We start from the raw sequence: 112,423 nt of genomic DNA on the forward strand, positions 1-112,423 counted from the left end.
AACGGCAACGGACACACCCTGCTCACCCCCGACGACGTGCACCGGATGCGATTCACCCATGCTCCCGTCGGGCGGCGCGGTTACAACGAGGAAGAGGTCGGCGCGTTCCTCGACTTGGTCGCCGCGACCCTCGCGCACGGCGGGCCGGGCAGCCTCACCATCGACGACGTTCGCGCCGTCCGATTCACCGAGGCCCGCCTCGGCGCCCGCGGCTACCAACGCGACGAGGTCGACGCATTCCTCGATCTGGTCGCCGCCGCCTTGCGCAACCGCCGCTGACCACTCGCGCGTGCCCGCTCGCGTCAGGCGCGAACAGCGGTGCCCCGAGTCATTCGAAAAGGTCGAGGGTGGGGTGCGGCTCGCGGCCGCGGACTTCGATCGAGCCGAAGACCAAGTCGGGGGGAGCAACCAGGCCGAGATGCTCCCACGCCGCCGCCGTGGCGACGCGGCCGCGCGGGGTACGCGCGATCATGCCCGCGCGCACCAGGAAGGGTTCGCACACTTCCTCGACAGTGGCGGCCTCCTCGCCGACCGCGACCGCCAGGGTGGACACGCCCACGGGGCCGCCGCCGAAACTGCGGACCAGCGCGCCGAGCACCGCGCGGTCCAGGCGGTCCAGGCCCAGTACGTCCACGTCGTAGACCTCCAGTGCGGCCTGCGCGATGGGACGGGTGATCCAGCCGTCGGCGCGCACCTCCGCGTAGTCGCGCACCCGGCGCAGCAGACGATTGGCGATCCGGGGTGTGCCGCGCGAGCGGCCCGCGATCTCGGCGGCCGCGTCCTCCTCGATGCCGACGCCGAGGATGTGGGCCGAACGCTGCAGAATGCGTAGCAGTTCGCCGGGCTCGTAGAAGTCCATGTGCCCGGTGAACCCGAAGCGATCGCGCAGCGGGCCGGTCAGCGCTCCTGACCTCGTGGTGGCGCCGACCAGGGTGAACGGCGCGATATCGAGGGGAATCGAGGTCGCGCCGGGACCTTTGCCGACGACCACGTCGACCCGGAAGTCCTCCATCGCCAGATACAGCATCTCTTCGGCGGGCCGGGCCATGCGGTGGATCTCGTCGATGAACAACACGTCGCCTTCGACGAGGTTGCTGAGCATGGCCGCGAGGTCGCCGGCCCGTTCCAGCGCGGGTCCCGAGGTGATCCGCAGTGCGGTGCCGAGTTCCGCGGCGATGATCATCGCCATGCTGGTCTTGCCGAGTCCCGGCGGACCGGACAGCAGGACGTGATCCGGTGTGCCGCCGCGCTGTTTGGCGCCGCGCAAGACCAGTGCGAGCTGTTCGCGAACCCGGGGTTGACCGATGAAGTCGTCCAGCGACTTCGGGCGCAGGCTCGCCTCGACCTCCCCGTCGGATGTCAGATAGCGCGGGCTGACCTGGGATTCGGTGGGTTCCTCTGGATAATCCATGACGCCTTACCGGTTCTTGCCGAGCAGGCCGAGCGCGGCTCGCAGGGCGCCGGACGTATCGGCGGCAGGCTGGTCGGCCAGCACCGCGTCCACTGCCTGCTCGGCCTGCTTGGCGGCGAAGCCGAGGCCGATGAGCGCCTCGACGACTTGATCGCGCACCGGCGTGAGCACCGCGGCCGGCGTCGATCCGGGCGGACCGGATGGCACCGGAACGAGATTCACCTTGTCGCGCAGTTCGACCACCATGCGCTCGGCGCCGCGCTTGCCGATGCCGGGCACCCTGGTCAGCGCTGCCACGTTGCTTTCGGCGAGCGCCTTGCGCAACGCCTCGGGCTCGAGCACGGCCAACACCGCCATCGCGAGACGAGGGCCGACGCCGGAGACCGTTTGCAGCAAGCCGAACAGGTCGCGGGCCTCGGTGTCGGCGAAACCGTAGAGCGTCATCGAGTCCTCGCGAACGATCATCGCGGTGTAGAGCCTGGTTTCCGCACCACGGGTGAGCCCGGCCAGCGTGGCGGGAGTGGCGTTGAGCCGGTAGCCGACCCCGCTCGCCTCGATCACCGCGTGGTCGAGGGCGATCTCCAGCACTTCACCGCGAACCGACGCGATCACCTGTGCACCGCCTTCCGTTGTTCGGCCAGCCGTTCCCGGTATCGTCGCTGCGCCGCGGCCGCCTTGGCCTCGGCCTGCGCCATCCGCTCCAGCAGCGGCGCCCGCCAACAATGGCAGATGGCCAGCGCGAGCGCATCCGCCGCATCCGCTGGCTTGGGGGCGGCCGGCAAGCCGAGGATGCGGGTGACCATGGCGGTCACCTGCTTCTTGTCGGCGGTGCCGTTACCGGTGACCGCCGCTTTCACCTCGCTCGGGGTGTGGAAGGCGACCGGGATCCCGCGTCGCGCCGCGGCCAGCGCGATCACTCCGCCCGCCTGTGCGGTACCCATGGCGGTACGGACATTGTGCCGGGCGAAGACACGTTCGATCGCCACGGCTCCTGGCTGGTGGACGTCCATCCAGTGTTCGGCGGCATCGGCGACCGCGAGCAGGCGCTGGGCCAGATCCATGTCGGCGGGAGTGCGGACCACGCCGACATCCAGGGCGGTGACCTTCCGCCCCGACCCGCCCTCGACAATGCTGAGGCCGCACCGGGTGAGTCCGGGGTCGACGCCCATCACCCGCACGACAACCCCTCTCGCAGACGCGAACAACTGTTCGAGAGTCTAGCGGAGGCTTGATCTTTCGCCGACCAGCGACACGACCGGCTCTACCCGCCGAGTGCCGCGATATCTCGCAGCGCATTCGGCAGCCCGAGCAATTCGGGACGGCTCGCCCGTGTCGCCCACTGTCGCGCGGGATCGGCGACCAGGCGCCGCGCTGCCAAGTCGAGCAGACCGCTGACATTGGTCACCGTCGCGGCGACAACCCCGTCGCTGCGCGTGAGAACGTGCTCGACCCGATAGGTCTTGCCCTCGCCCCACTGCCAGGTACAGGACACGTCCACGGCGTCGCCGCCGCGTAATTCGCGCTGGAAACGAAGCACGGTCTCCAGATTGACGGGCCCGAGCCCTGCCGCGATCAGCTCGTCGACGGAAACGCCCGCCGCTTGGACACACGCGAAACGCGCGTGGTCGGCGAACTGATGGTAGGCCGCGCCGGTGACGTGCAATTGCGGATCCAGATCGGTTACGCGGACTTCGATACGGGTACTGAACGACACGGGCCCGACTATGCCAGCGGGCACCGACAAGTTCGGATCAGTCGCGGTGTCAGGCTTCGGAGACCCGCTCCGCGAACGCCGCGTAAGCCGACTCGCCGAAGAGAACGAACCGGACTTGCGCCACCCCTGTCTCGGTCGCACGCACCGTCTCGACGGCTATCCGGGCACCGTCATCCATGGGCCAGCCGTAAATGCCGGTGGAGATGGCCGGGAACGCGACCGTTCGAGCTCCCAATTCATCCGCCACGCGCAAGGACTCGCGATAACAGGAAGCCAGCAGCGCGGAGCGGTCCTCAGCCGCCGACCATACGGGGCCGACCGTGTGGATCACCCAGCGAGCGGGCAAGCGACCGGCCGTGGTGGCGACCGCCGCGCCGGTCGGCAGTCCGGCGCGGTACCGAGAAGCACGCAGTCGGCGACATTCGGCCACGATCTCGGGGCCGCCGCGCCGATGGATCGCACCGTCGACTCCCCCGCCTCCGAGCAGCGCCGAGTTCGCCGCGTTGACCACCGCGTCGACCTCCTGCTCGGTGATGTCGCCGCGCACGAGCACCAGTTCGGCCATGTCCGTATTCTGCCCGTCCCCGAGTCAGGCCACCGTTCGCCGCGTCGCGGCGGCCTCCGCACGGAACGTGCGCCGATAAGTCTGCGGTGCGACGCCGATCGACTCGACCAGATGCTGTCGCAGCGAGGTACCGGTGGCGAATCCGACCTCGCCCGCGATCCGGTCGACGGTCAGGTCGGTGGTCTCCAGCAGATGCCTGGCGCGGAAGACTCGCTGCTGGATCAGCCACCGGCCCGGACTCATGCCCACCTCGTCGCGAAAGCGGCGGGCGAAGGTGCGCTTGCTCATCCGGGCGCGTTCGGCCAGCTCCTCGACGGTGAGCGGGGACCGCAGGTTCTCCAAGGCCCACTGCCGGGCCGCCGCGGTCCCGGCCGACGTCGCGGGCGGAACCGGCTGCTCGATGTACTGCGCCTGACCGCCGTCGCGCCACGGCGGGACGACGCAGCGGCGCGCGACCGCGTTCGCTACCGCGCTGCCGTGGTCGCGGCGCACCAGGTGCAAACACACATCGAGCCCCGCCGCAGCGCCCGCCGAGGTGAGGACGTCCCCGTCGTCGACGTACAGCACGTCCGGGTCGAGGCGAACGCTCGGGAAGGTGCGGCGGAACCGTTCGGCCTGATTCCAGTGCGTAGTGGCCGGGCGACCGTCGAGCAGCCCCGCGGCGGCGGCGATGTAAGCGCCGGTGCAGATCGCGACGATCCTCGCGCCGGGCCGGATCCGAGCGAACGCGTCGAGCACCGGCTGCGGCAGCGTGCCGGACAAGGTCATCGAGATATCGCAGGCGGGCAGCACGACCGTCTCGGCGGCCTCCAGCGCGCGGCTGTCGTGCGCCACGGCGATCGCGAAATCCGCGGCACTGCGCACCGGGCCTCCGTCGATCGAGCAGGTGGTCACCTCGTATCTGCCTGCGGCGCTGCCGAATACCCGATTCGGGATGCCGAGTTCGAAGGGGTACACCCCGTCCAATGCCAGCACCACCACTCGATGGGGTGCGGCTTCATCCGCCAGCATGGCACGATCATATCGAAGAATGGCAATCGTGCCATTTCCCTCGGCGGGCGGGCCCGGCAGGCTGGCAGCCATGACCGATATCGACAGCACCGCGACCATGCGCGCGATCAGCCAGCACATCCTCGGCGGCCCCGAGGTGCTCACCGAAGCGCAACTCCCCCAACCGGTTCCCGGCCCGGGCCAGATCCTCGTCCGGGTGCGCGCCGCCGGACTCAATCCGACCGACTGGCTCCACCGCGCAGTCGCGGGACTGTTCCTGCCCGAGCCGCCGTTCGTGCTCGGCTGGGACGTCTCCGGCGAGGTGGCCGCCGTCGGCATCGGCGTGACCCTGTTCCGTCCCGGCGACGAGGTCTTCGGCATGCTTCCCTACCCGGGCGGCCACGGCGCCTGCGCGGAATACACCGTCGGCCCCGCCCGCGCTTTCGCACGCAAACCGGCCGTGCTCGACCACACGCAGGCCGCGGCCATCCCGCTCGCCGCGCTCACCGCGTGGCAGGCGTTGGTCGACACCGCCCAGTTGGGCGCGGGACAGCGCGTGCTGATCCACGCGGCCGCGGGCGGCGTCGGCCACTTCGCGGTGCAGATCGCCAAGGCCCGCGGCGCGTACGTCATCGGCACCGCCAGCGCGCCCAATCACGCGTTCCTGCGCGGGATCGGCGCCGACGAAGTCATCGACTACCGCAGCACCGACATTGCCGAGGCGGTCGGTGATGTCGACGTCGTGCTGGACTCGATCGATGACGACAACAGCATTCGCTCGCTGCGCACCCTGCGACCCGGCGGGCTACTGGTGACGTTGCGCGCCATGGGCCCGCGCGACCTCGCGGCCGAGGCGGAGGCACTCGGTGTCCGGGCGGTCCGGATGCTGGTGGAACACGACCACGCGGGCATGGCCGCGCTGGCCGGACTCGTCGAGTCCGGAGCCCTCCGCCCGACGATCGCCGGAACCTTCCCACTGATGGAGGCGGCCAAAGCGCACACCTTGGGCGATACCGGGCGAACCGTAGGCAAATTGGTACTCACCGTGCCCTGAATCTGCCACGATCCGGACCGTCTCGCTTCTACCATCCGAGGATGAGCAATGCGGTCAAGGCTTTCCTCGAGGGTGGGCCGGAAGGCTTGCCCCAGCGTATCGTGCCGATCACCCCGCCGGGGGTCGAGCTGAAGGTCCCCTACCGGGGCGGATACGAACATTTCAAGGTCACCCCGCGGCACCTGGTCACGCCCGAAGGGGAACTGCCCGTGTACGAGTGGTGGGAACGCACCGAGATCGCGGAGTAGACCACAAGCCTTTCCCGCCGGCGGCGTGCCGCGCCGACCGGCGGTGAAGTGCTGATCGCCTGCATCGCACACCGCTGGACAGAAGCGTAACCAAGCAGTTACGCTTTTGTCCGTGGACGAGGTGGCAGGAGCGATCGCCGATCCGGTTCGACGGGAAATCATGGAGTTGCTGCTCGGCGCCCGGCGCACCGCCGGTGAGATCGCCGGGCATTTCGCCATCAGCCGTCCTGCCGTCAGCCGACACCTGCGTGTGCTGCGCGAAAGCGGACTGGTGCGTGACGAACTGGTCGGCAGGCAGCGTTTCTACGTGCTCGACACCGGACCGCTGGCCGCACTCACCGAGTGGCTCACGCGCTTCGACCAGCCGACGGACTGGGCACACCACCTCGACGCACTCGAGACCGAGGTCTACCGGACCAGGCGCGAGCGCCGTTCCGGCGACCAAGACGGAGAACACGGCGTGAGCGGTCCGGCCCGGAAGGCGACAGCGCGGGATGACCGCGCGGCACCCGCTCATGCCAGAAAGGACACCGCATGACCAAGCGACCCACCGGACGGCTCTTCCCCGCAGGCACGGGCAAGGATCTGGTATTGGTCCGCACCTACCGCGCCCCGATCGAGGACGTATGGGCCAGCGTCACCGAATCCGACCGCACCGCACGCTGGTTCGGCCCGTGGGAAGGCGAGGCGGCACCGGGACGAACGATCAAGGTGCAGATGGCTTTCGAAGATGAGCAGCCGTGGATGGAGTTGCACATCGACGCATGCGAACCGCCGCACCGGCTGGCCGTGTCGGCGATCGACGAGCACGGTTCCTGGCGGCTGGATCTGATGCTGAGCGAGTCGGCGGGCACCACCGAGCTGCGCTTCACCCATCACCTGCTCACCGACACCGAGATCGCCCAGCTTCCGCAGGTCGGCCCCGGCTGGGAGTACTACCTGGACATGCTCGGGGCGGCCCGTGCGCAGACCGACCGCCCCGATTTCGACGCGTACTACCCCGCCATGCAGGAGTACTACGCGCGGCTGATCGACTAGTCGTCGAGTTCGGCGAGCACCTCGTCCGGGATGTCGACGTTGGTGTAGACGTTCTGCACGTCATCGCTGTCTTCGAGGGCATCGACCAGCTTGATCACCTTGCGGGCGCCGTCGGCGTCCACCGCGACCGACACCGAGGGCTGGAAACCGGACTCGGCGGAGTCGTAGTCGATCCCGGCGCTCTGCAGCGCGGTGCGCACGGCGATCAGATCGCCGGGCTCGCTGATGATCTCGAACGATTCGCCGAGGTCGTTGACCTCTTCCGCCCCCGCGTCGAGCACGGCCAGCAGCACGTCGTCCTCGGACAGACCGTTCTTCTCCAAGGTGACGATGCCCTTGCGGTGGAACAGGTAGGCCACCGAGCCCGGGTCGGCCATGTTGCCGCCGTTGCGGGTCATCGCGACCCGGACCTCGCCCGCGGCACGATTGCGGTTGTCGGTGAGGCACTCGATCAGCACGGCGACACCGTTGGGTCCGTAGCCCTCGTACATGATCGTCTGCCAGTCGGCGCCGCCGGCCTCCTCGCCGCCGCCGCGCTTGCGGGCGCGCTCGATGTTGTCGTTGGGTACCGACGACTTCTTCGCCTTCTGGATGGCGTCGTACAGCGTCGGGTTGCCATCCGGGTCACCACCACCGGTCCGGGCCGCCACCTCGATGTTCTTGATCAGCTTCGCGAACAGCTTGCCGCGCTTCGCGTCGATCGCAGCCTTCTTGTGCTTGGTGGTGGCCCATTTGGAGTGGCCGCTCATTCCCTACTTCCTTCAGGTCGATGGCACGTCTGGTGGTGTGTACCGTACCGGCACGGCCGGGCGGACAACTTCCCCAGCCTACTCGGGCGCCCGCTACGACCGCGCAAAGCGGCCTCCGCTCAGGCCGCCCGGACCAGGTCGACGAACATCCGGTGCACCCGCAGATCGCCGGTCACCTCGGGATGGAACGACGTCGCCAGCACATTGCCCTGCCGCACCGCCACGATCCGGCCCGCCGCGGGACCGTCCGGCACGGTGGCGAGCACGTCGACGCCCTCGCCCACCCGCTCGACCCACGGCGCGCGGATGAACACCGCCCGCACCGGGCCGCCGGTCAGTCCGGCGAACGGCAGGTCGGTCTCGAAGGAATCGACCTGACGTCCGAACGCGTTGCGGCGCACCGTCATATCGATCCCGGAAAGGTGCTTCGCATCTGGACGGGTGTCGAGCACCTCCGAGGCGAGCAGGATCATGCCCGCGCACGAACCGAAGGCGGGCATCCCGTCGCGCAGCCGCGCACGCAGCGGCTCCAGCAGTTCGAAGGCCTCCAGCAGCTTGCTGATCGCGGTCGACTCGCCGCCGGGCAGCACCAGGGCGTCCACCGCGGCGAGCTCGGACTCGCGACGGACCAGCACGGGCGTCGCGCCGCACCGTTCGAGAGCCGCGACATGCTCCCGGACATCGCCCTGCAACGCGAGCACACCGATGGTGGGACCGGATGGCACCGGCCCGGTGTCGGCGGCGGGTGCGGCGACCGAGGTAGCGTTCACGCTGGAAAGCTTACGAGCCCTGCCGATGTGGGCCTGCTCACGGTTGCTATCCGAGCACCGGGGCCTGGAGCGAGATTCGCGAAGGCAGTAGCCATGCCCCCCTTTGTTCGAGTACCGAACCGCAGCTGAGCAACCGGCCGATGTGGCGCCACCTCAGGTCGAGGATCAGCTCTCGCGCAGGGTGCGGATGAGCCCTTCCTGGACCACGGCGGCGACCAGCGTGCCGTCACGGGTGAAGATCTTGCCGCCGGTCAGGGCCCGGCCGAAACCGGCTGAGGGTGCGGACTGGTCGTACAGCAGCCACTCATCGGCCCGGAACGGGCGCAGGAACCACATCGCGTGATCGAGCGAGGCGTTCTGGGTCGGCTCGTCGGGGTGGATCACCTTCGAGGAACCGAGCAGCGTCATATCGCTCATGTAGGCCAGGGTGCACACGTGCACCAGCGGATCGTCGGGCAGCGGGTGCCGGTAGCGGAACCACACCTGCTGCTGGGAGACCACACCGTCGCGGCGGGACACGTTCTCCTGCGGCACCATGCGGATGTCCCAGTGCTCCCACTCACGCATCAACCACAGCCGCTCAGGACTCATGGTTGTCTCCGCGTCGGGCAGGTCGTCCGGCGCTTGCACCTCGGGCATGACGTCCTGGTGCTCGGGACCCTGATCGCCGACGTGGAACGAGGCCGACATGGTGAAGATGGCCGCGCCGTCCTGGATGCCGGTCACGCGGCGGGTGCAGAAGGAGCGGCCGTCCCGGATGCGCTCGACCTGGTAGACGGTGCGTTCCTGCGGATTGCCCGGACGCAGGAAGTATCCGTGCAGCGAGTGCACCTGGAATCGCGGTTCCACCGTGCGGACCGCGGAGACCAGCGCCTGGCCGGCAACCTGTCCGCCGAATGTGCGCGGGAGCTGGGTCTTGGTGGACGCGCCACGGAAGATGTCCCGCTCGAGCCGCTCTATCTCCAGCGCCTCTTCGATTGTCGCCATGCGGTGAGACTAACCCGGCCGCCGACCGGTGCGCGCCGGGCCCACCGGTGAACACCCGGCAACAGCGGCAGCTTCCCGACCCGCGGCACGTCACGGTTTGCTGAGATGGACGGGTGCCCCGTTTCCTGCCGATTACCGTCGACAGCCTCGTCGAGCTGGTGATCCGCCCCGTCCTCACCACACGCTCCCACACGGTGATCGCCGTCGATGGCGCGGACGCCGCGCAGCCTGTCGCGTTCGCCGCGCGGATCGCCGCCGCGCTGCGTGACGCCGGCCGCGGCGCCGACGTGGTCTCGCTGCACGACTACGTGCGTCCCGCTTCGCTGCGCATGGAGTTCGGGCGCACCGACGAGATGTCGTATCGCACAGCGTGGTTCGACTACGCGGCGGTGCGCCGCGAGGTGGTCGGCGCACTGCGCGGCCACGGCCGGTGGCTGCCCGCCCTCTGGGATGAAGCCGCCGACCGCTCGGCGCGTGCGGCGATCCGCACGGCACCGCCGGCGACCACGATCGTCGTGGCGGGACCGATGCTCTCCGGCCGTCGCCTCGACGCCGACGTGACCGTGCGCCTGGACCTGTCCGAGGCCGCCCTCCGCCGCACCACTCCGGTAGACGCGCAGTGGACCATTCCGGCACTGCTCCGGCACGATGCCGAAAACCCCGAAACACCAACATTCTTCGTTCGATGGGACCACCCCGATCGCCCCGCGCTGCGAGTCGACGACGACCGTGCGACGTAGGCCCTGCTCTGGTCCGTGCCAACTTTTGCTCACTGTTGACGAGGTTGTTCTCGGTTCAGGGTCGACACATTGATAGATGCGCATGACAACGTATCCATATGCCTTCCCGCCGACGACCGCCGTCCACATGCAGCACGGTCGCACTGCCGATTACGCTTGGCGCGGGGCTGACGCCGCAGGCCGCACGACGTTTCGGCCCGGCAATCGCGCAGGAGTTGCCAGGCCGGAACCGGTCGAGCGAAGCGCAACGCGACCTGGTCCGGAGAACGGTCAGGGGGCGCAGGCCGGGGACTGCTGGTTCAGGTTGGCCAGCGCCTGGCAGGCCCATGCCTTTTGGACCTTCCATTTGCCGCCGTCCAACACGAAGGGCACGTCGACCAGGTTCTCTTGGCCGTTGAGGATGAACTTGGCCTGTGCGGTGACGCTGTCGCCGAAGGCGGTGACGCCGGTGACCACGACCGTGGCGTTGGACTGCTGGAACGCCTCTGCCAAGCGGTTCGGCAGTCCGGGGTCGGCCTCGATCCCCTGCACGGAGTCGAGTTTTTCCTCGTTCGGCACCGCGGGATCCAGCGCGCGTTGCAGCAGGGCGTTGAGTTGATCGACGGTGGGCGGTGCGGGCGTGGTGGGAGTCGCCGCGGCGCCGGTCGTGGTGCGGGCCTGCGGGCGGGAGTCACTCGTTTCGTCGTTGCCGCAGGCGGCCAGGCTCAGGGCTGCCGCCATAGCCAACCCCGCGACGGTAATGCGTCCGGTCTTACGAAGCTTCAACTGTTCGTCCTTTGCGTTCGGAGGTTCCCCGACGGTGCGAGGACACGAAACGGCCATGGGCAATCGAATGGCGAAGCTACTGAGCGTGTTTGTGGGAACCCTGAGACTACTTTCTGGCCGCCGTGAGAGTTGGACGGCAGCGGCCGACACGCGGGTCGCGCTACGCCGTCCACGAAGTACCCCAGCTGCCGCAGTTCCACGCGGCGGACGCTACCGGTCCGCGATCACCAACCGCGCTCGGCCAACCGGTGCGGCTGCGCGATCTCCTCGACGTTGATGCCGACCATGGCCTCGCCCAGACCGCGCGATACCTTCGCCAGCACGTCCGGATCGTCGTAGAACGTGGTGGCCTTGACGATCGCGGCGGCGCGCTGCGCCGGGTTGCCGGACTTGAAGATGCCCGAACCCACGAAGACGCCCTCGGCACCGAGCTGCATCATCATCGCGGCGTCGGCCGGGGTCGCGATGCCGCCCGCGGTGAACAGCACGACCGGCAGCTTTCCGGTCTCGGCGATCTCGCGCACCAGCTCGTACGGTGCCTGCAGTTCCTTGGCCGCGACGAACAGCTCGTCCTCGGGCAGCGACGACAGCCTGCGGATCTCCTGACGGATCTTGCGCATATGCGTGGTCGCGTTGGACACGTCACCGGTGCCCGCCTCGCCCTTCGAGCGAATCATGGCCGCGCCCTCGGTGATTCGGCGCAGCGCCTCACCCAGATTCGTGGCGCCGCAGACGAACGGCACGGTGAAGTTCCACTTGTCGATGTGGTTGGCGTAGTCGGCGGGGGTGAGCACCTCGGACTCGTCGATGTAGTCGACGCCGAGGCTCTGCAGGATCTGCGCCTCCACGAAGTGGCCGATGCGGGCCTTCGCCATGACCGGGATGGAGACGGCGGAGATGATGCCCTCGATCATGTCCGGATCGCTCATCCGGGACACGCCGCCTTGGGCACGGATGTCGGCCGGAACGCGCTCCAGTGCCATCACCGCGACCGCGCCGGCGTCCTCGGCGATCTTGGCCTGCTCCGGCGTGACGACATCCATGATCACCCCACCCTTGAGCATCTCGGCCATGCCGCGCTTCACGCGGGCGGTGCCGACGGTCTGGGTGGTCTCGGGCGTGGTCACGGCAAACTCCTCCAGGCATGTGCGCCAATTGGTTGCTCGGAATCGAACGCCACGATTCTAGGCGGCCGCAAAAGGCCACTTGATAGCCAGTTGGAGTGCACTGGCCTGGTGTGATCCAGCCAGACGGCGCCCTACGCCGGGAAGGCTCGGCGAGCGTGCCGTCCCGGCGCGGCATTTCTCACAGCGGGCCGACCACCAGCAAGTGCGCCCAGTACTCCGCGGCGGTGGGGCCGACCAGCGGCAACAGGAAATCGAAGAGCAGGTACGACATGAACGAACTACCTCCACAACCGAGCAGGAACGGCCCCGCTTATCGGGACCACGACGCCGAATTCCTCCGCGTCCAACGACAGCACTACCCTCCGGCGCCCTGATTCATCGCGACGGTATCACGATCGTGAAACACGACACATCCGCATCACCGAATGGAGCGAACCTCGGGGTCGGAGGTACCCGACGCGGCCGCGGCGGCTTCGGCGAGCAATTCATCCAGGTGATACGGGTACACGGTTTCACCGCCGCGGTCCAGCGCGACGATGTCGGCGGCCGTGCACCATTTGTGACCGGTGATGGAGCGGCGCTCGATCACGGTCTGGTTCGCGGCGTGCGGTTCGAAACCGTGCACTCGGAGAGCGAAGAACAGCTCTTCGGAACGGATCAGCTCACCATTGAAGGGGAATACCGCCACCCGCCGCCAGATCGGGCCGCGCAGCGCGGCCGGGTCGGCGCGGTACCCGGTTTCCTCGTAGAGCTCCCGCACGGCCGCGACGCGCAGGCTCTCCCCCGGCTCCACCCCGCCGCCGACGGTGAACCAGAACGACACCTCCGGCGTTTTGGGGTCGTTGCCGCGCATCAGCAGGGTCCGGTCGTGCTCGTCGAACAGCACGATGCGCGCGGTGGTGCGGATGGTGTCGACCGCAAGGCCGGTGGACGCGGCGGGCGTGGCGCGCTCGGTGATCTCGAAATAGGACGGCAGCGGGGCGGTGCCGCCGAGGTGCAGGATGCGGACCGGGCGGCGGGTGCGCAGCGCGAGCGTGTCGCGCACGGCGTCGTTGTGGAAGCGGCGCGCGATCAGCACCCTGGCCTCGGCGTCGGCCAGCTCGGCGACCAGTTGCGGACGCAGCATGCCGATATCGACCGCCGACAGCGCCGAGGACAACCGGTTCTCCACCGTCTCCCGGTCGGCGCGACCGGCCCGCTCGGCCCGGTCCGCCAGCGCCGACAGATGCCTGGCCTGCTCCGACAGCCTCGGATCGGACACCGGGCCCGCGATGGCCATGGCGACCGACCTGGCCACCACCGCGCGCCGCGCCAGAGCCGCGTCGAGGGCCTGCCAGGACAAATCGGAGCGCACATGCAGTCGGTCGAGCCGATTGGCGGTGGAGTACGCCCACAGCCCGATCGCGATGACCACCGCGGCGATGAGCGCGAGAACGAGGACGGTCGTCGCGGAGAAGGTGATCATCCGGCGGCCCGCACCCTGGTGTCGCCCACGGTCACCGTCTCGTAGACGCGCAGGATCTGTTCGGCCACCACCGGCCAGTCGTACTCGCTCACCACCTGTGTCGCGGTGTGCACCAGCGCCTCCCTGCGTACCTCGTCGGTGAGCACGGTGTGCAGTGCGGCGGCCAGTGCCGCCGAATCACCGACCGGGACGAGCATGCCGGCCGTGCCGTCGCGCAGGACCCGGCGGAACGCGTCCAGTTCGCTGGCCACGACGGGGGTGCCCGCGGCCATCGCCTCGATCAGGATGATGCCGAAGCTCTCGCCGCCAAGGTTGGGCGCGACATAGACGTCCGCGCTGCGCATCGCCGAGGCCTTGTCCTCGTCGGACACCTGACCGAGGAAGCGCAGATGCCCGGACAGGGCACCGGCCTCACGGCGCAGCCGGTCTTCATCCCCCCGGCCCACGATGAGGATCTCGACGTCGGGATGTCGGCGCACCAGATCGGGCAGCGCACCGAGCAAGACCTCCATCCCCTTGCGCGGCTCGTCGTAGCGGCCCAGGAACAGCACCGTCCCCCCGGCGCGAGGATAGCCCGGCAGCATCGGCGCCCTGGCGAACGCGGGAACATCGACGCCGTTCGGGATTTCCACCGCGTCCGAGCCCAATGCCTCCACCTGCCAGCGCCGCGCCAGCTCGGAGACCGCGATACGGCCGGCGATCTTCTCGTGATACGGCCGCAATACGCCCTGAAAGGTGCTCAGCACCAACGATTTCGTCGTCGAGGTGTGGAAGGTCGCGACGATCGGCCCCTCGGCGATCTTCAGCGCGAGCATCGACAGACTGGGCGCGTTGGGCTCGTGGATGTGCAGGACGTCGAAATCGTTGCCGTCGATCCATCGGCGAATCCTGGCATAGGCCATGGGCCCGAACGACAACCGCGCCACCGACCCGTTGTAGGGGATGGCGACCGCGCGTCCCGCCGACACCACGAACTCCGGCAGCGGCGTACCGTCCGACGCGGGCGCCAGCACGCTCACCTTGTGCCCGCGTTCGATGAACACCCGCGCCAGCTCGACCACATGCGCCTGCACTCCACCCGGGACGTCGAACGAATAGGGGCAGACCATGCCGATCTTCATGTCGCTACGTCCCCCTGCTGGGCCCGGATGCTCGCCTGCGCAGCGGCGATCATGGCGCGCCGCCGCGGCGACAGGTCGCTCTCCCACAGCGGTTGCAGCATGTGCCAATCCGCCGGATGCTCGGCGATATTCGCCGCGAAGCGGTCCGCCAATTGCTGGGTAGCCGCGGCGACACCACCGGAAACGTCCAGCGGCGCCTCGGTTTTCAGACCCCAGCCCTCGCGCCCTTCGGCATCGACCTCGAACCACGCGTGCACCGGCATCAGCGCGGCGCCGGTCTCGATGGCCAGCTTCGCCGCGCCCGCGGGCATCCAGGCGCGCTCACCGAAGAACTGAACGGGAACACCTTTGCCGGTGAGGTCGCGCTCGCCCATCAGGCACACGATCTTGTTCTCCCGCAGCCGTGCCGCCAACTGCACGAACGGCGGCTGCTCGCCGCCGGTCAGCGGGAACACCTCGAAGCCGAGGCTCTCCCGGTAGGCGACGAACCGCTCGAACAGCGATTCCGGCTTCAGCCGCTCGGCCACGGTGGTCAGATTGCCGTAGTGCTGCACCAGCCAGACACCGGCCATATCCCAGTTGCCGGAGTGTGGCAGCACGAAGATCAGGCCCCGGCCCTCGGCGAGCGCGGCGTCGATGAATGGCACACCGTCCACGAAGTAGTCGATCGCGGAATGGTCCATCGTCGGCAGCCGGAACGCCTCACGCCAATACCGGGCATAGGACCGCATGCTGGCGCGAATCAGCTCGTCGGGCACGTCGGCGGGAAGCACCCCCAGCACGCGGGCCAAGTTGCGCCGCAACTGATTCGGCGCCCCGCCCGCATGGAACTCCCGATTGGCGCGCCGGGCCACCCGGTCGCCGCCCCAGTCGAACAAACGCCGGGCCGTCGATTCCGGCAACGCACGCACCAGCCGCCAGCCCGCCGCGTATCCGGCGGCGCCGAGCTGCTCCCCCATGCTCATGGGCACTTCTCCGCTACTCGTTCACGATCCATCGGCACGGATCGCCGGACGCCACCGTCGACAGGTCGGCGTCCGGCACCGGGTGAGGTCACGACGGGAGCCCCGTGGCGTCGGCGGTTCCCGTGCTCGAATTCCGCGGCTGCGCGGCCGGTATCACGGTTCGCGCCCCTGGCGAGTTGCGCACGGCCAGCACCCGCTGGACCACGGTGACGATGCTGAGCACCGCGAGAATCCACATGGCAACGTGGACGGCGTAGGCGAGCCATTCGATGCCCCAGTGCCCGCCGATACCCGTGAAACCGGCGCCGACCAGGACGATGATCAGGCGGTCCGGCCGTTCGATGAGGCCGCCGTCCGCGGACAGCCCGCTGGCTTCGGCGCGCGCTTTGGCGTAGGAGATCACCTGCGAGGTCACCAGGACGACGAGCGTCGCGACGAACAGCGGTTTGTGCTGCTCGTGGTAGACAGCCCACCACGCGAGGCCCCCGAAGATCGCTCCGTCGGCGAGACGGTCACAGGTGGCGTCCAGCACCGCGCCGTATTTCGTACCGCCGCCGCGCGCCCTGGCCATGGCCCCGTCGAGCATGTCGAACATGACGAACAACCAGATCACCATGGTTCCCCAGAACAGGTGTCCGGTCGGGAACAGCGTGACCGCGGCGATGATGGAAGCGGTGGTACCGATCAGCGTCATGGCATCGGGAGTGAGGCCGGTACCGACCAGCGCCCGGCCCAGCGGCGCCGTCGCCTTGGCGAACGCCTCGCGGCCGAAGAAACTCAGCACGGCCGATCCACCCGGTCGCTCATCTACGCCTCCTTCCAGGCCGCCGCGAGCAGCGCCCTGGTCTCCCGCAACAATTGCGGCATCACCTTCACCCCGCCGATCACGGTGATGAAGTTGGCGTCACCGCCCCAGCGCGGCACGATGTGCTGGTGCAGGTGGTCGGCCAGCGAACCACCGGCTACCCCGCCGAGGTTCAACCCGACGTTGAAGCCGTGCGGCCGGGACACCTTCTTCACCACCCGGATGGCCTGCTGCGTGAAGGCCATCAGTTCGGCGCTCTCGGCCTCGGTGAGGTCCTCCAGGTTGGCCACCTTGCGGTACGGCACCACCATCATGTGCCCGGGGTTGTACGGGTACAGGTTGAGCACCGCGTACACCAGCTCGCCCCTGGCGATCACCAATCCGTCCTCGTCGGACATCTTCGGGATATCCGTGAACGGATGACCCGTCGAATCCTTGGGCCCGGTTGCCGCTTCCGCGATGTAGGACATGCGGTAAGGCGTCCACAGTCGCAGCAGCCGATCCGGTTCCCCGGCGCCGGCGTCCACGATGGGGCCCCGTTCGGCCGAGGCCGCGGTCTCGTCCAGATCCGCGAGCCCGTCCGGCACCGTACGCTCGGTCATGCGGTGTCCTTTCGGGCATGAACGGCGCCCCGCATGGTCACGCTCCGCTGCCGGGCCTGATAGCTCATGCCTACGCCTCGCCGGCGCTCGGCTCCGGCATGCGCCATGCGCGCTGTGCTGATGATTCGCTCGCCGCGCTCACTCATGCCCCACCCTTGTTCGCGGACCGGATCTCGAAACCCTCGGCCGTCGGCGACGCGTTCTCCCGATGGGCGATCCAGGCGACGACGGTGGCCACCGCGTCATCCACCGGCACCGTGTTGACCTGGGTTCCGTCACGGAACCGGAAGCTCACGGCATTCGCGTTCACGTCGCGCTCACCGGCGAGCAGCATGAACGGCACCTTTTGCGCGGTGTTGTTGAAGATCTTCTTCTGCATCCGGTCGTCGCTGCGATCCACCTGCGCGCGAACGCCCTCGTCCCGCAATCGCTCGATCACCCGATCCAGATGCGGGACAAAGGTTTCCGCCACCGGGATGCCCACGACCTGCACGGGCGACAGCCACGCCGGGAAGGCACCCGCGTAGTGCTCGGTGAGCACGCCGAAGAAGCGCTCGATCGAGCCGAACAGCGCACGGTGGATCATCACCGGCCGCTGCTTGGTGCCGTCGGAGGCGGTGTATTCCAGGTTGAACCGTTCCGGCAGGTTGAAGTCCAGCTGGATGGTCGACATCTGCCAGGTACGGCCCAGCGCGTCCTTGGCCTGCACCGAGATCTTCGGGCCGTAGAACGCGGCGCCCCCCGGATCGGGCACCAGCTCCAGACCGGAGGCCGAGGCGACCTTGGACAGGGTCTCGGTCGCCTCCTCCCAGATCTCCTCGGAACCGACGAACTTCTTCGGGTCCTTGGTGGAGAGTTCGAGGTAGAAGTCGTCGAGGCCGTAATCCTTGAGCAGGTCCAGCACGAACCGCAGCGTGTCGGTGAGCTCGCTGTGCATCTGCTCTTTGGTGCAGTAGATGTGCGCGTCGTCCTGGGTCATGCCGCGCACCCGGGTCAGGCCGTGCACCACGCCGGACTTCTCGTAGCGGTACACCGAACCGAACTCGAACAGCCGCAGCGGCAGCTCCCGATACGACCGGCCACGGGACCGGAAGATCAGGTTGTGCATCGGGCAGTTCATCGGCTTGACGTAGTAGTCCTGGCCCGGCTTGCGAACGGTGCCGTCCTCGTTGAGTTCCGCGTCCAGGTGCATCGGAGGGAACATCCCATCGCGGTACCAGTCCAAGTGCCCGGAGACCTCGAACAGATGCCCCTTGGTGATATGCGGAGTGTTGACAAACTCGTAGCCCGCCGCGACGTGCCTGCGGCGCGAGTACTCCTCGAGTTCTTTGCGGATGATGCCACCCTTCGGGTGGAACACCGGAAGGCCGGAACCGAGCTCGTCGGGGAAGCTGAACAGGTCCAGCTCCAGGCCGAGCTTGCGGTGGTCACGGCGCTCGGCCTCAGCGAGCAGGTGCAGGTGCTCGTCGAGGGCCTCCTGGGATTCCCACGCGGTGCCGTAGATGCGCTGCAGGTCCTCGCGGTTCTGATCGCCGCGCCAGTACGCGGCGGAGCTGCGGGTCAGCTTGAAGGCCGGGATGAACTTGGTGGTCGGGATGTGCGGGCCGCGGCACAGATCGCCCCAGATCTTCGCGCCGGTGCGCGGGTCCAGGTTGTCGTAGATGGTCAGCTCTTTGCCGCCGACCTCCATGACCTCCGGGTCGTCGATGCCGGACTTGTCGCTGATCAGCTCCAGCTTGAACGGCTCCTTGGCCAGCTCGACCCTGGCGTCCTCGACCTCGACCACCCGGCGCGAGAACCGCTGCGCGCCTTTGACGATCTTCTTCATCCGGGATTCCAGCTTGGCGAGGTCCTCCGGGGTGAACGGCCGGTCGACCCGGAAGTCGTAGTAGAAGCCGTCCTTGATGTAGGGACCGATGCCCAGCTTCGCCTCGGGAAACTCCTGCTGCACGGCTTGGGCCAAGACGTGCGCGGTGGAATGCCGGATGACGTTGCGGCCGTCATCGGTGTTCGCGGCCACCGGCTCCACGTCGACATCGGCGTCCGGGGTCCAGGACAGGTCCTTCAGTTCGCCGTCCACCCGGACGACGACGATGGTGTCCGGACCCTTGGTCGGCAGTCCCGCTTCGCGCACCGCGGCGCCCGCCGTCGTCCCGGCCGGCACCCGGACGAGGGCGACTGGGCTGATGGGCGCTGAAGTGGTCACGGCTGCGCTCTCCTTGGCGTTCTCGTGTGCGGGCGGGTCCCCGCTGAATGGTGGCCGATCGCATGTTCGCTCCGGCGCGACCATGCTACTGTGCTCCCCCGCCTCCCCGGGTACTCAGGCCGTACTAGCTGGCGGGCGCCGGATTCGCGTTCAGGTCCTGCGTCGAGTGCCGCTCCTGTTCTGGGCGTACCCGCCGAGTTACCCATGTTCTTACGAAATCAGTCGTTGCGTGACTGCCCTACCAGTCGGGTAGCACCGGATTTGCTTTCAGGTCCTGCGTTGAGGACCGCTCGAGTTCTGGGCGTACCGGCGAGTTGCCCCGGTCGTCACGTTGCGAGGCTGTTTCCTCAGCTTTCGGCGGCGAGATCCGCGAGCAGTGCGTTGCGTTCGGCGGCCGGCCGTTTGGGGCAGCTGGTGCACATCTGGCAGCCGGGGACCTCGAAGACCAGGCAGCAGGAGATGCGCCGGACGAAGGTGCGTCCGCCGATCTCGACGAACCGCGGTGCCGGAAGTTTGCCGCCGATCTCGGCGGCCAGCCGTGCGCCCGCGCCCGGCGAACCGGCGTCCAGCGCCCGATTGCCGATCGCGTCGGCGGCGATCGCCCATAGTGCGGGGACTCCCGCCCCGGACACCTCGGCGACCGGCGGGATCACGGCGGCGAGCGTGTCGCGCAGAGCCACCGCGCAGCCGACCGGCGCGCCGCCGTCGGCGAGGATGTGCACCCGCTCGATGCCGCCGTCCGGGCGCACTGCACAATCCAGCCGGTCCAGTGCCGCCTCGGGGGCCGGTTCGTCCTGCGCGTACGCCCGCGCGATCTGCTCCACCAGCGCGGAGGCGACCATGCACCACCACAGCGTGCCCGCGATGCGCGGCGACGTGGTCCCCCACGAGTGACCCATTTCCGCGATACGCTCGGCCAGCCACTCCGGTCGGGTGAGCGTCCGCCCCGGGACGGTGGTCACCATTGCAGGGGGCTGCGCAGCCATTCCCATTCGACTCCGATCCAACTACCCACGATCCCGAACGTTCCCAATACCCACAGCGTCGCGACGACCAGCGCGGCGGTGCCTGCCGCGGCGAACACCTGCGTGGCCGGACCCCGGGCCGAATACCAGGCCATGCCCTGCCGGTACCGGTCGCGCAGCCACCCCAGAGCCCTACGTGCCCAAGCGAATTCGGTGGCGAGTATGCCGAGCCCGGCGAACACGATCGCCCAGCCGGGGCCGGGATACGGGATCGCGAGGACACCGACCGCGAGCACGGCGATACCGACCACCGCGACCCCGATCCGGTAGGCAAGGTACAGCGTAGGTCGTCGCGTGAGCACGGCGCGGAAGGCACGCCAGCCGGTCGGCCGATCGGTCGAGCTCGTTTCCAGATCTGCGGTCACGTCCCCAGGGTACGAGCAATCCGGCACCCGGAATTCCGCTCCCACCTGACCGGATACGACGATCCCGCCCGGGCGGGACCACCCGTCTCGTCGATCACACGAGTTCGGCCGCGGGCTGACGTCCCGCGTCATCGATGTGCGCGATCCCGTTCACGGTCACCTCGACGACCCGGGCACTGGCGATGTCGAAGAACAGACCCGACACCGTGACACCGCGCTCGGCGACCGCCTTGCGGACCGCGGGGTGCTGCCGCAGCGTCTCCAACTGCATCGCGACATTCACCATGCCGAGCTGGTCGACCTCACCGAACCCGGCCTCCTGCGCCGCGACGGCCACCGGATGGCCCGCACGGAACCGCTCCAGACTCGGCCGGGCGTGCGTGAGCCAGGCGTCCACACCCGGGACCTCGGCCCCGGAGTGCAGCGCCGCCATGGCACCACACGACGAGTGCCCACACACCACGACCGATCGGACGTTCAGCTTCTCCAACGCGAACACCAGCGCGGCCTCGACCGACGCGTCACCCTCGACAGGCACCAGATTGCCCACGTTGCGCACGGTGAACAGGTCGCCGGGCCCGCTGTTGGTGATGATGTTCGGCACGATCCGCGAATCCGCACAGGTCAGGAAGAACGAATCCGGATCCTGCTTGTCGCGCAGCTCGTCCAGGTGCGGCCGGACGACGTGCGCGTGACTGCGGTGGTAGGCCGCGACGCCCGCGGCGACCGGGTCCTCGTGCTCCTCGCCGTGGCGCCATGGACCCAGGACGTCGTCCCAGACCGATCGGGCGAAGCTCCGCGCGGGTGGCTTCGCCGTGGCGTGCGCCATCCTGGCGCCGCCGATCTCCACGAAATCGACGCTGCCGCCCTGGTTCTCCTGCTGCCGTGCGAACTCCTCGATGGCCTCGAAGGCGGCGTGATCGAGGAAGTCGACCGTCATCTCCACCGTGACGTCGGCTCCCGCCGGGATCTTCGCGAACTGCGCCGAAAGCTTCGGCAGCGCGAGGAAGGTGGCCGAGCCGTCGATGGTGACCAGCCAGCGCCCCGTGCCGGAGACCGGCTCGGCCTTGATCGCCACCCGGACAACCCGCCACAGCAGCAGGCCGAAAGCCAGCCCGAGGCCGATCAGCACGCCCTCGAGCAGGTTCAGGAACACCACGCTGACCACCGTCACCGCGTACACCAGCAGGTCACCGGTGCGCCGGGCCAGTTTGATATGGGCCAGCTTGACCAGCTGGGTGCCGATCACGATGAGCAGACCGGCCAGCGCGGCCTTCGGGATCTGCTCCACCACGGAGACCAGCGCCACCGAGAACACCAGCACCCAGACGCCGTGCAGCACCGCGGACGCCCTGCTGTGCGCGCCCGCCTGCACGTTCGCCGAGCTGCGCACGATCACGCCCGTGACCGGGAGGCCGCCGAGCAAGCCGGAGAGCACGTTGGCCGAGCCCTGGCCGATCAGTTCGCGGTCGAAGTTGGTGCGCTGGCGCGTGTGCATCTTGTCCACGGCCACCGCGGACAACAGACTCTCCACGCTGGCGATCAGCGCGATGGTGAGGATCGCGAGCGCCAAGGCCGACCAGTCACCGCTGGGCAGCGCGGGAAGGCCGATCGCGTCGAACAGCGAGCCGTTCAGCACGAGGCGCTCCGCGTCGGTCGGCAGTGCCAGGGAGAGCGCGGTGCCCGCGAGGACCGCGACCAAGGGGCCCGGAACCAAGCGGACTTTGGCGGGCATGTACTTCCAGCCGACCATGATCGCGATCACGACCGCGCCGATGAACGCGCCCCCGCCATGCAGCGAGGTCAGCTGCCCGGGCAGCTCGATGATGTTCCGCCAGGCGGAGCTGTGCGAGGAACCACCGAGCAGCACATGGACTTGCTGTAGGGCGATGGTGATGCCGATACCGGCGAGCATCGCGTGCACCACCACCGGGGCCACAGCCAGTGCGGCCCTGGCAACGCGACTCAGCCCGAACAGGATCTGCAGCACACCGGCGGCGCAGACGATGAAACATGTTGTTCGCCAGCCGAATTGGTCGATCGTCTCGGCAACCACGACGGTGAGGCCCGCGGCGGGGCCGCTCACCTGCAGAACCGAACCGCCGAGCAGCCCGGCCACGATGCCACCGATCACGGCGGCGATCAGCCCCGCGGCGACCGGGGCTCCGGAGGCGACCGCGATGCCGAGCGAAAGCGGCAGCGCGACAAGGAAAACCACGATCGAGGACGGCAGATCGTGGCGGAGGATGTCCGTGACGCGGTCGGGTAATGGTCCGGACTTGCGGTCCGGGCCCGTCGCTGCGGGCGGTGACAGTGGCGGGGCCAAATCCTGATCGATAGCCATGACTCTCCTTCGCCGACTCGGCTGTTCGCCGAGGTCGGTTGACGATCAACATGTCCAGCAGGGCACAAGACCGCGAACCGGCATCTCGCGGTGAAGCAGTCCCGACACAGCAATGAGTCGAGATGTAAACGAGGACAAGTGTATTAGTAAAGACTTAGCAAAGGCTGAGAAAGTGGGCAGATTGTGTGTTGTTCCCCACTGTCCGCTGGTTGACATGACAGTGATCCACCGCACAGAACGTGACCTAGATCGCGCTCCGAGAAGCCATGGGGCCTGCGCGATTCCGGCGACCATGACCTCGATCACACGTGCTACTGCGAGATCGGCGGCTGGCGTTCTCTCGAATCCCCGTACCCACGAGGGGATCTGCGCGCGGCGTTTCCGGCCACACTCGGCGTCGACCACGCTGGCCGGATCCACCGCCCCGGATCCGTCCACGGCCCCTGAATGTCGCTGATACTGAATAGGTTTCGCGATCCGCTGATGCCAAGGGGCGTGCGCACCATGGGCACGTCACGGTCGCGGACAGCGAAAGAACTTGCGGCTCAGCGGAACCGATGCACGGCCCACGGCGGCGACCGTCGTACGGCTCGAGCACGGTCCGCCGACCTGGATCATGGAGGCACCGAGCAGTCCGGCGACCATGTGGACTACGACGGCGGCGCGCGGCACCGGCAGTTCCCATGATGTCGAGCGAAACGGGCAGGGCGACATGGGGAATCACGACGGAATCGGATGGATCGTCACGGCCGCTTCCAGCCGGTCGATCGACCGTGCCTGCGTGCGGCGACGTCCGTGGTGCGGGATCGGTGTCGGTGGACATATTCTCTCCTTCGCCGGGTCCACACCCGGTTCATCGGTCAAACATGTTCTTGGCATCGAAAGCGAGCAGCGGGCGACGCTCGGGACGTTCCCCGGTTCAGGAGGCGCGACCCGTGACGCAGAGCTCGGATTGATAGTAAAGATTTCGCAAAGCACCTGGAAAGGTTTCGGGTCGCACTGATCGCAACCGCTACCAAATTGTGACCCACGTCACATGAAAGCATAGAGCTGGCGGACCGCTACATGGCTACTACTCGACCTCGGCGCTCATGCCGCCGAAGGCCAGGAGAAAGAGAAAAGAAGACCGGGCATGCACTGCACCGGTCTCGTCGATCGAGTGGTCCCAGCTGGGATCGAACCAGCGACCTTCCGCGTGTGAGGCGGACGCTCTCCCGCTGAGCTATGAGACCTGACATGTGCCCGGTGGTGCGGGGATGCCCTCCGGACGAGACGAAACATTAGCACGCGCCACCGGCGGTTCACCAAATCGCCACCGGGACAGCGACAGCTCCCGGGCGCGGACGAGCCGCCGGAAGACGCCCCAGCGCCCCCACGAACGCAGTCCCGCAGGGCCAGCCGGACCGACGACTCCCCACAGCAGCATCCATTCCCCCACCAGCCACATGGGCCACCGGCGTCACACCGCGCAATGTTCTCGATTTCCCACGTTCTACCAGCGGATTTGTACCTTTCACCTGGCGTCCGCTAATGTTCTGTCTCGCACCACGGAGGCCGAAACGAGCCGCCGAGATGCAAAATGCGGATGTAGCGCAGCTGGTAGCGCATCACCTTGCCAAGGTGAGGGTCGCGGGTTCGAATCCCGTCATCCGCTCGAGAGGTAGGGCCAGGCAACATTGATACGCCTTTCCCCCTTTGCGCGGTGGAGTGGCCGAGTGGTGAGGCAACGGCCTGCAAAGCCGTGCACACGGGTTCGATTCCCGTCTCCACCTCGCGCGATTAGCTCAGCGGGAGAGCGCTTCCCTGACACGGAAGAGGTCACTGGTTCAATCCCAGTATCGCGCACCACCGAAATAGCAGGTCAGCCCCGGTTTTCACCGGGGCTTTCTTGTTCTCGCGACCAATCTGCGTACATCGAGCCCGCGGTGGAGGTCGGCTGTCGGTGGGCGGGGATACGCTGTGGCGCACAGTGCCGGAGCCGAGTCAGGGGGTTGTCGCGTGACGATCAGCGTAGAGGTCACGCCGGATGACGACGCTGAGCCCGAGTCGCTCGACCTGCGCGACGACATCTCCTTCGAGCTCGAAGAGGTCAACGAGGTGCTCGCCGAGCTGATCGCGATGCGGGCCGATCGCAAGGCCAAGGACGGCGAACTGCTGACTGCTCGATTGGGGATCGGCGGCGAGCGGCCCGAAACACTGGCTCGCATCGGCGCCCGCTACGACCTGTCCCGCGACCGCGTGCGGCAACTGCACACCAAGGCGGTGGGCCAGATGGTCCGGATGGCCCAGCAGTCCGGGCACCGCGCCGCCGCGGTGCTGCGCGCGCGATATCCGCTCGACGCGGGCGACCGGCAGCTGGTGCGCGCCCTGCTGGTGGAGACGTACGCGACCGACACCGACATCGCCGCCACCGAACTGTCGTACGTGAAGCTGCGGCTGGCCGGGCACGCGGCCGAGGACGCGAAGCGGATCGCCGGATTCGTCACCCAGCGCATCGCGGCCTGGCAGAAGAAGACCAACCGGCGCCTGGCCAAGCTGCAAGACGCGCAACCGCGGGCCACCAGCCAGCTGAATCCCTGGCTGGATCAGGTCGATTGGCCCGGTCCCGGCTCCGCGGCCGCGATTCCGGCCACCTCCGCGCGCACGGTGGACAGCGACGACGACGGACGCGGGCGCTTCTACCTGGACAAGGTCGGCCGCGACGTGCCGTTCGACTCCGGCCTGGAGGCCAGGTTGCTGTGGATTCTCAACGCGAGCGACCTGGTCGAGACGTTCCAGGAGCATCCAGCAGCGGTCACCTACGAGCTCGATGGCGCCGAGCGGTCGCACTATCCGAGCATCGTCGCCCGGTTGACCGACGGCCGGATGATCCTCGTCGACGTCGAGCCGCTCGGCCACCTCGGATTCCACGTCAACCGGGTGAAGGCGGCCGCGAGCCGTGCGTACGCGCACGCCAACGGCTGGGGCTGGCTGGTCTGGACGGGCAGCCGCATCGGCGTCCCGGAACTGCGCGCGCGCCCGGTCGAGGCGGCGAGCGAACGGATGCTGGGCAACCTGGTCGAGCGCGGGCCGGTGCACTGGGCCGCGCTGCGCGAAGTGCGCGCGAAGACCGGCCTTGACCTGTTGGACTTCCTCGCGCTGGTGCTGCGCAACGAGTGGCGGTGGGACCGAGCGCCGTTCCGGCTCAGCGCACCACCATCGCCGCCGCCAGGAACGTGACGATCAGCAGCATCGCGCAGACCGTGATCAGCTGCCAGCGCTCGATGGACTGCTCCAGGTTGGCGATGGTGTTGCGCAGCGCCTTGTCCAGCCGGTCATGGTCGGCGATCGTGCGCTGGGCGACGGCCAAGGCGTCGGCCTGATCCTGCACCGCCACCTCCGCGCGTTCCAGTCTCGTGGTGAGCTTCACCACGTGCTTCTGCTTGTCCCGCAACGACTTCCGGGCCATGGCCAGCGTGGTGCGCTGATTGACCAGTTCTTGGCGCTGCCGGGCGATCACCGTTGCCTGCGTTCTCGTGTGGTGTTCCCAGTCGGTCACGGTGGCCCAGCCTCCTGTCCTCTCGTCCCGATAACCCCAGACGAACTCGCCGCGCACCCAGCCCGCGATGAACTCACGCAGCTCGACCGGCTCGCGCCGGGGCGCCGCCATCGCGTGCTCGGTGTCCAGCACACCGGTGACCGCGCGGTAATCACAGGTGGCGGGCGCGAAGTCCGCGATGCCAAGCGCGTGCAGATACGGCACCCAGTAACCGGGCGGGCACAGCCAGAGCACGTCCGTGCAGCCCGCGGCGCGCAACCGTGCGGTGTGCTCCTGAGCGAGTCCGCGCTCCAACGGCCCGCTGCGGACCTCGATCGCGTACACCCGATCACCCTTGCGCCAGTAGACGTCCACGGGCAGTGTTCCGATGCGCCGATCCACTTCCGCCTCGTCGGCGCCGTAGGCCAGGAGCCTGCCGCACAACCAGTACTTCAACCGCTGCATATCCCATTGCGCGGCGGAACAGTCCGGACACTCGCAGGCGTAGCCGTTCGACGACCCGCGCACCCGGCCGGAACCGTCCCCGATACCCAACTCGGCGAGAAGCGCTCGGCGCCCGCAGGCGATCTCCGCCCGCTGCTTCGTTCTCACGCGACCACTCCCCTGCACAAACCACCGCAGGCCTGGCGACCCACGCCATAGATCAAGAGTGCGTCAGACTTGCCTACCTTGCCAGTTCGTGTACCCCGCGGTCGGGTGCGCCACACCTGGGGCTCATGGGGTGGGAGCGGCGTTGGTATTCTGCGGCACAAGGGCTTTCATCATGCCATGCGGCCTCTCCGACCACTCGGGGATCGGGGATTGATAGTTGCCGCCATCCGCGACACGTCCGTTCGCGTCGGTGACCCAGAGTGGTGTGCCGCACCCGCGCTGTGTGTCTCGAGTGCGCTTCCGGACAAACCGGATCGGCGCGCACTCCGCGTGCGGGGACGTAAACCCGTGGGCCTACGCTGATTCGATCAGGTCAACGGATCGGAGTATCGCCGATTCTTCGCGAGCCGCGGATGTCCAACTGGGCGGATAGAATCGTCCGGCCGAGTGCGAGCTGGGCCGATACGGGGAAGAGGGTACTGGATGGAGCACGGTCAGCAGACCGGCGAGTCGATCGGCGCGATGTTGTCGAGTATCGCGTCGACTCTCCGAGAGGTCAGCGAGAAGCTGGACGCGGTAGCGGCCCGGATCGACGGCACGCCGGCCGTGCCCGGCGAACAGACCATCGAGGCGCGGTTGGCCAAACTGGAGGCATGGGCTTTGCAGGCCGGACGGGATATTTCCGGCATCGACGCACGGGTGGAACGCCTGGAGTCCAGCGGCGCCCCGGCACCGAACGACCCGGGCGCGGCCCGGCTCCCCGGGGGTGGAGCGGGGCGTCCGAACGCAGGCCGGCCGGAGCGCGAAGCCGGGGAATCGGCATCCGCCGCGCGGAAGGACGATTCCCGAGAAGCCGCCGGTTCCCGAAATGGCGCGCGACCACCGGACCTGCCCCGGGAACCGGTGCACGCCGCCCCGGAGCCGTATTCCTCTGCGCGGACGGGCTTCACCCCGCCCCGTGAACCCGCCATGACCGCGCTGGAACCGAAGGACACGTCCGGGCAGGACTTCACCCCGCCCGCGCCACGCGAGCAGACATCGAACTTCACCGTTCCCCCTGCACATGAGCCGGACTCGCGCTTCACCACGCCACCGTCGCGTGAACCCGCGTCCTTCACCGCGCCGACCGCGCGCCCTATCGGGTCGTCGCCCTCGTACTCGCAGCACGAAAACGCCGCCGCGTACGAAAGCATTGTCGCCTCCCCCACCAGCGCCGATCCGGGCGCGGACCACAGCAGTTCCCGGAACGGGACGGCTCCCGGCACCCCCGTCGCGGGTCTCACCGGCGCGCGCCACGCCACCGAGGAAGAGCGCACGCCGGTCGAGAACACCCACGTCGACAAGCTGCAGGCCATGCTCGACGAACTCAAGCGCACGGCGGCGGCCCCGCTCGGCCGCTCCGACATCTTCGGTCCACCAGCGGGTGAACCGACCCCGAACGGATATCAGTCCGAGCGCGGCGACGCGCAGCGCAGGCCGACCGACTATCGGCTCTCCAGTCCGCCTCAGACCTCCTGAGCGACTTTGCTCCGCCGTTTCGGCGGATGCGCCGCGGCCGCCGAGCGCAGCAGGATTTCCTGCACGAGATCGCGGAGCCAACGGTGCCCCCGGTCGGCGGTGTTGCGCGGATGCCAGGCCAGCCCGATGGCGATCTCCGGCAGCGGCAGCGGAATCTCGAACGCGCTCAATCCGATCGCCGGCAGCGTGGCGGCGCTCAGCATGGCGGGCGCCGAGCAGACCAGATCGCTGCCACGCACCGCGAACAGCGCGCTGGTCAGCGTCGGGACGGTAGCCACGACACGCCGGGTACGGCCGTGCAAGGCGAGCCGGTCATCGATCGGGCCGTGCGCGCGTCCGTCGCGCGAAATGCTCAGATGCCGGGCGGCCGCGTACGAGGCGACGGTGACGCGGTCGGTGACCAGGGGATGGTCCGCGGCGGCCACGCCGATCACGCGGTCGGCGAGCACTCTGCGCACCGTGGTCTCCGGGTCGGTGTGGTCGATCACGCCGACCTCGAGATCGACGCGTCCGTCGCGCAGCGCGGCGGTGCCCTCCAGGGTGTCGGGCACGAAGCGCAGGGTCACGCCCGGCGCCTGTGCCCGCGCGGCGGCCAGCAGCGGCGCGGCGAGTTCGGTGACCACCAGGTCGCCCGCCTGTATCGCGAAGGTCCGGCGCAGCGCCGCCGGATCGAGGTCGTCGCGCGGGGTGAGCAGCGCACGCCCCTGTTCGACCAGAGTGCTGACTTCGTAGCGCAATTCCAGCGCGCGTGGAGTCGGCACCAGCGTGCGGCCCGCCCGCACGAGCAAGGGATCATCGAGCACGACACGCAGCCGAGCCAGCGTCCGGCTCATCGCGGGCGGCGAGGTGTGTAGACGCTGTGCGGCGAGAGTGACACTGTTGGTGTCCAGCAGCGCGTCGAGGGCGACGAGCAGGTTCATGTCCAGCGCTTCCACCCTTGGATTATCGCCAAGGCAAGGACTGGTTCTTGACATTGCGTGGCAGGGCAATGGCCGGTCATCGAAGACGCCACGGATGCCCCCCCTCGATGCCTGGTTGCCCGGCCACCGGCCATGCGCGACTTCTGAGCGACGAGAGTCACACTATTCCGGCACGGTGTGCACGAATGGTCGCAACTCCCTAGTGGCTGACCCGGCCGCTGTCGCCCTCGTACGGAAGCAGTTCCGTATCCCTCGGTGCTGCCGGAGGCATCGTGGGTCCGGCGCCGGGCTTTCGCCGGGTCGCGAGCCCGCGGTAGGACTCCGGCTTGATCCGGCGGAACCACTGGCTCGCGCGGGTGCGCAGCGGAAGACGGTACTTCAGGTCGGCGAGCATCTCATCGATGTTCTGGATGGAGAACGGGATGACCGCGGTTCCATGCGCGTGATGGCCGTGTGTGCGGTCCTCCATCCAGCGCAGGCGGGCGTCGATCTGCTCGTTCAACGTCTCGGCCGGCGGCAGGTTCACTCGGCCGGTGAGCAGCGCGGCGGTCCAGTGCGCCGCGACTTCCGCGCCGACCGTGCTGATCACCGACGAGTTGTAGCCGGCGAAGGTGAGATTCGGGACCTCCAGCGGGAGGATCTGCCGGTGCAGGCGGAAGTTGCCGTCCTCGTCGGTCAACCGGCGCTGCACGTACGGCGTCAGGAACGGAACGCGCTGATGGAAACCGGTAGCGCACACGACGACATCGGCTTGGAGCACCTGGCCCGTGGACAGGCGCACCGCGGGCGAGGCCTTGGGACCGCCGCCCAGCTCGGTGATCGTCGTGTCGCGGTGCACCACGATGCGACCGCCTGCGACCTGCTCGAAGAAACCCTCGCTGGCGAGGCTGATGGTGCTCTCGGCGATCTCCTCGAATCGGCCGCTCGGCACCAGGCCGAGTTCGCGCAGGCGCAGGCGCTTGGTGGTCAGTTCCTGAATCAGATCGAAGTTGCTGATCCGCACCGATTCGCCCGGCCCGTCCAGGAACCGGTCCGTCCAGCCCGGCCGCAGATAGTGGAAGTGCGCCTCGCCGAAACGGGTCAGCATCAGCCGTTCGTAGTCGATCACCCGGGCCAGTTTGCGCGGCATCTTCCAGAACAGCCGCCGGGCCACCACCGAGGTGGAGGCCGCGACCTCGCTCACGGCGGTGGCGATGTCGCAGGCGGACTTGCCGTAGCCAACGACGACGACCGACTTGCCCCGCACCGATTCCAGATCGAGGAACTCCGACGAGTGGTACAGTCGGCCGCCCGCCGCGCGGAACCAGTCGGCGCCGCGGTAATCCGGCATCGCGGGTTCGCTGAACACGCCGTTGGCGATCACCAGGTGGTCACAGGACGTCCGGTGCACACCACTTTCATCGCGAATTTCCAGCAACCACCCGCTGTCCACCGGATCGGCGGCGACGACCTCGGTCCGCAACCGCAGGTGCTCGGTCAGCCCGAAGTGCTCGGCGTAAGCGGCCAGGTACGCCTGCATCTGCTGGCCGTCGAGGACGCGCGGATAGTCCGCGGGCATCGGGAAGTCGGAGAAGTGATACGTCTCCTTGGAGTTCTGCGTCCGCAGTCCCGGGTACCGCCGGGTCGCGCTCCACACGCCACCGACATCGGGTGCGCGGTCGAAGACCTCGACCGGAAAACCCTCCTGTTTCAGCACTTTCGCGCAGGCGAGACCTGCGATACCCGCACCAACGATCCCGATGCGGCTTCCGCTTGTCATGCGCAGGAGACTACGTCGCCAGCGCCGCACAGCAAAGTCGGCCGACCGAAAAGGCTCCTCAGCGTATTGCCGGCGCACTGGCCGGGACGACGGGAAGCTCGAGCAGACCGCGGATCAGGATGCTCTCCCGCCACCGCAGGTCCGCGTCATCGGCGGCCAGCCGCAGCAGCGGGTACCTGCGCACCAGCCTGGTCAGCGCGACGCGGGCCTCGAGCCTGGCCAGTCCGGCGCCGAGGCAGTAGTGGATGCCGTGGCCGAAGGCCAGATGACCGTTCGACGCGCGGTCCGGATCGAACGTCGCGGGCGCGGCGAAGTGCCGTTCGTCGCGGTTTGCCGAGGCGACCGCGACGAGCACCAACTCCCCTTCGGGGATGACGTTGCCCCCCAGCGCGACCGGGGCGGTGGTGTAGCGCAGGGTCACCACGTTGACCGGTCCGTTGTAGCGCAGCATCTCCTCCACCAGCGCCGGGACGCCGGCCGGGTCGTCGTACAGTGCGCGGTACCGGGGTGGATCGGTGAGCAGTTCGAGCACGGTGTTGCCGATCAGGTTGACCGTGGTCTCGTGACCGGCGACCAGGATGAGGAACGCCATGGAGATCAGCTCGTCGTGGCTGAGGCGGTCTCCTTCGTCGCTGGTCGCCACCAACTGCGAGATCAGATCCTCGCCCAGCCCTTCCGCGCGGCGCCGGGCGACGAGACCGTCGAAGTACTCGACGATGGCGTCGGTGGCGCTGCGCATCCCTTCCGGTGTGGACATCGGCGTGTCCACCACGGCCGCCGACCAATCCCGGAACCGTGCGCGGTCCTCGACGGGCACGCCGAGCAGTTCGCAGATCACCGTGATCGGCAGGGGAAACGCGTACTCGGCGAGCAGGTCCACCTGCCCGGTGGCGCCCGCGGTTCTATCGATCGCGTCGAGCAAATCATCCGCGATCGCCGCGACCCGGGGCGCGAGAGCCTCCATCCGCGCGGGCGCGAAGGCGGGGCCGACGAGTTTGCGCAGCCGCGAATGCCGCGGCGGGTCGGCGTTGAGCAGATGGTGGCTCAGACGCTGGTTGGCCGCGGTGACGCCGCTCCTGCCCGCCGCCGCCTGACGCGCGCGGGCGCCCGCCGCGGTGTGCGGGTCCTTGCGGACGTCGGGATGGCGCAGGACGTCCTTAGCGGCGTCGTAGTCGACCACGAGCCAGGCGCGTACTCCGGTGCGCAACCGGATCAGGTGGACCGGGCCCTCGGCACGCAACTGCTCGTAGAAGGCGTACGGCGCGCGAAAGAAATCCGCTGGCAGTTCTCTCATCCGATCGGTCCCCCTGCGTTCGCGAGTGTTGGTGCGGCCCTTCGATGGTGACACCGGTCACCGCTCACGGCCAGCCCGCGTGTCCTGGCCATCCGTCCGATCGTCGTTGTCGATCGCCGCACGCAGCGCGGACGTGTTCTCGCCACGGCGCCGCCGCGGCCGGACTCGAGATCGGACTACCCGAGCGCCCCTCTTGCCCGTCTCGGTAATAGTTCTCGTATGCCCCGCCACGGGAGGTGTGCTCTGATGAAGGCATGAGCAACCTCCCAGTCACCGTCGACCGGGCCGGGCTGTGGGACGCGGAGGCCCTCAGTGATGTTGCGGCCGCGACCTTTCCGCTCGCGTGTCCCCCGGGTGCGACGCCCGATGACATCGAAATCTTCGTCACCGACGTGCTGTCGGGCGAACGCTTCGGCGAATACCTGAGCGATCCGGCGCGGATCGTGCTCAAAGCCCTCGCGGGCGACGACATCGTTGGCTACGCGATGCTGGTGGCGGGCGACCCCGGCGACGCGGCGGTGGCCGAAGCGGTCGGCCTGCGTCCGGCGGTCGAGATCAGCAAGATGTACGTGCTGCCGGGCCATCACGGCACCGGGGTGTCCACCGCGCTCATGCAGGCGGCGCTGGAGTGGGCGCGGGCCGAGGGTTATCCCGGGGTATGGCTGGGCGTCAACCAGGAAAATGTCCGTGCGCAGCGGTTTTACACGAAACACGGTTTCACCGTCGTCGGCACCAGGACGTTCACGGTCGGCAACCAGGTGCACCACGACCACGTGATGCGTCTGATCTTCTAGGCCGGGGTCACCGCAGGAAGTCGACGAGCGCGGTGTGGAAGGCGGGGGCCAGCACCGCCATCAAGTGATCGCCGGGCACCACGGCCAAGGTGCCGTTCGGCAGGGCCTCGGCAAGTCGTTCGGGTTCGTCGGCGAACGGGTCGTGGTCGCCCGCCAGCACCAGCGCGGGCACGGTGACGTCCGACAGGTCCTCGATCGGGCGGTCATCCAGACCGGTCGCCACGGCGTGAATCGCGTCCAGATCGGCGTGCACGGCGTCGGCGAGCACCCGGAACATCATCGCCGTCCGCGAAGCGCCCGCGCCGTCGCCGCGCATCGCGGCCTGCAGGTCGGGCAGATCGATCACCCGGCGGTCGACACCGCCGCAGTCGAGCACGCCCGAGCCGATGCCGCCGACCGCCAGGCGCCGCACCCGCTCGTCGGCCGCGGCGACCAGCAGCGAGATCACGCCCCCCATCGAATACCCGACCTGGGCTACTTCGTCGAAGCCGAGCTCGTCGTAGAGTGCGCGCACGTCACGCGCCATCCCGTGCCAGGAGTAACGCTCCGGCTCGTGCGGTTTGTCCGAGCGACCGTGGCCGCGCGCGTCCAAGGACACCACGGTGTGTCCGGCGGAACGCAATGCGCCGACCACGCCGGTGCTCACCCAGTTCGCATTGGTGTCCGCGACCACGCCGTGTTGCAGCACGACCGGGACGCCTTCGCCCTCCCAAACCCGGTACTCGAGCTCCAGGCCGTCCCACGTCTCGAACCTCGTCATGCCGGGATCGTAGTGTGCGGTACGGCCGAAGTGGACATTCGTCCGGGACTCGGCCGGGCGCTCAGGCCAGCAACTCGGCCCGCAGTGCGGCGATTTCCGCGTCGGTGAGTTTCAGCCCTTCGCGGACATAGCCCTCGAAACTGCCGTAGGTCCGGTCCGCTTGGTCGAAGGCGGCGTCGAGCCAGGACTGCTGGACTCCGTTGAGCGGGTCGTCGTCGCGCGCGTTGCGGTACCGGTTGGACAGCAGGTAGTCCTCGGTGACCGTGGCGCGATCGACGCCGAGCAGGGTGAGCAGGACGGCTGCGGCCCAACCGGTGCGATCTTTGCCCGCGGTGCAGTGGAACAGCAGCGCCCCATCGGTGTCGATGACCGACCGCAGCACCGAGGCGAACGCCTCGTGAGCGCCCGGCGCGGTGATGAACGCGCGGTAGAGCCCGTCGCCTCCGGTGAGCGTGGTGGCGAGGACCTCAGGCGGCGCCTGGCCGATCACGTCGGCCCAATTCGCTGTGGCGCCCGCCGGGACGCGGTCCGGGCCGAGCGCGCGCTCGTAGACAGTGCGCAGGTCATGGACGGAGCGCACCCGGCGGTCGGTCAACGCGGCCAGATCCGCCGCGGTCGCGTTGTTCAACTGGCCGGTTCGGTACACCAGGCCGGTGCGCACGGTCCGGCCGCCGGTCGTGCGGTAGCCGCCGATATCGCGGGCGTTCTGCACCCCTTGCAGAGCCAACGAGCGATCGACCGAGATCGCGGGAGCCGATGGTGGATCGGCGAGCGTGACACCGGTTACCGGCCCGAACGCGACCGTCAGACCAGCCGCCATGGCGACCGGGGTACGAAAACGACGGGCCATACGACTGCTCCGATCAGCTAGGGTCTGCGCGCTTCCCGGTCGATCTTGCCGACTGTCGAGGCCCGCACCAAAGACGCGGTGTCCGTCTACCACCCGCGCCGGGCCGAGCGAAGGCAGAGGCAGCCGCCTAAGCCGCGACCTCGAATCGCGACAGCGCGAGCAGGCGGGAGATCGCGCGCAGGTATTTCTTGCGGTAGCCGCCCTCGAGCATCTCCGCGGAGAAGATCTCGTCGAGCTTCGCGCCGGACACCGTGACCGGGACGCTGGCGTCGTAGAGCCGGTCGGCCAGCACCACGATGCGCAAGGCCACGGCCTGATCGACGACCGGGTGCACGTTCGAGATGAATACCGACGACACCCCGGAGATCAACGTGCCGTACTTCGATGGGTGCAGCGTACTGAGGTGCTTCAGCAGCGCGTCGAATTCGTCGAGCGTGGACCCTGGTGTGGCCGCGGCGCGCTCGGCCAGCACCTCCGGCGAGGTGGGTTCCGGTGCGGGCGGCAGATCGCGGTGGCGGTAGTCCGGCCCGTCGACGCGCACCGCCTCGAAGATCGACCCGAGTTTCTTGATCTCGCGCAGGAAGTCCTGTGCGGCGAAACGTCCTTCGCCCAGCTGGCCGGGGAGGGTATTGGACGTGGCGGCGATGGATACCCCGGCCGCGGACAGTTCGGTCAGCAGACGGGAGACCAGCATGGTGTCACCCGGATCGTCGAGCTCGAACTCGTCGATGCACAGCACGCTGTTGCCGGAGAGGCGCTCCAGCGCGTTGGCGAAGCCGAGCGCGCCCACCAGGTTGGTCAGCTCGCCGAACGTGCCGAAGGACTTGGGCGCGGGCGAGCTGTGGAAGATCGAGGCCAGCAGGTGGGTCTTGCCCACGCCGAAGCCGCCGTCCAGATACAGACCGGCGCCGCTGATCTGCTTCTTCTTGCCGAACAGACTCTTGCGCCGCGCGGCCTTTCCGATCGCGGCGACCTGCCCGGCGAACTCCTCGGCCTTGCCGACCGCGGCCGCCTGGCTCGGTTCCTTCGGGTCGGGGATGTAGGAGGCGAAACTCACCTCGTCGAACATGGGCGGGGGCACCATCTGGGCGACGAGCTGATCGGCCGGAACCTCCGGGTTGCGATCGACGAGGCGTTCTTGCATGGACGAAGCCTAAAGACGTGGTGTGATCTAGTTTCATGCAGCGTAGCCACAATGCGATCCAGCTCACAGGGCTGAGTCCGGACGACCTCGCGCAGTTGTACGCCTTCCCGCCCCGGCTCGACGTGCCTTGGGTCCGCGCCAATTTCGTCTCCAGCATCGACGGCGCCGCCACCAGCGGGAATCTTTCCGAGGGGCTCGGCACGCCCGCCGACAAGATGGTCTTCATGTTGTTGCGCGAGCTGGCCGACGTGATCGTGGTCGGCGCGGGCACCGCGCGCGCGGAGAATTACGGCGGAGCACGCACCGATCCCGGGCGCCGCCGCGCGTTTCACGAGCGCGGCATCGGCGGGCATCCGGACGGCGCGCCGCCGCCGATCGCGGTGGTCACCGCCAGCGCGGTGCTCGATCCGGACGCGCGGCTGCTCACCGACACCCGGGTGCCGCCGCTGATCATCACGACGGCCGCCGCGCCCGCCGACCGCAAACGGCGACTGGCCGACGCAGGCGCCGAGGTGATCGAGGCGGGCGACATCGCGGTGACACCGCACGGCCTGCTGCGTGTGCTCGGCGAGCGCGGCCTGCTGCGTGTGCTGACCGAGGGCGGCCCGCAATTGTTCGGGGAACTGCTCGCGGCCGACGTGGTCGACGAGCTCTGCCTCACCACCGCGCCGCTGCTGGTCGGCGGCGCGGCCCGACGAATCTCGCTGTCGGCGCACGAGTTCCGCACCCGCATGACGCGCGCGCACGTGCTGCTCGACGACGACGGCACGATGCTCACCCGGTGGGCCCGTCGATGAAACAGGCGCCGGAACCTGGCAGGCTGTAGCAATGCGCTGGACTCGGGCCGCCGTGCTTGCCGCCACCCTCTCGATCGTCACCGCCGGCTGCGGCGCGGGACCGTCGGATCGTCCCGGTGTCGCGGTACAGCGCCCGCCCGTCGCGGGTAACGCCACGACCTCGGCCGCGCCGTCGCCGCCGCCGAACGCCGAGCTGCCCAAGACCGACCTCAGCTGGCGCGAGTGCACCCAGCCGACCCTGGACCAGCTCGGACTCGGCCCCGCGCCCGCCGGACTGGTGCTCGACTGTGCCGAATTCTCGACTCCCATCGACGCGGCCGGCGCGGTGCTCGGCAACTTCCGCGCCGGGGCGATGCGGGCCCGTCTGGCGCAGACTCCGGCCGACGTGCCGCCGCTGGTGCTGACCTCCGGCTCGGACCGGTCCTCGGCCGCCACCCTCGCCGGGCTCGCCGCCGGTCCGGCCGCCGCGTTGCTGGCCGCCCGCCCGATCGTCGCGGTGGACCGGCGCGGTATCGGCAGCTCGCAGCCGATCGACTGCCTGCCGCCCGAGATCCGCCGCGGCTTGGCCGACAACGCCCAATTCGGCCCCGGTCCCGGCGATCCGGTGGCCAGGATGACCACCCTGAGCCAGGACGGCACCATCGCCTGCCGCGACTTCCTGCAGCCCTACGAGGGCACGTTCGACGCACCGCACGCCGCCGACGACATCGAGCAGTTGCGCAGGCAGTGGCAGGTCGAGCACATCACGCTGCTCGGCACCGGCAACGGCGCGAAGGTCGGGCTCAGCTACGCCCGCAAGTACGGCGACCACCTCGCCCGGCTGGTGCTCGACTCTCCCGAGCCGGTCGGCATGGACGCGGTCACCCGCGCGGAGCAGGCCGTGCAGGGCGCCGAGGCCGCCCTGACCGCGTTCGCGCAGCGCTGCGTCGGCATCGGCTGCTCGCTGGGCGCCGACCCGCGCGCGGCGGTCACCGATCTGGTGAACCGGGCCGGGTCCGGCGGTCTCGGCGACATCTCGGCGAACGCACTGATCACCGCGCTGTCGGGCTTCCTTGGCAGCCCGCGCGCCGACCAGGCCAACCGGATCGGTGAGCTGTCGGACGCGCTCGCCGCGGCCGGACGCGGCGACCGGGGACCGCTGAGCACCGTGATCGCGCGCGAGTCGACCGCGACCGAGAGCGATGGACAGTTCGTCAACCGATGCACCGATACCCAGCAGCCGCCGACCCCGGGCAAAGCCACCGAGCTCGCGGGCGCCTGGGGAGGCAAGTATCCGGTCTTCGGCAAAGCGGCGGCCATCGCGCTGATGGAATGCGCGGCCTGGCCGGTGTCGACCGCGCCGCAGATGCCGGAAATGCTCGGCATCCCGGTGCTCGTGTTCGGCGGAGTGGCGGATCCGGTGGTCGGCAACGGCGGTCAATCGTCGGTGACCGGCGCGCTGGGGGCGGCAGGCGCTCGGCACGCGGCGCTCACCTGGCAAGGCTTCGGCCATCCGGTGTCGACCCACTCCAGCTGCGCGCAGCGGGCGCTGCTCGACTATCTGAAAGACGGCAAACTCCCCGCTGACGGCACCGCCTGCCCGGCCTGAACGGCGCTCCGCTCGGCCGCTCGAGCGGCGCGTTGGACAGGTCCCGGCAACCACCGGTAACCGATCCGGTGTACCGTGCCCCAGTGTTCCTTCGACAGCTCGAGCCCCGGACCGCTCGTACCACCGCCGAGGTGATCAAGTTCGCACTCTGGCCCCTCGCGGTCATGACCGTGCTGAACCGGGTCTTCATCAAGGCTGTCAACGGCTTCATCACCGACGACTACAAGCCGGTTTACCAGGCATCCCTCGACTTCCTCAACGGCAGGCCGGTCTACACGGCGAACTTCGACTCGGTCGACCCGCACTACCTGTACCCGCCGAGCGGCACCCTGCTCATCGCGCCGATCGCCGCCATCGACTACGAGAAGTCGCGCTGGCTGTTCATCGCGCTGAACGCGATCGCGATCCTCATCGCGTGGTATCTGCTGCTGCGGCTGTTCCGGTACACGCTGAACTCGGTGGCCGCGCCCGCGCTGCTGCTGGCGATGTTCATGTCCGAGACCGTGATCAACACGCTGGTGTTCACCAACGTCAACGGCTGTGTGCTGCTGGCGGAGCTGGTCTTCATCCATCTGCTGCTGCAACGGCGAGATCTCTGGGCGGGCGCCGCGCTCGGGCTGAGTATCGCGGTGAAGCCGACGCTGGCTCCTTTGCTCTTGATCGCGCTGGTACGCGGGCAGTGGAAGGTGTTCATCACGGCCATCGGGGTGCCGGTGGCGCTGACCGCGATCGCCTGGCCGCTGTCGAAGGACCCGGAGAAGTTCTTCACCCGCACCTTCCCGTACATCTTCGAATCCCGCGACTACTTCAACAGCGCGATCGTCGGCAACGGCGAGTACTACGGCCTGCCGCCGTTGCTGACCTGGGGCATGCGCGTGGTGCTCGGCGTGCTCGTGCTGCTGTCGCTGTGGCTGCTGTACCGCTACTACCGCGAGGACGAGCTGTTCTTCGTCTGCACCTCCTCCGGTGTGCTGCTGACGGCGTCGTTCCTGCTCAGCTCGCTCGGGCAGATGTACTACTCGATGATGCTGTTCCCGTTCCTGATGACGGTGGTGCTGCGCAATTCGGTGCTGCGCAACTGGCCCGCGTGGCTGGCGATCTTCGGCTTCATGAGCTACGACAAGTGGCTGTCGGACCGCTGGCAGCACATCGGGCGCAACCTGGAGTACCTGCGCATCACCTTCGGCTGGGGTCTGCTGCTGATCGTCGTGTTCTGCGTGCTGGGCGACCGTTATCTGGCCGCGCGGCGGGAAGGCCGGCTGCCGTTCGGGATCGATCCCGCGTGGATGCGTTCCGCACCGGACCCGCGCGGCGACGAGCCGCAGCAGGCCCTTCCCGCACCCGACGCCGCCTTCGCGACGGAAACCTCCAGGCCACAGAACGGTTCGGCACCGGCGGAGCAGAATCGTATTAGCGTGGAGCCATGAGTTCCGAAGCCGACACGTCCCTGCCCGCACCGCGGATCCAGCTTTCGCCGCAGCAATGGCGGTCGAAGCTGAATCCGGAGGAATACGCGGTGCTGCGCGAGGCCGCCACCGAACGCCCGTTCACCGGTGAGTACACCGACACCAAGGCCGAAGGCGTTTACGCCTGCCGGGCCTGCGGCGCGGAACTGTTCCGCAGCACGGAGAAGTTCGACTCGCACTGCGGCTGGCCGTCCTTCTTCGATCCGGCGGCCTCCGACGCGGTGATCCTGCGGTCGGACGACTCGCTCGGCATGCACCGGGTCGAAGTGCTGTGCGCGAACTGCCACAGCCACCTCGGCCACGTGTTCGAGGGCGAGGGGTACAACACGCCCACCGACAAGCGCTACTGCATCAACTCCATCGCCCTGCGACTGCACCCCTCGGACAGCGCAGCGGAGTAAAGCCCGACGCTCACGCCGAAGCGTACGGAGCACGCCGGTCCAGCACATGCCCCGAAAACTCTGGGCAAGCGCGCCCGATAACCGGTCGGCCGTGGCGGGGATGCGCGGCGGTTACCGCGGAACAAAGCAACCGCAGCCTGGCAGGCTGATCCGCCTCGGGCATCCTGAGGTACTCCAGCTGCGCCGACAGCCCGTCGAGCCGGAACTCGAGACGGGCTCGCCCCGCTACCACTGGGATCCCGGTCGGCAACGCGCGGCAAGAGGCAGTCCCGTCGAGTCACACTGCCCCCGGCGCAGAGGCTGTCAGGGCAGGGCGGAAATCAGCTTCTCGATCTCCACCCGGGGCCCGGTGAAGAACGGGATCTCCTCGCGCACATGCCGCCTGGCGTCGGTGGCCCGCAGATCGCGCATCAAGTCGACGATGCGGTGCAGTTCCGGCGCCTCGAAAGCGAGAATCCACTCGTAATCGCCGAGCGCGAACGAGCTGACCGTGTTGGCCCGCACGTCCGGATAACCGCGCGCGGCCTTCCCGTGTTCGGCCAGCATTCCGCGGCGCTCGTCGTCGGGCAGGAGATACCACTCGTAGGAGCGGACGAACGGGTACACGCAGATGTAGTCGCCCGGCTCCTCCCCGGCGAGGAAGGCCGGGACATGGCTCTTGTTGAACTCGGCGGGCCGGTGCAGCGCCGCGTTGCTCCACACCGGCGCGCTGGCCCGGCCCAGTTCGGTGGTGCGGCGGAAATCCGCGTACGCCGCTTGCAGGTCCTCGACGCGTTCGGCGTGCGTCCAGATCATGAAGTCGGCGTCGGCGCGCATCCCGGCCACGTCGTAGATGCCGCGCACCACGACATCACGCTCCGCGAGACCGTCGAAGAACGCCCTGGCCTCCTTGGTCGCGGCGTCCCTATCCTCACCCAGCACTCCTGGCTGCACCTGGAAGACCGAGAACATCAGGTAGCGGATGGTGGAGTTGAGAGCCTGATAGTCGAGTCGCGCCATAGCCCTATCGTGCCACTCGGTCGGGAGCGCCCGCGTCGGCGGGCGTGAACTGCTCGATGTGGACCCGGTCATCCGGGACGCCCGCGGCGTGGAGCTGGCGCTGGATGTCGCGCAGGAATCCGGGCGGGCCGCAGACGTAGGCGTCCGCGTCGGCGGGCAGGGTGAGTGCCGAGAGATCCACCCGGCCGTGCCGGGCGCCGGGAGTAGCTTCCTCGTACCAGATTTCGACGGCGGCCTGCTCGAGCCGGGCCGCGAGGTCGTGCAGGCGGCCGCGCAGCGGGTGGGTCCGTGGTCCACGGTCCGCGTGCACGACCAGCGTGCGCCGCCACGGCGCGTGGGCGGCGAGGTATTCGAGGACGCCGATCGTCGGGGTCACGCCGATACCGCCGGAGATCAGCACCAGTGGCGTCGTCGCCGCGGTGTCGATGGCGACGTCGCCGAACGGGAGCGTGATCCGCAGCGCGTGGCCGGGGCGCAGATTCTCGTGCAACCACGAGGAGACCTCGCCTGCCGGGCAGCCGTCGGCCGCCTCGACCCGTTTGACCGCGAACGACAGCGTGCCGTCACGGGGCAGGCCGACCAGGCTGTACTGGCGCAACTGGCGCGCACCGTCGGGCAGCCGCACGCCGACCGAAACATACTGGCCCGGAAGGAATCCCGGCAATTCGACCGCGGGATCGGCGGACTCGACGGTGAAGACCGCGACGCCGGAAGGGTCGTCGGCGCGCGTCAGGACCCGCACGTCCCGGAACACGTCGCCGGAATCCACGCCCGCCTCGGCGTAGAGCCCCTTCTCCTGATCCATCAGGATGTCGGCCATCAGCCAGTAGACCCGGTCCCAGGCCGCGGCGACCGGAGCGTCGACTACCTCGGCGCCCAGCACCTCGACAATGGCGGCGAACAGATTGTCGTGCACGATCTGATACTGACCGGGCGTCACCCCTAACGAAGCGTGCTTGTGCGCGATCCGCGACAGCATGGTCGCCGGGTGCGGCAGTGCCGGGTCGACCAGGTACGTGGCGAAGGTGGCGATGGACGCGGCGAGCGCCCGCTGCTGGATGCCCTGCGCTTGATTCCCCCGGTTGAACGTGTCGCGGAGCAACTGCGGGTGGGCATCGAACATGGTCCGATAGAACACGGCCGTGATGCGGTCGATATTCGCGGCTACCAGCGGCAAAGTCGCGCGGACGACCTCGGCATGGTGTGGTTCGAGTTCGGGTTCGCTACGGGCGACGCCGTCGGTGTTCATGAAACTTCCTCCCTCTCAGTGGAAACACTCGCCGGAGAGTGGGCGAGCAAGTGCAGCAACTCCGCGGTCGGCGAGGTGACCAAGTCCTCTATCGAATAACGGTCGAGCTCGGTATAGAACGCTTTCTTCGCGTCGGCGAGGATTCGGCGCAGGCGGCAGGCGCCGAGCAATGGACACGGATGCGGTTGCGCGCAGGCCACGACCTCGCGGTCGCCTTCCAATTCCCGGATCAGTTCGCCGACCGACGCGGCCCGCCCGGCCGCGGTGATGAACAATCCGCCGGACCGTCCCCGGTGCGCCTCCACCAACCCCAGGTCGACCAGCTGCGATACCGCCTTGGCGACATGGCGCTCGGATGCGTCCACCTGCCGAGCGATCAGCTTGGTGGTGACCCGGGAGTCCGTGCCGTCGTTCACCGCGAGCCGCATGATGGTGCGCAATCCGATATCGGTGAATGGCGAGAGCTGCATGCCGCTCACGCTACCGGCGCATTTCCACGATTCCACCGCTCGGACCGAGTGTGCTTAATTACGCCGATCCGTGCGCATTTTTCGTTTCCACCTCGAATTGCCCCGAAACCGATAGGAGCACAATGGCAGCAAATATTGTCGCGAACACATAATGCGTTCACGGGCCGATTGCTCGCCGCAGGCACACATTCTGTGACACCCGACACGGCGGTTCACAAGTGCCCATTCACCGGTCGTCAACGGGTGAGGTACGAAAGGGCAGCGAGGGTCAGCGGGCGGCGATCCGCTGCGCGGCGGCGGTGCCGGAGGCCACGCAGGCGGGCACGCCGACGCCGTGCAGATACGCACCGGCCACGGCCAGGCCGTCGAGCGTGGCCACCTCGGCTTCGACGGCCGCGATACGGGCTGTGTGGCCGGGCGCGTACTGGGCGAGGCCACCGGGCCAGCGCTGGACCACGGCCGCGGACGGTGCGATGGCGACGCCGGTGACGGTGGCCAGATCCTCGGCGGCGGCGGCGACGAGTTCGGCGTCCGGCCACGACAGCGCGGCGTCGTCGCCGAACTTGCCGAAAGATGCCCGGACAAGGAGGTTCTCGCGGTGCGCGAGGTGCGGCCACTTGCGGCTGGAGAGGGTGAAGGCCTTGGCGCGCAACGATTCTCCGGTGGCTACCAAGATGCCCGAATTCTGCGGCAGCGCGGTCCCGCGCGGCAACGCGAGCGCGACGACCACAGACGAGGACAGCTCAACGCCCGCCAGCTCCGCGGCCGCGGCCGGGGCGACGCCGCCCAGCAGCCGTGCGGTCACCGGCGCGGGGGTGGCGAGCACCACCGCGTCGACCGCGCCGATCGGGTCCACCACCCAGCCGCGCAGACCCCTGGCCAGACGGGTCCCCGGCGTCGCGGTGACGAACTTCGCCTCCGATCGTGCGGCGAGCGCGTCGAGCAACGTCCGGTAGCCGTCGCGGATTCCGCCGAAGACCGGCGCGTTCGAGGGCGGTGGCAACGCGGCACGGACGGCCGCGGTGAGGCTGGGTGCGCCGTCGTCCAGGGCCGCGGCGAGTGGGGGCAGCGCGGCGCGGACGCCGATGGAGCGCGAGCTACCCGCGTAGACGCCGCCGAGCAGCGGATCGACGCTGCGTTCGGCGACCTGCGCGCCGAAGCGGTCGGCGACCAGCCCGTAGACATCGGTGTCGGAGCCCGGTACCCAAGTCAGCGGCCGTTCGGGTTCGGCGGCGATCCGCGCCAGCGTCGCGGCATCGACCAGCCCGCGCATCGACTCGGCGTTCGCCGGGATACCCATCAGCGTGCCCTCCGGCAGCGGGTGGACGGCACCGCCCGACCACACCAGCGGCCGCAGCCCGGCGGGGGTCACCAACTGCGACTCGAGCCGGAGCTCACGCAGCAACTCGGGCACCTCCGGCCGCCGTCCGACGAACGCTTCCGCGCCGAGATCCAAGGGCTCCCCGGTCAATTCACCGGTGTAGAGGATGCCGCCGATCCGATCGGATCGTTCGAGCACGAGCAGGTCGGCGTCCGGGCCGAGCAGTGTCCGCAGCCGATAGGCGGCCACCAGCCCGCTGATCCCACCGCCGACCACCGCGATACGCATACCTCGACCGTATCGTGCTTCGCGACCGCGCCCGTCGAACGGTTGGCTCTCTGTGCTTCGCCCCACATCTGCGCGCTGCGACCGGCCCGGACCATCACGTGGTCAGCGCCGACTCACTCGCAGGCCATCACGGCCGAATCGACATCGGGCGCCCTCCCTTTGGGCCCCTACAGTTCGTGGACGAACTCCACCAAGGCGGTCAGCACGCCGGGGTCGGTGTCCGGGAGCACTCCGTGTCCCAGGTTGAAGATGTGTCCGGAGGCGCCCATCGTGATCGCCTCGTCCGCTTCGCGCACGATCCGGCGGGCCTGCGCCTCGATCGCCGCGGGTCCGGCGAACAGCACGGCGGGATCGAGGTTGCCCTGCAACGCTTTTCCGGGTCCGACGCGGCGGACGGCGTCGGTCAGCGGCACCCGCCAGTCGACGCCGACCACGTCGGCGCCCGCCTCGCCCATGGCGCCCAGCAGTTCGCCGGTGCCGACACCGAAGTGGATGCGCGGCACGCCCGCGTCGGCGATCTCGGCGAACACCCGCTCCGAGTGCGGCAGCACGAAGTTGCGATAGTCGGCCAGCGACAGCGCGCCCGCCCAGGAGTCGAACAACTGCACCGCGTCGACGCCCGCCGCCAGCTGAGCCTGCAGGAACGCGATGGTGATGTCGCTGAGCACGCCGAGCAGCGCGTGCCAGGTCTGCGGGTCGGCGTACATCATCGCCTTGGTGCGCTCGTGGTTCTTGCTCGGCCCGCCCTCGACCAGATAGGAAGCGAGGGTGAACGGCGCGCCCGCGAACCCGATCAGCGGCGTTTCGCCCAGCTCGTCGACCAGCAGGCGCACGCCGTCGGTGACCGCGCCGACTTCCTCGGGACGCAGCCGGGGCACCGCGCGCACGTCGGCGACCGTCCGCACCGGCGCGGCGACCACCGGGCCGACGCCGGGCACGATGTCCAGATCGATCCCCGCCGCTTTGAGCGGAACGACGATGTCGGAGAACAAGATCGCCGCGTCGACCTTGTGCCTGCGGATCGGCTGCAGGGTGATCTCGCACACCAGCTCCGGATCGAAGCACGACTCGAGCATCCCGATGCCCGCCCGCACGTCGCGGTATTCGGGCAGCGAGCGTCCGGCCTGGCGCATGAACCACACCGGACGCCTGCTGGGCGTCGCGCCGGTGGCGGCGGCCAGGAACGGGGCATCGGTCAACCGGCGGCGGGTATGAGTGCTCATCACGGCTATCGTATGTGGGCTCGGCGGGAGCGAGAGCCCCGGAGGGGCAGGCGCGAGTCTCGGTCGCTTGGACGCGAGACTTCCCGGGGCCGTGAACACGCAGCGCCGCAGGCGCTGCAAATCGAGCACAGCCGCATACAGCGGCGCGCCTCCGACCGCGCCGTGTGCACAAGGTCTACCGTCAGCATTCGTGACACCGCTCGACTTCCGCGACGGCGCCGCACCGACCGAAGGACCCCAGGGCGAGCCCGCTCTATTTCGCGCCGCGGTCGATGCGATGGGCACCGCTACCGTGCATCCCCGGATCGAGCTCGCGCCCATCCGGCCGCCGCAACGACTCGCGCCGTACTCCTACGCCGTCGGCGCGGAGGTCAAACACCCGGACGCCGCCGTGGTTCCGATCGAGTCCGAAGGCGACGCGTTCGGCAGGTTGATCCTGCTGCACGACCCGAACGGCGACGACACCTGGCACGGCACCCTCCGTCTGGTCGCCTACATCCAGGCCGATATCGATGCCGCGCTGGCCACCGACCCGCTACTACCCGAGGTGGCATGGAGCTGGCTGGTGGACGCGCTGGAGTCGCGGGCCGAACCGTTCACCGCACTGGGCGGTACGGTGACCTCGACCAGCTCGGTGCGCTACGGCGATATCGCCGGTCCGCCGCGCGCCCACCAGCTGGAGATACGCGCCTCCTGGACACCGGTCACCACCGACATGCGGCCCCATCTCGAGGCATTCTGCGAGGTGCTGGCATACGCGGCCGGTCTGCCGCCCGCCGGGGTGACCCAGCTGCAGATGCGTCCGGGCTTGCCCGGGGACCAACCGTGAGCACGCCCCGCCGCCGGGTGTGACCTGCGCCGGGACCAGCGCATAAGATGACCGGGTGCGTCACGGCCGCTCGATCGACACATTGATGCGCCGATAGGACGGCGGCGCCTTCGAGTCGGCACGTAAAGTTCAACACCATGTCCGTACCAGAAGAATCCGAACCCTCGGTCGCGACGCCCTTGCTCGCGCCTGCGGAGGGTGTGCCACCGGTACTGGACACCGCCGCCGAGATCAGCGCGGCCGCCGCCCGGCTCCTCGCGGGCACCGGACCGCTCGCCGTGGATGCCGAACGGGCCTCCGGCTTCCGGTACTCGGCACGCGCGTATCTGATCCAATTGCGCCGCGCCGGCGCGGGCACGTTCCTCATCGATCCGATTCCGCTCGCCGACGGCCTAGCTCCGCTGGCCGAGGCGATCAACGAACTCGAGTGGGTCCTGCATTCCGCGGACCAGGACTTGCCCGGTCTGGCCGAGCTCGGCTTGCGCCCGGCCCGGCTGTTCGACACCGAGTTGGGCGGACGGCTGGCCGGTTTCGAGCGCGTGGGACTCGCCGCGATGGTGGAGCGTCTGCTCGGCCGGGCGCTGCGCAAGGGGCACGGCGCGGCCGACTGGTCTACCCGGCCCTTGCCCGACGAGTGGCTGAACTACGCCGCGCTCGACGTGGAATTGCTGCTGGAGCTGCGCGACGCGGTGGCCGCCGCACTCCGGGCACAGGGCAAAACCGAATGGGCGGCACAGGAATTCGAGCACATTCGCACGCTGGACCCGCCCGCGCCGAAAGCCGAGCGCTGGCGGCGTACCTCGGGCATCCACACGCTGCGCCGGGCCAGGCAGCTGGCGGTGGTGCGCGAGCTGTGGACCGCAAGGGACGTGCTTGCCCGCGCCCGCGATGTGGCGCCGGCCCGCATTCTCCCGGATGCCGCGATCATCGCCGCGGCCGCCGCTGAACCGAAGTCGGTCGCACAATTGCGCACGCTACCGGTGTTCGGTGGGCCGCGGCAGCGCCGGTATTCCCGCGAATGGCTCGCCGCGATCGAGCGCGGCCGCACCCTGCCGGACAGCGAGCTGCCGCCGCTGACCCAGCCGTTCGACGGTCCGCCGCCGGTCAACCGCTGGGAGCGCCGTGACCCCGCCGCGGCCGCGCGCCTGGCCAGAGCGCGGGCCGCGATGGGCGAGCTGTCGACCGAGCAGGCGATTCCGGTGGAGAATCTGCTCGCGCCGGATCTGGTGCGCCGTCTGTGCTGGGACGGGCTGGCCGATTACGACGTGGCCGACCTGTCCGCCGCGGTCGACGGATTCCTGAAGTCCGGCGGCGCACGGCCCTGGCAGCGGGAGCTGGCGGTGCCGCGGCTGACGGCCGCGTTGCCGCCGGCGAACCGACTGGTGCTCCCCGCGGGTTCGCCCGCCGTGACGTCAGCGAGCGGCGAGCCACCCGCCGATGCGGCGGGCGATATCGGGGGCGGTCAACCCTAGGTCCGCGTGCACTTCGCCACGCGAAGCGTGGTCCAGGAACTGTTGCGGCACACCGAGATCGCGGGTCGGGATGTCCAGGCCGGAGTTACGCAGGCGGGCCGAGACCGTGGAGCCGATGCCGCCGTGTAGTCCGCCGTCCTCCAGCGTGACCACGAGCCGGTAGTTCTCGGCGAGCTTGAGCAGTGTGTCGGATACCGGCAGCACCCAGCGCGGGTCGATGACGGTGACCGAAACACCTTCCGCGTCGAGCAGCTTCGCCGCCTCCAGGGCTACGCCCGCGAACGAGCCGACGGCGATGAGCAAGACGTCGCCGTGCACCGCCTGCACCGAGCCGCCCTCCGGCTCCGCCATCCGCAGCACGTCCACGCCGTCCAGCCGCTCGACCGCCGAGATGTCTTCGGCGACACTGCCTTTCGGGAATCGCAGCGCGGTCGGACCGTCGTTGACGGCCAGCGCCTCGGCCAGTTCCTCGCGCAGCGTCGCGGCATCGCGCGGCGCGGCGACCCGGATGCCGGGAATGATGCCGAGCACCGACAGATCCCACATGCCGTTGTGGCTCGCGCCATCGGAGCCGGTGATGCCCGCACGGTCCAGCACCACCGTCACCGGCTGCTTCAGCAGCGCCACGTCCATCAGCAGCTGGTCGAAGGCGCGGTTGAGGAAGGTCGAGTAGATCGCGACCACCGGATGCATGCCGCCGAGCGCCAGACCCGCGGCCGAGGCCATGGCGTGCTGTTCGGCGATGCCGACGTCGAACATCCGGTCCGGAAACCGCTCCCCGAACGCCGCGAGCCCGGTCGGCCCCGGCATGGCGGCCGTGATGGCCACGATGTCGGCGCGACGCTCGGCGTGCGCGATCAGTTCCTCGGAGAACACCGACGTCCAGCCCCGCGCCTTCGGGCCGCCCACCGGAGCGCCGGTCAGCGGGTCGATCGGGTCGCAGGCGTGCATCTGGTCGGCGACATGATTCTCGGCCGGCGCGTAGCCGCGGCCCTTCTGCGTCACGGCGTGCACCACGACCGGTCCGCCGAAGTCCTTCGCCCGGCGCAGCGCCGCCTCCAAGGCGACGACGTCGTGGCCGTCGACCGGTCCGACGTACTTCAGGCCGAGGTCGCTGAACAGCTCCTGCGGGCTGACCGCGTCCTTGATCCCGGCTTTCACCGCGTGCACCATCGAGTACGCCGATTCGCCCACCCGCGGGATGCTCTTCAGGATGCGTTTGCCCGCGTCCAGCGCGTGCTCGTAGGCGGGCTGGGTGCGCAGCGCGGTCAGCCGGTCGGCCAGGCCGCCGATGGTGGGCGCGTAGGAGCGGCCGTTGTCGTTGACCACGACGACCACCGGACGATCCGGAGCGGCGGCGATGTTGTTCAGCGCCTCCCAGCACATGCCGCCGGTGAGCGCGCCGTCGCCGACCACCGCGACCACGTGCCGGTCCTGCCCGCCGAGGGCGAACGCCTTCGCCAGCCCGTCCGCGTAGGACAGCGCCGCCGAGGCGTGCGAGGACTCCACCCAGTCGTGCGCGCTTTCGGCCCGGCTGGGGTAGCCGGACAGGCCGCCCTGCTTGCGCAGCGAATCGAACTGGTCCTTGCGACCGGTCAGGATCTTGTGCACGTAGGCCTGGTGCCCGGTGTCGAAGATCACCGGGTCGGCCGGCGAGTCGAAGGTCCGGTGCAGCGCGATGGTGAGCTCGACCACACCGAGGTTGGGGCCGAGGTGCCCGCCGGTCGCGGCGACCTTGCGCACCAGGAACTCGCGGATCTCCTCCGCCAGCTCGCGCAACTGCGGCACCGTCAGCCGGCGCAGATCTTCGGGCGAGTCGACCCGGGAAAGCACTCCCACCTGAACTAGCTCCCTCCGGATAGCGCATCTGATCCGATCAGTCTACGGAGCGGCGGATGGCCCGCCCGCACGAGAACCATCACACCGACCGGCATCGCACCGGAATGTGAGCTCGGCCGCACCGCCCGGACATACGGTACCCGGCCTAGAGTGGCAGGGTGGCCCAGCCCGAGCAAGTGGTCTCGCGGACAATCGAACCCGGCGTCGTGCCGCGGATCGCCGGCGGTGTCCACCCGCGCTGCCGGGGCGCGGATTCGCCGGCCGCCGGCCGACTCATTCCCGAACTGGCTGTGGTGGAACTCGATTCGTTCGGCGTGTGCCCGGCCACCCCCGGCGGCCGGTTCCACGGCGCGGGCCCGCGACCTGGTCATGGGCGATCACGGCGGCAGCGGTGGACGCGAGCTCGAACGACTCGGCGCCGGAGCTTGACACAGATCGACGCGGGGCGATCAGCGAGCCGCGCGGCGGGCACAGCACGGTATGACGGCGGGTCGAACCGACACCGATCATCGAGGAGAATTCCGTGAGCGAGAAGTCCGATTCGGGGGCAGGCACCGTCACGGCCTTCGGGCACGGCACCGCCCGCGCCACCCCGGATCTGATGCGGGTGACGGTCTCCGTGGAATCGCGGGCGAGCAAGGTCGCGCTCGCCTACGGCCAGGCCGGTGAGCGCGTGGCCGCGGTGACGCGGTCGCTGCGGTCCGATGGCGTCGACGGCGCCGACATCGCCACCAGCGGTCTGTCGGTGCAGACCGAGACGGTGTGGACCGAGGGCCAGGGCAACCGGATCACCGGATACCTCGCCAGCACGTCGCTGACCGTGGCGTTGCGCGATATCGGGGACACCGCCGATCCCGGACCCGCCACGATCATCGCCAACTGCGTCGAAGCAGGCGGCGACGACGTCCGTCTCGGCGGCCTGATGCTCACCGTCGCCGATCAGGAGTCCTTGCTCGCCCGGGCGCGCGACGCCGCGTGGGAGAACGCCCGCGCCAAGGCCGAGCAGTACGCCCGGCGCGCGCAGCGCACGCTCGGCAAGGTCATCGAGATCACCGAGGACGCCGCCTCCGCGCCACCGGCCCCGCGCGCACAGAGCATCTCCGCCCCGATGGAGATCTACCGCGCCGCCGCGGTCCCGGTCGAACTGGGCGAGAGCGAGATCTCCGCGGTCATTCGCATCACGTGGCAACTCGACTGACGCCACGGCGATCGAAGTCCAGGCGCTGGGCGCGGCGCTCACGTGACAAGCCGATGGCGTTCCGGGCGAGCGAGCAGTCGGCTGCACGACTCGCCCCGCGTGATCAATGCCGGTGAGGGATCATCAGCTCATCGTGCCAGCGGCGTCCGGCGGTTCACGAGTGACCGAGGCCGTGTACCAGCAGGCTCACCGTATCGGCTCCGGCGTGGCGATCCTTCGAGATCTCTTGATACTCGGGCGATTCGGCCCAGGCGCGGAAGGACGGCTCGTCTGGGAACGCCATCAAGACCACCTTCTCGCGGTCGGTGCTGCCCTCGACGACCCGGGGGGATTCGTCCGCGGCCAGCAGCGTGCCGGAGTAGCGAATGAAGACGTCGAGGAAGCGGGCCTGGTAGCGATCGTAGGCGGCGCGATCGGTGAACTTCAGTTGTGCGATGACATACACGGTCATATCCGTGACTCTAATTGCGCCGGGGCACGGGGGTACGTCCGCGGACCGACCCTCAACGCTCCAGCAGGGCAATGCATTCGACGTGGTGCGTCGCGGGGAACGCGTCGAACGCGCGCAGGTCGGCGAGCCGGTAGCCCGCCGCCTGGTACAACCCGAGATCGCGGGCGAATGCCGCCGGGTCGCATCCGACGTGGATGATCCGCGCCGGGCCGCTCGCCGCGACCGGGCCGACCACGTCCTTGCCCGCGCCCGCGCGCGGCGGATCGAGCACCACCACGTCCGGCGCCGCCGCGCCGACATGCTCCACCACCCAGCGCTCCACCCGCTGGGCGCGCAACTCCACCCAGGGCAGATCGCGCAGTGCGGCGGCGCCGTCCGCCACCGCGGATCGCGCGGATTCCACCCCGAGCACCACACCGGTCCGGCCGACCTGCTCGCCCAGGCGCGCGGCGAAAACACCCGCCCCGCTGTAGAGATCCCAGGCGCGCCCGCCGGGGCCGAGTCCCGACCACTCCGCGACCAGATCCGAATAACGTTGTGCCGCGCCCCGGTGCGCCTGCCAGAAGCCGGTCGCCGCGATCTCCCACCGCCGGCCCGCCACGTACTCGACCGCGCGCCCACTGCCCGCGAATACCCATTCGTCGCGTGCCGCGTGCGCGGCCGCCCGCCGGGCGGAGGCGTCTCGCCGTTCGTCCCGCCGGGTGGACCCCGCCGCGGCTGCCTCCCCGGCCCGCCGATCGGAGCCGCGCGGTCCCCCGCGGCGATCGCGGCCGTGCGGCCGGTCGCGTCGCCTGGAGCCGTCCCGCCGGTCGTTTCCACCCGGGCCGCGCCGGTCGCCGCCGCGGCTGCCGGCTCCCGCCTCCGCGGCGGGCGCCAACTCGACGATGTGCCGGATGCCGTCGCCGTCCACCGCGATCACCAGATCGGCGCCGGGCGTCCACTGCCGATCCGCGATACCCTCCAGCGCGCCCGCGACCGGTTGCGGGCATCGCAGATCAGCGATCACGCCGGTGCTGCGATATCGGTGCACGCCGGCGCGGCCCCGTTCGTCCACAGCGAGCCGCACGCGGGTGCGCCACCCGCCGATCGTTTCGCCGGACTCGATCGGCTCCACCAGCACGTCACGCTCGATCCCGGCCACTCGGCGCAACTGTTCGGCCACCACCGTGGCCTTCAGCGCACGCTGCGCGGCCGGCGTGGCGAAGGAGAAATCACAGCACCCGGCGCCGCCTGGACCGGATACCGGACAGGTGGGCGGCACCCGGTCCGGTGACGCCTCGAGCACCTCGACGGCGTCGGCCCGGCAGTACGAGCCGCCCCTGTCCTCGGTGACCCTGGCCCGCACCAGTTCACCGGGCAACCCGTGCCGGACGAACATCACACGCCCCTCGTGCCGTGCGACGCAGAAGCCGCCGTGCCCCGGCGGCCCGAGCCGCACCTCGAACGTGCTTGTCCGCCAATCGCTCATTCCGAATGCTCCATGGACGTCATGTCCGGTCCTCGTACCCCCGCCGCACCGCGCCGGGGGCGTTCACCACGCCGGGCACCTTCGCCCGCGCGGACGAGCTCAGCTGCCACGGCACGCTGGTCACCATCACGCCCGGCTCGAACAACAACCGTCCCTTCAGCCGCAGCGCGCTCTGGTTGTGCAGCACCTGCTCCCACCAGTGTCCGACCACGTACTCGGGGATGAACACCGTCACCACGTCGCGGGGGGCGTCCTTGCGTACCCGCTTGACGTAATCGAGAACCGGTTTGGTGATCTCCCGGTACGGCGATTCGATCACCTTCAGCGGCACCGTGATGTCGCTGTTCTCCCACTCCCGCACCAGCGCCCTGGTGTCGGCCTCGTCCACGTTCACCGTCACCGCCTCCAACGTGTCGGGGCGGGTGGCGCGGGCATAGGCCAGTGCCCGGCGGGTCGGCAGGTGCAGCCGGGAGACCAGCACGATGGAGTGCGAGCGGCTGGGCAGCACGCCGTCCCACTCGTGCTCGTCCAGCTCGCGCGCGACCGAATCGTAGTGCCGGCGAATCATCTTCATCACCACGAAGATCGCGACCATGGTGAAGATGGCGATGTAGGCGCCGGCGAAGAACTTCGTGATCAGCACGATCACCAGCACCGCGCCGGTCGCGCTGAGACCGACCGCGTTGATCACCCGTGACCGTTTCATCCGCGCGCGCTGTCCCGAGTCGGTCTCGGTGCGCAGCAGGCGGGTCCAGTGGCGCAGCATGCCGGTCTGGCTGAGCACGAACGAGACGAACACGCCGACGATGTACAGCTGGATCAGCTTGGTCACCTCGGCGCCGAACAACACCACGAACGCGATGGCCGCGCCGGAGAGGAACAGGATGCCGTTGCTGAATGCCAGCCGGTCGCCTCTGGTGTGCAGCTGCCGGGGCAGGTAGCGATCCTGTGCCAGGATCGAGCCCAGCACGGGGAACCCGTTGAAGGCGGTGTTCGCGGCGAGCACGAGGATCAGCGCGGTCACCGTCGTGATGAAGAAGAAGCCGAGCGGGAAACCCTGGAACACGGTATCGGCGAGCTGGGCGATGAGCGTCTTCTGCTGGTAGTCCTCCGGGGCGCCGGTCAGGTCGGCGACGTTGTGCGCGTAGACGATTCCGATCTTCTGGGCCAGGATGATCATGCTCAGGAACAGCACGATCGCGATGATCCCCAGCAGCAGCAGCGTGGTGGCGGCGTTGCGCGACTTGGGTTTGCGGAACGCCGGCACGCCGTTGCTGATCGCCTCCACACCGGTGAGCGCGGCGCAACCGGAGGAGAACGCGCGCGCGATGAGGAAGGCGAACGCCAGGCCGTACAGGTGCTCGTCCTCGGCGTGCAATCCGAATCCGGCCGACTCGGCCCGCAACTGTTCACCGAGCACGAAGGTCCGGAACAGGCCCCAGCCGAGCATGATGAACATGCCGGCGATGAACGCGTAGGTCGGAATCGCGAACATGGACCCTGATTCGCGCACTCCGCGCAGGTTCATCGCGGTGAGCGCGGCGATGGCCACGACGGCGAACAGCACCTTGTGGGTGGCGACGAACGGAATGGCCGAGCCGATGTTGGACGCCGCCGAGGAGATCGACACCGCGACGGTGAGCACGTAGTCGACCAGCAGCGCGCTGCCGACGGTCAAGCCCGCGGTGGGCCCGAGGTTGGTCGTGGCGACCTCGTAGTCGCCGCCGCCGGATGGGTACGCGTGCACGTTCTGCCGGTAGCTGGCCACCACCACCGCCATCACGAAGGCGACCGCGAGGCCGACCCACGGGGCGTACAGATAGGCCGAGATGCCTGCGGCCGACAGGACGAGGAAGATTTCTTCGGGGGCGTAGGCGACCGATGACATGGCATCGGAGGCGAACACAGGGAGCGCGATTCGCTTCGGCAGCAAAGTGTGACCGAGCGAGTCACTGCGGAAAGGCCTGCCCAGCAGCACTCGCTTCGCTGCCGTCGTCAACTTGGACACTGGAGCGAGCATAGGCCCCCGCACGGTGGATCGCGCGCGTGGCTCGCAGGTTTGCTCGGCGGCTGGAGGGGGAACGTGGCCGATGGAATCATTCGACGGGTAGCGTTCGACCGAACAGCAGAGCAGACCGAACACCATGGTTCCAGGAACGAGGTTGCACGGTGTACGTAGTGATCATGGGGTGCGGGCGCGTCGGCTCCTCGCTCGCCCATGCCCTGGTCCGCATAGGTCACGAAGTCACCGTGATCGACCGGGACTCCAGTGCGTTCCTGCGCCTCGGCTCCGACTTTCCCGGCAATCGGGTGACCGGCGTCGGATTCGATCGAGATGTGCTGATCAGCGCCGGAATCGAACGGGCGGACGCGTTCGCGGCCGTCTCCTCGGGCGACAACTCCAACATCATCTCCGCGCGGGTGGCCAGGGAGATGTTCGGCGTGCAGCGCGTCGTCGCCCGGATCTACGACGCCAAGCGCGCGGCCGTCTACGAGCGCCTCGGCATCCCGACCATCGCCACGGTGCCGTGGACCACCGACCGCTTCCTGCGGGCGCTCATCGGCGATCCCAGCACCACCACGTGGCGTGATCCCACCGGGACGGTTGCTGTGACCCAACTGACGCTGCACGAAGAGTGGTACGGCCGCACGGTGCGCGACTTGCAGCAGACCATCGCGGCGAGGGTCGCGTTCATCATCCGTTTCGGCCAGGGATTGCTGCCCGACAGCAAGACCATCGTCCAGGCCGACGACATCGTCTACGTGGCCGCGACCTCCGGCACCGTGGGCGAGGCCGTCGCCCTGGCCGCGAAGCCCCCAGCGAGCGAGGAATGAACATGAAAGTGGCCATCGCCGGAGCGGGAGCCGTCGGCCGATCGATCGCCAGGGAGCTCCTGCGCGGCGGGCACCGGGTGATGCTCCTGGAGCGGCAGCTCGAGCATATCGATCCCGCGGCGATCCCGGACGCGGTCTGGGTGCACGCCGACGCGTGCGAGCTGGCGCTGCTCGAACAGGCCGGGCTGGAGACCTACGAGGTGGTCATCGCGGCCACGGGCGACGACAAGGCCAACCTGGTGCACAGCCTGCTGGCCAAGACGGAGTTCGGGGTGCGCCGGGTGGTTGCCCGGGTGAACGATCCGCGCAACGAATGGCTCTTCGACGCCTCGTGGGGTGTGGACGTCGCGGTGTCCACGCCCCGTCTGCTGGCCTCGCTGGTGGAGGAAGCGGTTTCGGTCGGGGATCTGGTGCGCCTGCTGACGCTTCGCCAGGGCCAGGCGAACCTGGTGGAGATGACACTGCCCGCGGACACCGCGCTGGCGGGCAAGCCGGTGCGCGCGCTCACCCTGCCGCGCGACGCCGCCCTCGTGACGATCCTGCGCGGCGGACGGGTGATCGTGCCGCAGCCGGACGACCCGTTCGAGGGCGACGACGAACTGCTGTTCGTGACTTCGGTGGAAGCCGAGGAAGACCTCCGGCTCGAGCTCGCCAACCACGGCATCAGGCCATAACCCTCCGATACGGCCGATGCGTCCGCGGTGGAGCACCGCCGGGGGACTACGCGGCCAGCTTGAGCTCCGCGCGCAGCTTGTTCAGCGCGCGGTGCTGCATCACCCGGACCACACCCGGGCTGGTGCCGATGGCCTCCGCGGTCTGCGCCGCCGACCAACCGAGCATGATGCGCAGCACCAGCACCTCGCGGTGCGCGGGCGCCAGCACTTTCATGAGTTCCCTTGTGGCGGTGCGGCGTTCGGAGGCCAGCGCCCACTCCTCGGGTCCGGCGGCGGAGGACGCGGCATCCGGGACGTCGGCCACCGGGTAGGCGGGGTGCCGCTGCGAGCGGCGGAACGCGTCGGCGACCTTGTTGGCCGCGATGCCGTAGACGAACGCCAGGAACGACTTGCCCTGGTCGCGGTAGCGCGGGATGGCGTTGACGGTGGCCAAGAGGACTTCCTGCACCACGTCGTCGGCGGTGACCTGCAGATGGGCGGTATTGCCCAGGCGCGCACCGCAGTAGCGCCGCACCAGCGGGTGCACCACGCGGATGATCTCGGCAACCGCCTGACGGTCGCCCGCGGCCGCCGGACCGATCAGCTTGTCCAGCTCGGCCGATACCCGGCGGCTCTCCGAGAGAGCGGGGTTGGGGTTCTTGGGCAGCGCCGCGGTGTTGTGCTCGGTAGCCACGTCCGAGTCCTTCCTTGCCGATCCAGTGCGTGTTTGCGATACGCATAGATCGTCTGACGAACTCGGGACGGCAACCAGGCACCCCAGGGTGGGTTACGGCCACCTCGGCGGTGGTACTTACCCCACCCCGATGGATTTCGCCGGTCGGCGGCGGAGAGTCAACGCTCAGGCGGGTTCGGTCGCGGCCACCGTCTTGGTGGGCAGATGGCCCGCGCGGCGCACCGCCCAGACGGTGACGCCCAGCGCCACCGCGGTCAGCGGCCAGCCCATCGCGATGCGGGCGATCGCGAGCCAGCCGGTCCGGTCGGTGTCGTAGAGCTGCGACTGCACCAGGTACCGGGCACCGAAGACGAGGACCCACGTGGTGGTGGCCAGGTCGTACAGGCGCACCAGCCGGGGATCGGACCGCCAGTCGGAGCCGTGACCGTTCAGTACGCCCCAGATCACGCCGACCAGCGGCCAGCGGACCAGGATGGAGACGAGGAACACCCCGGCGTAGATGAGGCTGGTGTAGATGCCGAAGAGGAAGAACCCCTTGGCCTCCCCCATCCGGTAGGCGATCAAGGCACAGACGCCGACGCCGAGAAACCCGGAGATGGCGGGCTGGACGGGATTGCGGCGTACCAGGCGCCAGACCAGGATGGCCGCGGCCACGCCGAGCGCCGCCCAGATCGCGGCGGTCAGCCCGGCGAGACTGTTCACGGGGACGAACACGACAACCGGCAGTGTCGAGTAGATCAGGCCGCTCAAGCCGCCCAGTTGTTCCAGGAGGGTCTGCTGGGCACGTTGCTCGTCACGGCCGAGGCCGAGCCCGGTGCGATCGCCTGATCCTGCGTTGTCGTTGCTCGATGGCATACGTCAGCTGTTCCCGCGCAATTCGTAGTAGGGGTTGTAGATCACTTTGCGGCCGTCCCGGTCGCCCACCCGGCCACGGACCAGGATGCGCCGCCCCGGCTCGATACCGGGAATGCGCCTGCGCCCGATCCAGACCAGGGTGATGGCGTCGGTGCCGTCGAAGAACTCCGCCTGCACACTGGCGCCGGCGGACTTGGGACACGCTTCGACGCTCCGGAGCCTACCGAGCATGGTGGCCTCGTCACCGCGCCGACACTCCGACGCGCGGTGCGCTCCCGACGCCTCGGAAGTCTCGGCCAGCTCTTCGGCATCGAGCTGATCGATATCTTCGGTCAGTCTGCGGCCCAGACGTCGGAAATAACCTGAGGCTGCGGATGACGACATGGTGCACGCTCTCCTGCATAGAGCAGATGGCGTGGTTCGCACACCATCGTGGGGATTCCAACCGCACGGCCCGTTCACGCCGTACACCGCCACTGTAGATGGGCTGGGCGGCCCCCGCTACGCTCGGACCGATGTTCGACTCCCCACATCCGGCTCGCGTCGTGGCGCTGCCCGGCACCGGATCCGACGCCGATTTCGCCCGGCGCGCCTTCGGGCCGGCCAGCGCGGCGCGCGGGCTCGACTTCGTCGCGGTGGAACCGGATCCGCGCGGGGTGGTCGCGAGCTGCCGGGCCGGATTGGACGCGGCGGCGCGGTCCGGGCCGGTCCTCGCCGCTGGTATCTCGCTCGGTGCGGCGATCGCGCTGGAGTGGGCGGCCGAGCACCCGGATCGTGTGGTCGGGGTCGTCGCGGCGCTGCCCGCCTGGACCGGACCCGACACCGCCGCCTGTCCGGCCGCGCTCAGCGCCGCGGCGACCGCCGCGCAACTGCGCGCCGACGGTCTGGCCGTGGTGCTGGACCGTATGCGGGCGAGCAGTCCGCAGTGGTTGGCGGACGCGCTGACCCGATCCTGGCGGGCGCAATGGCCGCACCTGCCCGCCGCGCTGGAGGAGGCCGCCGACTACAAATGGCCGGACGCCGAGCGGCTGGCCACCTTCGAGCTGCCGCTCGCCGTGGTCACCGCGATCGACGACCCGGTACATCCGGTGGCGGTGGCCGAGGAGTGGGCCGCGCTGGCCCCCCACGCCCACCTGCACCGGATCACCCTGGACGAACTGGGCTCGGACCCCGCGATCCTCGGACATACCGGAATCGGCGCCTTCGGCTGAGTTCGCGGCCGGTCCGGCCTGCTCAGTTCAGGCCGAGCTGCTGCATAGCCGACCCGTCCGCACCGCGGCGCGGCCCCTCCGGGATCCGCGGCGGCAGCACCGGTTGTGCCCCGGTCTGCGCCGCGGCCGCTTGCGCGGCCATCTGCTGCTGCTGAGCTTGCACCTGCTGCTGATGCGCCGCGGCCAGTTGCTCGGCCAGTTCCTGTGGCAATACCACCGGCAGCGGCTCACGCACCGGCAGCGGGTCCTCGCCGCGCCGCACCACCGTATCGCTGAGGATGGCGCGCGCCGCCTTGACCAGCGGGCTGCCGTCGTTCGCCGCACCGGAAGGGCCCGCGGCGACCAGGCGCACCATCCAGCGGTAGCCGTCAACACCGATGAAGCGCAGGTCGGCGCCCTCGGTGAGCGCCAGCAGCTCCCGGCCCCACGGCCCGTTCTCCACCGAGACCCTGGCGCCGTCCTTGCGGAGCGAGTCGGCGAGATCCGCGGCGACCAGACGCCATTGGCCCGACGTCTTGGGCGCGGCATACGCCGCGACGGTGATCCGGCCGTGCTCGGTGGCCAGGTGCACCGCCTGCGGCTGGCCTTCCGGAGTCATCTCGACCTGCAACTGGCCGCCCGGCGGGACCGGCAGCAGCACCGACCCGAGGTCGAGCCGCTGCTCGGACCCATCCTCCAGCAGTTCGGCGACCTCGTCGTAGTCGTACGGGCCGGGCCGGCCCCCCAGTGTGTCGGCGTTGAAGTCCACGCCTTCGTACGACCGCTCGTCGGTGGGGGCGTCGTCATAGAACTCGTCGTCGTAGTCGGACTCGTAGTCCGCGTCGGCGTAGTCGCCCGTCTCGTCGTACCGATCGTCCGCGTACCGGTCCGACGACTTCTTTCGCTTTCCGAACATTCGCGTCATACCTCCTCGGCGGTCGCCCGGCCCGCCCCGTTCGTGCGCGCGCTCAGGCTCGCGTGACCGCCGCTGGAGCCGTAGCCACCCGCCCCACGGGTCGTCTCGTCGAGCGAGTCGACCTCCATGAAATCCACCAGCTCCACTCGCTGCACCAGCAACTGCGCAATCCGGTCGCCGCGGCGCAAGGTGATCGGCGTGCGGGGGTCGTGGTTGATCAGGCACACCTTGATCTCACCCCGATATCCGGCGTCGACCGTGCCGGGGGTGTTCACCACCGAGAGCCCGGCCTTGGCCGCCAGACCCGAGCGCGGATGGATCAGCCCGACCGTGCCGACCGGCAGCGCGACGGCGACGCCGGTGCCGACCAGCACCCGCTCCCCCGGCTCCAGGATGACGTCCTGCGTGGTGCACAGATCCACGCCCGCGTCGCCCGCATGGGCACGCGTGGGCACGGGGATGCCGGGGTCCAGCCGCAGCAAGGGTATGGGTGAAAGTGCGCTCACGTTGGACGAGCCTACGCGTAGCCTGTTTGCCCTCGTGACTTAGTGTTGACTCGTGTCGGACCAGCCCAATCCCGTGACCATGGACGAGAAAAAGCAGCCCGCGCTCGGCTACCGCGAGCGCCTGTGGGTGCCGCTGTGGTGGTGGCCGGCAGCGTTCGCCATCACGGGATTGCTCGCCGCGGAGATCCATATGGGCGCGCCGGGACTGCGTGCCTGGCTGCCTTACGTACTGCTGTTCCCGGTCCCGGTCTGGGTGCTGCTGTGGCTGAGCCGCCACCGCGTCGAGGTGGCGCCCGACGCGACCGGCACACCGGAGCTGCGCGCCGACCGCGCACATCTACCGGTGAATTTCGTGGCCCGCGCGGCCACCGTCGCCCCCACCGCGAAGAGTGCGGCGCTGGGCCGCCAGCTCGACCCTGCCGCCTATGTCCAGCATCGCCCCTGGGTAGGGCCGATGGTCTTGCTCGTGCTCGACGACCCGGACGACCCGACGCCGTACTGGCTGGTCAGTACGCGACGGCCCGAACGGGTCCTTGCCGCGCTCGGTCTTCCGAGCGCGGGCTGACACATTGTCCGATCTCGTCGAGATCAGGCGGCGCAGTCCATGCAGATCATCTGGCCGCCCTTCTCGCTGGCCAACCTGCTCCGGTGATGGACAAGGAAACAGCTGGAACAGGTGAACTCGTCGGCCTGCTTCGGGATCACCCGAACCGTCAGCACTTCCTCGGACAGGTCGGCGCCGGGAAGCTCGAACGACTCCGCGGTATCGGATTCGTCGATATCCACGACGGCGGACTGTGCCTCGTTACGACGAGCCTTCAGCTCCTCCAGCGAATCCTCCGACACATCGTCGGATTCGGTGCGCCTCGGTGCGTCATAGTCGGTTGCCATGTCGTCTTCCCCTCGTCCTAACTCCGTGTATCCCGGACCGGTCCGTTCACACCCGATTCCTGCCGGAATCGGTGCGACCCACACCGCCCCGCCGGTGGTGCACGTCACACGTACACCGGTCTCCTATCAGGGCGGATCGCACCGATCCACTCTCGATAGCGCTGGGTAAACGCAGGACATGCCCTTCTTGTTCCCGCGACCGACCACCGGTTTCAGCACTGGTGATTCGATCTGGGCCGCCAGACAATAGCGGACCGCGGAGCAAAAGTCGCAATCAAAACCCAGCCGAGTCGAAACTGAGGGGCAATCGACACCGACGGTGGAACGCACCGAGACCTTGCACGGCGCCCGGGACACATTTTCGTAGAGTGTGTTGGTGGTTTCACTGATCACCGAAGGCACCGCGACGGATTCGTACGGTCGGCCGTTCCTTCGGCGCCGCCCCCAGCCCTGGCTCATCATGCTCGGCGTTCTCGCATTGATCTGCGGGATCGTCTGGATCAAGGCACTCACTACGCACGACGCCGACCACACGGCGATGGCCTGCAACTCACCCAGTCCCGCCACCGATCCCGGTGCGCCGCAACCGATTCCGCTCGGCCAGCGGGTCGGCGCCGGGCGGCTGCAGGATGTGGAACCCGCCCCGCTGGCGGCCAGCAAGGTGCGCGTGCTGAACGCGAACAACCAGCGCGGCCAAGCCGCCCACGTGGCCGCTCAGCTCGGCGATCTCGGCTTCGCGAGCGCGCCGGGGACGCAGTACGGCAACGATTCGGTATACGTCAACGGCGATCTGGAGTGCACGGGCCAGATCCGCTTCGGTGTGAGCGGGCGCCCGGCCGCCGCCGCGGTGCAGTTGGTCGCGCCGTGCGCCGAGCTGATCGAGGATCAGCGCGGCGACGACACCGTCGATCTGGTGCTCGGTTCGCTGTTCCGGGACATCCGGCCCAGCAATGACGCCGAGGAGGTGCTGCGTTCGCTGAAGAATCCGGCACCGGGCAACTCCACGGCGATCGATATCGAGTTGCTCGACGCCGCTCGGCAGGCCCGCTGCTGATCAGCGATCGGGAATCGGCTCGGTAGCGCCGACCCGGGCCAGCAGCGCCCCGAGTTCGTCGGCGATGCCGGGCGCGGCGGCCACCACCAGGTCGCCGTCGGTACCCGGGGACGTGGCGGGCGGAAGGGTCAGCCGCGCGCCCGCCTCGGCGGCGATCAGCGCGCCCGCACCCCAGTCCCAGGCGTTGAGGCCGTGCTCGTAGTACGCGTCCACCCGGCCGGCGGCGACGTGGCACAGATCCAGCGCCGCCGCGCCGAAGCGGCGGATGTCGCGCACGTGCGGCAGCACCTGCGCGATCAGCTCGGCCTGCCGGGTCCTGCGCCGGCTGCCGTAGGCGAATCCGGTCGCCACCAAGGACATCGCAACCGATTCGACGGACGTGCAGCGCAGATGCTCCACCACGCCGTCGGCGCCGACGCGCAGCGCGCCGAGCCCGAGCCCGGCGCTGTAGGTGGCCGCTCGCGCGACGTCGACCACGGCGCCCGCGACCGGTCGGCCACCGCGCAGCGCGGCCACCGAGACGGCGTAGCCGGGGATGCCGTAGAGAAAGTTGACCGTACCGTCGATCGGATCCACGACCCAGTGGACGGTGTCGGCGCTCGCGTCGTCGATACTGCCGCCGCCCTCCTCGCCGAGGATCGGATCGCCGGGGCGCTGTTCGGCGAGCAGTCTTCGGATCAGCTCTTCGGTTTCGGTGTCCACGATGGTCACCGGGTCGGTCGCGTGGCTCTTGGCCTGCACGGCGCCTTCGGCGTGCGCGCCCGCGGGCCCGAACACCTCGGGACGGCGGGCGCGGACATGCGCGGCGGCGGTTTCCGCGAGGTCGACCGCGACGCGGCGCAGATCGGCCTCGTCGCCGCGCGCGACGATCGAGACGAGGGAGTCGGGGGTGTAGTCGGACACTGACGATGAGGTTTCCGGCACGCCTTCCATCGCATCACAGATCCTCGTCGAACGCCCAGCCCCGATGTCGCATTACTCTTGTCGTGCACGACACAGCGCCGTCGTCGGGCATCCCATCGCATCGCCCCGTCATGGCGTGGTGGGCCCGGGTGCGGCGACGCTGTCACCACACCGGCCAGCACAGGGAACGAGGGGTTAGTCATGTCCGCTCGGGGGCACGCATTCGGTATCGATATCGGCGGTAGCGGCGTCAAAGGCGCAGCGGTGGATCTGGCCACCGGCGAGTTGGTCCATGAGCGAATCAAGATCACTACACCGCATCCGGCGACACCGTTTGCCGTGGCCGAGGCGGTGGCCGAGCTGGTCGCCAAGGCCCAGTGGAACGGGCCGGTCGGCCTCACTCTGCCAGCGGTGGTGATCGGCGGCGTGGCGCGCACCGCGGCCAATATCGACAAGGCCTGGATCGGCACCGACGCGCGGGCGTTGTTCTCCGCCGCTCTCGGCGGCCGTCCGGTCACGGTACTCAACGACGCGGATGCGGCGGGCATGGCCGAGGACCACTATGGCGCGGCGCGGAATTTCGCCGGGCTGGTCGTGCTGCTGACTTTCGGCACCGGCATCGGCTCCGCGCTGCTCTACCACGGGACGCTGGTGCCCAACACCGAACTCGGCCACGTGGAGATCGGCGGCAGGGAGAGCGAGCACCGCGCGGCGGCCTCGGTCAAGGAGCGCGACGGTCTGAGCTACGCGGAGTGGGCCGCCGAAGTCAGCATCGTGCTGACCACCCTGGAGAATCTCTTCTTCCCGGTCGTGTTCGTCGCGGGCGGAGGCATCAGCAGGGACGCCGAGCAATGGATCCCGTTGCTCACCAACCGGACACCGGTCATTCCCGCGCGTCTGCGGAACACCGCGGGCATAGTCGGCGCGGCGATGGCGATTGCCGGAGGTATCGCCCCCTGAGGCGCGCGGGCGCGGCGGGGATGCCGTTCCTGGCATCGTGCCGTAGGTACCCTGGTTAGATCGTTACAATGGAACGTGCCCGGCTGAGCCGGAGAAACCCCGACCGGCCCTCCGCCGGTGAAACCCGACAGATCGCTCCGCCGGAAAACTACTCTGGCGTGACGCCGCACGAGACCGTCACGAAAGGGCGTACGTGGTAGCCACGAATACCCGTCAGACCGCCGAATCGGCCGATGCCGACTCCGCAGATGTAACCGCAGCACGGCCGGTCCGTAAGGCTGCCGCGAAGAAGGCTCCGGCGAAGAAGGCCGCCGCCAAGAAGGCGCCTGCCAAGAAGGCCGCCAAGGCGACCAAGGCTCCGGCGAAGAAGGCCACCACCAAGAAGGCGGGACCGGACGGCGAGCCCGGCGCCGAGGAAGCCATCGAGGAGGAGTCGCTCGACCTCGAGGATCTCGGCGATCTGGAGGTCTCCGACGAAGACCTCGCCGACGGTGACGAGCTGGTCGAGGTCGCCGACGACGCCGAGACCGAGGAAGCCGAGGGCGAGGCCGACGAGCCGACCGCCGCGGAGAAGGCCTCCGGCGATTTCGTCTGGGACGAGGAGGAATCCGAGGCGCTGCGGCAAGCCCGCAAGGACGCCGAGCTCACCGCCTCGGCCGACTCGGTGCGCGCCTACCTCAAGCAGATCGGCAAGGTCGCGCTGCTCAACGCCGAGGAAGAGGTCGAGCTCGCCAAGCGGATCGAGGCCGGTCTCTACGCGGCGGAGAAGGTGCGCGAGTTCGCCGAGCAGGGCGAAAAGCTGCCGGTCGCGATGCGGCGCGACTACAACTGGATCGTCCGCGACGGCAACCGGGCCAAGAACCACCTGCTCGAGGCCAACCTGCGCCTGGTCGTGTCGCTGGCCAAGCGCTACACCGGCCGCGGTATGGCGTTCCTGGACCTGATCCAGGAGGGCAACCTGGGTCTGATCCGCGCGGTGGAGAAGTTCGACTACACCAAGGGCTACAAGTTCTCCACGTACGCCACCTGGTGGATCCGGCAGGCCATCACTCGCGCCATGGCCGACCAGGCCCGTACCATCCGCATCCCGGTGCACATGGTCGAGGTCATCAACAAGCTCGGCCGCATCCAGCGCGAGCTGCTCCAGGACCTCGGCCGCGAGCCGACGCCGGAGGAGCTGGCCAAGGAAATGGACATCACGCCGGAGAAGGTGCTGGAGATCCAGCAGTACGCGCGTGAGCCCATCTCGCTGGACCAGACCATCGGCGACGAGGGCGACAGCCAGCTCGGCGACTTCATCGAGGACTCCGAGGCCGTCGTCGCGGTGGACGCGGTGAGTTTCACGCTGCTGCAGGACCAGCTGCAATCCGTGCTGGAGACCCTGTCGGAGCGCGAGGCGGGCGTCGTCCGGCTGCGCTTCGGCCTCACCGACGGCCAGCCGCGCACCCTCGACGAGATCGGCCAGGTCTACGGGGTCACCCGCGAGCGCATCCGCCAGATCGAGTCGAAGACCATGAGCAAGCTGCGCCACCCCAGCCGCTCCCAGGTGCTCCGCGACTACCTGGACTAGATCGCTTCGTCTCGACGCCCGCATTCGTTGTGCCGCTCGATGTTCCAGCGGCACCGCGAATGCGGGCGTCGCGTTTCTGGATACCGCTTTCCGGTCTCGCCCGTCGTGAACGCGTACCGGCTCCGTCACTGAGGGCCGCCGACCTCATTGCCTCGACGCTTCAGTTGCCCGGCGCCGGATATCGGGCAGTCTTGCTGCCGTCCCGGGGTGACCCTGCTACGCGAGCGCAAGTCAACGGCTACCGTCGAGATCTACAGCGACGGCATCGGTCCTTCCTTCGCTGGTGCGAGCAGACCGCAACCGAGCCGATACTTCCCCCGACATGACGACGGGCACCGATAACGCGACCTCAGCGCGTGCACGGTGCCCGGTTCTGCCGCGGGGGCCGCTATCAGCTGAGGCCGAAGCCGATTCCGAATGTCAGTGCGAGCCACCTGAGAAATAGCCCGAGACCAAGATCGAGCATCGATCTCATCTCCTTCCAAGATCGAATCTGTGGATCCCGACCCGTTATTGATTTTATCGCTGGTCAGAGCATCTGTACCGCATCGAAATCGATGCTGATCTTGCCAGCGACCGGAATCGGGCGTTATGGCGGTCAGCGGCCCGCAAACTCGTTCCGGCGCAGGAGCAAATGTGCAGCAACAACGAGGCCGCGCGGGCTGAATCAGGAGATCGCGGGCTCGGGACGCGCGCGGCGTTGCAGCAGCCCCACCATCGGCTCGACCACTCGCGCCGCGATCGGGCCGAGCACGGCCATCAGGAGCACGTAGGTCGACGCGAGCGCGGTGAGCTGGCCGTCCATCGCACCCGCGCTCACCGCCAATCCCGCGATGACGATCGAGAATTCACCTCGCGCCACCAGCGCGGCGCCCGCCCTGGCCCGGCCCATCCGACGGATGCCCTGCCTGGCCGCGGCCCACCAGCCGGTGGCGATCTTCGTCGCCACCGTGACCGCCGCCAGCACGATCGCCCAGCCCAGCACCGGCGGAATCGACCGCGGGTCGGTGTTGAGTCCGAAGGCTACGAAGAAGATCGCCGCGAACAGGTCGCGCAGCGGTTCGAGCAGTTTCGCCGCCGCGGCCGCGGTCGAACCGGAGATCGCGATGCCGAGCAGGAATGCCCCCACCGCCGCTGACACGCTCAGCGCCGAGGAGATGCCCGCCACCAGCAACGCCCCGCCGAGCAAGGTCAGCAGGAACACCTCGCGGTCGGCACTGTCCACGATCGCCGAAACGTGGCGGCCGTAGCGCAGCGCCACGATGAGAACCAGCGTGATCGTCAGCAGCGCCAGCCCGAGCGCGCGCATACCGCTGACCCAGCTCAACCCGGCCAGGACCGTGGTGAGGATCGGCAGGTACACCGCCATCGCCAGATCCTCGAACACCAGGATGGACAGGATCACCGGGGTCTCGCGGTTGCCGAGCCGGCCGAGATCGTCGAGGACCTTCGCCACGATGCCCGAGGAGGAGATGTAGGTGACGCCCGCCAGCGTGATCGCGCCGGGGACGCCCCAGCCCAGCAGCAGGGCCACCACCGCGCCCGGTGTCGCGTTGACCACGATGTCGACGACTCCGGCCGCCCAGGAGCGGCGCAACCCGGTCACCAGTTCCGTCGCCGTGTACTCCAGGCCGAGCAGCAACAGCAGCAGCACCACGCCGATCTCTCCGGCGATGTGGCCGAATTCGTGGGCCGACTCGAGTTTCACGACACCGCCCTGCCCGAAGACCAGTCCGCCGATCAGGTACAGCGGGATCGGTGACATGCCGAAGCGTCCGGCAACACGACCCAGCATGCCGAGGGCGAACAGAACCGCTCCGAGCTCGATCAGGGCGAGCGCGGTGTCTGTCACGTGCTCAGCCGTGCGTCAAAATCTTCGCGGCGGCATCGAGACCCTCCGGGGTGCCGACGACCACGAGCAGGTCGCCCGCGGTGAAGGTGAAATCGGGACCGGGCGAGGGATGCAGCTGTCCCGCCCGCATGACCGCGACGATGGAGACCTTGGTGCGGGTGCGCATCTGGGTCTCGCCGAGGGCGCGCCCGTCGTAGGGCGACTCATCGCCGATCGGTAGCTGACGGGTGGTGATCCCGGGCAGGTCGCGGTGATCGTCGTTGAGCTTGGCGACCAGCTGTGGCGCGCCGAGCAGATTGGCCAGCACCGCCGCCTCGTCGGTGCTCAGCGGGATCTGCGCGGCACAGGCATCCGGATCCTCGAGCTTGGAGACGATCAGGTCGATATCACCGTCGCGGTGGGCTACCACGCCGATTCGGCGACCGGAGCGCACTTCGAAGTCCTTGCGGACACCGATGCCGGGTAGTGCGGTGACGTCGACGTTCACGCCCTCCAGATTAGCCGGATGTCCGCGCCGATGAACCGTTCCGTCATCACTTCGACCGATGGCGCGTCGCGTGCCCTGTGCTGTGATGGAGGGCGTGCGGCGGTGGTCGGAGATGCCCGAGGGAACGCGGGACGCGCTCGGCGCGGTGATCGTGTTCGCCGGCGGCACCGCGCTGCATCTCACCGGGCTGTCCACGATGACCGAGCGCGGCACACAGCTGCCGCTGTGGGTGCGGCTCGGCGTGCTGCTGGCGGTGTGCCTGGCGACGTTCTTCCGCCGCCGGAATCCGATGGCAGCCATGCTCGGTGGATCGGTTCCCTTGGCGGTGGACACCTGGCTCGGCGCGACGCTGCCGGTGTGGCTCGTCTACGGCGACCTGATCTATTCGGCCGTGCTCTACGCCGGGCGCCGGGCGTCGCGGATCACGACGCTGTGCTGGTCGGTGTTCTCCGCCGTGATCGTGGTGCTCACGCTGGTGCTGACCGCCGACCCGCACGCGGTCGCGGTGGCGCTGGTGGCGGTGTTCGGTTTCGTGGCGACGCCGATCTGGTGGGCGAACTCGGTGCGCACGCACAAAGAGATCGCGGCGGCCGAGCGCACGCGCGCGCAGGCGTTGACCCTGGTCGCCGACCTCGACCGGCGCGCGGCCATCGCCGACGAGCGCACCACGATGGCACGCGACCTGCACGACGTGATCGCCGGTCATCTGTCGGCCATCGCGATCCACTCCGAGGCGGCGCTGCGGATGCTTGCCCGCAGCGACGACGACCCCGCGGTCGCCGGAATCATGCGGTCCATCCGTTCCAACAGTGTCGGCGCGCTGCAGGAGATGCGCACGATGATCGGGTTGCTGCACAGCGACGGTGATGCCGAGGAGGTAGGCGCGCCCCGCAGGCTGGCCCAGCTGTCGATCCTCGTGGACGCGGCACGGGCGGCGGGGATCTCGGTGCGGGTGCACGAAGCGCTCGACGGCGCGGCGCTGCCGAGCGCCGTCGACCAGGCCGCCTACCGGATCGTTCAGGAGGCATTGACCAATGCCATGAAACACGCACCGGGACAGGAGGTCTCGATCGACGTGCGCGCCGAGGACGAAGTGTTGAGCGTAACGATCCGCAACCCGACGGTCTCGGTGCGGCCGCACCATGCGGCCGCGCAAGCCGGGCACCGCGGACTGGTGAACATGCGCGAGCGTGCCGCCGCGCTCGGCGGAAGTTTCCGCGCCGGAATGGATTCCGGCTGCTGGGAAGTGCTGACCCGGCTGCCCTTCGGCTCCGCGAGCGCGTCATGACGATTCGGGTGGTGATCGCCGACGACCACGCGGCGATCCGCGCGGGACTGCGGATGATCCTGGACGTCGAGGACGACATCGAGGTGGTCGGCGAGGCCGCCGACGGTGATATCGCGATCGCGCAGGCCAAAGCGCTGCGGCCGCAGGTGGTGCTGATGGACGTGCGGATGCCCGGGATGGACGGGATCACCGCGACCGAGCGGATCACCGCCGTCGGTTCGGCCCGGGTACTCATCCTGACCACGTTCGACCTGGACGAGTACGTCTTTCGCGCGCTGCGCGCCGGTGCGTCGGGGTTCGTGCTGAAATCCGCGTCGGGACACTCGCTGGTCGAGGCGGTACGCGCGGTCGCCGCAGGTGACGGCGTGCTGGCCCCGGAAGTGACGAAGGCGGTGATCTCGGCGTTCGCCGCGTCCGATCACGCTGCGGCGCACTCGGTTCCGGCTGGGCTGGACGAGCTCACCGAGCGGGAACGCGAAGTGCTCGACTGCCTCGGCGACGGCCTGTCCAACGCACAGATCGCGGCCGGGCTGTTCATCGGCGAGACAACGGTCAAGACACACGTCTCTCGGGTGCTGATGAAACTCGGTGTGCGATCACGGGTTCAGGCCGCGATCCTCGCCCGCGAGATCCGCGGCCGGTGATCACCTGACGAGGGGGGCGAATGTCCCGCCCGCATCGGGCAGGTACTTCTCCACCGCGGTGACCGCCGCCACCGGCAGCGGCCCGTACAGATGAGGGAAGAGCATCGACTCCGGATCGGTCGGCACACCGGGCTCCCATTCGATCGGCGAGCCCACACGGCCCGGGTCGATGCGCAGCAGCACCAGATCGCGCCGTCCCGCGAACAACCGGTTCGCGGGCAGGTGCACCTGCCCCGGCGCCGAGAGGTGGATGAATCCCGCCTCACCGAGCGAGGGCGCGCGGTACTCCCCTGTTTGCCGGGCGGAAAGCCACTCACCCAAAGTGCATAGGTGAACCAGCGTGTGAGTGTCGTAGGTCACGGGTAATCTCCGGGTGGACAACTGGATCGGCCGATCGAGGATGTGATGGAGTGCACTTCGACAACCTGACCTGTGGCGTTCGCCCTTAGCGAAATCCCTGGTCGTGTTATCGAAAACACACTGAATCATTCGCGGGAACAAAGTCCCCCGTCCCGAACGTCTGACAGAGTAGTCATACCCCTGCTGGGAAGTAGCGGTAGCGAGCTCGTGGTGAGTGACCACGGGCCCCACACCAGGTGAACGGTCGTCGGGACCGGGAGCCAGGACGGAGGAGTCATGCCAGGAACCCTGACAAGCACCCCACTGACCGCGGTCGATCGTTGCGACCGCTGCGGGGCGGCGGCCAAAGTGCGTGCCGTACTTCCCGCAGGTGGAGAGTTGCTCTTCTGCCAGCACCACGCGAACGAACACATGGATCGGCTGCGTGAGCTGGACGCCGTGATCGACACGGAGTCCGCTCCCGCGCTCTGATTCGCTCCTCGCGTCCTGACACAACAGCATCGGACAACAGAACACCGTCAACCACCGGCAGCGGGCGACCCACAGGTCGCCCGCTGTCGGCATGCTCGGCGGCCGGGTCAGGGCGCCGACACCGCACCGAGAATGCCGTCCAGCAGCCTGGCCAGCCCGTAGTCGAACGCACCGTCCGGGTCGGCGGGCGCCTGGTACAAGTCGCCCACCGCCGCGCCGACCCGCGATGCCAGCGGGAACTCACTCGACGGCATGACCTCGGTGAGCAGCGGGCCGTGCACCTCCCACCAGCGTGTGTCGCTCATCCTGCGCGTCTCGCGGGCGGCGGCGACCGCCATGCGCGCGTTTCCGGTCGCGAACTCCGACAGCACGGCGATCACCCGATCCATCGCCACGTCCGGTAGGCCGATTCCGTCGATCGCGGCGAGCTGCCGTTCGTAGCGGCGCATCCGTCCCGGACCGAGTACCAGGCGCCACGGGGGTACCTCGAGCAGCCAGGGGTGTGCGACCACTTCCGCCCGAACTTGGCGGGCCACCGTCGCCATGCGCTCGCGCGGGGGAAGGTCACCCGGAATGGGTGTGTCCTCCTCCGCCACCGCGTCGACCATGAGTATCGTCAGCGCCTCTTTGCTGGGCACGTACGTGTACAGGCTCATCGGGCGTAGCCCCAGCTCCGCCGCGACCGCGCGAATGGAGACCTTCTCGTAGCCCTCCCGGTCCGCGAGTGCGACCGCTGCCGCGACTACCGCGTCGACGCTGACGGTCTGCTTCGGGCCGCGTCCCGCGGGACGCGCGGGAAGCTCATGCCGCCACAGCAGGCTCATCACCTGTTTCGCCTGTTCGACAGAGATTTCCTCGCTCATGACCGCTCCTGGTGGACGCTCGGCTGCTCGCTCACGACTGCGCCTCGCTGACGCTCGGCTCCGTCGTGCGCGAGGGCGCGCTGCGTTGTCGGTTCACTCGCTGACGCTCCCTCACGGCACTCCTCGGAACAAATCCAGTACGGTGTACGTTGTTCACGATACTCCGTACGGCTTACGTTGATTTGAAGGGGTGCGCTCTGTCCAGCACACACGCCACATATCTGCCGGATCGGCACATGTTCGCCCTGTGGACGTGGGCGGGACACGGTGCCGGACCGGCCCCGCGTGGCCACGGCGACCGCGAGACGCTCGCGCTGGTCCTCCCGGTCGGCGCCGACGGTGCGCTGGAGGTCACCGATGTCGACGCCGCGCTGGTCTCCCCGGAGGATTTCGCGGAACTGGCGGTCGAGCATCCAGGACATTCGATCCTGATCTGGCAGGACATCGTGCGCGCCACCCGCGCCGAGCCGTCGGCGGAAGCGCTCGACGACCCCGAGCTGCCGATAGCCGCACATGCCGTGCCGGATGCGTCCGGCACCTCCATCGTGTCGGCGCGGCGCGCCCTGCGGGCGCTGCGTGACACCGAGGCCGTGGCGGCGGACCTGCGTGCGACGCTGAAGGCGCGGCTGCGGCCCTACCAGGCACGCGGGGTCGGCTGGTTGCGCGAAACCGCGGACGCGCACGGCGGTGCGGTGCTCGCCGACGAAATGGGGCTCGGCAAGACCGTCCAGACCATCGGCTTCTTGCTCGACCGCGCCGAGGCGGGGCCACAGCTCGTGGTCTGTCCGACCTCACTGGTCGGCAACTGGGCGCACGAGATCAGCCGGTTCGCACCGGGGCTGCGCGTGGTCGCGTGGCGTGGCGGCGAGATCACGGCCGGCGCGGCGACGGTCGTCGTCACCGGTTATCCCACCTTGCGGCTGCATGGACGGCTGCTGACCGGACAGCGCTGGGCGACGGCAGTCTTCGACGAGGCGCAGGCGCTGAAGAATCCGCGCACCCAAGTCGCGAAGGCGGCGCGGGCGATCGACGCGGCCGCCACGATCGCGCTGACCGGCACGCCCGTGGAGAACCATCTGGACGAGCTATGGGCGTTGCTGAACCTGGTGGCGCCACGGTTGTTCGGGCACCGGACGCAGTTCCGGCGCCGATTCGTGCGGCCGATCCAGGACGGGTCGGCGACCGCGGCGGCGCGGTTGCGCGACACCATCGAACCGGTCGTGCTTGCGCGCAAGAAGAGTCAGGTCGCGGCGGCGCTGCCCGCGAAGATCCACAGCGACCTGCTCTGCGACCTCACCACCGAGCAGGAGCAGCTCTACGATCAGCTGCTCGCGCAGGCCGTCGACGACGGATTCGGCGCGGGCATCGAGCGCCACGGCCGCGTGCTCGCCGCGCTGACCTCGCTCAAGCAGGTGTGCAACCATCCCGGGCTGGTCACCGGCGAACTCGGCGAGCTGGCCGGTCGATCCGGAAAACTCGACCTGTGCACCGACATCCTGGCCACCAACCTCGACACCGCCAGCCCCACATTGGTTTTCACCCAGTACCGCCGGACCGGTGAACTGCTCGTGCGCCATGTCGCCGAACAGTTCGGGGTGACGGCGCCGTTCTTCCACGGCGGGCTGAACCAGGCCGAACGCGCCGCGATCGTGTCCCGGTTCCAGACCGAGGACGCGCCGCCGATACTGGTGCTGAGTCTGCGCGCCGCGGGCACCGGACTCACGCTGACCCGCGCCGCGGATGTCATCCACTTCGACCGCTGGTGGAACCCGGCCGTGGAGGCGCAAGCCTCCGACCGCGCCCACCGGATCGGCCAGACCCGCACCGTCACCGTCACCACACTCACCTCGGCCACGACCGTGGAGGAGCACATCGCGGGCATGCACGACCGCAAGGCCGCCCTGACCGACCTCGGCGACGCGACCGGCATCGCCGCGCTCGCCGCGCTCGGCGACGAACAGCTCATCGAGATCCTGCGCCGCAAAAGGGAGAACTGATGGCGGACAACGAATTCGGCTACACCGCATGGGGCATGGACTGGGTGCGCCTCGCCGAGCCGCTGCGCCAGACCCGACCGGATCCCCTGCTCCCGCGCGCCCGCAGCATCGCACGCAACAACGGCGTGCAGGTCACCGTCGAGGGACGGGTCGTGCGGGCCACCATCCATCGTGGCGGTCAGGCCTCACTGACCCACCTGGAAGTGGCGCCGCTGACCAGGGCCACGATCACGGCCATCGCCGCGATCGTGCCGGACCCGTCCGTGCTGACCGACGACATGCACCGCGCGATCGCAGCGGCGGGAATCCCGCTCGCACCGGTCCTGGCGGGCACCGACTGTTCCTGCGCGGCACGATCGGCGCGGTGCGTGCACGTACTCGCCGTCTACTACGAGATGGCCCGCAACGTCGATGAGAACCCCCGGCTCGCCCTGGAGATCCAGGGCTATTTCGCCGCGGCCCCGCGAGATCCGGACGTGTCGGCGCCACCAGCGCGATGGACGCCGCTCGGCGCGCTCGATCCGTCTCGGTTCTTCACGACAGCGCCGACCTGAGCGACCCGGCGCGTGGATCGGTCGCGCGCGCTCTCCGGCCGTCTGGCCCCGGAAACGAGCGCGTACGTCGCGGCGTTCCGGCGGGTGGTCGAGGTCTCGCCAGGGCGGTATTCCACCGGGTGATCAGGCGTTGGTGCCGCTGTCCACGGTGAGGAACGCGCCGGTGATGCTGCGGCCGGACGGACCGGCCAGGAAGGCCACCGTGGCGGCGACATCGTCGGCGGTGCCGAAGCGGCCCAGCGCGGTCAGCTCGCGCTGCTGTGCGGCGTGGTCGCCGCCCTCCGGGTTCATGTCGGTGTCGGTGGAGCCGGGTTGCACGAGATTCACCGTGATCGCGCGCGGGCCGAGTTCACGGGCCAGCGCCTTGGTGAATCCGTTGAGCGCGGACTTGCTCAGGTTGTAGAGCGTCAAGCCGTCGAAGGGCGCGTGCTCGGCGAGATTGGTGCCGATGCTGATGATCCGGCCGCCCTCGGTCATGTACGCGACCGCCGCCTGCGCGCCGACGAACGCCGCGCGGGCGTGCACGTGCAGCGCGTTGTCGATCTCCGCGACGGTGAACTCTTCGAATGGCTTGGCCGGGAAGATTCCGGCGTTGTTGACCAAGATGTCCAACCCACCGAGTTCGGACGCGGCCCGGTCGACGGCCGCGCGCACCGCGGTGGCGTCGGCGCTGTCGGCCTGGATCGCGATTGCCCGGCGCCCGAGCGCCTGGAGCTCGCCGGCCACCGCTTTCGCCTGCCCCTCGGCGTGCTGGTAGGTCAGCGCGACGTCCGCGCCCGCCGCGGCGAGGCGGCGCGCGATCGCCGCGCCGATTCCGCGGCTGCCGCCGGTCACCAGCGCCACCTTGCCCGTGAGGTCTGACATCTGCACTCCTCCAAATTCTGTGTCGATCAGTACATAAATACCCAAACGCATCGGCCACCCACTGTCAATAGGTATATTTAACGATCGACACAGAAAGGTTCCGCGATGGCCGAACGGGGACGACCGCGCGCCTTCGACCGCGCCGAGGCGTTGCGCCGTGCCATGGAGGTGTTCTGGGAGCACGGCTACGAGGGCTCGTCGATGAGCGATCTCACCGCCGCGATGGGCATCAACTCGCCGAGCCTGTACGCCGCCTTCGGCGGCAAGGAGTCACTGTTCCGCGAGGCCGTCGAACTCTACGGACGAACCGACGGCCGCTACACCGATCGTGCGCTGCGTGAAGAACCGACCGCGCGCGGCAGCGTCGAGGCGATGCTGCGGGACAACGCCGTCGCTTACACCGAGCAGAACAAGCCGCACGGCTGCATGGTCGTGCTCGCCGGTTCCACGTACACCACGCGCAACACGAACATCCGCGATTTCCTGATCGACAAACGCCGCGAGACCACCGAAGACATCCGTCGGCGCCTCGATCGCGGCGTGGCCGAGGGCGATCTGCCCGCGAGCACCGACACGGCGGCCCTGGCGGGTTTCTACACCACGGTCCTCTACGGCCTGTCCATCCAGGCGCGGGACGGTGCTTCGCTGGCGGAACTCACCGCGTCCATCGACTGCGCCATGGCCGCCTGGCCCGTCCCCACCTGACTCGGATCCCCCGCCGCACCGCTACTTACGGCGCAGGGCCGCGATGCGATCGCCGAGTTGTTCCGCGGTGGCCAGGGCGGTCGGCGGGCCGCCGCACTCGCGCCGCAGCTCGCCGTGGATCACGCCGTGCGGTTTACCGGTGCGATGGTGATGCATGGCCACCAGGCTGTTGAGCTCGCGGCGCAGTTCGCCGAGCCGGTCGGCGGTGGCGACCCGCTCCGCCGCGCTGGCCACCTGCGGACCCGGCTCCGGCTCGGTCACGGCCGCACCGCGCTCGGCGACCTGCTTCGCCTGCCGCTCGCGCAGCAGCGCGCGCATCTGCTCGGCGTCGAGCAACCCCGGGATGCCCAGGTAGTCCGCTTCCTCGTCGCTGCCGGCGAAGGTGGCGGTACCGAACGAGGAGCCGTCGTAGATCACCTGGTCGAGTTCGGCATCGGCGGCCAGTGCGACGAAGGACTTGTCCTTCTCGCCGGGCTCGTCCTGCTGTTTGTTGGCCTCGATCAGCAGGTCGTCGTCGAGTCCGTTCTGCTCCCGGTGCGGCTTGCCGATGACATGGTCGCGCTGCACCTCCAACTGAGCGGCCAGATCCAGCAGTACCGGCACCGACGGCAGGAACACGGTCGCGGTCTCGCCGGGCTTGCGCGCACGCACGAAGCGACCGATCGCCTGGGCGAAGTACAGCGGCGTCGCGGCGCTGGTCGCGTACACACCCACGGCCAGGCGCGGCACGTCCACGCCTTCCGACACCATGCGCACCGCGACCATCCACGGCTGGGTGCTGTTGCTGAACTCCGCGATCCGGTTCGAGGAGGACGGGTCGTCGGAGAGCACCAGGGCCGGCTTCTCGCCCGAGATGTGTTCCAGCAGTTCGGCGTAGTCGCGGGCGCGGTCCTGATCGGTGGCGATCACCAGCCCGCCCGCGTCGGGCATGCCGGAGGCACGCTTCTGACGCAGCCGGATGTCGGCGGCGCGCAGCACGGCCGACATCCAGTCACCCGCCGGGTCCAGCGCGGTACGCCAGGCCCGGGCGGTCTGCTCGGCGTTGAGGGGCTCGCCGAGGCGTGCGGAGTACTCCTCCCCCGCGCTGTCGCGCCAGTGCGCCTCGCCGGAATAGGCCAGGAAGACCACCGGCCGCACGACGCCGTCGGCGAGCGCCTCGGCGTAGCCGTAGGTGTGGTCGGCGCGGGACTTCGGGAAGCCGGACTCGTCGGGCTCGTAGATGACGAAGGGGATCTGACTGTCGTCACTGCGGAACGGCGTACCGGTGAGCGCGAGGCGGCGGGTGGCGTCGCCGAACGCCTCGGCCGTCGCCTCACCCCAGCTCTTCGCGTCGCCCGCGTGGTGGATCTCGTCGAGAACGACGAGGGTCCTGCGGTTTTCGGTGCGCACGCGGTGCCGGAACGGATGCGCGGCGACCTGCGCGTAGGTGACCACGACACCGTGGTAGTCCCCCGAGGTGCCTCCGGTCGAATTGGAGAACCGCGAGTCCAACGCGATCCCGGCGCGAGCCGCGGACTGCGCCCATTGGTGTTTGAGGTGTTCGGTGGGCGCGACGACGGTGATCTGGTCCACGGTCCGGTCGGCCAGCAGTTCCGCCGCGACGCGCAGCGCGAACGTGGTCTTTCCCGCCCCCGGGGTGGCCACCGCGAGGAAGTCCCGCGGTTTGGTCGCCAGATACTTCGTCAGCGCACGTCGCTGCCAGGCACGGAGGGACCCGCCTGCGGCGGTACTCGCTGTTTTCGAATCCCCCGGCGCGCCCGCTTCTCCCGCCACAGCGGTGCCACCCGACCCAGTCACGCAGACGACCCTAGCCGCCCGGCACGGCGTGTCGCCAAACCGACGCGAAAGGCGCGACGGGCATCACACGGCCACCAGCAAGGACGCTGGAAGTTCACCCGATGCGCACCGACACGTCGGGCCCGGACGCCGATGCGGATCCCGGAAGTGCGCGATGCTGTATGCACGATGACCGATCACCGCGCCCTCCCGGGCGATCCGCCACGGACCGACGCACCGTCGGCCCGCACCGTAACGGTGCGCACGCGGTCCTGGGCCGACCGGGCGGGCGCCGGAGCGGCACACGCGAGCAGGCAGACGGTCGCGCTGGTCGTACGGGTGGCGGAGAAGGCCTGGGGGAACTCGATCTTCGCCAAGTCGGCCGCGGCGGCGTTCTGGCAGACGCTCTCGCTGGCGCCCCTGTTGCTCGGCGTGCTCGGCAGCCTCGGTTACGTCGGCGGATTGTTCGGCCCGGACACCGTGCAGATCGTGGAATCCAAGATCATCGCGTTCAGCCAGGAGTTGTTCCCCGCGAGCGTGGTGTCGGACCTGATCGAGCCGACGGTGCGAGACGTCCTCGGACGGGGCCGCGGCGCGGTGGTATCGGTGGGTTTCGTGCTGTCGCTGTGGGCCGGGTCGTCGGCAATGGCGACGTTCGTCGACGCGATCGTCGAGGCCCATGACCAGCAGGACGCGCGGCACCCGGTGTGGCAGCGCATCTTCGCGCTGTTGCTGTACATGCTGTTCCTGGTGGCGGCGGTGCTCATTCTGCCCTTGGTGGCGCTGGGACCGGCGCTGATCGGGCGGGTGTTGCCCGCGGCGTGGCGGGCGACGGGACTTCAGCTGCTGGATTTCTTCTACTACCCGGGCGTCGGCCTGCTGCTGATCGTTGGGCTCACCACCCTGTACAAGCTGGCACTGCATGCCTCGCTGCCGTGGCATCGCCTCTTCTGTGGCGCCCTGGTGGCGGGGGTGTTCTTCATGGCGGCGAGTGAGCTGCTGCGCCGCTACCTGTCCTGGGTAACCAGAACCGGCGTCACCTACGGCGCGCTGGCTACGCCGATCGCGTTCCTGCTGTTCACGTTCTTCCTCGGCTTCGCAGTGATCCTCGGCGCGGAGTTCAACGCGGCGGTGCAGGAGTTCTGGCCTGCCCGCGCGACACGCATGGAGCAGGTGAAGGAGTGGATCGCCAACCAAGTACGCGGCGAAAGCGGCGCGAGTGAGGAGGCGCCGGCCGAAGACGACGCCGCGACCGACCCGGACGACACCGGACCCCGCCGGTCCCTGGCCGCGCTCGACCGGCGGGGAGTGTCGTCCTCGTCCACGGAGTAGGGCCCTGGCCTCAGTCGCCCTTGCGTAGGCCCTCGTAGACCTTCTTGCACTCCGGGCACACCGGAGAGCCGGGCTTGGCCGAGCGGGTCACCGGGAAGACCTCGCCGCACAGCGCGACCACGTGGGTGCCAAGCACGGCGCTCTCGGCGATCTTGTCCTTCTTCACGTAGTGGAAGAACTTCGGGGTGTCGTCGCCCGTCGTCTCGTCGGTCGTCGTGTCCGGGCGAACCATGGTGTCGGTGCTCACGCATTCCATGATGCCGCATCGCCGGATCAGTTGCCGACCACGGCGGCGCATGCCGCTCCGAGATAGTGAGCAGCCATCCGGAGCCCGGTCTGTGCGTGGACGGGCCACTAGTGGAAGACTCAGGGTATGCAGCGCAACGGCGACTCCTCCTCCGCCGACGGCCGCGACCGCGGAGAACATCCCGAGGTGACGGTGCCGCCGCAGGCCGGCCGTTCCTCGGGGTATTTCCCGGGCAGTGACGGCAAACACCCAGCGCTGATCACCGAGGCGGCGCCTTCGCTGGAGGATCAGCACCGCGCCAGGGTGCGCCGGTACACGATCATCATGGCGTTCCGCATCCCCTGCCTGGTCCTCGCGGCGATCGCCTACAGCACGTTCGGCAATCCGCTGCTGTCCATCTTGATCATCGTGGCGTCCATTCCACTGCCCTGGATCGCGGTGCTGATCGCCAACGACCGCCCACCTCGCCGCAAGGACGAGCCGAGCCGGTGGGATGGTCGCCGCACCGCCATCGAGTCCCGCCCGCACAACGCCATCGACGGCTGAGTCCGCGGCGTTCGGCCGGCTGGTCGCCGGAACTCCCACCTGACGAGCCGCACCGGCCGTCCACCACGTCCTGTCGTGGTGGACGGATACCGGGCAGAAGGCCGACGTCAGGACGGTTGCGGGGCGCGGCGCACCATCGCCGACATCACCGCTGCCGTGCCACATAGCGCGCCCGCGAGATACCAGGCCAAGTCGTAGCTGCCCTGGAGGTCACGGATGACGCCCGCGCCGGTGGCCGCCACCGCCGAGCCGATCTGGTGGGAGGCGAACACCCAGCCGAACGCGACAGGGGCGTCGGCGCCGAACAGCTCGCGGCACAGCACGACCGTCGGCGGCACCGTGGCCACCCAGTCCAAGCCGTAGAAGACGATGAACACCCACAGGCTCGGCTGCGTGTCCGGCCCCAGCAGCGCGGGCAGGATCAGCAGCGACAGACCGCGCAGCGTGTAGTAACCGATCAGCAGGTAGCGCGGGTCGAGCCGGTCGGTCAGCCAGCCGGACGCGATGGTGCCCGCCACGTCGAAGATGCCGACGACCGCCAGCAGGCTCGCTGCGGTGGTCGGCGGCATGCCGTGATCGTGCGCCGCGCTGACGAAATGCGTCCCGACCAGCCCGTTGGTCGACGCGCCGCAGACCGCGAATCCTCCTGCGAGCAACCAGAATCCGGGCCTGCGGGCGATCGCGCCGAGCACGGTCAGCGCACGCGAGGCGCCACCGGCCGCGGGCACGCGCATCCCGGCGCGGCTGTCCGGCTCGGCCCCGTAGGCCCGCACGCCGACGTCGCTGGGATAGTCGCGGATGAACAGCAAGACCAGCGGCACCACGGCCAGCGCGGCGCCCGCGACGATCAGCGAGGGCAGCCGCCAGCCATGCGCGTGCGCCAGCGCCGACACCAGCGGCAGGAAGATCAACTGCCCGGTCGCGCCCGCGGCGGTGAGCACGCCGGTGACCAGGCCGCGCTGGCGCACGAACCACCGGCCGGTGATGGTCGCCACGAACGGCATCGACATCGAGCCCACCCCGACACCGACCAGCAGGCCCCAGGTCAGGATCAGATGCCAGGGCTGGGTCATGAAGACCGTCAGCCCGCTGCCCGCCGCGACCAGCACCAGCGCGCAGGCCACTACCTTGCGGATGCCGAAGCGATCCATCAGCGCCGCCGCGAACGGCGAGATCAGGCCGTACAGCAGAAGGTTCAGCGAGACGGCCGTGCCGATGGTGCCGTGCGACCAGCCGAACTCCTCGTGCAGCGGGTCGAGCAACACGCCGGGCACCGACCGGAAGGCGGCGGCGCCCAGCAGTGCGATGAAGCCGACACCCGCCACCAGCCATGCCGGGTGCAGGCGGGTGCGGGGCGAGGAGTCGACGGGAACCGGGGTCGGCGTCTGCAGTTCGGTCACGCGCTGAGCCTGCCCGAAGCTTGCGTCCGCAACGAGTGGCTGGAATGCCACATCGCATCAAATTCGTGCCATTCGGCGAACGCCAGTATGTGCTCGACAACATGCGCGCCTGTCCCTAATGTCGCATCGAAGCCGTCGCCACGACGATCCGCACTTCGGTACGTTGCGCCGAACAGACAGGAGTGAACATGATTCGGTGGATCTGGGTCTTCCTGGACCGCCCGACGCAGCGCTTCGACGACTGCGCGAAGTTCTGGTCCACGGTCACCGGCACCCAGCTCTCTGCTCGACGCGGCACCAACGACGAGTTCCTCACCCTGCTGCCCGACCCGGCGCTGTTCGCCGCCGCGAGCGTCAAGATGCAGGCGGTGACCGGTCTCGGCGGCGTCCATCTCGACCTCGACGTCGATGACATCCCCTCCGCCGTCCGCACCGCGCTCGATCTGGGCGCCGAACTGGTCGCCAACCACCCCGACTACGCCGTGCTGCGCTCCCCCGGCGGCCAGACGTTCTGCCTGACCCCGAGCGGGCGCGCCATGAGCACGCCCGCACCGGCCGTGCGGGCACCCGACGGCACGCTGTCGCGCCTGGACCAGGTGTGCCTCGATATCGGCCCCGCCGATTACGAGATCGAGACCCGCTTCTGGACGTTGTTGACCGGCTGGACATTCCAGCCCGGACGGCGTCCGGAGTTCGCCCGTCTGCGGGCGGAGGAGCAGTTGCTCGCGCAGCTGCTGTTGCAGCGTCTCGGCGAGAACCGTCCGACCAGTGCACACGTGGACCTGGCCGCGGAGGACATCGAGGCCACCGCGGCATGGCACGAATCGCTCGGCGCGACGGTGGTGCGGCGGCATGAGCACTGGATCGTCCTGAGCGATCCCGGCGACGCGCTCTACTGTGTCACCGCGCGCGACCCGAACGGCGTCTGAATCACGCTCCGGCACAATTCTTCCCGCCCGCGAGTCGATCTCTCTTTGTCCACGAAACCGCCGACACGCACGGAAGACGCGCATCCATCGCACGTGATTTGCCTTGCGGCCCGTGATTTCTCCGTCGGCCGCGCGACCGTCGGCGCACTCGGATGAATCACCGCGGCGACCGACACATCATCGGAGACAGCCCACTTGGGCGGGAACGGCGCACTTGCCGCCAACGGCGTCGGAGGCGGTTCGTCCGCCGACGGATGCGGCGTGACCTGGGTTCTCCGGATTACCGGGCTGGTAGCCGATCGTCGAGACGGTGCGGCGCGGTCGACCGTGTCGGCTGGGCGCTGTCGATTGCGGGGTCGGCGCGGCGGCGACCGGCTCGGGCGAGGCGCGAGGTGTCGTGACACGCGACCATCTGGTCCAGGCCGGATGGTCGCGGTGGCAGAGTACCGATGTGCCTACGAACCGATCGACCAGCACCGGATCGCTGCTCACCGCGCTGTGCCCGGACCTGCGGACCGCCCTGACCAGGGTCGGCTACGACGCCGACACCTTGCTCGAGGTGCTCGGCGACGCGCACGCCGCACTGGGTCGCTCGGAGCCGGTGCCGGTGCGCAGGGCGGCGCGCGAGGCGGGCGAACTGGGCACGCTCATCCGCCTGCTGCTGCTCGGCGACGCGCTGCCGGAGCGGGAGGTCGCCGCCGCACTCGCGCCGGTGGACCTGGACCGTGCGGTGGCCGCGGGCCTGCTCGATCGCGACGGCGACGTCGTGCGCGCGGCGCTGGACCTCCGCCCGCTGGACGCGGGCGCGGGCACCCGATGGATTCTGTCCGATCTCGACGACTCGATGCGCCGCCGCACGCTGACCGAAGACCACGTGCTCGGCGTCGGTCACGCCTCTCTCTCACTCCTGCGCGCCACTCCGACACGGCCGGTCGGCACGGTGCTCGACCTCGGCACCGGTTGCGGAGTGCAGGCGATACACGCCACCTCCTACGCCCGGCAGGTCACGGCTACCGATGTCAACGCCCGCGCGCTATGGCTGGCAGAAGCCACTGCGGCGCTCAACGACCTGGACATCGAATTGGTCGAAGGCTCCTGGTTCGAGCCGGTCCGAGGGAGGCGCTTCGACCAGATCGTGGCCAATCCACCGTTCGTGGTCGGCCCCGCCCGCGTCGAGCACACCTATCGGGACTCCGGCCTCGCGCTCGACGGAGCAAGTGAACTGGTGATCTCCCGGGCGGCCGACCTGCTCGCACCCGGCGGCACCGCCGCGATGCTGGCCGCGTGGGTCCATGTCGACGGCGAGGACTGGCGCGACCGAGTCTCCTCGTGGTTGCCCGCCCATGGTGTCGACGCCTGGGTGGTGCAGCGCGACGTCGCCGATCCCGCCCTCTATGTCGGCACCTGGCTGCGCGACGCGGGCCTCGACCCGCGCGATCCGGCGGCGCAGGCCCGTGCGGAGAGCTGGCTGGACGCCTTCGCCTCCGCCGATGTCGATGGCATCGGTTTCGGTTTCGTCTACCTGCGCGCCATCGACGGTCCGGCCGAGCTGCTCGCCGAGGACCTCACGCACGGCTTCGACGACCCGCTCGGCGAGGAGGCCATCCGGTATTTCGAGCGCTCGGCCTGGCTGCGCGCCGTCGCCGAAGATGAGAACCTCGCCTGGTCGGCACGTTTCGCGGTGGACTCCGCGACCGCGTTGGAGCGTGTGTACCTGCCCGGCGCCGATGGCTGGGCGCCGGAGGTGGCGCGGCTGCACCGGGGCGACGGCCCACGGTGGCAGCACGAAGTGGACGAGACCACGATCTCGCTGCTGGCGGGAATGCGAGCCGACGGCCTGCCGTTGTACCAGCTGGTCGAACTACTGGCGGTCGCTCACGGCTCCGAGGAGGTGACCGCCGAGTTCGCGGCCGACGCGTTGTCCGTGGTCACCGGACTGGTACGTCACGGATTGGTACGTCCCGTATAACCGTACGGCAACTACGCGTCGACCGGCGCCGGTCCCGGCCAGGGGATCGCTCCGCGACGCGGTGCTTCTCAGGAACTTCTCAGACGAGAGAGCAGAAAACCGCAGCTCAGAGCGGTTTATGTCTGCCGTAACGGGGAACTTTCTCCGTGTCGGGTCCGTTGATCGGAGTGAGACACCACCGACAGGAGGCAAGTCATGACAAGCCCCGCCACCACTCGTGTGCGCACCAGCGATTCGGACCTCGACGCCCAGAGCCCCGCCGCCGACCTGGTACGTGTGTACCTGAACGGGATCGGCCGTACCGCGCTGCTCACGGCTGCCGACGAGGTCGAGCTGGCCAAGCGCATCGAGGCGGGCCTCTACGCGCAGCATCTGCTGGAAACCGGTAAGCGGTTGTCGGCCGGCCGGAAGCGGGATCTAGCCCTCGTCGTGCGCGAAGGTCAGGCCGCCCGGTCGCATCTGCTCGAAGCCAACCTGCGCCTCGTTGTCTCGCTCGCCAAGCGCTACACCGGCCGTGGAATGCCGCTGCTGGACCTGATCCAGGAAGGCAACCTCGGACTGATCCGGGCCATGGAGAAGTTCGACTACACCAAGGGCTTCAAGTTCTCTACCTACGCCACCTGGTGGATCCGGCAGGCCATCACCCGCGGCATGGCCGACCAGAGCCGCACCATTCGCCTGCCCGTCCACTTGGTCGAGCAGGTGAACAAGCTGGCCAGGATCAAGCGCGAACTGCACCAGCAGCTCGGCCGGGAGGCCACCGACCAGGAACTGGCCGTCGAATCGGGCATCCCGGTGGACAAGATCTCCGATCTGCTCGACCACAGCCGCGACCCGGTGAGCCTGGACATGCCGGTCGGCAACGACGAAGAGGCCCCGCTGGGCGATTTCATCGAGGACTCCGAGGCCACCTCGGCCGAGTCCGCGGTCATCGCCGGTCTGCTGCACCATGACGTGCGCAGTGTGCTCGCCACCCTGGACGAGCGCGAACAGCAGGTCATCCGGCTGCGTTTCGGCCTGGACGACGGCCAGCCGCGGACCCTGGACCAGATCGGCAAGCTCTTCGGCCTCTCCCGCGAGCGAGTGCGCCAGATCGAGCGCGAAGTCATGGCGAAGCTGCGCAAGGGCGAGCGGGCCGACCGGCTGCGCGCCTACGCCAGCTGATCCTCGCCGGCGCCGGTAGCTCGCGGACAGCTGCGGCGTCCGGCTCGGTGACCCCCACGGAGGTCACCTTCCCGCGCCGACCGGTGACCGCGCGTGCCCGCCCCCTCCGGGCGTCGCGCGAGCCGGTCGGCGGTGTCGTATTCCCCCTCTCGGCTTGTTGCCGTGCTCAGCTCTGGTCCACCGCGATGTCGTAGTTGACGGTGTCGCCCTCCACCGAGGTCACGGTCAAGGTCACGCCCAGGTTGTCGGCGCCGGCGGTCAAGGTGCAGCGCATGGTCGTCCCGGTCTTGCCGGTGAGATCGCCGGGACAATCGATCGCGTCGGGCTCCTGGCCGACTTTCTGCGTGAGCGAGTCCTTGACCGACTTCTCCAAGTCCGCCTCCGCCACCTTCGCGGTGCCGATGCCGACCGAACACGCGGTGAGCGCCGCCGCGACCAGCGACAGCAGGGCAAGGATTCGTATCTTCATGGCGAGCAGGCCTTTCTTTCGGACGAATCCGGCATCCACAGATCGCGGCAACAGCGATCGTCCGTTATCCAGCCCCGCGACATGGCCTGTGCGAGCCGACGACTCAGGCGCGCCATCGCCTTTGCCGCCGGTCCGGTTTCGTTCGGTCGACTCGATCGACGTCAGCCCAGCCGACGCGGACCGGTGTCGAAACGGCTCGGTTCCGGGCCGATGCGGCCACGCGCGTACAGGATCTCCGCTGAGCTCGGTGAAGCCAGTACCGGATCGAAGGACAGTTCCCGCATTTCCGGTAGGTCGTCGAAGAGGGCTGAAATGCGCTGGGCGAGTTCGGCGAGGGCGGCTTTGTCGACGCGTGGGCTGGCGGGAGTACCCGACAGCAGCGGGGCGGCGCGCGGCGCGTCGATCAATGCGGTGGCCTCGTCGGCGGTCAGCGGAAGCGCCCGGTAGGCGCGGTCGCCGAGGAGTTCGATGATCAGGCCGGACAAGCCGAACTCGATCACCGACCCGAAGGACGGATCGTCCTGCACGCGCAGGATGCAGCCGACGCCCTTGGTGGCCATCTTCTGGATGTGCAGCAGTGGATCACCGCACAGTTCGGCCAGATCGGTGTACGCCTGCCGCACCGCCTCCGGCCGCCACAGGTCGAGCCGGACGCCGGTGAGATCCGGCCTGCGCCGCCACAATTCGCCGGTCGCCTTGGCGGCCACCGGGTAGCCGAGTTCCTCCGCGGCGGCGACCGCCTCGTCGGCGTTGCGCACCTCGCGAAACTCCACGACCGAAATGCCATAGCAGGCAAGCAGTTCCACGGTCTCCAGATCGGTGAGCCAGCGACCGCCCGATCCGGCCATCCAGTCCGCCACCAGCTGGCGGGCGCGGTCGCTGTCGATGCCTCGTGGCCGCACCACAGCGGAGACCGGCCTGGTGCGCCATTCGGCATAACGCCGGACCCGGGCCAGTGCCCGTGCGGCGCGCTCGGGATCGGGATACGACGGAATCGACCCGTGCACCGCGGTGGCGCCCGCGCCGCGTACCGCGAGCAGGTTCGGAATCCCTTGCTCGGCGACGAACGTGGTGAGGATCGGCTTGTCGGCCTCGGGCACGGCGGCCGCCGCCGCGCGGATCGCGTCCGCGAATCCAGTGGTCGGCAGTGGCACCGGCGGTGCGAAAACAACGATGACGGCATCGATCTCGTCCGACCGCAAGACCGCGACCAGCGCGTCCAGATACGCGCCCGGCGTCGCCTGCGGGCCCAGATTCACCGGCTCGCCGACCTGGAGGCCCTCGCCTTTGGCCGCGTCGACGGCCAGCCAGTTCAGCGCCGTGCTGTTGCCGACCACCGCCAGCCGCTCGCCGCGCGGCAGCGGTTGATAGCCGAGCAGGGCGGCGCAGTCGAAGAGCTCGGAAATCGAGTCGACCTGGACGATGCCCGCCTGCGCGAACAGATCCCGCACGATCGAACGGTCCATGTCACCGGCCTGCTGGGCGACCGAGCGGCCACTGCTCACCGCCACGATCGGTTTGCTTCTGGCCACCCGGCGCGCGATCCGGGAGAACTTGCGCGGATTACCGAAGCTCTCCAGATAGAGCAGCACCACGTCGGTGTCCGGGTCGCTGTCCCAGTACTGCAGCAGGTCGTTGCCGGAGACGTCGGCACGGTTACCCGCCGATACGAACGTCGAGAGGCCGAGATTGCGCGCCGCGGCCTCGCCGAGGATGGCCGCGCCCAATGGCCCGGATTGACAGAAGAATCCGATCCGCCCACGGCCGGGCAGGACCGGGGCCAGTGTCGCGTTCATGGCCACACCGGGGTCGGTGTTCGCGATGCCGAGCGCGCTCGGTCCGACCACACGCATGCCGTGGCCGCGGGCGGCGGCGACCAACTCGCGTTCGGCAGCCACACCGTCCTGGCCGGTTTCGCTGAACCCGGCGGTCAGCACCACGAGTCCCTTCACGCCCTTGGCCATGCAGTCGTCCAGTACCGACCCGATCGCGGCGGGCGGCACCGCGACGACGGCGAGATCGACCTCGTCGGGGATCTCCCTGACCGTCGCGTACGCGCGTACTCCCCGCACCGCCTTCCGGTTGGGGTTCACCGGGAACACCGGTCCCTGAAACACACCGGACAGCAGGTTCGTCAGCACCACTCCGCCGACCCGCCCCGCCGCGGGGGTTGCGCCGATGACCGCGACCGATCGCGGGGCGAGCAAATTGCCCACGCTGCGCGCCTCGGAGGCACGTTCGCGCGAATCGCGGACCGACAGCAGCGCTTCGGTGGGGTCGATCGCGAACTCCAGATGCAGCACCGACCCATCCCTGCTGCGCTCGACCTGATAGCCCGCCTCCCGGAAGACCGTCACCATCACGGTGTTCTCCGCCAGCACCTCGGCGACGAAGGTTTCGATCTTGTTCTCGGCGGCCGCGCCGGCCAGGTGCTCCAGCAGAATCGAGCCGAGCCCGCGCCCCTGATGCCCGTCCGCCACCACGAACGCGACCTCCGCCGCCCGCGGGCCGACCCGGTCCAGCAACTCGTAGCGTCCCACCGCCACGATCGCCTCGCCCAGTTCCAGCACCAACCCGACCCGGTCGTGGTAGTCGACATGCGTGGTCCGGTACATGTCCTTGGGCGAGATCCGCGGATAGGGACCGAAATACCGCAGATACCTGGTGCGATCGGACAGCGCGGCGTGGAACTCCTGCAGGCGATCGGCGTCGTCGGGCGTGATCGGACGCAGCCGCACGACGCCGCCGTCGGAGGCCAGCACGTCGGCGAACCAGTGCTGCGGCGGCGGAGGCGGGATGGCGGGGGCGCCGGTGTCGGGGAAGTCAGTCACGAGGGTCCTCCGGATCGAGGCCCAGCAACCCGAAAGTCGCTCGGCGGGTGGCCAGCACGGCCATGTCGACGGCGCGTTGGGCGCGGTCGAGCCGCACGTCCCCAGTCTCCCCGGTCCCGCCGGGGCCATCCCACGGACGGTAAGCAACGTCACCGCCATCGCCCATGGTGTGCGGCGGCTCGGTCCGCGGCGCCGCGGTGCGGATTCCGTCGATCCAGTTCTGCGGTATCGGTGTCGCGGGGTCGATGGTGCGATCCAACGCGGTGGCCAGCAGGTGCGTCCAGGCTCGCGGCACCACCCGGACCAGGCCGTATCCGCCGCCGCCGACGGCGAGCCAGCGTCCTTCGGCGTACTGGTCGGCGAGGTCGCGCATAGCGCGGAACGCCGCACGCTGACCGTCGACGGTGAGTTCCAAGTCGGCCAGAGGGTCTTCCCGGTGCGTGTCCACCCCGCACTGGCTGACCACGATCTGTGGCCGGAACGCCGCCACGGCGCCGGGGACCACCGCATGGAATCCGCGCAGCCACTGCGCATCCCGAGTGCCCGGCAACAGCGCCAGGTTGATCGACGTGCCCTCCGCCGCGCCCGCGCCGGTCTCCTCCGGCCAACCGGTGTTGGGCCACAGGGTCGCCGGGTGCTGGTGCAGCGAAATGGTCAGCACCCGAGGATCGCCGTAGAAGGCCCGTTGCACACCGTCACCGTGGTGGACGTCCACATCTATGTAGGCGATACGGTCGAAACCGTGGTCCAGAAGCCAGGAGATGGCCACCGCGGGGTCGTTGTAGACGCAGAACCCGGCAGCCGAATCGGCCATCGCGTGATGCATGCCACCGCCGATGCTCACCGCGCGCTTGGTGCGCCCCTCCGCGATCTCCCTGGCCGCGGCCAAGGTGCCGCCGACGATCGTGGACGCCGCCTGGTGCATGCGCGGAAACACCGGATTGTCCGGCGAACCCAAGCCATAGGGCGGTGCGGTGGGCGAACCGATCGGCGGCACGGCGCGTTCGACGGCGTCGAGATAGTCAGGCGTGTGAATGCGCAGCAGGTCCTGGCGTTCCGCGCCGGCGGGTTCGAGCAGTTCGACGCCCTCGAGCAATCCGAGACTTTCCGCCAGCGCCATGGTGAACTTCAGGCGCGCCGGTTTCATCGGATGCTCCGGGGTCCAGGCGTAATCCAGAAACCGATCGGTCCAGACGACGGTTCCCGGCCGGCTCGTCCCGGACGACGCCGGCGCCGGAGGTTCGCCGCGGGGTGCAGTGGCCATGCTCGCAACGCTAGCGGGAAGCAAGGGAGCCCGCGAAACGTTCCTATGCAGTACAAATACAAGCAAGTGCGGTCACGGCTGCCTGCCGTGCGCCGACCGGGTTGCCGCGGCGCCGCCGGAGACGTCGGGCGCGGCGCGGAGCGACACGATCCGGCACACGGCGGTGTCGGCGTGCGTGGGTAGAATTCGTGCCGACGAAGGGGTAACAGGTGAAGGATCTGGTCGACACCACGGAGATGTATCTCCGTACCATCTACGACCTCGAGGAGGAGGGCGTGGTGCCCCTGCGCGCCCGGATCGCCGAGCGCCTCGAGCAGAGTGGCCCGACGGTGAGCCAGACCGTGGCGCGGATGGAGCGTGACGGTCTGCTGCTGGTCGCCGGAGACCGTCATCTGGAACTGACCGAGAAGGGGCGCAGCATGGCGGTGGCGGTGATGCGCAAGCACCGGCTGGCCGAGCGGCTGCTCGTCGACATCATCGGGCTCGACTGGCAGAACGTGCACGCGGAGGCCTGTCGCTGGGAGCACGTGATGAGCGAGGACGTCGAACGACGCCTGGTCGAGGTCCTCAACCACCCCACCACCTCCCCGTACGGCAACCCCATCCCGGGTCTGGACGAACTGGGCGTCGTACCGCCCGCCGCCGCCGACGAGAAACTGGTGCGGCTGTCGGATCTGCCGCACGGGCAGGTGCACGCCGTGGTCGTGCGCAGGCTCGCGGAGCACATCCAGACCGATCCGGAGGTTATCGGCCGCCTGCGCGAAGCGGGTGTCGTGCCGGACGCGCGCGTCACGGTCGAGAACAAGCCGGGCTCGGTCGTCATCACCGTGCCGGGGCATGACGGTTTCGAGCTGTCGGACGAGATGGCGCACGCCGTCCAGGTGAAGCTGGTCTGACGCATGAAACTTCTGGTCACGGGTGGCGCGGGCTACGTCGGTGGTGTCTGCGCGCAGGTTCTGCTCGAAGCCGGGCACGAGGTCGTCGTGGTCGACGACCTGTCCACCGGCAACGCCGACGGTGTTCCCTCCGGCGCCCGATTCGTCGAGGGCGACGTGGCGGTGGCCGCGCCCGCGCTGCTGGCCGCCGAAACCTTCGACGGCGTCTTGCATTTCGCGGCGCAGTCGCTGGTCGGCGAGTCGGTGCAGCAGCCGGAGAAATACTGGCACGGCAACGTGGTGAAGACGTTCGAACTGCTGGAGGCGATGCGGCGCGCGGGCACGCCCCGGCTGGTCTTCTCCTCGACCGCGGCCGTCTACGGGGAACCGGAGCAGGTGCCGATCACGGAAGACGCGCCGGCCCGCCCGACCAATCCGTACGGCGCCTCGAAGCTGGCCATCGACCATGCCATCACCTCCTATGCGATCGCGCACGGGCTTGCGGCGACCAGCCTTCGGTACTTCAACGTCGCGGGCGCCTACGGTGGTCTGGGCGAGAACCGCGTGGTGGAGACCCATCTCATCCCGCTGGTGCTGCAGGTGGCGGCCGGGCATCGCAAGGCGATCTCGGTCTTCGGCACCGACTGGCCCACTCCGGACGGCACGGCGGTCCGCGACTACATCCACATCCGCGACCTCGCCCAGGCCCATCTGCTGGCCCTGGCGACGGCGGAGGCGGGCACTCACCGGATCTACAACCTCGGCAGTGGTTCCGGATTCTCCGTGCGTGAAGTGATCTCGGCGTGCGAACGGGTCACCGGTCTGCCGATCACCGCACAGGACGCGCCGCGCCGTCCCGGCGACCCGGCGACGCTGATCGCCTCCAGTGAGCGCGCCATCGCGGAACTCGGCTGGCGACCCGAACACAACGACCTCGACGAGATCGTGACCGACGCCTGGGCTTTCCTCCAGTCGCTCGGTTCCCGCGCGCACAGCGCACAGTAGTCGGTTCCGCGCCGCCCGAGCCGGCCATGCCTCGGCTCGGGCGGGCACGAACTCAGAAGCCCGACCCAGCCGACGGCTCGGCCAGGGCAACGGTCCTCCGGGCGCAGCGCGGATTGCGGAATTCTCAGTGCGGTAAACCGGGACCTCGCTCTGGGAATGACGCTCGGCCAATTCGACATCCAACCCGAACACCCCGTTCATGACGTCGGTGTGCCCAGGTCGACACCGAGCCCCGCGGCGGTCTGGTAGCCGCTGCGGGCGAGTCGCCGCAACTGTTCCGGACGCATGCCCAGGCGCAGTGAGGTATCGAGCAGCACCGCCATCGGATGGCCCGGATCCGCCTCCAGCGCGGCCTCCAGGGCGATGCCCGCGAGCGGGCCGTCACCGCGAACATAAGCGCTGTAGCCGAGCAGCGCCGCGGCCTCGGCGCGATCCGGACCGGACAGGGCGCGGGTCAGCGCGCCCCACAGCGCCTCAGCAGCGGCGGCATGGTCGCCGACGGCCAAGGCGAACATCGTGTCCCGAACCGCCCGATCCCGCAGGGCGGCGGCAAGTTTTGCCAGTTCGGGTGCCATCAGCGCCGTGCCGGACGCGACGTTGGCGATCTGCCACAGCATGTAGTCGAGGGCCTGCCTGCTGTATTCGTTCGGGTCACCGCGGCGCGCGGCCAGCGCATATCGCTCCCGGGCGAGGGTGAGCGCGCTCTCCAAGTGCGCCGCCACTTCCGCGCACGACAGCGGATCCACCGCGACCAGGTCGGTGAGTTCGGAGCGGGAGCCGCGGATGGGCCTGCCGTCCAGCACATGGGTGAGCGCGACCATCGAGGCGGCCGGATCCCGGAGCACACCACGCCGGTCCGGCCCGGTCAATGTCCACCAGCGCTGCCCGGCGGCGATCTCGCATGTCGCCCACACCCCGGCGAGCGCGATGTCGGCGAATGCCAATCGTCTGCCCAGCGCGCCCACCAGCACATCGAATCGTCCTGCGGCGCAGCGCTTCCGGTCGGCATGAGGGTCCGGTTCTTCGGCGCGATCGTCGACCAGGACCGCCAGTACCTCCGCCGCCTCGGGTCCGCAGATCCGCGTGACGGCGGCGGCCAGCGGCCCGGAGCGCACCCGCCGTCCACCGGGCGAGTCCAAGTCGAACCGAACCACCGCGTCGACCACCGCGGCGTCCGCGGCTCCACGCCGCAGGACGAGCACCACCACCGACCGCTCCGGAGTGAACCCCAGCATCGCGGGTACGGCCGCGATCAGCTCGCCCGGATCATCCACGGACACAGCGTGCTGGGTCGTATCCCGGCCGAAGGGGGGAGGCTCCTCGCAACACCGGGCTTTTCGAGCCGGGTCGGCATGGGTACGCCGCTTCGCCGCCGCGCTCGCTTCGGCTTCCGATGTCTTCGAAACCGACTCTCGCGCAACGGCACCTACATCGTCGGGTCGCCGGGTACCGGAGGAAGCAGGGCAGGCCAACGCGCGTCGGCTACGCATGCCAGGGCGTCGCGCGCTGTCCCGGCCCGAGGGCGCGGCGTCGACAGGTTCAGGGGCGGGATGGGGTGTCGCGGAAGTGGTCATGCGCCGAGTCTCCAGGTCCGCGCTCTGGCGTATTGGAAGCCGACCTCGCGTTTCGGCGGGTCTGGGGAATTCACTTCGCACTGTGCATGAATCGCCCACGCGGCCGTAGCGACCGCGATCGATGTCGGTGGCGGCTGCTACGGTGTCGCCGGGGCCGGTCCTGGATCAGCCGCGGCCTACCCCTCTCGCACCTTTCGCACGGCTGTCGAGAACAGTGCGTCCAGCGCCGCCGTATCCGGTTCTCCGTGGTCGAAAGACATATAAGTCACCGAGATTCGGACATCCCCGATCTGGGCCACGAGCGTACGCATGGACTGGGTCAGCCCGGCACCGCCCGCCTCCGGCCGCACGGTTCTGCGCAGCGCGACGGTGTCGTCGGCGTCGGCGGCTGGTGGCGCGTCCAGCTCGGTCAGCACGGTGGTCGTGGCGCCCGCGCGGGTCACCCGCACCGATCCGCACTGCGTCAACCGGGCACGCAACGAGGCCAACGCCTCGTCGGTGCGCGCCAATTCGACGGTCAGCGTGGCGCGTGTTGCCTCGTCGGTGCCCACCGCCATCGCCGTCCGATCGGGTCCGAAGTCCTGGCGGGGCGGCACGCACCGGCTGGGCTGCACGCCGGCACCGCGTCCCATGCCGTCCAGATCGCCCGCCGCCTGGGCCACGGCTTCCTGCGGCAGCACCACCGCAGGGTAGCGGGCGGGAAACTGCGCCGGATCCGGCAGCAGCGTCGGCAGTTCCGCGCTCACCTGGCGGGTCACCGTGGTCGGTGCCGACGAGAGCGGGCGGCCCGGCACCGTAGACCCGCACCCGGCCAGCAGCACGGCACAGACGACCGGCACCGTCCAGCTCGGCCGCCTGCGCGTCGAATCCACCACCGTCACACGCTCACTGTGCCAAACTCCCGGAGCCCAGCCGGAGATGCCACGCCGCCGGGCCGGGAATGTGCGGGCCACCGATGCTGTTGCCTCGGAGTATGGGTCGGTGTCCGGCCATGCGCGATGATCGTCATCGGCATGGGGGACAATGGACGGTGGTCCCCGTCTCGGACGACTGCTCGTCGCGCGACTACCACCACCGGTGGCGAACGATCGGGCAGGCAACCACACTGGCGCGTGAGGTGCGCGTCCGGGCCGCAGGAACCGCGCAGGAAGGAGTACGCGATGGACTACGAGTCGCGAATGTACGAACTGGAGTTCCCCGCTCCGCAGCTGTCGTCCGCCGACGGCTCGGGCCCGGTCCTGGTGCACGGACTGGAAGGCTTCACCGACGCCGGACACGCGGTACGGCTGGCCACCACGCACCTGCGCGAGAGCCTCGAAAGCGAACTGGTCGCCTCGTTCGACGTGGACGAGCTGCTGGACTACCGGTCGCGGCGCCCGCTGATGACGTTCAAGACCGATCATTTCTCCGAGTACGCCGAGCCGGAGCTCAACCTCTGGGCGCTGCGCGACACCGCGGGCACCCCGTTCCTGTTGCTCGCGGGACTGGAGCCGGACCTACGCTGGGAGAAGTTCACCACCGCGGTGCGCCTGCTCGCCGAACAACTCGGCGTGCGCCGCAGCATCGGGTTGAGCGCGATTCCGATGGCCATTCCGCACACCCGCCCGCTCGGGGTGACCGCGCATTCCTCCGATCGCGACCTGATCTCCGAGCATCAGCGGTGGCCGGGCGAACTCCAGGTGCCCGGCAGCGCGTCGTCCCTGCTGGAATTCCGCATGGCCCAGCACGGTCACGAGTCGGTCGGCTTCTCGGTGCACGTCCCGCATTACCTGGCGCAGACCGCCTACCCGGAGGCCGCGCAGACCCTTCTGGAGAACGTCGCCGACAACGCGGGCCTGGAATTTCCGCTGGCCGCGCTCGGCGAGGCCGCCGCGCGCGTGCGTGAACAGGTCAACGAGCACATCGCGGGCAATGTCGAGGTGGAGACCGTGGTGCACGCCCTGGAGCGGCAGTACGACAGCTTCGTCACCGCGCAGGAGCGGCAGTCGAGCCTGCTGGCCGGTGACGGCGAGCTACCCAGCGGTGACGAGCTGGGCGCGGAGTTCGAACGATTCCTCGCCGAACAGGGTGGCTACAACGGCGACGACAAGGGCGAGCGGGACTGACTCCGGGCGCGGTCGGAGCACCGATCGCCCCTGCACGCCCCGCCGGTAGCGAGGCCGTAGGGTGGTCGGAGTGGATTTGACCGAACTGCTCGACATCCCGGGGACCGACGCCGACGCACTCTACGAGTCGTTCGGGATGTGGGCCGCCGAGCAGGGCACTCCGCTGTATCCGGCGCAGGACGAAGCGCTGCTGGCGCTGGCCTCGGGATCCAACGTCATCCTCGCCACCCCCACCGGATCGGGAAAGTCGCTGGTCGCGGTCGGCGCACACTTGTTCGCGCTCACCCAGGGCCTGCGCACCTATTACACCGCTCCGATCAAAGCACTGGTGAGCGAGAAATTCTTCGCCCTCTGCGAGGTGTTCGGCGCCGATCGCGTCGGCATGGTCACCGGCGACGCCGCGGTGAACCCGGACGCGCCGATCATCTGCGCCACCGCGGAAATCCTGGCCAATCTGGCGCTGCGCGAGGGCGCGGACGCCGGCGTCGGCCAGGTCGTGATGGACGAATTCCATTTCTACGCCGATCCCGACCGGGGCTGGGCCTGGCAGGTCCCGCTGCTGGAACTGCCCCGCGCCCAGTTCCTGCTCATGTCGGCCACGCTCGGCGACGTCGACTTCTTCGCCCGCGACCTGGAGCGCAGGACCGGCCGCTCCACCGCGATCGTCGCGGGCAGCGAACGCCCGGTACCGCTGAGCTTTTCCTACGCTCGCACCCCCATCACCGAGACCCTGGAAGAACTGGTCACCACCCATCAGGCGCCGGTGTACGTGGTGCACTTCACCCAGGCCGCCGCGCTGGAGCGTGCGCAGGCGCTGACCAGCGTGAACTTCGCCACCCGCGCGGAGAAGGACGCGATCGCCGAGGCGCTGGGCGAGTTCCGGTTCGCGGCGGGCTTCGGCAAGACCCTGTCCCGGCTGATCCGGCACGGCATCGGCGTCCATCACGCGGGCATGCTGCCGAAATACCGCCGTTTGGTGGAGCGGCTCGCCCAGGACGGCCTGCTCAAGGTGGTGTGCGGCACCGACACCCTCGGCGTGGGCATCAACGTGCCCATCCGCACGGTGCTGCTCACCGGTCTGACCAAATTCGACGGCGTGCGCACCCGGCGCTTGAAAGCCCGGGAGTTCCACCAGATCGCCGGCCGCGCGGGCCGGGCGGGCTACGACACCATGGGCACGGTCGTGGTGCAGGCGCCCGAGCACGAGGTGGAGAACACCCGGCTGCTGGCCAAGGCGGGCGACGACCCGAAGAAGCAGCGCAAGGTGCAGCGGCGCAAGCCGCCGGAAGGCTTCGTCTCCTGGAGCGAGGACACCTTCGACCGCTTGGTCACGGCCCAGCCGGAGCCGATGGTGTCGCGCTTCACCGTCACCAACGCCATGCTCCTGAACGTGATCGCCCGGCCGGGCAACTGTTTCGACGCCATGCGCCACCTGCTCGAGGACAATCACGAACCGCGACCCGCCCAGCGCAGGCACATCCTGCGCGCGATCCGGCTCTACCGCGCGCTGCGCGACGCCGGGGTGGTCCAGCAGCTGCCGGAACCGGACGCGCAGGGCCGCCGCGCCCGCCTGACCGTCGACCTGCAACGCGACTTCGCCCTCGACCAGCCGCTCTCACCGTTCGCGCTGGCCGCGCTGGATCTACTGGACAAAGACTCCCCGAGCTATACCCTCGACGTAGTGTCGCTCATCGAATCCACGTTGGAGGATCCGCGCCAGCTGCTGATGGCCCAGCAGCACAAGGCGCGCGGGGAGGCGATCGCCGAGATGAAGGCCGACGGCATCGACTACGACGAGCGGATGGAGCTGCTCGAAGAGGTCACCTGGCCCAAGCCGCTGGCCGAGCTGATCGAACCGGCCTACGAGACCTACCGGGCCGGGCATCCGTGGGTGTCGGAGTTCGCGCCCGCGCCGAAGTCGGTGGTGCGCGACATGATCGAGCGCGCCATGACCTTCGCCGAGCTGATCTCCTTCTACGAGCTGGCCCGCTCCGAGGGCGTGGTGCTGCGCTACCTCGCCGACGCCTACCGGGCGCTGCGGCGCACGGTGCCGGAGTCCGCGCGCACCGAGGAACTCGACGACATCACCGAGTGGCTCGGTGAGCTTGTGCGCCAAGTGGATTCGAGTCTTCTGGACGAATGGGAGCAGCTGACCAATCCCGGCGCGGAGACCGACGCCGACCAGGTCGCCTTCGGCGCGGAGACGGTGCGTCCGATCTCCGCGAACGAGCGAGCATTCCGGGTCCTGGTCCGCAACGCGATGTTCCGCCGCGTCGAACTGGCCGCGCTCCGGCGTTGGCACGACCTGGCCGAACTGAGCCCTGGCCTGGACTGGGCGGAGGCACTGGCCGACTATTTCGCGGAGTACGAGCGGATCGGCACCGGGCCCGACGCCAGGGGCCCGCAGCTGTTCCAGGTGGAGCGAAGACCGGGATTCTGGCGGGTGCGGCAGGTGCTCGACGACCCGGCGGGCGACCATGGCTGGTCGATCGACGCGGTGGTCGATCTCGCCGAGTCCGACGCCGCGGGCGAGGTCGTCTTCGACGACGTCTCGGTGTCCGCCGGCTGAGCCCGCACCCACTGCCGGTTCCATATCCACGCAGGTCAGCGCGCCCATCCTGGTAGCAGGACGGGGTTCGGCGATCGTGCAGCGAATCCGAGGTTTGACGGATTCGTTTCTGGGTAGGGGCCGCTGATACTCTCTCCCCCGCTGCCCAAGCGAAAGATCAACTATGCCCGAATCGCCGTACCTTGTCATCCATCCCGAGCGTGTCCGCGAGAATTACCGCGCGCTCGATGCCGCCCTGTCCGCGGAACGGGGCGCCGCGACGAGGATCCGCTTCGCCGTCAAGGCGAGCCCGGTGCCGGAGATCGTTCGCCTGCTCGACGCGGAGGGCGCGGAGTTCGACGTCGCCAGCATCGGCGAGATCGACCTGTGCCTCGGGCTCGGGGTAGCGCCGGAACGGCTGTGCTACGGCAACCCGATCAAGAAGGCCGCCCACATCGCCAGGGCCTATGCGCTGGGGGTGCGCCGCTTCGCCTTCGACACCGAAGACGACCTGCTGCGCATCGCCGAGCACGCGCCCGGCTCCGGGGTGGAGTGCCGCTTCCTCGCCTCGGCGCCGGAGTCGCGCACCCCGTTCGGCACGAAGTTCGGCTGCACCCCGGGCGAGGCGTTCCGGCTGCTGGTCCGGGCCAGGGATCTCGGATTGGCCGTCGCCGGGCCGTACTTCCACGTCGGCTCCCAGCAACTGGACCCCGCCGCGTGGCGGATCGGCATCGAGCAGGCCGGCCGGATCGTGGAAGCCTTGGCGGACAAGGACATTCCGGTCGGCTGGGTGAACATCGGGGGCGGGCTGCCGATCTCCTACGCCGACTCCGCACCCGCACTGGGTGAGATCGCCGCGGTGGTGCAGCACGCCGCGGCCGAATTCCTTTCCGGGAACACCGGATTGGTCGTCGAACCGGGCCGCGCGCTGGTCGGTTCGGCGGGCACGATTCACGCCGAGGTCGTCGGCGTCCGCACCGCGCCGGACGGACGACGCTGGGTGTATCTCGACATCGGCCGCTACAACGGCATGGCCGAGACCGAGAACGAGTACATCGCCTACCGGTTCGTCACCGACCGGGACGGCGACCCCGTCGACGAGGCGGTGGTAGCCGGTCCGACCTGCGACGGCGACGATGTACTGTATCAACGCACGCGAGTCCTCCTACCGACCACGTTGCGAGCCGGTGATCGCATTCGAATCCCCGACACCGGCGCCTATACCGCGAGCTATTCGTCGGTGTCCTTCAATGGTTTTCCGCCCTTGACCGTTCATGTCTCGGGCGCTGAGCGAGAGTGAGTTTGCCCATGACGGCGGAATTCACCGGCTGGCATGTGCTGGCCGAGTTCGGTGGTGTCGACGCAGCCCTCTGCGACGATCTCGAACGACTCGAATCGGCGTTGCGTGAATCTCTGATCGCGGCGGGCGTCACCATCTGCGATGTCGTACACAAGAAGTTCGAACCGCAGGGGGTGACCGTCCTCGCGCTGTTGTCGGAGTCCCACGCCTCGATTCACACCTATCCGGAGTCCGGCGACATCTTCGTCGACGTCTTCACCTGCGGCAGCATCGGCGCGGGAGCGTCGAAGGCGGTCGAACTGCTCCGGGATAAGTTGTCCCCCAAGGACGTTCGCATGCAGGTCATCCGCAGGGGACACGGCAGCCAGCGGATCGAGGAACCGGTCGGCGCGGGCCTGACCCGCATCTGGGACCTGCACGAGGTGATCGTCGACACACACACGCCGTTCCAGCACATGGTCATCGCGCGGACCGAGCAGGGCATCAGCCTGTTCTCCGACGACGACCGCCAGTCCACCGAGTTCTCCCAGCTGACCTACCACGAGGCGATGATGGTCCCGGCCTTCGCGCTGGCCGAGAAGCTGGACAACGTGCTCATCATCGGTTCCGGCGAGGGCGTGGCCAGCCAGATGTCGGTCGCCGCCGGCGCCACCCAGGTCGATCACGTCGACATCGACCAGCTCGAGGTCGAACTGTGCGCCCAGCACCTGCCCTACGGCTACACCAGTGACGAACTGGCCGCCGCGGTCAAGGGCGAGGGGCCGATCACGGTGCACTACGCCGACGGCTGGGATTTCCTCGCCGCCGCAGCCGAGACCGGCACCCGCTATGACGTCATCGTGATCGACCTGCCGGACGAGCGCGTCGAGGACGCGCAGCACAACCGGCTCTACGAGGCGGAATTCCTGTCCCGATGTCGTGCGCTGCTTGCTCCCGGCGGCGTGCTGAGCGCCCAGGCCGGATGCGCGACCATGTGGCGCAACGAGACGCTGAAGCGGTCCTGGCAGCGCTTCCACGAGCAGTTCGGCACCGTCGTGCACTACGGCAGCGACGAGCACGAGTGGTCGTTCCTGTTCGGCATGGTCGACACGGTCGAGGACCCGGTCGAGCGGATGACCGATCGTCTGGCGCGGCTGCCGTACCAGGCCGAGACCATCGACGCGCGGGCGCTGGTGCGCGGCGCGATCGAACCGCACGCGCTGCGGGTGTAGGCAGGTCGAGCCCGAACGCGCCGGTCGGATCCGGCGCGTTCGGCAGATCCGTTCCGGGCGGTGTCAGACCCGCGCCGAGCCCACGGACGGCAGTTCCGGCTGCTCCGGCGGTGTGCCGTCCTTCGGCTCCTCGCCGCTGGGCCCGAACACCATGCCGTTCTTCCACGCGCTGCGCTCGAACATCCGCTGCAGCGGCGTGGCGACGAAGGTGGTGACCGTCGTCATGATCGCGAGCACGGTATAGAGCTCGGGCGTGATCAGCCCGGCCGACAACCCGACGTTGAGCAGCACCAGCTCCATCAGCCCGCGGGCATTGGACAGCGCGCCCATGGCGCCCGCCTCCCGCCAGCCCATGCCCTGGGAGCGGGCGACCAGCCCGACTGCCCCGAACTTGCCCGCGAACGACACCACCAGCACCACCACGGTCATCACCAGCACCTTCGGCTCGAAGATGAGGCTCAGCTTCGTGTTCAGGCCGGTGTAGATGAAGAAGGCGGGCAGCAGCAGGTATCCGACCAGCGGCTCGAAGCGGTCCCGGATCCGATCCAGCAGCTCGCCGCGGGGCATGACGATACCGGCGACGAAAGCACCGAGCACGGAATGGATTCCGACGAAGTCGGTGACGCCGGCGGCCAGCAGCACCACCAGCAGGACCACGGTGAGCTGACCGACCGGCAATCCGCCCGCACGTTCGGTGTCACCGCGCCGCGGCGTCCAGGTCTCCAGCCGCGCCAGCCAGCGACGGGCGACGAAGAGCATGAACAGCAGGTAGGCCAGTCCGCCGCCGACCGCGAGGTAGACACCGCCCGGACTGTCCTTCGCCGTCGCGACGACCACGGCCAGCAGCACCCACGCGCACGCGTCGTCGACGGCCGCGACGGCCAGCGACATCGTGCCGAGCCGCGTGTTCATCAGTCCGGAGTCGTAGATGATCCAGGCCAGGATCGGAAACGCGGTGACCGCGACGGCGGCGGCGAGGAACAGCGCGCCTTGCCAGTCGGCCACCCCCTCGGTGAAGAATCCGCCCTGCACGGCCATCCACCAGCCGACCGCGCCGCCGAGCACCATCGGCACCGCGACGCCGGTCGCCGAGGTGGCCCCGGCCTGGCGCAGGTGCTTGCCGAAGATGTCGAGCTGGAACGAGCTGCCGACCAGGAACATGTACAGCACCAGCCCGACCTGGCCGACCACGTAGATGGCGGTCAGGTTCGGATGGACGATGCTCGTGTCTCCTACTGCGAGCGTCGTCGGGAACAGCCACTCCTGCGCCTGCGGCCAGGCCCAGCCGAGCACCGATGGCCCGAGCAGGAAGCCCGCGATCATGATGGCGACCACCTGAACTTGCCCCAGGCGCCGCAACAGCGGCCAGAGCAGGCGGTAGGTCACCAGGATGACCGCGATCTGTAGGAAGAAGTGGGTCGAGATTTCCAGTAGCGATGGCATCGCAGCTCCCCTCCGTCGAGCTGTATCGGTCGTACCAGGATCTCGACTGCGGGTGGAAACGTAACTGCTGCGGTGTGACGTTTACGTGACGAGTTCGGGCGCCGCCGCTCGTGACGAGCTCGGCGACGCCCGAATCGTGTCTCCGCGTACGGCTTTCGCGGTTCAGGATTGCTGTTTACGCCACTCTTCGACGTTCATCCCGCCTACTCCCCAGTCCGACAGCGCGACCTCGTCGATGACGACGAAGGTGCTCGCGGGCGCCTTGCCGAGCACGTCGTGCAGCAGATCGGTGACGCCCTTGATCAGTTGCGCCTTCTGCTCGCGGGTGACGCCCTCGTCGGTGACTTTGATGTTCACGTACGGCATCAAGCTGCCCTTCCGGTGATGAACCCGCCGTCGACGGGAAGGATGTGTCCGGTGATGAACGCGGCGTCGGCGAGATACAGCGCCGCGGCGGTGGTTTCGGCGACTTCGCCGATGCGGTTGAGCAGGGCAAGTCGGCCTGCGGCCGCTTCGTCGCCGTCGCCGAACAGCGGGGTACGGATGATGCCGGGCGCGACCGCGTTGACCCGGATGCCGTCGGCCGCGAGTTCGGCGGCGAGGCTCGTGGTCAGCGCGTGCACGCCGCCCTTGCTGATCAGCGCGGCCGACGCGGGCAGCCCGGCGAGGGCGTGGTCGATCAGCACCGTGCCGATGTTCACGATGCTGCCGCCCCTGGCCTGCTCCAGCAGCCGTCGCACCACGGCCTGCGTGGTGAAGTAGGTGCCCTTGAGGTTGCCGTTCAGATAACGGTCCAGGTCCGGTTCGGTGACGTCCACGAAGGGCTTGGCCCCGAAGATGCCCGCGTTGTTGACCAGCACGTCCACGCCGCCGAACCGCTCGACGGCGGCGTGGACCAAGGCGGCTCCCGTCGCCGGCGCGCCGATATCGCCTGCCGCCGTGGCCACCCGCTCCGGCGCGCCCAGCTCGGCGGCAACCCGCGAAAGCTTGGCGGTGTCCCGCCCGTTGAGCACGACGTTGTCGCCACGCTCGACGAACGCCCGTGCGATATCGCGCCCGATCCCACTAGAGGAACCGGTCACGATGACCGTCTTTGCCATATCTCTCCTTCTCTTCTTTATACGACCGGTCGTCTTCGAATAGGTATACGACGACACCGGGCGGAACAGCCCTGAATCAGGGCAGGAAATAGTCGCCGAGCAGGCGATCCAAGCACCTGTGCAGCGGCGCCAGGGTGCGACCGATCTTCATCTTGATCACCGCACCCTCCCACGATTCGAGCAGCAGGTCGGCCAGTTCGGTGGCGTCGATATCGGCGCGGATCATGCCGAGCCGCTGCCCGTGTGCCAATTGCTCCGCGACACGGTCGCGCCATGCAGCCCACGCCGCGGACAGCGATTCCCGCAGTAGCTCACTACCTTCCAGTTCGCCACCCAGGTTCGCGATGAGGCAGCCGCCGGTGAAATCGGCCGCCACGAAATCGTCCATCAGCCGCCCGAAGAACGCCCGCAGCCCGCTCACCGGGTCCGGCGCGGCGCCGAACGCCTCGGTCAGATTGCGCTGCACGCACAGCGAGTGGTGCTCGATGATCGCGCGGCCGAAGCTCTCCTTGCTGTCGAAGTAGTTGTAGAACGACCCCTTCGGCACACCGACCTTGTCCAGGATCTGTTTGAGTCCGGTGCCGTGATAGCCGTTGGTCAGGAACCCCACGGCACCTTCCTCGACCAGAAGCCGCCGGGTGTCTTCACTACGTCGCGGTCGCGCCATGACTCGACAATACGACCGGTCGTCTTGAAATAGCAACCCGGATACCGCGCTGACCGGGTTACTCCCGCTCTACCTCGGCTGATGCGGAATAGGGAGCGTTGCGCCACCGCGCGGACCGTACGGCGAAATGCGCGAGATGTTCGGCGGCGAAGCGATCTCGTTGCCAGTCCGCCGGATCGGCGGCCGCCGTCCAAACGTAGGTCCACACCGGAGCTACCCGGTCGCCGACACGCACCCGGCGCAGGTCGTATTCGTCGTCTTCGAACGCGTCGACGATCGCCCACTCCACCGCGGTGAGACCACTGAGCACGGCGCCCCGGGTCAGTCCGTCCGGCGCGACGACCAATCCCGGATAGATCCGCCTCGGGAGCGCGGCCGCGCGCCAGCCGGGCAGCTCGGCCGGTTCGAGCGACGGAATCCTCCCGAGCAGCACCTCCAGCACTTCGGGAAACTGCAGCGTGCCATAGACGAACAGCACGTGATCCAGCCCGGACAGACCACCCAGCCGCCCGGAACCCAGCGCCGCCGATTCCATGCCAACCGCTCCTCTCACCCGGTACTCACTGTGCCCGCCCCGCGCGCTCGACGCAGGGCCGGGCCCTATATCGGCCGCTGGGCGCGGATGATGGCGGCCAAGTATTCGTAGTCGTCGGCACGGGCGCTGGAAGCACGGAACGCGAGGCCGATGGTACGGCCGGGCGCCGGGTCCGCGAAATGCGCGACATCCAGTGTGCCGCTCGCCGTTTCCGCCGCAACGGCCATCTGCGGAATCAGGGTCACACCGAGCCCGCCCGCGACACACTGCACCACGGTCGCCAGCGAGGCGGCCCTGGTATCGCCGACGGCGGCGGGGTGGGCATCGGCCGATCGGCACGCCTCCAGGGTCTGGTCGCGCAGGCAGTGCCCCTCGTCCAGCAGCAGCAGCGGCTGGGCGTCGAGCACCGACGCGGCCAGGTCGGTACGCCCGGCCAGCTCGTGGCCACGCGGGGTGACCAGCACGAATTCCTCGGAGTAGAGCGGGATCTCGACCACACCGGGCAGGTCGGTGGGTACCGCCAGCAACGCGATGTCCAAGACACCCGTGCGCAGCCCGTCCAGCAGCCGGGCGGTCTGGTCTTCGATGATCTGCGGGCGCAGCGCGGGCAACCGCTTGCGCAGTTCGGGCAGCAATCCGGGCAGCACATAGGGCGCCACCGTCGGAATGATGCCCATCCGCAGGATGCCACCGAGCCCGTCCCCGGTCGCCGAGGCGACGAAGCGGTCGGCGGCCTCCAGCGTGGCCATCGCCTTGGGCAGCAAGCGCATTCCGGCGGCGGTCACCAGCACACGCCTGGTACTGCGCTCGATCAGCTGGATGCCGAGCCCGTGTTCGAGCGCCGCGAGCGCCTGCGATAGCGTGGGCTGGCTCACACGGAGGCGGGCGGCCGCGGTGCCGAAATGGCGATATTCCGCGACCGCTACGAACGCACGCAGCTGTGACAGGGTGGGCTGATAAGTCTGATCAGTCACGCCTATCAGTCTAGTGCGACTGATCACCTTTACCTTTTACCGAGGCTTCGTGCAAGATCACCGGTGAGCTTTTGCACGCGGTCTGAGCACTGGGCCCGGAGGCGGTAGCTTGCGTCACGAACGGCCCGCGAAGACCGCACATCGAACACAGCGCTAGCAAACCAACATGACGAGGAGACGAGCATGGCCCTGCTGACCATCGGCGACCAATTCCCGGCATACAACCTCACCGCGGTCATCGGCGGTGATCTGTCGAAGGTCGACGCTCAGCAGCCTGACGACTACTTCACCCGGATCACCAGCGACGACCACGCGGGCAAGTGGCGGATCATCTTCTTCTGGCCGAAGGACTTCACCTTCGTGTGCCCGACGGAGATCGCCGCGTTCGGCAAGCTCAACGACGAGTTCGAGGACCGGGACGCGCAGGTGCTCGGCGCGTCGGTGGACAACGAGTTCGTGCACTTCCAGTGGCGCGCGCAGCACGAGGACCTCAAGGCCCTTCCCTTCCCCATGCTCTCGGACCTGAAGCGCGAATTGGCCACGGCCACCGGCGTGCTCAACGCCGACGGCGTCGCCGACCGCGCCACCTTCATCGTCGACCCGAACAACGAGATCCAGTTCGTCTCGGTCACCGCCGGTTCCGTGGGCCGCAACGTCGATGAGGTGCTGCGGGTACTGGACGCGCTGCAGTCCGACGAACTGTGCGCCTGCAACTGGAAGAAGGGCGACCCGACCATCAACGCCGGTGAGCTCCTCGCGGCCAGCGTCTGAAAAGTCCCGGCGCACCGGGAATTCCGGTGCGACACCATCGAGAAACGACCCGTCCCCCTACGGGGCTGAACTGAGCAGAGGAATCGCCGCATGAGCATTGAGAACCTGAAGAACTCCCTCCCCGGGTACGCCAAGGACCTCAAGCTCAACCTGTCATCGATCGCGCGCACCACGGTGCTGAACGAACAGCAACTGTGGGGCACCCTGCTGGCGTCGGCGGCCGCGACCCGGTCGACGACCACACTACGCGAGATCGCCGAGGACGCCGCCGGCGTGCTGACCGCGGAGGCGTACAATGCCGCGCTCGGCGCCGCCTCGATCATGGGCATGAACAACGTGTTCTACCGGGGCAAGGCGTTTCTCGGCGGCCGCTACGACGATCTGCGGGCCGGGCTGCGGATGCAGATCATCGGCACGCCCGGCGTCGACAAGGCCGATTTCGAGCTCTGGTCGTTCGCGGTCTCCTCGATCAACGGCTGTGCGCACTGCCTGGAGGCGCATGAGCACACGCTGCGCGAGGCGGGCGTGTCCCGCGAGGTGATCTTCGAATCGCTGCGCGCCGCGGCCATCGTGGCCGGTGTCGGCCAGGCGGTGCAGTCGACCGAGGCGCTCACCACGGCCGCGATCTGAGCTCGTCGGAAAAGAGGCCCCGGTCCGCGGATCGGGGCCTCTTCGCGTTCCCGGTGTGGTCTGGAACACAGCCCGGTGTCCGGGCACCGAGTAGGCTCGGCGAGCATGGGCACACAGCTTGACGTGGTCCGGGTGTTCACCGACGCCGCCGGGCGGTTCGGCAACGAACTGGGCATCGCCCGGGCTGCGGACGTGGCCACGGCCGACCGGCAGGCACTGGCGGCGAAGGCCGGGTACGCCGAGACCGTGGTGGTCGACGAGCCGGTCGACGAGATCGCCACAGTCCGGATCTACACGCCGATGGTGGAACTCCCGTTCGCCGGGCACCCGTCGGTGGGGACAGCGTGGTGGTTCGCCACCCAGGGGACCCCGGTGCGGACGCTGGACGTCCCCGCGGGCCCGGTGGCGGTGGAACTCACCGACGGGCTGACCTGGATCACCGCGCGCGGCGAATGGGCGCCGACCTTCACCTTCCACCAGCTCGACGACGCCGAGGAACTCGCCGCCCTCCGAGCGGACGAGTTTCCCGGCGGCCCGCACTATCTGTGGAGCTGGACCGACGAACATCGCGGCATGCTGCGCTCACGCATGTTCGCGCCGACCATGGGGATCGTCGAGGACGAAGCGACCGGCGCCGCGGCCGTGGCGTTGACCGCGCTGCTGCGCAAGAGCCTGGTCATCACCCAGGGCAGGGGCTCCCAATTGTTCACCCAGTGGGACTCCGACGGCTGGGTACGCCTGGGCGGGCGTGTCGTCGCCGACCAGCCGGTCGAGATCTAGACCCTGTGCACGACCGCGCCTCGCTGGCGCTCGGCTCCGTCGTGCGCAGGGACGCGCTGCGTTCTCGGTTCACTCGCTAACGCTCGCTCACGGCAGCGGCACGCCGGCGATCGGCTCGCCGCTCGGCGCGTCCGAACCGCCGGCCGGTTCGACGCTCATCGCGAGTAGCTCGCCCGATCGGAATCCCGTCACGAACGGACGATCGGCCGACGGCGTGTCGCTCAGCACTCCGACCGACCGTGGCTGCCCGTCGGAGCCGACCAGCCACATTTGATACACCTGGCCCAGCGGCGGCGGCGCGACCTGGTCGAAAACGACGACCGCGCGCCCGAGCTCCGGCGACACGTCCACGACCAGCAGGCCGCCCCCGGCGACCGGCCCGCGCACGGTCTGCACCTCCGGCTGGACTTCCACCTGGTTCGCCGCGGTCGGGGACGGCGGCGAGCTGACGAATCGCGTGGTCGCCACGGTTGTGCCGAGCACCAGGCACGCCGCCGCGGCGACCGCGACAGCCCACCGCGGAGGCCGCCGCCACGACGAGATCCGGGTCACCGGTTTTCCATCGCCGCGGTCGGGCAATGCCGCCAGAATGCGGCGTTCGAGTTCCGGCGGCGGCGCATGCTCGTCGAGCACGGCCAGCCGTCCCATGATCTCGCGCACCTGCCAGACGGTGTCGGAGAACGCCTGCCGCACGGCTGGGTCAGCGGACGCCAACCGCGCATCGATATGCCTGCGTTCGATATCGGCGACCGCGTCCAGCGCGCACGGATAGGCGAGGTCGATGAGGTCCGCGTCCGCCCGCGGTGAGGTGTCAACCATCGATGCCTTCCCCGGACAAGCACTTCTCCAATCGCTTCAACCCGTCGCGGATGCGGGTCTTGATCGTGGGCAGTGGGACCGAGAGGTGGTCGGCGACCTCACGGTAGGTGTGCCCGCTGTAGTACGCCAGGACGATCGCTTCGCGCTGGGTGGGCGTCAGCATGTCCAGGCAGCCTGCCACCTGTTGCTCTTCGATGCGCTGCGCCACCGATTCGGCGACGACGTCGTGGGCGCGGCCCAGCTGCTCGTGCGCGTAGACCAGCTCGCGGCTGGTGGCCGAACTCTCCGCGCGGACCCGGTCCACCGCGCGCCGGTGCGCGAGCATCATGATCCAACCGACCGGGCTGGCCAGCGTGGGGTCGTAGCGGTCGGCCATCGTCCACACCTGGAGGTAGACCTCCTGGGTCACCTCTTCCGCGGCGGCGTGGCTGCGCAGAATACGCACCGTCAGCCCGAATACCCGTGGGCTGGTCAGCTGGTAGAACTCGGTGAACGCGCCGCGGTCGCCCGCGCCCGCCGCCGCGAGCAGCGACACCAGTTTGCCGGTCGCCAGACCGGCCCGCGCCCGGCCGTCCGCGGCGGGCAGCGGGCCCGCGAGCACGGGGTCGTCGGGTTCGTCCCGCTCCCGCGCGGAATAGCCGGACCCATGTGGTGAAGCAGAACCGTGGTCGTTGCTCATCGCCGAATCCCCTGCCTGCATAAACAGGGGTTCGGTATGCACGAGGAGGCGGATTGGTCGCCCGGGTCAACCGGATATCGCGGCGACCAGCATGTAGGCGGTGCCCGCGTCCATCACCACGTGCGGGACCGCCGCCCATGGCCTGGCGGGGCCGGTGAGGGCGGCGACGCATCCACCGGAACGGATGAGCAACCCGAGCGGTCCCCGCTTGTGCGCGAGCGTCCATCCGCCGCGGGCGGCGAAGGCGACGAGCAGCGCGTCGAGCAGGAACAGCGCGGCAAGAGCCAGCGCGGGACCGGCCGCGGGGCCGCCCGCATGTCCGGCGGCGGTGTGGCCGGACATCGCGTAGAGCATCGCGGCGGTGGCCACGATGTGGTATCCGAGCGGGACCAACCGGTCGATCGGCACGGGGCGGCCCTGCGCGGCGTGCTCCGCGGCGCGGGTGATCAGCAGCGCGGCGAAGACCACCGCCATCGCCGTCAGCACACCACGTAGCGCGTGCGGGCTCGCACCGGACGGAAACAGCAACATGCCGAGCATGACCAGGCACATCACCACATGGGCTGCGTCGGATTCGCCATGCTCGATCGAACCGCCGTGTGGCACAGCCGATTCCGGTGCTACGTCGGCGAGCTCGATCTGGCGACCGGGCAGCGACACCGCGGCCGCGGTCACCCGCGCCAGCACGATCGCCGCCGCGATCAGGAACGCCGCCACCACCATCCACCGCAATACGGCGTACTCCTGCACGAACTGCGCCACACCCCACCACCTCTCATCACGGCGACCACCGGTCGTCGCCCTTCCATGCTCGCATCCCGAGACGGTTAGGGTGCCCTTTTCGGTTGCGCCGCATTAACCTTGGGCACGCACAACCGATGAACCGCAGTTCGCTCGGCGATTGTGTCGCCGTGCTTGCGGGTCACGCGCGCTCGTAGACGAACAGCACATCACGGGAGATCCCCACCGCCCCAGGCAAACTCCTCCGAGACCGGGCCGCCCGTCGGCTCCACGCGGCCCACAGCTTCGACTACTGCGCCCCGTTCGGCGACTACTGTCCGACCCCAGTGGCGTGTTCATGACGCGCATACTCTGACCCACAACTGGCCGAAGCAACGGTAGGTGGGGCGAACACCGGTCGTGCGCGTGCGCGGTGAACACCTCACAGCCGCGACCGAACACATGCCGAAGCCGGGCGGGACCGGCGCTCTAACCAGGACCGAGTGCGCGGGTGAATCCGTCGACGAGTTCGGATACCTGGTCGTCGGTCATGACGAACGCCGGGGAGATCTGCATGGCGCCCTGGCCCGCGGCACGGCCGGAAATGCCGTGCTCGCGCAGGGTTTTCACCAGCGGCAGACCTTCCGCGGGGTCGGCCAGCTGGATCGCGGCGACGGCGCCGAGACCGCTGCGTACCTCGGCGACCCTGGGATGCTCGGCGAGCACCGCGAGCTGGTCGTGGAGGCTGGATTCCAGGCGCAAGGCGGCATCGAGGAGGCCCTCGCGCTCGATGATGTCGAGATTCGCCAGCGCCGCCGCCGCGGCGCCCGCGTGGCCGCCGTAGGTGTAGCCGTGCCGCCACCAGACGCCGCCCGCGAAGAACGGCTCCGCCACGTGGGGTGCGACGAAGACCGCGCCCATGGGGAGGTAGCCGGAGGTCAGGCCTTTCGCGGTGGTCATCAGGTCGGGTTCGAGGGCGAAACGGGAGGAGGCGAACCACGCTCCGCCGATGCGGCCGAAACCGGTGACCACCTCGTCGGCGACGAACAGGATGTCGTGGTCGCGGCAGATGCGGCGCACCTCGGTGAGGTAGCCCTCCGGCGGCAGGTAGACGCCGCCCGCGCCGATCACGGGTTCGCAGAAGAACGCGGCGATGCGCTCGGCGCCGACCTCTTCGATCAGCGCGAGCAGGGCTTTCGCGTCGTCCCATGCCACGATTCGCGCGGCGGGCATCAGTTCGCCGTAACCCTCGCGGTTCCCCGGTATGCCCGCGAGGGCGGTACCCGCGACGTGCATGCCGTGGTAGGCCCGCTGCCGCCCGACCACGATCGTCTTGCCGGAGTGTCCGAGTTCGTGCCAGTAGCGGCGGGCGAGTTTGGCGGCGGTGTCGACGGAGTCGGAGCCGCCGGAGGTGAAGAAGATCTTGCTGTTCGGTACCGGGGCCAGCTCGGCGAGCCGCTCGGCCAGTTCCTGGGTGGCCGGTTCGGTGATGTCACCGAAGTTGGAGTAGTGCGCGATCGTGCGCAGCTGCGCGGCGACGGCGTCGGCTATCTCGCCGCGGCCGTGCCCGATGTTGGCGAACCACAGGCCCGCGGTCGCGTCCAGGTAGCGATTGCCCGCCTGATCGAAGACGTAGGCGCCGTCGCCGCGGGCCACGACGAACGCGCCGTCTCGCTCGACGGCGCCCATGTCGGCGAAGCCGTGCCATAGCGCGCTCATATCCGCGCCTCGCTGGCGCTCGGCTCCGCCATGACCGCGCACGCGGCAGCGCCTATGGTTCGCTCGCTGCGCTCACTCATGTCTTCCACCTCTACCGGATCTCGGGCCGCGGCGGGTGCCGTGACGCCACGGCAAATGCCCGGCCTGGACGAACGTCATCGAGTCACGCGGCCAAGGGCACAGAGCCGGGGCGCGCCGCATCCGCATTCCCTCGGCCGATCTTCGCACATCGGCGGCCCCCGACCGGGATCGAGCAGGCCCCCGGCACCCGCTCGGCAACCGCGCCCGCCGCCTGGGAAAAATATCCGGTGGCGGGTTTCGCTAGGCTGGTCGAGCAATGACCAGGACAGCCGCCACCGATTCCCGCGAACTTCGCACCCGTCTGGCGAATCTCTCCCTTCGCGACGAACACCGGCTGCGGCGTCGGCTCGACCGGGCCCGCGATGGCGACCTGAGCGCGGTGGAAGCCGAGATCGCGGCGGCCGAACTCCGGGTCGAGGCACGCCGCGCCGCCGTGCCGCGGGTCCGCTATCCGGAGCAGCTGCCGGTCAGCGCCCGCCGCGACGACATCGCCGCGGCCATCGCGGCACACCAGGTGGTGATCGTCGCGGGTGAGACCGGTTCCGGCAAAACCACCCAGATCCCC

At 69.1% G+C, this 112,423-nt stretch carries 111 protein-coding genes and 4 tRNA genes (2 of these 115 cut by a window edge); 48 read left to right on the forward strand and 67 right to left on the reverse strand.

What is annotated here, in order from left to right; translation table 11 throughout:
- Positions 1 to 279: the end of a DivIVA domain-containing protein gene (locus ACWPXK_RS15580; protein ID WP_454196825.1), read on the forward strand. It extends 285 nt beyond the left edge of the window; the window shows 279 of its 564 coding nt (coding positions 286-564); the start codon falls outside the window, past its left edge; the stop codon is at positions 277 to 279.
- Positions 280 to 328: 49 nt separating this feature from the next.
- On the opposite strand, the gene ruvB is transcribed toward ACWPXK_RS15580, so the two are convergent.
- The 6 genes from ruvB to ACWPXK_RS15610 form a co-directional block, all read right to left on the reverse strand.
- Positions 329 to 1,411, reverse strand: a complete 1,083-nt coding sequence (gene ruvB, locus ACWPXK_RS15585; protein WP_454196826.1) for a Holliday junction branch migration DNA helicase RuvB — start codon at positions 1,409 to 1,411, stop codon at positions 329 to 331.
- A 6-nt stretch (positions 1,412 to 1,417) separates the two neighbouring features.
- On the reverse strand, positions 1,418 to 2,023 hold the full coding sequence (ruvA, locus tag ACWPXK_RS15590) for a Holliday junction branch migration protein RuvA (protein WP_454196827.1): 606 nt from the start codon (positions 2,021 to 2,023) through the stop codon (positions 1,418 to 1,420).
- On the reverse strand, positions 2,020 to 2,589 hold the full coding sequence (gene ruvC / locus ACWPXK_RS15595; RefSeq protein ID WP_454196828.1) for a crossover junction endodeoxyribonuclease RuvC: 570 nt from the start codon (positions 2,587 to 2,589) through the stop codon (positions 2,020 to 2,022). The genes ruvA and ruvC overlap by 4 nt, the downstream gene beginning before the upstream one ends.
- 83 nt (positions 2,590 to 2,672) lie before the next feature.
- Entirely contained in the window at positions 2,673 to 3,125 is a 453-nt protein-coding gene (locus tag ACWPXK_RS15600; RefSeq protein WP_454196829.1) for an acyl-CoA thioesterase, read from the reverse strand.
- A 49-nt stretch (positions 3,126 to 3,174) separates the two neighbouring features.
- Complete coding sequence (locus ACWPXK_RS15605; RefSeq protein ID WP_454196830.1) at positions 3,175 to 3,690, reverse strand: O-acetyl-ADP-ribose deacetylase; 516 nt, start codon at positions 3,688 to 3,690, stop codon at positions 3,175 to 3,177.
- 24 nt (positions 3,691 to 3,714) lie between these two features.
- Positions 3,715 to 4,701, reverse strand: coding sequence for a GlxA family transcriptional regulator (locus ACWPXK_RS15610; RefSeq protein WP_454196831.1), 987 nt, complete (start codon positions 4,699 to 4,701; stop codon positions 3,715 to 3,717).
- Between the two features lie 70 nt (positions 4,702 to 4,771).
- Here ACWPXK_RS15610 and ACWPXK_RS15615 point away from each other — a divergent pair, with 70 nt between their 5' ends.
- The 4 genes from ACWPXK_RS15615 to ACWPXK_RS15630 all read left to right on the forward strand — a co-directional run bounded on the left by ACWPXK_RS15615 (position 4,772) and on the right by ACWPXK_RS15630 (position 7,020).
- Positions 4,772 to 5,734 (forward strand): NADP-dependent oxidoreductase, encoded by a 963-nt coding sequence (locus ACWPXK_RS15615; protein ID WP_454196832.1) that lies wholly within the window; start codon positions 4,772 to 4,774, stop codon positions 5,732 to 5,734.
- 41 nt (positions 5,735 to 5,775) lie between these two features.
- Positions 5,776 to 5,982 (forward strand): DUF5988 family protein, encoded by a 207-nt coding sequence (locus tag ACWPXK_RS15620; RefSeq protein ID WP_454196833.1) that lies wholly within the window; start codon positions 5,776 to 5,778, stop codon positions 5,980 to 5,982.
- Between the two features lie 112 nt (positions 5,983 to 6,094).
- Positions 6,095 to 6,520, forward strand: coding sequence for a metalloregulator ArsR/SmtB family transcription factor (locus ACWPXK_RS15625; protein WP_454196834.1), 426 nt, complete (start codon positions 6,095 to 6,097; stop codon positions 6,518 to 6,520).
- Positions 6,517 to 7,020: an SRPBCC family protein gene (locus ACWPXK_RS15630; protein ID WP_454196835.1), complete on the forward strand. Its 504-nt coding sequence runs from the start codon at positions 6,517 to 6,519 to the stop codon at positions 7,018 to 7,020. The genes ACWPXK_RS15625 and ACWPXK_RS15630 overlap by 4 nt, the downstream gene beginning before the upstream one ends.
- Here the strand turns inward: ACWPXK_RS15630 and ACWPXK_RS15635 are convergent.
- From ACWPXK_RS15635 to ACWPXK_RS15645, 3 genes are all read right to left on the reverse strand, one after another.
- Positions 7,017 to 7,769 carry a YebC/PmpR family DNA-binding transcriptional regulator gene (locus tag ACWPXK_RS15635; protein ID WP_040780180.1) on the reverse strand — a complete coding sequence of 251 codons (753 nt, stop codon included), beginning with the start codon at positions 7,767 to 7,769 and terminating at the stop codon, positions 7,017 to 7,019. The two genes, ACWPXK_RS15630 and ACWPXK_RS15635, sit on opposite strands and share 4 nt — an antisense overlap.
- Before the next feature lie 119 nt (positions 7,770 to 7,888).
- Positions 7,889 to 8,539 (reverse strand): pyridoxal 5'-phosphate synthase glutaminase subunit PdxT, encoded by a 651-nt coding sequence (gene pdxT / locus ACWPXK_RS15640; RefSeq protein ID WP_454196836.1) that lies wholly within the window; start codon positions 8,537 to 8,539, stop codon positions 7,889 to 7,891.
- A gap of 165 nt (positions 8,540 to 8,704) precedes the next feature.
- Entirely contained in the window at positions 8,705 to 9,526 is an 822-nt protein-coding gene (locus tag ACWPXK_RS15645; protein WP_454196837.1) for an acyl-CoA thioesterase, read from the reverse strand.
- 113 nt (positions 9,527 to 9,639) lie between these two features.
- Here ACWPXK_RS15645 and ACWPXK_RS15650 point away from each other — a divergent pair, with 113 nt between their 5' ends.
- On the forward strand, positions 9,640 to 10,266 hold the full coding sequence (locus ACWPXK_RS15650) for a hypothetical protein (protein ID WP_454196838.1): 627 nt from the start codon (positions 9,640 to 9,642) through the stop codon (positions 10,264 to 10,266).
- A 270-nt stretch (positions 10,267 to 10,536) separates the two neighbouring features.
- On the opposite strand, the gene ACWPXK_RS15655 is transcribed toward ACWPXK_RS15650, so the two are convergent.
- The 11 genes from ACWPXK_RS15655 to ACWPXK_RS15705 form a co-directional block, all read right to left on the reverse strand.
- Entirely contained in the window at positions 10,537 to 11,031 is a 495-nt protein-coding gene (locus ACWPXK_RS15655) for a hypothetical protein (RefSeq protein WP_454196839.1), read from the reverse strand.
- Positions 11,032 to 11,255: 224 nt separating this feature from the next.
- Entirely contained in the window at positions 11,256 to 12,158 is a 903-nt protein-coding gene (gene pdxS, locus ACWPXK_RS15660) for a pyridoxal 5'-phosphate synthase lyase subunit PdxS (RefSeq protein WP_063021001.1), read from the reverse strand.
- Positions 12,159 to 12,576: 418 nt separating this feature from the next.
- A complete protein-coding gene (locus ACWPXK_RS15665; RefSeq protein WP_454197054.1) occupies positions 12,577 to 13,620 on the reverse strand; it encodes an NUDIX hydrolase in 1,044 nt (347 codons plus the stop codon).
- Positions 13,620 to 14,744: a glycosyltransferase family 4 protein gene (locus tag ACWPXK_RS15670; RefSeq protein ID WP_454196840.1), complete on the reverse strand. Its 1,125-nt coding sequence runs from the start codon at positions 14,742 to 14,744 to the stop codon at positions 13,620 to 13,622. Before ACWPXK_RS15670 ends, ACWPXK_RS15665 begins: the two co-directional genes overlap by 1 nt.
- The gene (locus ACWPXK_RS15675; RefSeq protein WP_454196841.1) at positions 14,741 to 15,709 is read right to left on the reverse strand and encodes a phosphatidylinositol mannoside acyltransferase; all 969 of its coding nucleotides are present in this window, start codon (positions 15,707 to 15,709) and stop codon (positions 14,741 to 14,743) included. The genes ACWPXK_RS15670 and ACWPXK_RS15675 overlap by 4 nt, the downstream gene beginning before the upstream one ends.
- Positions 15,710 to 15,797: 88 nt before the next feature.
- Positions 15,798 to 16,493, reverse strand: a complete 696-nt coding sequence (gene pgsA / locus ACWPXK_RS15680) for a phosphatidylinositol phosphate synthase (RefSeq protein WP_454196842.1) — start codon at positions 16,491 to 16,493, stop codon at positions 15,798 to 15,800.
- Positions 16,494 to 16,516: 23 nt separating this feature from the next.
- Positions 16,517 to 17,116 (reverse strand): HIT family protein, encoded by a 600-nt coding sequence (locus ACWPXK_RS15685; protein WP_454196843.1) that lies wholly within the window; start codon positions 17,114 to 17,116, stop codon positions 16,517 to 16,519.
- A gap of 142 nt (positions 17,117 to 17,258) precedes the next feature.
- The gene (gene thrS / locus ACWPXK_RS15690; protein WP_454196844.1) at positions 17,259 to 19,322 is read right to left on the reverse strand and encodes a threonine--tRNA ligase; all 2,064 of its coding nucleotides are present in this window, start codon (positions 19,320 to 19,322) and stop codon (positions 17,259 to 17,261) included.
- Positions 19,323 to 19,669: 347 nt separating this feature from the next.
- Positions 19,670 to 20,287, reverse strand: coding sequence for a (2Fe-2S)-binding protein (locus ACWPXK_RS15695; RefSeq protein WP_454196845.1), 618 nt, complete (start codon positions 20,285 to 20,287; stop codon positions 19,670 to 19,672).
- Positions 20,281 to 20,712: a TIGR02611 family protein gene (locus tag ACWPXK_RS15700; protein ID WP_454196846.1), complete on the reverse strand. Its 432-nt coding sequence runs from the start codon at positions 20,710 to 20,712 to the stop codon at positions 20,281 to 20,283. Before ACWPXK_RS15700 ends, ACWPXK_RS15695 begins: the two co-directional genes overlap by 7 nt.
- Before the next feature lie 94 nt (positions 20,713 to 20,806).
- A complete protein-coding gene (locus ACWPXK_RS15705; protein WP_454196847.1) occupies positions 20,807 to 23,056 on the reverse strand; it encodes a SulP family inorganic anion transporter in 2,250 nt (749 codons plus the stop codon).
- A 643-nt stretch (positions 23,057 to 23,699) separates the two neighbouring features.
- On the opposite strand from ACWPXK_RS15705, the gene ACWPXK_RS15710 reads away from it, so the two are divergent.
- Positions 23,700 to 24,059: a hypothetical protein gene (locus tag ACWPXK_RS15710; protein WP_454196848.1), complete on the forward strand. Its 360-nt coding sequence runs from the start codon at positions 23,700 to 23,702 to the stop codon at positions 24,057 to 24,059.
- A 157-nt stretch (positions 24,060 to 24,216) separates the two neighbouring features.
- Here the strand turns inward: ACWPXK_RS15710 and ACWPXK_RS15715 are convergent.
- A tRNA-Val gene (locus tag ACWPXK_RS15715) sits at positions 24,217 to 24,288 on the reverse strand.
- Between the two features lie 349 nt (positions 24,289 to 24,637).
- Between ACWPXK_RS15715 and ACWPXK_RS15720 the strand changes: the two genes are divergently transcribed.
- From ACWPXK_RS15720 to ACWPXK_RS15735, 4 genes are all read left to right on the forward strand, one after another.
- A tRNA-Gly gene (locus ACWPXK_RS15720) sits at positions 24,638 to 24,710 on the forward strand.
- 47 nt (positions 24,711 to 24,757) lie between these two features.
- A tRNA-Cys gene (locus ACWPXK_RS15725) sits at positions 24,758 to 24,828 on the forward strand.
- A gap of 1 nt (position 24,829) precedes the next feature.
- Positions 24,830 to 24,904: transfer RNA gene (locus tag ACWPXK_RS15730), tRNA-Val, on the forward strand.
- A gap of 150 nt (positions 24,905 to 25,054) precedes the next feature.
- Positions 25,055 to 26,275 carry a sigma factor-like helix-turn-helix DNA-binding protein gene (locus ACWPXK_RS15735; protein ID WP_454196849.1) on the forward strand — a complete coding sequence of 407 codons (1,221 nt, stop codon included), beginning with the start codon at positions 25,055 to 25,057 and terminating at the stop codon, positions 26,273 to 26,275.
- Here ACWPXK_RS15735 and ACWPXK_RS15740 read toward each other — a convergent pair.
- Positions 26,241 to 27,185, reverse strand: a complete 945-nt coding sequence (locus ACWPXK_RS15740) for a hypothetical protein (protein WP_454196850.1) — start codon at positions 27,183 to 27,185, stop codon at positions 26,241 to 26,243. The genes ACWPXK_RS15735 and ACWPXK_RS15740 overlap by 35 nt on opposite strands.
- A 483-nt stretch (positions 27,186 to 27,668) precedes the next feature.
- Between ACWPXK_RS15740 and ACWPXK_RS15745 the strand changes: the two genes are divergently transcribed.
- Positions 27,669 to 28,703, forward strand: coding sequence for a hypothetical protein (locus ACWPXK_RS15745; RefSeq protein ID WP_454196851.1), 1,035 nt, complete (start codon positions 27,669 to 27,671; stop codon positions 28,701 to 28,703).
- Here the strand turns inward: ACWPXK_RS15745 and ACWPXK_RS15750 are convergent.
- The 3 genes from ACWPXK_RS15750 to ACWPXK_RS15760 form a co-directional block, all read right to left on the reverse strand.
- Positions 28,691 to 29,638, reverse strand: coding sequence for a LysR family transcriptional regulator (locus ACWPXK_RS15750; protein ID WP_454196852.1), 948 nt, complete (start codon positions 29,636 to 29,638; stop codon positions 28,691 to 28,693). The genes ACWPXK_RS15745 and ACWPXK_RS15750 overlap by 13 nt on opposite strands.
- 184 nt (positions 29,639 to 29,822) lie before the next feature.
- Positions 29,823 to 31,382 (reverse strand): flavin-containing monooxygenase, encoded by a 1,560-nt coding sequence (locus tag ACWPXK_RS15755; RefSeq protein ID WP_454196853.1) that lies wholly within the window; start codon positions 31,380 to 31,382, stop codon positions 29,823 to 29,825.
- A 58-nt stretch (positions 31,383 to 31,440) separates the two neighbouring features.
- On the reverse strand, positions 31,441 to 32,676 hold the full coding sequence (locus tag ACWPXK_RS15760; protein ID WP_454196854.1) for a cytochrome P450 family protein: 1,236 nt from the start codon (positions 32,674 to 32,676) through the stop codon (positions 31,441 to 31,443).
- 254 nt (positions 32,677 to 32,930) lie between these two features.
- Here ACWPXK_RS15760 and ACWPXK_RS15765 point away from each other — a divergent pair, with 254 nt between their 5' ends.
- On the forward strand, positions 32,931 to 33,470 hold the full coding sequence (locus ACWPXK_RS15765; protein ID WP_454196855.1) for a GNAT family N-acetyltransferase: 540 nt from the start codon (positions 32,931 to 32,933) through the stop codon (positions 33,468 to 33,470).
- A gap of 7 nt (positions 33,471 to 33,477) precedes the next feature.
- Here the strand turns inward: ACWPXK_RS15765 and ACWPXK_RS15770 are convergent, their stop codons facing one another.
- The 3 genes from ACWPXK_RS15770 to zapE all read right to left on the reverse strand — a co-directional run bounded on the left by ACWPXK_RS15770 (position 33,478) and on the right by zapE (position 36,224).
- Positions 33,478 to 34,230, reverse strand: a complete 753-nt coding sequence (locus ACWPXK_RS15770; RefSeq protein WP_454196856.1) for an alpha/beta fold hydrolase — start codon at positions 34,228 to 34,230, stop codon at positions 33,478 to 33,480.
- 61 nt (positions 34,231 to 34,291) lie between these two features.
- Positions 34,292 to 35,050: a tyrosine-protein phosphatase gene (locus tag ACWPXK_RS15775; RefSeq protein ID WP_454196857.1), complete on the reverse strand. Its 759-nt coding sequence runs from the start codon at positions 35,048 to 35,050 to the stop codon at positions 34,292 to 34,294.
- Between the two features lie 157 nt (positions 35,051 to 35,207).
- Positions 35,208 to 36,224, reverse strand: a complete 1,017-nt coding sequence (gene zapE / locus ACWPXK_RS15780) for a cell division protein ZapE (protein ID WP_454196858.1) — start codon at positions 36,222 to 36,224, stop codon at positions 35,208 to 35,210.
- 35 nt (positions 36,225 to 36,259) lie between these two features.
- Here zapE and ACWPXK_RS15785 point away from each other — a divergent pair, with 35 nt between their 5' ends.
- The 4 genes from ACWPXK_RS15785 (at position 36,260) to msrB (ending at position 40,476) form a co-directional block, all read left to right on the forward strand.
- Entirely contained in the window at positions 36,260 to 37,021 is a 762-nt protein-coding gene (locus ACWPXK_RS15785) for a pyrimidine reductase family protein (protein ID WP_454196859.1), read from the forward strand.
- A 31-nt stretch (positions 37,022 to 37,052) separates the two neighbouring features.
- Positions 37,053 to 38,609: an alpha/beta hydrolase gene (locus ACWPXK_RS15790; protein WP_454196860.1), complete on the forward strand. Its 1,557-nt coding sequence runs from the start codon at positions 37,053 to 37,055 to the stop codon at positions 38,607 to 38,609.
- Positions 38,610 to 38,677: 68 nt separating this feature from the next.
- Complete coding sequence (locus ACWPXK_RS15795; protein ID WP_454196861.1) at positions 38,678 to 40,036, forward strand: glycosyltransferase family 87 protein; 1,359 nt, start codon at positions 38,678 to 38,680, stop codon at positions 40,034 to 40,036.
- On the forward strand, positions 40,033 to 40,476 hold the full coding sequence (msrB, locus tag ACWPXK_RS15800) for a peptide-methionine (R)-S-oxide reductase MsrB (protein ID WP_454196862.1): 444 nt from the start codon (positions 40,033 to 40,035) through the stop codon (positions 40,474 to 40,476). Before ACWPXK_RS15795 ends, msrB begins: the two co-directional genes overlap by 4 nt.
- A 303-nt stretch (positions 40,477 to 40,779) precedes the next feature.
- Here msrB and hemQ read toward each other — a convergent pair whose 3' ends face one another.
- The 5 genes from hemQ to hemE form a co-directional block, all read right to left on the reverse strand.
- Positions 40,780 to 41,475 (reverse strand): hydrogen peroxide-dependent heme synthase, encoded by a 696-nt coding sequence (hemQ, locus tag ACWPXK_RS15805; RefSeq protein ID WP_454196863.1) that lies wholly within the window; start codon positions 41,473 to 41,475, stop codon positions 40,780 to 40,782.
- A 4-nt stretch (positions 41,476 to 41,479) separates the two neighbouring features.
- Entirely contained in the window at positions 41,480 to 42,724 is a 1,245-nt protein-coding gene (locus ACWPXK_RS15810; RefSeq protein WP_454196864.1) for a globin domain-containing protein, read from the reverse strand.
- Positions 42,721 to 43,194, reverse strand: a complete 474-nt coding sequence (locus ACWPXK_RS15815) for an RrF2 family transcriptional regulator (RefSeq protein WP_454196865.1) — start codon at positions 43,192 to 43,194, stop codon at positions 42,721 to 42,723. The genes ACWPXK_RS15810 and ACWPXK_RS15815 overlap by 4 nt, the downstream gene beginning before the upstream one ends.
- A 268-nt stretch (positions 43,195 to 43,462) precedes the next feature.
- Positions 43,463 to 44,803: a protoporphyrinogen oxidase gene (locus tag ACWPXK_RS15820; RefSeq protein ID WP_454196866.1), complete on the reverse strand. Its 1,341-nt coding sequence runs from the start codon at positions 44,801 to 44,803 to the stop codon at positions 43,463 to 43,465.
- Positions 44,804 to 44,970: 167 nt separating this feature from the next.
- Positions 44,971 to 46,026: a uroporphyrinogen decarboxylase gene (gene hemE, locus ACWPXK_RS15825; RefSeq protein WP_454196867.1), complete on the reverse strand. Its 1,056-nt coding sequence runs from the start codon at positions 46,024 to 46,026 to the stop codon at positions 44,971 to 44,973.
- Between the two features lie 190 nt (positions 46,027 to 46,216).
- On the opposite strand from hemE, the gene ACWPXK_RS15830 reads away from it, so the two are divergent.
- Positions 46,217 to 46,855 carry a DUF3000 domain-containing protein gene (locus ACWPXK_RS15830; protein WP_364330566.1) on the forward strand — a complete coding sequence of 213 codons (639 nt, stop codon included), beginning with the start codon at positions 46,217 to 46,219 and terminating at the stop codon, positions 46,853 to 46,855.
- A gap of 137 nt (positions 46,856 to 46,992) precedes the next feature.
- Complete coding sequence (locus ACWPXK_RS15835) at positions 46,993 to 48,327, forward strand: HRDC domain-containing protein (protein ID WP_454196868.1); 1,335 nt, start codon at positions 46,993 to 46,995, stop codon at positions 48,325 to 48,327.
- Here ACWPXK_RS15835 and dxs read toward each other — a convergent pair.
- A complete protein-coding gene (gene dxs, locus ACWPXK_RS15840; protein WP_454196869.1) occupies positions 48,268 to 50,166 on the reverse strand; it encodes a 1-deoxy-D-xylulose-5-phosphate synthase in 1,899 nt (632 codons plus the stop codon). The two genes, ACWPXK_RS15835 and dxs, sit on opposite strands and share 60 nt — an antisense overlap.
- 523 nt (positions 50,167 to 50,689) lie before the next feature.
- On the opposite strand from dxs, the gene ACWPXK_RS15845 reads away from it, so the two are divergent.
- Positions 50,690 to 51,364: an SIMPL domain-containing protein gene (locus tag ACWPXK_RS15845; RefSeq protein WP_454196870.1), complete on the forward strand. Its 675-nt coding sequence runs from the start codon at positions 50,690 to 50,692 to the stop codon at positions 51,362 to 51,364.
- 154 nt (positions 51,365 to 51,518) lie between these two features.
- Here the strand turns inward: ACWPXK_RS15845 and ACWPXK_RS15850 are convergent, their stop codons facing one another.
- From ACWPXK_RS15850 to ACWPXK_RS15860, 3 genes are read right to left on the reverse strand one after another with little or no spacing between them, the layout of a single operon-like run.
- Positions 51,519 to 51,815, reverse strand: a complete 297-nt coding sequence (locus ACWPXK_RS15850) for a DUF1330 domain-containing protein (RefSeq protein WP_454196871.1) — start codon at positions 51,813 to 51,815, stop codon at positions 51,519 to 51,521.
- A 52-nt stretch (positions 51,816 to 51,867) separates the two neighbouring features.
- Positions 51,868 to 53,283, reverse strand: a complete 1,416-nt coding sequence (locus ACWPXK_RS15855) for a class I SAM-dependent RNA methyltransferase (RefSeq protein ID WP_454196872.1) — start codon at positions 53,281 to 53,283, stop codon at positions 51,868 to 51,870.
- Between the two features lie 19 nt (positions 53,284 to 53,302).
- The gene (locus ACWPXK_RS15860) at positions 53,303 to 55,291 is read right to left on the reverse strand and encodes an APC family permease (protein WP_454196873.1); all 1,989 of its coding nucleotides are present in this window, start codon (positions 55,289 to 55,291) and stop codon (positions 53,303 to 53,305) included.
- Positions 55,292 to 55,452: 161 nt separating this feature from the next.
- On the opposite strand from ACWPXK_RS15860, the gene ACWPXK_RS15865 reads away from it, so the two are divergent.
- Together ACWPXK_RS15865 and ACWPXK_RS15870 are read left to right on the forward strand one after the other, a co-directional pair.
- Positions 55,453 to 56,118 carry a potassium channel family protein gene (locus tag ACWPXK_RS15865; protein WP_454196874.1) on the forward strand — a complete coding sequence of 222 codons (666 nt, stop codon included), beginning with the start codon at positions 55,453 to 55,455 and terminating at the stop codon, positions 56,116 to 56,118.
- A gap of 2 nt (positions 56,119 to 56,120) precedes the next feature.
- Positions 56,121 to 56,792, forward strand: a complete 672-nt coding sequence (locus tag ACWPXK_RS15870; protein WP_454196875.1) for a potassium channel family protein — start codon at positions 56,121 to 56,123, stop codon at positions 56,790 to 56,792.
- A 46-nt stretch (positions 56,793 to 56,838) separates the two neighbouring features.
- Here the strand turns inward: ACWPXK_RS15870 and ACWPXK_RS15875 are convergent, their stop codons facing one another.
- The 3 genes from ACWPXK_RS15875 to ACWPXK_RS15885 all read right to left on the reverse strand — a co-directional run bounded on the left by ACWPXK_RS15875 (position 56,839) and on the right by ACWPXK_RS15885 (position 58,704).
- The gene (locus ACWPXK_RS15875) at positions 56,839 to 57,465 is read right to left on the reverse strand and encodes a sigma-70 family RNA polymerase sigma factor (RefSeq protein WP_454196876.1); all 627 of its coding nucleotides are present in this window, start codon (positions 57,463 to 57,465) and stop codon (positions 56,839 to 56,841) included.
- A gap of 165 nt (positions 57,466 to 57,630) precedes the next feature.
- Positions 57,631 to 58,320: a DUF3159 domain-containing protein gene (locus ACWPXK_RS15880; protein ID WP_454196877.1), complete on the reverse strand. Its 690-nt coding sequence runs from the start codon at positions 58,318 to 58,320 to the stop codon at positions 57,631 to 57,633.
- 3 nt (positions 58,321 to 58,323) lie between these two features.
- Positions 58,324 to 58,704 (reverse strand): OB-fold nucleic acid binding domain-containing protein, encoded by a 381-nt coding sequence (locus tag ACWPXK_RS15885; protein ID WP_364330526.1) that lies wholly within the window; start codon positions 58,702 to 58,704, stop codon positions 58,324 to 58,326.
- Positions 58,705 to 58,835: 131 nt separating this feature from the next.
- Here ACWPXK_RS15885 and ACWPXK_RS15890 point away from each other — a divergent pair, with 131 nt between their 5' ends.
- Positions 58,836 to 59,531 carry an alpha/beta fold hydrolase gene (locus ACWPXK_RS15890; protein WP_454196878.1) on the forward strand — a complete coding sequence of 232 codons (696 nt, stop codon included), beginning with the start codon at positions 58,836 to 58,838 and terminating at the stop codon, positions 59,529 to 59,531.
- 22 nt (positions 59,532 to 59,553) lie between these two features.
- Here the strand turns inward: ACWPXK_RS15890 and ACWPXK_RS15895 are convergent, their stop codons facing one another.
- Positions 59,554 to 60,426: a DUF3710 domain-containing protein gene (locus ACWPXK_RS15895; protein ID WP_454196879.1), complete on the reverse strand. Its 873-nt coding sequence runs from the start codon at positions 60,424 to 60,426 to the stop codon at positions 59,554 to 59,556.
- A gap of 5 nt (positions 60,427 to 60,431) precedes the next feature.
- Positions 60,432 to 60,932: a dUTP diphosphatase gene (gene dut / locus ACWPXK_RS15900; protein ID WP_454196880.1), complete on the reverse strand. Its 501-nt coding sequence runs from the start codon at positions 60,930 to 60,932 to the stop codon at positions 60,432 to 60,434.
- Positions 60,933 to 61,011: 79 nt separating this feature from the next.
- Between dut and ACWPXK_RS15905 the strand changes: the two genes are divergently transcribed.
- A complete protein-coding gene (locus ACWPXK_RS15905) occupies positions 61,012 to 61,497 on the forward strand; it encodes a DUF3093 domain-containing protein (protein WP_454197055.1) in 486 nt (161 codons plus the stop codon).
- A 23-nt stretch (positions 61,498 to 61,520) separates the two neighbouring features.
- Here the strand turns inward: ACWPXK_RS15905 and ACWPXK_RS15910 are convergent, their stop codons facing one another.
- The gene (locus ACWPXK_RS15910; protein WP_039799153.1) at positions 61,521 to 61,823 is read right to left on the reverse strand and encodes a DUF4193 domain-containing protein; all 303 of its coding nucleotides are present in this window, start codon (positions 61,821 to 61,823) and stop codon (positions 61,521 to 61,523) included.
- Between the two features lie 376 nt (positions 61,824 to 62,199).
- Here ACWPXK_RS15910 and cei point away from each other — a divergent pair, with 376 nt between their 5' ends.
- Entirely contained in the window at positions 62,200 to 62,877 is a 678-nt protein-coding gene (gene cei, locus ACWPXK_RS15915) for an envelope integrity protein Cei (RefSeq protein WP_454196881.1), read from the forward strand.
- On the opposite strand, the gene ACWPXK_RS15920 is transcribed toward cei, so the two are convergent.
- Entirely contained in the window at positions 62,878 to 63,810 is a 933-nt protein-coding gene (locus ACWPXK_RS15920; RefSeq protein ID WP_454196882.1) for an inositol monophosphatase family protein, read from the reverse strand.
- A gap of 171 nt (positions 63,811 to 63,981) precedes the next feature.
- Between ACWPXK_RS15920 and ppgK the strand changes: the two genes are divergently transcribed.
- Entirely contained in the window at positions 63,982 to 64,740 is a 759-nt protein-coding gene (gene ppgK / locus ACWPXK_RS15925; RefSeq protein ID WP_454196883.1) for a polyphosphate--glucose phosphotransferase, read from the forward strand.
- A 193-nt stretch (positions 64,741 to 64,933) separates the two neighbouring features.
- Entirely contained in the window at positions 64,934 to 66,310 is a 1,377-nt protein-coding gene (locus tag ACWPXK_RS15930; protein ID WP_454196884.1) for an RNA polymerase sigma factor, read from the forward strand.
- Between the two features lie 667 nt (positions 66,311 to 66,977).
- Here ACWPXK_RS15930 and ACWPXK_RS15935 read toward each other — a convergent pair.
- Both ACWPXK_RS15935 and ACWPXK_RS15940 read right to left on the reverse strand, forming a co-directional pair.
- On the reverse strand, positions 66,978 to 68,162 hold the full coding sequence (locus ACWPXK_RS15935; protein ID WP_454196885.1) for a cation:proton antiporter: 1,185 nt from the start codon (positions 68,160 to 68,162) through the stop codon (positions 66,978 to 66,980).
- A 4-nt stretch (positions 68,163 to 68,166) separates the two neighbouring features.
- Positions 68,167 to 68,649, reverse strand: coding sequence for a cation:proton antiporter regulatory subunit (locus tag ACWPXK_RS15940; protein ID WP_364330501.1), 483 nt, complete (start codon positions 68,647 to 68,649; stop codon positions 68,167 to 68,169).
- A gap of 112 nt (positions 68,650 to 68,761) precedes the next feature.
- Between ACWPXK_RS15940 and ACWPXK_RS15945 the strand changes: the two genes are divergently transcribed.
- Entirely contained in the window at positions 68,762 to 69,937 is a 1,176-nt protein-coding gene (locus ACWPXK_RS15945; RefSeq protein ID WP_454196886.1) for a sensor histidine kinase, read from the forward strand.
- Positions 69,934 to 70,581: a response regulator gene (locus tag ACWPXK_RS15950; RefSeq protein WP_454196887.1), complete on the forward strand. Its 648-nt coding sequence runs from the start codon at positions 69,934 to 69,936 to the stop codon at positions 70,579 to 70,581. The genes ACWPXK_RS15945 and ACWPXK_RS15950 overlap by 4 nt, the downstream gene beginning before the upstream one ends.
- On the opposite strand, the gene ACWPXK_RS15955 is transcribed toward ACWPXK_RS15950, so the two are convergent.
- Positions 70,582 to 70,941 carry a DUF952 domain-containing protein gene (locus tag ACWPXK_RS15955; RefSeq protein WP_454196888.1) on the reverse strand — a complete coding sequence of 120 codons (360 nt, stop codon included), beginning with the start codon at positions 70,939 to 70,941 and terminating at the stop codon, positions 70,582 to 70,584. It abuts the gene before it with no gap.
- 276 nt (positions 70,942 to 71,217) lie between these two features.
- On the opposite strand from ACWPXK_RS15955, the gene ACWPXK_RS15960 reads away from it, so the two are divergent.
- On the forward strand, positions 71,218 to 71,412 hold the full coding sequence (locus tag ACWPXK_RS15960; RefSeq protein ID WP_364330489.1) for a DUF7455 domain-containing protein: 195 nt from the start codon (positions 71,218 to 71,220) through the stop codon (positions 71,410 to 71,412).
- Between the two features lie 107 nt (positions 71,413 to 71,519).
- Here ACWPXK_RS15960 and ACWPXK_RS15965 read toward each other — a convergent pair whose 3' ends face one another.
- Positions 71,520 to 72,275: a TetR/AcrR family transcriptional regulator gene (locus tag ACWPXK_RS15965; protein WP_454196889.1), complete on the reverse strand. Its 756-nt coding sequence runs from the start codon at positions 72,273 to 72,275 to the stop codon at positions 71,520 to 71,522.
- 236 nt (positions 72,276 to 72,511) lie between these two features.
- Between ACWPXK_RS15965 and ACWPXK_RS15970 the strand changes: the two genes are divergently transcribed.
- Positions 72,512 to 74,272 (forward strand): DEAD/DEAH box helicase, encoded by a 1,761-nt coding sequence (locus tag ACWPXK_RS15970; RefSeq protein ID WP_454196890.1) that lies wholly within the window; start codon positions 72,512 to 72,514, stop codon positions 74,270 to 74,272.
- A complete protein-coding gene (locus ACWPXK_RS15975; RefSeq protein ID WP_454196891.1) occupies positions 74,272 to 74,826 on the forward strand; it encodes a hypothetical protein in 555 nt (184 codons plus the stop codon). The genes ACWPXK_RS15970 and ACWPXK_RS15975 overlap by 1 nt, the downstream gene beginning before the upstream one ends.
- A 123-nt stretch (positions 74,827 to 74,949) precedes the next feature.
- On the opposite strand, the gene ACWPXK_RS15980 is transcribed toward ACWPXK_RS15975, so the two are convergent.
- Positions 74,950 to 75,690: an SDR family NAD(P)-dependent oxidoreductase gene (locus ACWPXK_RS15980; protein WP_454196892.1), complete on the reverse strand. Its 741-nt coding sequence runs from the start codon at positions 75,688 to 75,690 to the stop codon at positions 74,950 to 74,952.
- A gap of 105 nt (positions 75,691 to 75,795) precedes the next feature.
- Here ACWPXK_RS15980 and ACWPXK_RS15985 point away from each other — a divergent pair, with 105 nt between their 5' ends.
- Positions 75,796 to 76,395 carry a TetR/AcrR family transcriptional regulator gene (locus ACWPXK_RS15985; protein ID WP_454196893.1) on the forward strand — a complete coding sequence of 200 codons (600 nt, stop codon included), beginning with the start codon at positions 75,796 to 75,798 and terminating at the stop codon, positions 76,393 to 76,395.
- A 21-nt stretch (positions 76,396 to 76,416) separates the two neighbouring features.
- On the opposite strand, the gene ACWPXK_RS15990 is transcribed toward ACWPXK_RS15985, so the two are convergent.
- Positions 76,417 to 78,168 (reverse strand): DEAD/DEAH box helicase, encoded by a 1,752-nt coding sequence (locus ACWPXK_RS15990; protein ID WP_454197056.1) that lies wholly within the window; start codon positions 78,166 to 78,168, stop codon positions 76,417 to 76,419.
- Between the two features lie 192 nt (positions 78,169 to 78,360).
- Between ACWPXK_RS15990 and ACWPXK_RS15995 the strand changes: the two genes are divergently transcribed.
- Positions 78,361 to 79,503: a YihY/virulence factor BrkB family protein gene (locus tag ACWPXK_RS15995; RefSeq protein WP_454196894.1), complete on the forward strand. Its 1,143-nt coding sequence runs from the start codon at positions 78,361 to 78,363 to the stop codon at positions 79,501 to 79,503.
- Positions 79,504 to 79,513: 10 nt separating this feature from the next.
- Here the strand turns inward: ACWPXK_RS15995 and ACWPXK_RS16000 are convergent, their stop codons facing one another.
- Complete coding sequence (locus ACWPXK_RS16000) at positions 79,514 to 79,759, reverse strand: DUF3039 domain-containing protein (protein WP_454196895.1); 246 nt, start codon at positions 79,757 to 79,759, stop codon at positions 79,514 to 79,516.
- Between the two features lie 117 nt (positions 79,760 to 79,876).
- On the opposite strand from ACWPXK_RS16000, the gene ACWPXK_RS16005 reads away from it, so the two are divergent.
- Positions 79,877 to 80,296 carry a DUF3099 domain-containing protein gene (locus ACWPXK_RS16005; protein WP_454196896.1) on the forward strand — a complete coding sequence of 140 codons (420 nt, stop codon included), beginning with the start codon at positions 79,877 to 79,879 and terminating at the stop codon, positions 80,294 to 80,296.
- Between the two features lie 107 nt (positions 80,297 to 80,403).
- Here the strand turns inward: ACWPXK_RS16005 and ACWPXK_RS16010 are convergent, their stop codons facing one another.
- A complete protein-coding gene (locus tag ACWPXK_RS16010) occupies positions 80,404 to 81,696 on the reverse strand; it encodes an MFS transporter (protein WP_454196897.1) in 1,293 nt (430 codons plus the stop codon).
- A gap of 188 nt (positions 81,697 to 81,884) precedes the next feature.
- Between ACWPXK_RS16010 and ACWPXK_RS16015 the strand changes: the two genes are divergently transcribed.
- The 3 genes from ACWPXK_RS16015 (at position 81,885) to ACWPXK_RS16025 (ending at position 85,758) form a co-directional block, all read left to right on the forward strand.
- On the forward strand, positions 81,885 to 82,625 hold the full coding sequence (locus tag ACWPXK_RS16015; RefSeq protein WP_454196898.1) for a VOC family protein: 741 nt from the start codon (positions 81,885 to 81,887) through the stop codon (positions 82,623 to 82,625).
- A 451-nt stretch (positions 82,626 to 83,076) separates the two neighbouring features.
- Positions 83,077 to 84,594: a DUF7782 domain-containing protein gene (locus ACWPXK_RS16020; RefSeq protein ID WP_454196899.1), complete on the forward strand. Its 1,518-nt coding sequence runs from the start codon at positions 83,077 to 83,079 to the stop codon at positions 84,592 to 84,594.
- Between the two features lie 195 nt (positions 84,595 to 84,789).
- Entirely contained in the window at positions 84,790 to 85,758 is a 969-nt protein-coding gene (locus ACWPXK_RS16025) for a sigma-70 family RNA polymerase sigma factor (protein ID WP_364326165.1), read from the forward strand.
- 166 nt (positions 85,759 to 85,924) lie between these two features.
- Here ACWPXK_RS16025 and ACWPXK_RS16030 read toward each other — a convergent pair whose 3' ends face one another.
- The 3 genes from ACWPXK_RS16030 to ACWPXK_RS16040 form a co-directional block, all read right to left on the reverse strand.
- Positions 85,925 to 86,227, reverse strand: a complete 303-nt coding sequence (locus ACWPXK_RS16030; protein WP_454196900.1) for a DUF4333 domain-containing protein — start codon at positions 86,225 to 86,227, stop codon at positions 85,925 to 85,927.
- Between the two features lie 161 nt (positions 86,228 to 86,388).
- Entirely contained in the window at positions 86,389 to 89,058 is a 2,670-nt protein-coding gene (locus ACWPXK_RS16035) for a bifunctional acetate--CoA ligase family protein/GNAT family N-acetyltransferase (RefSeq protein ID WP_454196901.1), read from the reverse strand.
- Positions 89,051 to 90,322, reverse strand: a complete 1,272-nt coding sequence (locus tag ACWPXK_RS16040; protein ID WP_454196902.1) for an acetoin utilization protein AcuC — start codon at positions 90,320 to 90,322, stop codon at positions 89,051 to 89,053. The genes ACWPXK_RS16035 and ACWPXK_RS16040 overlap by 8 nt, the downstream gene beginning before the upstream one ends.
- A gap of 209 nt (positions 90,323 to 90,531) precedes the next feature.
- On the opposite strand from ACWPXK_RS16040, the gene ACWPXK_RS16045 reads away from it, so the two are divergent.
- Together ACWPXK_RS16045 and galE are read left to right on the forward strand one after the other, a co-directional pair.
- Complete coding sequence (locus ACWPXK_RS16045; protein ID WP_454196903.1) at positions 90,532 to 91,218, forward strand: iron dependent repressor, metal binding and dimerization domain protein; 687 nt, start codon at positions 90,532 to 90,534, stop codon at positions 91,216 to 91,218.
- 3 nt (positions 91,219 to 91,221) lie between these two features.
- Complete coding sequence (galE, locus tag ACWPXK_RS16050; protein ID WP_454196904.1) at positions 91,222 to 92,202, forward strand: UDP-glucose 4-epimerase GalE; 981 nt, start codon at positions 91,222 to 91,224, stop codon at positions 92,200 to 92,202.
- 197 nt (positions 92,203 to 92,399) lie between these two features.
- Here galE and ACWPXK_RS16055 read toward each other — a convergent pair whose 3' ends face one another.
- Positions 92,400 to 93,476 (reverse strand): DUF4192 domain-containing protein, encoded by a 1,077-nt coding sequence (locus ACWPXK_RS16055; protein WP_454196905.1) that lies wholly within the window; start codon positions 93,474 to 93,476, stop codon positions 92,400 to 92,402.
- Between the two features lie 476 nt (positions 93,477 to 93,952).
- A complete protein-coding gene (locus ACWPXK_RS16060) occupies positions 93,953 to 94,657 on the reverse strand; it encodes a DUF5642 family protein (protein WP_454196906.1) in 705 nt (234 codons plus the stop codon).
- 279 nt (positions 94,658 to 94,936) lie between these two features.
- On the opposite strand from ACWPXK_RS16060, the gene ACWPXK_RS16065 reads away from it, so the two are divergent.
- The 4 genes from ACWPXK_RS16065 (at position 94,937) to speD (ending at position 100,940) form a co-directional block, all read left to right on the forward strand.
- Positions 94,937 to 95,881: a PAC2 family protein gene (locus tag ACWPXK_RS16065; protein WP_454196907.1), complete on the forward strand. Its 945-nt coding sequence runs from the start codon at positions 94,937 to 94,939 to the stop codon at positions 95,879 to 95,881.
- A 70-nt stretch (positions 95,882 to 95,951) separates the two neighbouring features.
- The gene (locus ACWPXK_RS16070) at positions 95,952 to 98,450 is read left to right on the forward strand and encodes a DEAD/DEAH box helicase (RefSeq protein ID WP_454196908.1); all 2,499 of its coding nucleotides are present in this window, start codon (positions 95,952 to 95,954) and stop codon (positions 98,448 to 98,450) included.
- A 163-nt stretch (positions 98,451 to 98,613) separates the two neighbouring features.
- Entirely contained in the window at positions 98,614 to 99,729 is a 1,116-nt protein-coding gene (locus ACWPXK_RS16075; protein WP_454196909.1) for a type III PLP-dependent enzyme, read from the forward strand.
- Between the two features lie 8 nt (positions 99,730 to 99,737).
- A complete protein-coding gene (gene speD, locus ACWPXK_RS16080) occupies positions 99,738 to 100,940 on the forward strand; it encodes an adenosylmethionine decarboxylase (protein WP_454196910.1) in 1,203 nt (400 codons plus the stop codon).
- Positions 100,941 to 101,003: 63 nt separating this feature from the next.
- Here the strand turns inward: speD and ACWPXK_RS16085 are convergent, their stop codons facing one another.
- From ACWPXK_RS16085 to ACWPXK_RS16110, 6 genes are all read right to left on the reverse strand, one after another.
- Positions 101,004 to 102,383 carry a cation:proton antiporter gene (locus tag ACWPXK_RS16085; RefSeq protein ID WP_454196911.1) on the reverse strand — a complete coding sequence of 460 codons (1,380 nt, stop codon included), beginning with the start codon at positions 102,381 to 102,383 and terminating at the stop codon, positions 101,004 to 101,006.
- A 162-nt stretch (positions 102,384 to 102,545) separates the two neighbouring features.
- Complete coding sequence (locus ACWPXK_RS16090; protein ID WP_454196912.1) at positions 102,546 to 102,749, reverse strand: tautomerase family protein; 204 nt, start codon at positions 102,747 to 102,749, stop codon at positions 102,546 to 102,548.
- Positions 102,749 to 103,483: an SDR family NAD(P)-dependent oxidoreductase gene (locus ACWPXK_RS16095; protein ID WP_454196913.1), complete on the reverse strand. Its 735-nt coding sequence runs from the start codon at positions 103,481 to 103,483 to the stop codon at positions 102,749 to 102,751. Before ACWPXK_RS16095 ends, ACWPXK_RS16090 begins: the two co-directional genes overlap by 1 nt.
- Positions 103,484 to 103,559: 76 nt before the next feature.
- Positions 103,560 to 104,150, reverse strand: coding sequence for a TetR family transcriptional regulator C-terminal domain-containing protein (locus tag ACWPXK_RS16100; protein WP_454196914.1), 591 nt, complete (start codon positions 104,148 to 104,150; stop codon positions 103,560 to 103,562).
- Between the two features lie 58 nt (positions 104,151 to 104,208).
- The gene (locus ACWPXK_RS16105) at positions 104,209 to 104,685 is read right to left on the reverse strand and encodes a gamma-glutamylcyclotransferase family protein (RefSeq protein WP_454196915.1); all 477 of its coding nucleotides are present in this window, start codon (positions 104,683 to 104,685) and stop codon (positions 104,209 to 104,211) included.
- A gap of 65 nt (positions 104,686 to 104,750) precedes the next feature.
- Positions 104,751 to 105,659, reverse strand: coding sequence for a hydrogen peroxide-inducible genes activator (locus tag ACWPXK_RS16110; protein ID WP_454196916.1), 909 nt, complete (start codon positions 105,657 to 105,659; stop codon positions 104,751 to 104,753).
- 183 nt (positions 105,660 to 105,842) lie between these two features.
- Here ACWPXK_RS16110 and ACWPXK_RS16115 point away from each other — a divergent pair, with 183 nt between their 5' ends.
- The 3 genes from ACWPXK_RS16115 to ACWPXK_RS16125 all read left to right on the forward strand — a co-directional run bounded on the left by ACWPXK_RS16115 (position 105,843) and on the right by ACWPXK_RS16125 (position 107,840).
- Positions 105,843 to 106,430, forward strand: coding sequence for a peroxiredoxin (locus tag ACWPXK_RS16115; RefSeq protein WP_454196917.1), 588 nt, complete (start codon positions 105,843 to 105,845; stop codon positions 106,428 to 106,430).
- A gap of 90 nt (positions 106,431 to 106,520) precedes the next feature.
- Positions 106,521 to 107,060 carry a carboxymuconolactone decarboxylase family protein gene (locus tag ACWPXK_RS16120; RefSeq protein ID WP_454196918.1) on the forward strand — a complete coding sequence of 180 codons (540 nt, stop codon included), beginning with the start codon at positions 106,521 to 106,523 and terminating at the stop codon, positions 107,058 to 107,060.
- Between the two features lie 105 nt (positions 107,061 to 107,165).
- The gene (locus ACWPXK_RS16125; RefSeq protein ID WP_454196919.1) at positions 107,166 to 107,840 is read left to right on the forward strand and encodes a PhzF family phenazine biosynthesis protein; all 675 of its coding nucleotides are present in this window, start codon (positions 107,166 to 107,168) and stop codon (positions 107,838 to 107,840) included.
- Positions 107,841 to 107,927: 87 nt separating this feature from the next.
- Here the strand turns inward: ACWPXK_RS16125 and ACWPXK_RS16130 are convergent, their stop codons facing one another.
- The 4 genes from ACWPXK_RS16130 to ACWPXK_RS16145 all read right to left on the reverse strand — a co-directional run bounded on the left by ACWPXK_RS16130 (position 107,928) and on the right by ACWPXK_RS16145 (position 111,777).
- Positions 107,928 to 108,659 carry an anti-sigma factor gene (locus ACWPXK_RS16130; RefSeq protein ID WP_454196920.1) on the reverse strand — a complete coding sequence of 244 codons (732 nt, stop codon included), beginning with the start codon at positions 108,657 to 108,659 and terminating at the stop codon, positions 107,928 to 107,930.
- Entirely contained in the window at positions 108,652 to 109,338 is a 687-nt protein-coding gene (gene sigK, locus ACWPXK_RS16135) for an ECF RNA polymerase sigma factor SigK (protein ID WP_454196921.1), read from the reverse strand. Before sigK ends, ACWPXK_RS16130 begins: the two co-directional genes overlap by 8 nt.
- Before the next feature lie 66 nt (positions 109,339 to 109,404).
- A complete protein-coding gene (locus ACWPXK_RS16140) occupies positions 109,405 to 110,100 on the reverse strand; it encodes a DUF5134 domain-containing protein (RefSeq protein ID WP_454196922.1) in 696 nt (231 codons plus the stop codon).
- 447 nt (positions 110,101 to 110,547) lie between these two features.
- A complete protein-coding gene (locus tag ACWPXK_RS16145) occupies positions 110,548 to 111,777 on the reverse strand; it encodes an aminotransferase family protein (RefSeq protein ID WP_454196923.1) in 1,230 nt (409 codons plus the stop codon).
- A gap of 337 nt (positions 111,778 to 112,114) precedes the next feature.
- Between ACWPXK_RS16145 and hrpA the strand changes: the two genes are divergently transcribed.
- On the forward strand, positions 112,115 to 112,423 hold the 5' end (the start) of the coding sequence (gene hrpA / locus ACWPXK_RS16150) for an ATP-dependent RNA helicase HrpA (RefSeq protein WP_454196924.1). Its footprint extends 3,861 nt past the window's final position; 309 of the gene's 4,170 nt are visible here — the first part of the coding sequence; it begins with the start codon at positions 112,115 to 112,117; its stop codon lies off the right edge, out of view.

It is taken from the genome of Nocardia sp. Marseille-Q1738 (genome assembly GCF_965283145.1).

Bases quoted from the DNA above. Each gene is read 5' to 3' on its own strand.
- ACWPXK_RS15755 (WP_454196853.1), bottom strand. From the start codon at position 31,382: ATGACAAGCGGAAGCCGCATCGGGATCGTTGGTGCGGGTATCGCAGGT.
- ACWPXK_RS15870 (WP_454196875.1), top strand. From the start codon at position 56,121: ATGAAAGTGGCCATCGCCGGAGCGGGAGCCGTCGGCCGATCGATCGCC.
- ACWPXK_RS15770 (WP_454196856.1), bottom strand. From the start codon at position 34,230: ATGACGAGGTTCGAGACGTGGGACGGCCTGGAGCTCGAGTACCGGGTT.
- msrB (WP_454196862.1), top strand. From the start codon at position 40,033: ATGAGTTCCGAAGCCGACACGTCCCTGCCCGCACCGCGGATCCAGCTT.
- ACWPXK_RS16005 (WP_454196896.1), top strand. From the start codon at position 79,877: ATGCAGCGCAACGGCGACTCCTCCTCCGCCGACGGCCGCGACCGCGGA.
- ACWPXK_RS15635 (WP_040780180.1), bottom strand. From the start codon at position 7,769: ATGAGCGGCCACTCCAAATGGGCCACCACCAAGCACAAGAAGGCTGCG.
- galE (WP_454196904.1), top strand. From the start codon at position 91,222: ATGAAACTTCTGGTCACGGGTGGCGCGGGCTACGTCGGTGGTGTCTGC.
- ACWPXK_RS15835 (WP_454196868.1), top strand. From the start codon at position 46,993: ATGTCCGTACCAGAAGAATCCGAACCCTCGGTCGCGACGCCCTTGCTC.
- ACWPXK_RS15705 (WP_454196847.1), bottom strand. From the start codon at position 23,056: ATGGCTATCGATCAGGATTTGGCCCCGCCACTGTCACCGCCCGCAGCG.
- ACWPXK_RS16115 (WP_454196917.1), top strand. From the start codon at position 105,843: ATGGCCCTGCTGACCATCGGCGACCAATTCCCGGCATACAACCTCACC.
- ACWPXK_RS15950 (WP_454196887.1), top strand. From the start codon at position 69,934: ATGACGATTCGGGTGGTGATCGCCGACGACCACGCGGCGATCCGCGCG.
- ACWPXK_RS15605 (WP_454196830.1), bottom strand. From the start codon at position 3,690: ATGGCCGAACTGGTGCTCGTGCGCGGCGACATCACCGAGCAGGAGGTC.
- ACWPXK_RS16090 (WP_454196912.1), bottom strand. From the start codon at position 102,749: ATGCCGTACGTGAACATCAAAGTCACCGACGAGGGCGTCACCCGCGAG.
- ACWPXK_RS16075 (WP_454196909.1), top strand. From the start codon at position 98,614: ATGCCCGAATCGCCGTACCTTGTCATCCATCCCGAGCGTGTCCGCGAG.
- ACWPXK_RS15880 (WP_454196877.1), bottom strand. From the start codon at position 58,320: ATGCCATCGAGCAACGACAACGCAGGATCAGGCGATCGCACCGGGCTC.
- ACWPXK_RS15695 (WP_454196845.1), bottom strand. From the start codon at position 20,287: ATGGTGACCACCGTCCCGGGGCGGACGCTCACCCGACCGGAGTGGCTG.
- ACWPXK_RS15620 (WP_454196833.1), top strand. From the start codon at position 5,776: ATGAGCAATGCGGTCAAGGCTTTCCTCGAGGGTGGGCCGGAAGGCTTG.
- ACWPXK_RS15630 (WP_454196835.1), top strand. From the start codon at position 6,517: ATGACCAAGCGACCCACCGGACGGCTCTTCCCCGCAGGCACGGGCAAG.
- ACWPXK_RS15815 (WP_454196865.1), bottom strand. From the start codon at position 43,194: ATGCAGCTCTCGCCATTCACCGATATCGGATTGCGCACCATCATGCGG.
- ACWPXK_RS15710 (WP_454196848.1), top strand. From the start codon at position 23,700: ATGTGGACTACGACGGCGGCGCGCGGCACCGGCAGTTCCCATGATGTC.
- ACWPXK_RS15820 (WP_454196866.1), bottom strand. From the start codon at position 44,803: ATGCGTATCGCGGTGGTCGGCGGTGGGATCAGCGGGCTGGTGGCCGCC.
- sigK (WP_454196921.1), bottom strand. From the start codon at position 109,338: ATGAGCAACGACCACGGTTCTGCTTCACCACATGGGTCCGGCTATTCC.
- ACWPXK_RS15970 (WP_454196890.1), top strand. From the start codon at position 72,512: ATGTTCGCCCTGTGGACGTGGGCGGGACACGGTGCCGGACCGGCCCCG.
- ACWPXK_RS15685 (WP_454196843.1), bottom strand. From the start codon at position 17,116: ATGACCGAGCGTACGGTGCCGGACGGGCTCGCGGATCTGGACGAGACC.
- ACWPXK_RS15905 (WP_454197055.1), top strand. From the start codon at position 61,012: ATGGACGAGAAAAAGCAGCCCGCGCTCGGCTACCGCGAGCGCCTGTGG.
- hemE (WP_454196867.1), bottom strand. From the start codon at position 46,026: ATGAGCACTCATACCCGCCGCCGGTTGACCGATGCCCCGTTCCTGGCC.
- ACWPXK_RS15790 (WP_454196860.1), top strand. From the start codon at position 37,053: ATGCGCTGGACTCGGGCCGCCGTGCTTGCCGCCACCCTCTCGATCGTC.
- ppgK (WP_454196883.1), top strand. From the start codon at position 63,982: ATGTCCGCTCGGGGGCACGCATTCGGTATCGATATCGGCGGTAGCGGC.
- ACWPXK_RS15985 (WP_454196893.1), top strand. From the start codon at position 75,796: ATGGCCGAACGGGGACGACCGCGCGCCTTCGACCGCGCCGAGGCGTTG.
- ACWPXK_RS15855 (WP_454196872.1), bottom strand. From the start codon at position 53,283: ATGAGCGATTGGCGGACAAGCACGTTCGAGGTGCGGCTCGGGCCGCCG.
- ruvB (WP_454196826.1), bottom strand. From the start codon at position 1,411: ATGGATTATCCAGAGGAACCCACCGAATCCCAGGTCAGCCCGCGCTAT.
- ACWPXK_RS15745 (WP_454196851.1), top strand. From the start codon at position 27,669: ATGGAGCACGGTCAGCAGACCGGCGAGTCGATCGGCGCGATGTTGTCG.
- ACWPXK_RS15910 (WP_039799153.1), bottom strand. From the start codon at position 61,823: ATGGCAACCGACTATGACGCACCGAGGCGCACCGAATCCGACGATGTG.
- ACWPXK_RS16065 (WP_454196907.1), top strand. From the start codon at position 94,937: ATGGACTACGAGTCGCGAATGTACGAACTGGAGTTCCCCGCTCCGCAG.
- ACWPXK_RS16125 (WP_454196919.1), top strand. From the start codon at position 107,166: ATGGGCACACAGCTTGACGTGGTCCGGGTGTTCACCGACGCCGCCGGG.
- ACWPXK_RS16100 (WP_454196914.1), bottom strand. From the start codon at position 104,150: ATGGCGCGACCGCGACGTAGTGAAGACACCCGGCGGCTTCTGGTCGAG.
- ACWPXK_RS16000 (WP_454196895.1), bottom strand. From the start codon at position 79,759: ATGGAATGCGTGAGCACCGACACCATGGTTCGCCCGGACACGACGACC.
- ACWPXK_RS15670 (WP_454196840.1), bottom strand. From the start codon at position 14,744: ATGAAGATCGGCATGGTCTGCCCCTATTCGTTCGACGTCCCGGGTGGA.
- ACWPXK_RS15965 (WP_454196889.1), bottom strand. From the start codon at position 72,275: ATGAGCGAGGAAATCTCTGTCGAACAGGCGAAACAGGTGATGAGCCTG.
- ACWPXK_RS15615 (WP_454196832.1), top strand. From the start codon at position 4,772: ATGACCGATATCGACAGCACCGCGACCATGCGCGCGATCAGCCAGCAC.
- ACWPXK_RS15885 (WP_364330526.1), bottom strand. From the start codon at position 58,704: ATGTCGTCATCCGCAGCCTCAGGTTATTTCCGACGTCTGGGCCGCAGA.
- ACWPXK_RS15975 (WP_454196891.1), top strand. From the start codon at position 74,272: ATGGCGGACAACGAATTCGGCTACACCGCATGGGGCATGGACTGGGTG.
- ACWPXK_RS15980 (WP_454196892.1), bottom strand. From the start codon at position 75,690: ATGTCAGACCTCACGGGCAAGGTGGCGCTGGTGACCGGCGGCAGCCGC.
- ACWPXK_RS15610 (WP_454196831.1), bottom strand. From the start codon at position 4,701: ATGCTGGCGGATGAAGCCGCACCCCATCGAGTGGTGGTGCTGGCATTG.
- ACWPXK_RS15645 (WP_454196837.1), bottom strand. From the start codon at position 9,526: ATGGCGACAATCGAAGAGGCGCTGGAGATAGAGCGGCTCGAGCGGGAC.
- ACWPXK_RS15765 (WP_454196855.1), top strand. From the start codon at position 32,931: ATGAGCAACCTCCCAGTCACCGTCGACCGGGCCGGGCTGTGGGACGCG.
- ACWPXK_RS16030 (WP_454196900.1), bottom strand. From the start codon at position 86,227: ATGAAGATACGAATCCTTGCCCTGCTGTCGCTGGTCGCGGCGGCGCTC.
- ACWPXK_RS16085 (WP_454196911.1), bottom strand. From the start codon at position 102,383: ATGCCATCGCTACTGGAAATCTCGACCCACTTCTTCCTACAGATCGCG.
- ACWPXK_RS15995 (WP_454196894.1), top strand. From the start codon at position 78,361: ATGACCGATCACCGCGCCCTCCCGGGCGATCCGCCACGGACCGACGCA.
- ACWPXK_RS15785 (WP_454196859.1), top strand. From the start codon at position 36,260: ATGCAGCGTAGCCACAATGCGATCCAGCTCACAGGGCTGAGTCCGGAC.
- hemQ (WP_454196863.1), bottom strand. From the start codon at position 41,475: ATGGCGCGACTCGACTATCAGGCTCTCAACTCCACCATCCGCTACCTG.
- ACWPXK_RS16095 (WP_454196913.1), bottom strand. From the start codon at position 103,483: ATGGCAAAGACGGTCATCGTGACCGGTTCCTCTAGTGGGATCGGGCGC.
- ACWPXK_RS15890 (WP_454196878.1), top strand. From the start codon at position 58,836: ATGTTCGACTCCCCACATCCGGCTCGCGTCGTGGCGCTGCCCGGCACC.
- ACWPXK_RS16015 (WP_454196898.1), top strand. From the start codon at position 81,885: ATGATTCGGTGGATCTGGGTCTTCCTGGACCGCCCGACGCAGCGCTTC.
- zapE (WP_454196858.1), bottom strand. From the start codon at position 36,224: ATGCAAGAACGCCTCGTCGATCGCAACCCGGAGGTTCCGGCCGATCAG.
- ACWPXK_RS16025 (WP_364326165.1), top strand. From the start codon at position 84,790: ATGACAAGCCCCGCCACCACTCGTGTGCGCACCAGCGATTCGGACCTC.
- ACWPXK_RS15850 (WP_454196871.1), bottom strand. From the start codon at position 51,815: ATGACCGTGTATGTCATCGCACAACTGAAGTTCACCGATCGCGCCGCC.
- ACWPXK_RS16130 (WP_454196920.1), bottom strand. From the start codon at position 108,659: ATGGTTGACACCTCACCGCGGGCGGACGCGGACCTCATCGACCTCGCC.
- ACWPXK_RS15675 (WP_454196841.1), bottom strand. From the start codon at position 15,709: ATGAGCATGGGGGAGCAGCTCGGCGCCGCCGGATACGCGGCGGGCTGG.
- ACWPXK_RS15960 (WP_364330489.1), top strand. From the start codon at position 71,218: ATGCCAGGAACCCTGACAAGCACCCCACTGACCGCGGTCGATCGTTGC.
- ACWPXK_RS15920 (WP_454196882.1), bottom strand. From the start codon at position 63,810: ATGGAAGGCGTGCCGGAAACCTCATCGTCAGTGTCCGACTACACCCCC.
- ACWPXK_RS16145 (WP_454196923.1), bottom strand. From the start codon at position 111,777: ATGAGCGCGCTATGGCACGGCTTCGCCGACATGGGCGCCGTCGAGCGA.
- ACWPXK_RS16040 (WP_454196902.1), bottom strand. From the start codon at position 90,322: ATGGCCACTGCACCCCGCGGCGAACCTCCGGCGCCGGCGTCGTCCGGG.
- ACWPXK_RS16105 (WP_454196915.1), bottom strand. From the start codon at position 104,685: ATGGAATCGGCGGCGCTGGGTTCCGGGCGGCTGGGTGGTCTGTCCGGG.
- ACWPXK_RS15895 (WP_454196879.1), bottom strand. From the start codon at position 60,426: ATGTTCGGAAAGCGAAAGAAGTCGTCGGACCGGTACGCGGACGATCGG.
- speD (WP_454196910.1), top strand. From the start codon at position 99,738: ATGACGGCGGAATTCACCGGCTGGCATGTGCTGGCCGAGTTCGGTGGT.
- ACWPXK_RS15945 (WP_454196886.1), top strand. From the start codon at position 68,762: ATGCCCGAGGGAACGCGGGACGCGCTCGGCGCGGTGATCGTGTTCGCC.
- ACWPXK_RS15775 (WP_454196857.1), bottom strand. From the start codon at position 35,050: ATGGCGGCTGGTCTGACGGTCGCGTTCGGGCCGGTAACCGGTGTCACG.
- ACWPXK_RS16120 (WP_454196918.1), top strand. From the start codon at position 106,521: ATGAGCATTGAGAACCTGAAGAACTCCCTCCCCGGGTACGCCAAGGAC.
- ACWPXK_RS15760 (WP_454196854.1), bottom strand. From the start codon at position 32,676: ATGAGAGAACTGCCAGCGGATTTCTTTCGCGCGCCGTACGCCTTCTAC.
- ACWPXK_RS15810 (WP_454196864.1), bottom strand. From the start codon at position 42,724: ATGAACACCGACGGCGTCGCCCGTAGCGAACCCGAACTCGAACCACAC.